This is a genomic window from Wolbachia endosymbiont of Nilaparvata lugens (assembly GCF_007115045.1).
GTDB lineage: Bacteria > Pseudomonadota > Alphaproteobacteria > Rickettsiales > Anaplasmataceae > Wolbachia.
This window is the reverse complement of the sequence record NZ_MUIY01000001.1, coordinates 74,973-186,071: the sequence shown is the minus strand read 5'-3', so window position 1 is coordinate 186,071 and position 111,099 is coordinate 74,973. Positions and strand designations below refer to the sequence as shown.

General features: G+C 34.0%; 91 protein-coding genes, 3 tRNA genes and 10 pseudogenes. 49 read left to right on the top strand and 55 right to left on the bottom strand.

What is annotated here, in order from left to right:
* Positions 1-3: 3 nt before the first annotated feature.
* Both BWZ41_RS00870 and BWZ41_RS00865 read right to left on the bottom strand, forming a co-directional pair.
* Positions 4-1,350, bottom strand: coding sequence for an IS110 family RNA-guided transposase (locus BWZ41_RS00870; protein WP_143689027.1), 1,347 nt, complete (start codon positions 1,348-1,350; stop codon positions 4-6).
* Positions 1,351-1,387: 37 nt separating this feature from the next.
* A complete protein-coding gene (locus BWZ41_RS00865) occupies positions 1,388-1,606 on the bottom strand; it encodes a hypothetical protein (protein WP_143688855.1) in 219 nt (72 codons plus the stop codon).
* Between the two features lie 8 nt (positions 1,607-1,614).
* Between BWZ41_RS00865 and BWZ41_RS00860 the strand changes: the two genes are divergently transcribed.
* Positions 1,615-2,025, top strand: coding sequence for a hypothetical protein (locus BWZ41_RS00860; RefSeq protein ID WP_206663874.1), 411 nt, complete (start codon positions 1,615-1,617; stop codon positions 2,023-2,025).
* Positions 2,026-2,203: 178 nt separating this feature from the next.
* On the opposite strand, the pseudogene BWZ41_RS00855 reads toward BWZ41_RS00860, so the two are convergent.
* Positions 2,204-3,496: pseudogene (locus tag BWZ41_RS00855) on the bottom strand (IS4 family transposase).
* 88 nt (positions 3,497-3,584) lie between these two features.
* On the opposite strand from BWZ41_RS00855, the pseudogene BWZ41_RS08625 reads away from it, so the two are divergent.
* A pseudogene (locus BWZ41_RS08625) lies at positions 3,585-3,725 on the top strand (IS5 family transposase); the annotation flags it as partial.
* 142 nt (positions 3,726-3,867) lie between these two features.
* Here BWZ41_RS08625 and BWZ41_RS00845 read toward each other — a convergent pair.
* A complete protein-coding gene (locus BWZ41_RS00845) occupies positions 3,868-4,299 on the bottom strand; it encodes a hypothetical protein (RefSeq protein ID WP_143689087.1) in 432 nt (143 codons plus the stop codon).
* 404 nt (positions 4,300-4,703) lie between these two features.
* Between BWZ41_RS00845 and BWZ41_RS00840 the strand changes: the two genes are divergently transcribed.
* The gene (locus tag BWZ41_RS00840; RefSeq protein ID WP_241653833.1) at positions 4,704-5,078 is read left to right on the top strand and encodes a hypothetical protein; all 375 of its coding nucleotides are present in this window, start codon (positions 4,704-4,706) and stop codon (positions 5,076-5,078) included.
* A 19-nt stretch (positions 5,079-5,097) separates the two neighbouring features.
* On the opposite strand, the pseudogene BWZ41_RS00835 reads toward BWZ41_RS00840, so the two are convergent.
* The 6 genes and pseudogenes from BWZ41_RS00835 to secG form a co-directional block, all read right to left on the bottom strand.
* A pseudogene (locus BWZ41_RS00835) lies at positions 5,098-6,390 on the bottom strand (IS4 family transposase).
* Positions 6,391-6,657: 267 nt separating this feature from the next.
* Positions 6,658-6,799 (bottom strand): annotated as a pseudogene (locus BWZ41_RS08620) (IS3 family transposase); the annotation flags it as partial.
* Between the two features lie 73 nt (positions 6,800-6,872).
* Positions 6,873-7,280: a nucleoside deaminase gene (locus BWZ41_RS00830; RefSeq protein ID WP_010404879.1), complete on the bottom strand. Its 408-nt coding sequence runs from the start codon at positions 7,278-7,280 to the stop codon at positions 6,873-6,875.
* Positions 7,281-7,297: 17 nt separating this feature from the next.
* Complete coding sequence (locus BWZ41_RS00825; protein WP_063631081.1) at positions 7,298-7,591, bottom strand: hypothetical protein; 294 nt, start codon at positions 7,589-7,591, stop codon at positions 7,298-7,300.
* A 39-nt stretch (positions 7,592-7,630) separates the two neighbouring features.
* Entirely contained in the window at positions 7,631-9,238 is a 1,608-nt protein-coding gene (locus tag BWZ41_RS00820) for a CTP synthase (RefSeq protein WP_063631082.1), read from the bottom strand.
* Positions 9,238-9,558, bottom strand: coding sequence for a preprotein translocase subunit SecG (gene secG / locus BWZ41_RS00815; RefSeq protein ID WP_007302593.1), 321 nt, complete (start codon positions 9,556-9,558; stop codon positions 9,238-9,240). Before secG ends, BWZ41_RS00820 begins: the two co-directional genes overlap by 1 nt.
* A gap of 116 nt (positions 9,559-9,674) precedes the next feature.
* Between secG and BWZ41_RS00810 the strand changes: the two genes are divergently transcribed.
* Complete coding sequence (locus tag BWZ41_RS00810) at positions 9,675-10,199, top strand: gamma carbonic anhydrase family protein (RefSeq protein ID WP_143689086.1); 525 nt, start codon at positions 9,675-9,677, stop codon at positions 10,197-10,199.
* Here the strand turns inward: BWZ41_RS00810 and BWZ41_RS07745 are convergent.
* The 3 genes from BWZ41_RS07745 to BWZ41_RS00800 all read right to left on the bottom strand — a co-directional run bounded on the left by BWZ41_RS07745 (position 10,189) and on the right by BWZ41_RS00800 (position 12,169).
* Positions 10,189-10,752, bottom strand: coding sequence for a hypothetical protein (locus BWZ41_RS07745; RefSeq protein WP_241653832.1), 564 nt, complete (start codon positions 10,750-10,752; stop codon positions 10,189-10,191). The genes BWZ41_RS00810 and BWZ41_RS07745 overlap by 11 nt on opposite strands.
* Positions 10,707-11,195: a hypothetical protein gene (locus BWZ41_RS07740; protein WP_241653831.1), complete on the bottom strand. Its 489-nt coding sequence runs from the start codon at positions 11,193-11,195 to the stop codon at positions 10,707-10,709. The genes BWZ41_RS07745 and BWZ41_RS07740 overlap by 46 nt, the downstream gene beginning before the upstream one ends.
* A 227-nt stretch (positions 11,196-11,422) precedes the next feature.
* Positions 11,423-12,169, bottom strand: a complete 747-nt coding sequence (locus tag BWZ41_RS00800; RefSeq protein ID WP_143689085.1) for a hypothetical protein — start codon at positions 12,167-12,169, stop codon at positions 11,423-11,425.
* Positions 12,170-12,382: 213 nt separating this feature from the next.
* Here BWZ41_RS00800 and BWZ41_RS07595 point away from each other — a divergent pair.
* Positions 12,383-12,536, top strand: a pseudogene (locus tag BWZ41_RS07595) (IS481 family transposase); the annotation flags it as partial.
* Positions 12,537-12,792: 256 nt separating this feature from the next.
* Here BWZ41_RS07595 and glmS read toward each other — a convergent pair.
* The 3 genes from glmS to BWZ41_RS00780 all read right to left on the bottom strand — a co-directional run bounded on the left by glmS (position 12,793) and on the right by BWZ41_RS00780 (position 15,233).
* Positions 12,793-14,604: a glutamine--fructose-6-phosphate transaminase (isomerizing) gene (gene glmS, locus BWZ41_RS00790; protein WP_143689084.1), complete on the bottom strand. Its 1,812-nt coding sequence runs from the start codon at positions 14,602-14,604 to the stop codon at positions 12,793-12,795.
* 8 nt (positions 14,605-14,612) lie between these two features.
* Positions 14,613-15,026 (bottom strand): preprotein translocase subunit YajC, encoded by a 414-nt coding sequence (gene yajC, locus BWZ41_RS00785; RefSeq protein WP_006012489.1) that lies wholly within the window; start codon positions 15,024-15,026, stop codon positions 14,613-14,615.
* Positions 15,027-15,156: 130 nt separating this feature from the next.
* A tRNA-Asp gene (locus BWZ41_RS00780) sits at positions 15,157-15,233 on the bottom strand.
* Between the two features lie 181 nt (positions 15,234-15,414).
* On the opposite strand from BWZ41_RS00780, the gene rpsB reads away from it, so the two are divergent.
* The 5 genes from rpsB (at position 15,415) to BWZ41_RS00755 (ending at position 19,574) form a co-directional block, all read left to right on the top strand.
* Positions 15,415-16,230, top strand: coding sequence for a 30S ribosomal protein S2 (gene rpsB, locus BWZ41_RS00775; RefSeq protein WP_143689083.1), 816 nt, complete (start codon positions 15,415-15,417; stop codon positions 16,228-16,230).
* On the top strand, positions 16,227-17,072 hold the full coding sequence (gene tsf, locus BWZ41_RS00770) for a translation elongation factor Ts (RefSeq protein WP_143689082.1): 846 nt from the start codon (positions 16,227-16,229) through the stop codon (positions 17,070-17,072). Before rpsB ends, tsf begins: the two co-directional genes overlap by 4 nt.
* Positions 17,056-17,799 (top strand): UMP kinase, encoded by a 744-nt coding sequence (gene pyrH, locus BWZ41_RS00765; protein WP_143689081.1) that lies wholly within the window; start codon positions 17,056-17,058, stop codon positions 17,797-17,799. The genes tsf and pyrH overlap by 17 nt, the downstream gene beginning before the upstream one ends.
* Before the next feature lie 7 nt (positions 17,800-17,806).
* Positions 17,807-18,364, top strand: coding sequence for a ribosome recycling factor (gene frr, locus BWZ41_RS00760; RefSeq protein WP_143689080.1), 558 nt, complete (start codon positions 17,807-17,809; stop codon positions 18,362-18,364).
* Between the two features lie 193 nt (positions 18,365-18,557).
* Positions 18,558-19,574 carry a substrate-binding domain-containing protein gene (locus BWZ41_RS00755; protein ID WP_143689079.1) on the top strand — a complete coding sequence of 339 codons (1,017 nt, stop codon included), beginning with the start codon at positions 18,558-18,560 and terminating at the stop codon, positions 19,572-19,574.
* Positions 19,575-19,677: 103 nt separating this feature from the next.
* On the opposite strand, the gene BWZ41_RS00750 is transcribed toward BWZ41_RS00755, so the two are convergent.
* Positions 19,678-20,646 (bottom strand): hypothetical protein, encoded by a 969-nt coding sequence (locus tag BWZ41_RS00750; protein ID WP_143689078.1) that lies wholly within the window; start codon positions 20,644-20,646, stop codon positions 19,678-19,680.
* 124 nt (positions 20,647-20,770) lie between these two features.
* Here BWZ41_RS00750 and BWZ41_RS00745 point away from each other — a divergent pair, with 124 nt between their 5' ends.
* Together BWZ41_RS00745 and dcd are read left to right on the top strand one after the other, a co-directional pair.
* On the top strand, positions 20,771-22,228 hold the full coding sequence (locus BWZ41_RS00745) for a TrkH family potassium uptake protein (RefSeq protein WP_143689077.1): 1,458 nt from the start codon (positions 20,771-20,773) through the stop codon (positions 22,226-22,228).
* 71 nt (positions 22,229-22,299) lie between these two features.
* Positions 22,300-22,857, top strand: a complete 558-nt coding sequence (gene dcd, locus BWZ41_RS00740) for a dCTP deaminase (RefSeq protein ID WP_143689076.1) — start codon at positions 22,300-22,302, stop codon at positions 22,855-22,857.
* Here the strand turns inward: dcd and BWZ41_RS07590 are convergent, their stop codons facing one another.
* The 3 genes and pseudogenes from BWZ41_RS07590 to BWZ41_RS00730 all read right to left on the bottom strand — a co-directional run bounded on the left by BWZ41_RS07590 (position 22,858) and on the right by BWZ41_RS00730 (position 25,573).
* Positions 22,858-23,202, bottom strand: coding sequence for a hypothetical protein (locus tag BWZ41_RS07590; RefSeq protein WP_162848910.1), 345 nt, complete (start codon positions 23,200-23,202; stop codon positions 22,858-22,860). It lies immediately after the preceding gene.
* A gap of 805 nt (positions 23,203-24,007) precedes the next feature.
* A pseudogene (locus BWZ41_RS07645) lies at positions 24,008-24,322 on the bottom strand (transposase); the annotation flags it as partial.
* Positions 24,323-24,331: 9 nt separating this feature from the next.
* Complete coding sequence (locus BWZ41_RS00730; RefSeq protein WP_143689075.1) at positions 24,332-25,573, bottom strand: metallophosphoesterase family protein; 1,242 nt, start codon at positions 25,571-25,573, stop codon at positions 24,332-24,334.
* Positions 25,574-25,763: 190 nt separating this feature from the next.
* On the opposite strand from BWZ41_RS00730, the gene BWZ41_RS00725 reads away from it, so the two are divergent.
* From BWZ41_RS00725 to BWZ41_RS00690, 8 genes are all read left to right on the top strand, one after another.
* Positions 25,764-25,851, top strand: a tRNA-Leu gene (locus tag BWZ41_RS00725).
* A 20-nt stretch (positions 25,852-25,871) separates the two neighbouring features.
* A complete protein-coding gene (locus BWZ41_RS00720) occupies positions 25,872-26,957 on the top strand; it encodes a GTP cyclohydrolase II (RefSeq protein WP_143689074.1) in 1,086 nt (361 codons plus the stop codon).
* 72 nt (positions 26,958-27,029) lie between these two features.
* Positions 27,030-27,710 (top strand): VirB8 family type IV secretion system protein, encoded by a 681-nt coding sequence (locus tag BWZ41_RS00715; protein WP_143689073.1) that lies wholly within the window; start codon positions 27,030-27,032, stop codon positions 27,708-27,710.
* The gene (gene virB9, locus BWZ41_RS00710) at positions 27,697-28,488 is read left to right on the top strand and encodes a P-type conjugative transfer protein VirB9 (protein WP_019236950.1); all 792 of its coding nucleotides are present in this window, start codon (positions 27,697-27,699) and stop codon (positions 28,486-28,488) included. Before BWZ41_RS00715 ends, virB9 begins: the two co-directional genes overlap by 14 nt.
* 16 nt (positions 28,489-28,504) lie before the next feature.
* The gene (locus tag BWZ41_RS00705) at positions 28,505-30,016 is read left to right on the top strand and encodes a TraB/TrbI/VirB10 family type IV secretion system protein (RefSeq protein WP_063631198.1); all 1,512 of its coding nucleotides are present in this window, start codon (positions 28,505-28,507) and stop codon (positions 30,014-30,016) included.
* A gap of 1 nt (position 30,017) precedes the next feature.
* Positions 30,018-31,010 (top strand): P-type DNA transfer ATPase VirB11, encoded by a 993-nt coding sequence (virB11, locus tag BWZ41_RS00700; RefSeq protein ID WP_007302612.1) that lies wholly within the window; start codon positions 30,018-30,020, stop codon positions 31,008-31,010.
* A 30-nt stretch (positions 31,011-31,040) separates the two neighbouring features.
* Positions 31,041-33,059, top strand: coding sequence for a type IV secretory system conjugative DNA transfer family protein (locus BWZ41_RS00695; protein ID WP_143689072.1), 2,019 nt, complete (start codon positions 31,041-31,043; stop codon positions 33,057-33,059).
* A 100-nt stretch (positions 33,060-33,159) separates the two neighbouring features.
* The gene (locus tag BWZ41_RS00690; RefSeq protein ID WP_143689071.1) at positions 33,160-33,972 is read left to right on the top strand and encodes a P44/Msp2 family outer membrane protein; all 813 of its coding nucleotides are present in this window, start codon (positions 33,160-33,162) and stop codon (positions 33,970-33,972) included.
* A 165-nt stretch (positions 33,973-34,137) separates the two neighbouring features.
* On the opposite strand, the gene topA is transcribed toward BWZ41_RS00690, so the two are convergent.
* Positions 34,138-36,588 carry a type I DNA topoisomerase gene (gene topA, locus BWZ41_RS00685; RefSeq protein ID WP_143689070.1) on the bottom strand — a complete coding sequence of 817 codons (2,451 nt, stop codon included), beginning with the start codon at positions 36,586-36,588 and terminating at the stop codon, positions 34,138-34,140.
* Positions 36,589-36,997: 409 nt separating this feature from the next.
* Between topA and BWZ41_RS00680 the strand changes: the two genes are divergently transcribed.
* The 3 genes from BWZ41_RS00680 to radA all read left to right on the top strand — a co-directional run bounded on the left by BWZ41_RS00680 (position 36,998) and on the right by radA (position 41,037).
* Positions 36,998-37,915 carry a hypothetical protein gene (locus BWZ41_RS00680; RefSeq protein WP_241653830.1) on the top strand — a complete coding sequence of 306 codons (918 nt, stop codon included), beginning with the start codon at positions 36,998-37,000 and terminating at the stop codon, positions 37,913-37,915.
* Positions 37,916-38,355: 440 nt separating this feature from the next.
* Positions 38,356-39,627: an MFS transporter gene (locus BWZ41_RS00670; protein WP_143689067.1), complete on the top strand. Its 1,272-nt coding sequence runs from the start codon at positions 38,356-38,358 to the stop codon at positions 39,625-39,627.
* 66 nt (positions 39,628-39,693) lie between these two features.
* Complete coding sequence (gene radA / locus BWZ41_RS00665; protein WP_143689066.1) at positions 39,694-41,037, top strand: DNA repair protein RadA; 1,344 nt, start codon at positions 39,694-39,696, stop codon at positions 41,035-41,037.
* 1,033 nt (positions 41,038-42,070) lie between these two features.
* Here the strand turns inward: radA and ftsY are convergent.
* Positions 42,071-42,982: a signal recognition particle-docking protein FtsY gene (ftsY, locus tag BWZ41_RS00660; RefSeq protein ID WP_108784194.1), complete on the bottom strand. Its 912-nt coding sequence runs from the start codon at positions 42,980-42,982 to the stop codon at positions 42,071-42,073.
* A gap of 177 nt (positions 42,983-43,159) precedes the next feature.
* Between ftsY and iscU the strand changes: the two genes are divergently transcribed.
* Genes iscU through BWZ41_RS00640 form a run of 4 tightly spaced genes read left to right on the top strand, consistent with a single transcriptional unit; the run spans position 43,160 to position 46,259 of the window.
* A complete protein-coding gene (gene iscU, locus BWZ41_RS00655) occupies positions 43,160-43,543 on the top strand; it encodes a Fe-S cluster assembly scaffold IscU (RefSeq protein ID WP_143689065.1) in 384 nt (127 codons plus the stop codon).
* Between the two features lie 5 nt (positions 43,544-43,548).
* Complete coding sequence (locus BWZ41_RS00650; RefSeq protein ID WP_006012614.1) at positions 43,549-43,935, top strand: HesB/IscA family protein; 387 nt, start codon at positions 43,549-43,551, stop codon at positions 43,933-43,935.
* Positions 43,928-44,386 (top strand): iron-sulfur cluster co-chaperone HscB C-terminal domain-containing protein, encoded by a 459-nt coding sequence (locus tag BWZ41_RS00645; protein WP_006012616.1) that lies wholly within the window; start codon positions 43,928-43,930, stop codon positions 44,384-44,386. Before BWZ41_RS00650 ends, BWZ41_RS00645 begins: the two co-directional genes overlap by 8 nt.
* Positions 44,364-46,259, top strand: coding sequence for an Hsp70 family protein (locus BWZ41_RS00640; protein ID WP_143689064.1), 1,896 nt, complete (start codon positions 44,364-44,366; stop codon positions 46,257-46,259). Before BWZ41_RS00645 ends, BWZ41_RS00640 begins: the two co-directional genes overlap by 23 nt.
* Positions 46,260-46,262: 3 nt before the next feature.
* Here the strand turns inward: BWZ41_RS00640 and lepB are convergent, their stop codons facing one another.
* Positions 46,263-47,048 (bottom strand): signal peptidase I, encoded by a 786-nt coding sequence (lepB, locus tag BWZ41_RS00635; protein ID WP_143689063.1) that lies wholly within the window; start codon positions 47,046-47,048, stop codon positions 46,263-46,265.
* A 199-nt stretch (positions 47,049-47,247) separates the two neighbouring features.
* Here lepB and BWZ41_RS07515 point away from each other — a divergent pair.
* The 3 genes and pseudogenes from BWZ41_RS07515 to BWZ41_RS00625 all read left to right on the top strand — a co-directional run.
* Positions 47,248-47,394, top strand: a pseudogene (locus BWZ41_RS07515) (TrbC/VirB2 family protein); the annotation flags it as partial.
* 66 nt (positions 47,395-47,460) lie between these two features.
* The gene (locus BWZ41_RS00630; protein ID WP_158619486.1) at positions 47,461-48,618 is read left to right on the top strand and encodes an IS4 family transposase; all 1,158 of its coding nucleotides are present in this window, start codon (positions 47,461-47,463) and stop codon (positions 48,616-48,618) included.
* Positions 48,619-48,627: 9 nt separating this feature from the next.
* Positions 48,628-48,855, top strand: a pseudogene (locus tag BWZ41_RS00625) (TrbC/VirB2 family protein); the annotation flags it as partial.
* A 2-nt stretch (positions 48,856-48,857) separates the two neighbouring features.
* On the opposite strand, the gene BWZ41_RS00620 reads toward BWZ41_RS00625, so the two are convergent.
* Both BWZ41_RS00620 and BWZ41_RS00615 read right to left on the bottom strand, forming a co-directional pair.
* The gene (locus BWZ41_RS00620; protein WP_143689062.1) at positions 48,858-49,856 is read right to left on the bottom strand and encodes a pyruvate dehydrogenase complex E1 component subunit beta; all 999 of its coding nucleotides are present in this window, start codon (positions 49,854-49,856) and stop codon (positions 48,858-48,860) included.
* Positions 49,857-49,916: 60 nt separating this feature from the next.
* Positions 49,917-51,248, bottom strand: a complete 1,332-nt coding sequence (locus tag BWZ41_RS00615; RefSeq protein ID WP_143689061.1) for an ankyrin repeat domain-containing protein — start codon at positions 51,246-51,248, stop codon at positions 49,917-49,919.
* 325 nt (positions 51,249-51,573) lie between these two features.
* Here BWZ41_RS00615 and uvrA point away from each other — a divergent pair, with 325 nt between their 5' ends.
* Together uvrA and BWZ41_RS00605 are read left to right on the top strand one after the other, a co-directional pair.
* Positions 51,574-54,375, top strand: coding sequence for an excinuclease ABC subunit UvrA (uvrA, locus tag BWZ41_RS00610; RefSeq protein WP_143689060.1), 2,802 nt, complete (start codon positions 51,574-51,576; stop codon positions 54,373-54,375).
* Between the two features lie 51 nt (positions 54,376-54,426).
* On the top strand, positions 54,427-55,131 hold the full coding sequence (locus BWZ41_RS00605) for a ComF family protein (protein ID WP_143689059.1): 705 nt from the start codon (positions 54,427-54,429) through the stop codon (positions 55,129-55,131).
* A 154-nt stretch (positions 55,132-55,285) separates the two neighbouring features.
* On the opposite strand, the pseudogene BWZ41_RS00600 reads toward BWZ41_RS00605, so the two are convergent.
* Positions 55,286-55,372: pseudogene (locus BWZ41_RS00600) on the bottom strand (transposase); the annotation flags it as partial.
* A 248-nt stretch (positions 55,373-55,620) separates the two neighbouring features.
* On the opposite strand from BWZ41_RS00600, the gene BWZ41_RS00595 reads away from it, so the two are divergent.
* The 7 genes and pseudogenes from BWZ41_RS00595 (at position 55,621) to BWZ41_RS00565 (ending at position 66,338) form a co-directional block, all read left to right on the top strand.
* Complete coding sequence (locus BWZ41_RS00595) at positions 55,621-56,679, top strand: ankyrin repeat domain-containing protein (RefSeq protein WP_143689058.1); 1,059 nt, start codon at positions 55,621-55,623, stop codon at positions 56,677-56,679.
* 305 nt (positions 56,680-56,984) lie between these two features.
* Positions 56,985-58,322 (top strand): AAA family ATPase, encoded by a 1,338-nt coding sequence (locus tag BWZ41_RS00590; RefSeq protein ID WP_143689057.1) that lies wholly within the window; start codon positions 56,985-56,987, stop codon positions 58,320-58,322.
* A gap of 465 nt (positions 58,323-58,787) precedes the next feature.
* Positions 58,788-62,117, top strand: a complete 3,330-nt coding sequence (locus BWZ41_RS00585; RefSeq protein ID WP_143689056.1) for a glycoside hydrolase/phage tail family protein — start codon at positions 58,788-58,790, stop codon at positions 62,115-62,117.
* Between the two features lie 8 nt (positions 62,118-62,125).
* Entirely contained in the window at positions 62,126-63,139 is a 1,014-nt protein-coding gene (locus tag BWZ41_RS00580) for a hypothetical protein (RefSeq protein WP_241653829.1), read from the top strand.
* 182 nt (positions 63,140-63,321) lie between these two features.
* Positions 63,322-64,470, top strand: a complete 1,149-nt coding sequence (locus BWZ41_RS00575; RefSeq protein ID WP_143689055.1) for a hypothetical protein — start codon at positions 63,322-63,324, stop codon at positions 64,468-64,470.
* A 105-nt stretch (positions 64,471-64,575) separates the two neighbouring features.
* Positions 64,576-65,390, top strand: a pseudogene (locus tag BWZ41_RS08370) (hypothetical protein).
* Between the two features lie 120 nt (positions 65,391-65,510).
* Positions 65,511-66,338 carry a hypothetical protein gene (locus BWZ41_RS00565; RefSeq protein WP_143689054.1) on the top strand — a complete coding sequence of 276 codons (828 nt, stop codon included), beginning with the start codon at positions 65,511-65,513 and terminating at the stop codon, positions 66,336-66,338.
* A gap of 80 nt (positions 66,339-66,418) precedes the next feature.
* Here the strand turns inward: BWZ41_RS00565 and dnaQ are convergent, their stop codons facing one another.
* From dnaQ to rpsD, 8 genes are all read right to left on the bottom strand, one after another.
* Positions 66,419-67,036 (bottom strand): DNA polymerase III subunit epsilon, encoded by a 618-nt coding sequence (gene dnaQ / locus BWZ41_RS00560; protein ID WP_026092705.1) that lies wholly within the window; start codon positions 67,034-67,036, stop codon positions 66,419-66,421.
* Between the two features lie 809 nt (positions 67,037-67,845).
* On the bottom strand, positions 67,846-68,364 hold the full coding sequence (locus tag BWZ41_RS00555; protein ID WP_143689053.1) for a hypothetical protein: 519 nt from the start codon (positions 68,362-68,364) through the stop codon (positions 67,846-67,848).
* A gap of 98 nt (positions 68,365-68,462) precedes the next feature.
* Entirely contained in the window at positions 68,463-69,326 is an 864-nt protein-coding gene (lipA, locus tag BWZ41_RS00550; RefSeq protein WP_143689052.1) for a lipoyl synthase, read from the bottom strand.
* The gene (gene rpmB / locus BWZ41_RS00545) at positions 69,319-69,633 is read right to left on the bottom strand and encodes a 50S ribosomal protein L28 (RefSeq protein WP_143689051.1); all 315 of its coding nucleotides are present in this window, start codon (positions 69,631-69,633) and stop codon (positions 69,319-69,321) included. Before rpmB ends, lipA begins: the two co-directional genes overlap by 8 nt.
* Before the next feature lie 54 nt (positions 69,634-69,687).
* The gene (locus BWZ41_RS00540; RefSeq protein WP_143689050.1) at positions 69,688-70,011 is read right to left on the bottom strand and encodes a DUF721 domain-containing protein; all 324 of its coding nucleotides are present in this window, start codon (positions 70,009-70,011) and stop codon (positions 69,688-69,690) included.
* Positions 70,012-70,278: 267 nt separating this feature from the next.
* On the bottom strand, positions 70,279-70,473 hold the full coding sequence (gene iscX, locus BWZ41_RS00535) for a Fe-S cluster assembly protein IscX (RefSeq protein ID WP_143689049.1): 195 nt from the start codon (positions 70,471-70,473) through the stop codon (positions 70,279-70,281).
* A gap of 20 nt (positions 70,474-70,493) precedes the next feature.
* Positions 70,494-70,580 (bottom strand) — tRNA-Leu (locus tag BWZ41_RS00530).
* Between the two features lie 9 nt (positions 70,581-70,589).
* Positions 70,590-71,204, bottom strand: a complete 615-nt coding sequence (gene rpsD / locus BWZ41_RS00525; protein WP_143689048.1) for a 30S ribosomal protein S4 — start codon at positions 71,202-71,204, stop codon at positions 70,590-70,592.
* 113 nt (positions 71,205-71,317) lie between these two features.
* Here rpsD and tkt point away from each other — a divergent pair, with 113 nt between their 5' ends.
* A complete protein-coding gene (gene tkt, locus BWZ41_RS00520; protein ID WP_143689047.1) occupies positions 71,318-73,282 on the top strand; it encodes a transketolase in 1,965 nt (654 codons plus the stop codon).
* 584 nt (positions 73,283-73,866) lie between these two features.
* Here the strand turns inward: tkt and BWZ41_RS00515 are convergent.
* Positions 73,867-75,957, bottom strand: coding sequence for a hypothetical protein (locus tag BWZ41_RS00515; RefSeq protein ID WP_006014164.1), 2,091 nt, complete (start codon positions 75,955-75,957; stop codon positions 73,867-73,869).
* An 8-nt stretch (positions 75,958-75,965) separates the two neighbouring features.
* A complete protein-coding gene (locus tag BWZ41_RS00510) occupies positions 75,966-77,438 on the bottom strand; it encodes a hypothetical protein (RefSeq protein WP_006014162.1) in 1,473 nt (490 codons plus the stop codon).
* Positions 77,439-77,847: 409 nt separating this feature from the next.
* Between BWZ41_RS00510 and BWZ41_RS00505 the strand changes: the two genes are divergently transcribed.
* The gene (locus BWZ41_RS00505) at positions 77,848-78,747 is read left to right on the top strand and encodes a DMT family transporter (RefSeq protein WP_006014158.1); all 900 of its coding nucleotides are present in this window, start codon (positions 77,848-77,850) and stop codon (positions 78,745-78,747) included.
* Between the two features lie 39 nt (positions 78,748-78,786).
* Positions 78,787-80,094 (top strand): UDP-glucose dehydrogenase family protein, encoded by a 1,308-nt coding sequence (locus tag BWZ41_RS00500; protein ID WP_039950634.1) that lies wholly within the window; start codon positions 78,787-78,789, stop codon positions 80,092-80,094.
* 18 nt (positions 80,095-80,112) lie between these two features.
* On the opposite strand, the gene BWZ41_RS00495 is transcribed toward BWZ41_RS00500, so the two are convergent.
* The 10 genes from BWZ41_RS00495 to BWZ41_RS00450 form a co-directional block, all read right to left on the bottom strand.
* The gene (locus BWZ41_RS00495) at positions 80,113-81,258 is read right to left on the bottom strand and encodes an MFS transporter (protein WP_143689046.1); all 1,146 of its coding nucleotides are present in this window, start codon (positions 81,256-81,258) and stop codon (positions 80,113-80,115) included.
* A gap of 140 nt (positions 81,259-81,398) precedes the next feature.
* On the bottom strand, positions 81,399-82,442 hold the full coding sequence (locus tag BWZ41_RS00490) for a threonine aldolase family protein (protein ID WP_006014152.1): 1,044 nt from the start codon (positions 82,440-82,442) through the stop codon (positions 81,399-81,401).
* Positions 82,439-83,488: a threonine aldolase family protein gene (locus BWZ41_RS00485; protein ID WP_006014150.1), complete on the bottom strand. Its 1,050-nt coding sequence runs from the start codon at positions 83,486-83,488 to the stop codon at positions 82,439-82,441. Before BWZ41_RS00485 ends, BWZ41_RS00490 begins: the two co-directional genes overlap by 4 nt.
* Entirely contained in the window at positions 83,472-85,265 is a 1,794-nt protein-coding gene (locus BWZ41_RS00480; RefSeq protein ID WP_143689045.1) for an ABC transporter ATP-binding protein, read from the bottom strand. Before BWZ41_RS00480 ends, BWZ41_RS00485 begins: the two co-directional genes overlap by 17 nt.
* Positions 85,266-86,255, bottom strand: coding sequence for a phytanoyl-CoA dioxygenase family protein (locus tag BWZ41_RS00475; protein ID WP_039950639.1), 990 nt, complete (start codon positions 86,253-86,255; stop codon positions 85,266-85,268).
* A 4-nt stretch (positions 86,256-86,259) separates the two neighbouring features.
* A complete protein-coding gene (locus BWZ41_RS00470) occupies positions 86,260-87,930 on the bottom strand; it encodes a WG repeat-containing protein (protein WP_143689044.1) in 1,671 nt (556 codons plus the stop codon).
* Positions 87,891-90,218: a glycosyltransferase gene (locus BWZ41_RS00465; protein WP_006014142.1), complete on the bottom strand. Its 2,328-nt coding sequence runs from the start codon at positions 90,216-90,218 to the stop codon at positions 87,891-87,893. Before BWZ41_RS00465 ends, BWZ41_RS00470 begins: the two co-directional genes overlap by 40 nt.
* A complete protein-coding gene (locus BWZ41_RS00460) occupies positions 90,175-91,128 on the bottom strand; it encodes an NAD-dependent epimerase/dehydratase family protein (RefSeq protein ID WP_006014140.1) in 954 nt (317 codons plus the stop codon). The genes BWZ41_RS00465 and BWZ41_RS00460 overlap by 44 nt, the downstream gene beginning before the upstream one ends.
* Positions 91,129-91,252: 124 nt before the next feature.
* Positions 91,253-91,993: an NTP transferase domain-containing protein gene (locus tag BWZ41_RS00455; protein ID WP_039950631.1), complete on the bottom strand. Its 741-nt coding sequence runs from the start codon at positions 91,991-91,993 to the stop codon at positions 91,253-91,255.
* A gap of 120 nt (positions 91,994-92,113) precedes the next feature.
* Positions 92,114-94,714: an ankyrin repeat domain-containing protein gene (locus BWZ41_RS00450; RefSeq protein WP_006014136.1), complete on the bottom strand. Its 2,601-nt coding sequence runs from the start codon at positions 94,712-94,714 to the stop codon at positions 92,114-92,116.
* A 433-nt stretch (positions 94,715-95,147) separates the two neighbouring features.
* Between BWZ41_RS00450 and mutL the strand changes: the two genes are divergently transcribed.
* The 7 genes from mutL to wmk (BWZ41_RS00415) all read left to right on the top strand — a co-directional run bounded on the left by mutL (position 95,148) and on the right by wmk (BWZ41_RS00415) (position 104,039).
* Positions 95,148-96,935, top strand: a complete 1,788-nt coding sequence (gene mutL, locus BWZ41_RS00445; RefSeq protein WP_006014134.1) for a DNA mismatch repair endonuclease MutL — start codon at positions 95,148-95,150, stop codon at positions 96,933-96,935.
* Between the two features lie 68 nt (positions 96,936-97,003).
* A complete protein-coding gene (gene wmk / locus BWZ41_RS00440) occupies positions 97,004-97,942 on the top strand; it encodes a WO male-killing family protein Wmk (protein WP_006014132.1) in 939 nt (312 codons plus the stop codon).
* Positions 97,943-98,112: 170 nt separating this feature from the next.
* Positions 98,113-98,778: a JAB domain-containing protein gene (locus BWZ41_RS00435; protein ID WP_143688756.1), complete on the top strand. Its 666-nt coding sequence runs from the start codon at positions 98,113-98,115 to the stop codon at positions 98,776-98,778.
* A 170-nt stretch (positions 98,779-98,948) separates the two neighbouring features.
* Positions 98,949-100,136 (top strand): hypothetical protein, encoded by a 1,188-nt coding sequence (locus BWZ41_RS00430; protein ID WP_006014128.1) that lies wholly within the window; start codon positions 98,949-98,951, stop codon positions 100,134-100,136.
* Positions 100,137-100,708: 572 nt separating this feature from the next.
* On the top strand, positions 100,709-101,980 hold the full coding sequence (gene ltrA / locus BWZ41_RS00425; protein ID WP_143689043.1) for a group II intron reverse transcriptase/maturase: 1,272 nt from the start codon (positions 100,709-100,711) through the stop codon (positions 101,978-101,980).
* A 117-nt stretch (positions 101,981-102,097) separates the two neighbouring features.
* Entirely contained in the window at positions 102,098-103,006 is a 909-nt protein-coding gene (gene wmk / locus BWZ41_RS00420; protein WP_006013992.1) for a WO male-killing family protein Wmk, read from the top strand.
* 46 nt (positions 103,007-103,052) lie between these two features.
* Entirely contained in the window at positions 103,053-104,039 is a 987-nt protein-coding gene (gene wmk / locus BWZ41_RS00415; protein WP_006013990.1) for a WO male-killing family protein Wmk, read from the top strand.
* Positions 104,040-104,134: 95 nt separating this feature from the next.
* Here wmk (BWZ41_RS00415) and BWZ41_RS00410 read toward each other — a convergent pair whose 3' ends face one another.
* The 9 genes from BWZ41_RS00410 to BWZ41_RS00370 all read right to left on the bottom strand — a co-directional run bounded on the left by BWZ41_RS00410 (position 104,135) and on the right by BWZ41_RS00370 (position 111,024).
* Complete coding sequence (locus BWZ41_RS00410; protein WP_143689042.1) at positions 104,135-105,049, bottom strand: patatin-like phospholipase family protein; 915 nt, start codon at positions 105,047-105,049, stop codon at positions 104,135-104,137.
* 8 nt (positions 105,050-105,057) lie between these two features.
* Positions 105,058-105,273 (bottom strand): hypothetical protein, encoded by a 216-nt coding sequence (locus BWZ41_RS00405; protein ID WP_006015629.1) that lies wholly within the window; start codon positions 105,271-105,273, stop codon positions 105,058-105,060.
* Positions 105,274-105,340: 67 nt separating this feature from the next.
* The gene (locus BWZ41_RS00400) at positions 105,341-105,874 is read right to left on the bottom strand and encodes an ankyrin repeat domain-containing protein (protein ID WP_006015625.1); all 534 of its coding nucleotides are present in this window, start codon (positions 105,872-105,874) and stop codon (positions 105,341-105,343) included.
* A gap of 52 nt (positions 105,875-105,926) precedes the next feature.
* Entirely contained in the window at positions 105,927-106,871 is a 945-nt protein-coding gene (locus tag BWZ41_RS00395; RefSeq protein ID WP_006015622.1) for a contractile injection system protein, VgrG/Pvc8 family, read from the bottom strand.
* Positions 106,872-107,081, bottom strand: a complete 210-nt coding sequence (locus tag BWZ41_RS00390) for a tail protein X (RefSeq protein WP_006015620.1) — start codon at positions 107,079-107,081, stop codon at positions 106,872-106,874.
* Positions 107,078-107,425, bottom strand: a complete 348-nt coding sequence (locus BWZ41_RS00385) for a phage tail protein (RefSeq protein WP_039950887.1) — start codon at positions 107,423-107,425, stop codon at positions 107,078-107,080. Before BWZ41_RS00385 ends, BWZ41_RS00390 begins: the two co-directional genes overlap by 4 nt.
* On the bottom strand, positions 107,425-109,689 hold the full coding sequence (locus BWZ41_RS00380; RefSeq protein WP_143689041.1) for a phage tail tape measure protein: 2,265 nt from the start codon (positions 109,687-109,689) through the stop codon (positions 107,425-107,427). Before BWZ41_RS00380 ends, BWZ41_RS00385 begins: the two co-directional genes overlap by 1 nt.
* Positions 109,690-109,798: 109 nt before the next feature.
* On the bottom strand, positions 109,799-110,056 hold the full coding sequence (locus BWZ41_RS00375; RefSeq protein ID WP_006015605.1) for a phage tail assembly protein: 258 nt from the start codon (positions 110,054-110,056) through the stop codon (positions 109,799-109,801).
* Between the two features lie 131 nt (positions 110,057-110,187).
* Entirely contained in the window at positions 110,188-111,024 is an 837-nt protein-coding gene (locus tag BWZ41_RS00370) for an Rpn family recombination-promoting nuclease/putative transposase (protein ID WP_143689686.1), read from the bottom strand.
* Positions 111,025-111,099: the final 75 nt, after the last annotated feature.

The following is a 111,099-nucleotide window of genomic DNA, read 5'->3' as shown; positions in this document are numbered from 1 at the left end:
CTCCTAAGAAACTCCATTAATCAACTCTTCTTGTTGAACTAGTGTGTAGCCAAACTCCTGCGCTTTTTTGATCAAATTTTTCACAATTTTCTCTTTGTAGCGTGTTTCATAATAACTCATTCCTTTTTCCACATACTCTTGTCCATATTTCAACATTTGGTAAAAAATACATGCTAATTTTCTTGCTGTGGCAGTAATTGCTTTTATTGCTCCTAGCCGTCTTTTTAATCTCCTACAATATGCACCTAATGCACTTTTGCTATTTCCCACAGCATAAGCAGCCATTCGCAGGGCATTTGTAGCGCGATTAATGACTTTACGAGTTTTTGTCCCAAATACTTTTTCTCCTGTGATCTTGTTAGCAGGGCTAAGTCCTAACCATGAAGTAAAGTGCTTTTCTGATTGCCACTTATTATGGTTAATGCCAACTTCTGAAATAATAGTTTGTACAGTTAGTATATCAAATCCAGGAATTTTAGTAAAATCTATTCCGGTTATCCTATACAATTTCTCACGCAAGGTGAAGTTTGGTCTGCCTCTTCTAGACTTGTTTTTTTCCTTACCTAACTCTTTACTCTCATCGGACTTTGTTTCAAATGTTTTATAGTAATTTTCTATGCTTTTATCACATTCAATTATTTGCTCTTGAAAAAAAGTATATGCTGTATATTCTTGTTTCAGTACAAATAAATGTTCTTCTCTATAATCGCCTGTTAATGCTTTTGCTATAGTAGCTTTATCGTTCTTCATATTCACACTTCTGAATTCAGCTAGCTTCTTGGGATTCTTTTCACCTTCTACTATTGCTTTAATAATTTGCATTCCTGTGACGCCAGTGATATCGCTTATTACTTTATGTAAATGAATATTCATTTGTACCAAAACCTTTTGCATACGATTAATATGTGTAGCAGCATTTTCAATTAAGTTTTTACGTTGCCGCACATAACTACGCAATACACACATTTGATTATCTGGCCTAAATGATCCTTCGATTAACCCATAACTGTGTAGTTGTTGAAGCCATTGGCAGTCCTGGACATCTGACTTTCTTCCAGGTACATTTTTTACATGTCTTGCATTTGCAAGTTTTACTTCAAGTCCATATGATTCAAGTACTTGAAACAAAGGAATCCAGTACACTCCGGTTGACTCCATGGCTACTGTAGTAACTTCACACTTTTTTAGCCATTTTGCTATGTTATGAAGATCCTCTGTAAAACAGCTAAATTTTTGTATGTGCTGTTCATCACTTCCTTCTGGCACACACACATAATGTATAGCTGAACCAACATCTATTCCTGCTGCGTTAGGGTTCATTATTTCTAATTTACTTTTTGTTTTTTTCATGGTAACTCCTTCATATAATTTATAGCAGGGAAACGCTTCAGCTTGGGACGGTTGATATAATACAATCTCCTAACCGAGGTAGTCTAAGGACTCCATCAATGATTTGACCGTTCCTCCAAAACCATGCTAAACGACGGGCACTTATGGCACCAGTGAAGATTCCGGTTATAACTGCATGAGGCGCTTCCTTCACAACTATACTTAAAACTACTAGAAACTTAAATTGATGAGTTTCTTCCTGGTTTGACAGATTCATTTTGTTCGATGCTATACGATGAAGCAGATGATCAAGAGATATCAAGAAAAAGAATAAAACAAAATAAGGAAGTGCAGAAGTTTTTAGAGTGCCAGTATACTTTTCTGATTTTAAACGAAGGTTATACAACAAAATTTAAGAACCTATATAAAGAGTATAGGGAGTTGAAGAAAGAAGAGCCTGACTTTGAAAGATTATCAAAGCTTGTAGATAAGTTTGAGAAGCTAAGCAGAAGTTTTATTGAAGGCGAGAAGAAAGAAAGAGAGAATGTACCAGAATGCAAAGACCAAGAGATTGATAGATTAAAGCTGAGCATAGTAACGAGAGTAGTACAAGCAAGGGATGTAGCAGAGAAAGAAAAGAGGAAAGTAGAAAAAGAAAAAGTAGAGGTAGAAGAGATAGTAAAACAATTGATATAAATCAAAAGAACAAAGAGGGTGCAATTCCTTTATACTATCCTTTAAAAAACTATCACTCAGATATAGCTAATTATATTATACAGAACAAGGCTGATATGTGTGATTCATAGAGGTTATTACAATTGACTTGTCAGATTGAGTCTGAACTGCGAATGTTCAAAGAAGCATACGCGTCAAGTTAAGAGATTGTAAGTAAATTCAGGGAAGTTAAGGTAGATACTCTAGTTTTTCTGTACTTGTCTTTTAATGAAAATCGAGACCAAGTTATGGTAATCTTTTTAAGAAAAATTTTCAAACTATTAACTTTATTCTTTAGTGCTAAAAATAACTCTCTAACCCGCCTTTTTAGCTCAATAAATGCCTTTGTTAAGCTAAGTTCTGTATTCTTTTTCACTTCTATGCAACCAACTATGCCGTGAAATATAAGAATTGCGCACAATTTAGCATATAGTTCACATAATACTCTGCATGGCTTTCCTTTTAAGTCTGATATGCCTTTTATACAATTTAAATAATAACTCAATTTGCCACCTTACTCTGTAATACTTGCTCAGCACTAATTTTATCCTCTGGAATATTAGTTTTGACCAGTTCAACAATTTTTGATTTCTTTTAGAGGATCTGCGATCTTGCTAATCTATTAGCTTTCCTTCTTCTGGCTATATTCAGTTAGTTTCTGACATATAATTCTTACTCTAATTTTTGCTTCTTTTCCTAACAATACCTCGTTTTCTAAAAATAACTTATCCTCTAAACATTCTAATAACTCCATTTTTTGATTTGTTTCTACATCATATATGTTGGTATCGGATTTATAACGACTTATGAAATAAGCTCCTATTTCATTGATTTGTTTAAAAGAACTTGAACCGAGATCAGATATTAGCAAATCATTACTTAATATATTACTTAAATGTTTCCTATATCCCTGGTCTGATCTTACTCCCTCCGTTAAATTAAGTTGGTCTATTATCTGATTCATGTAGTCGAAAACTAATTGTAACTTTATTCCAGACTTAGTATTGCTTTCATAGCCACTGTAGCTAGTACCATAACCTTTATACATCTCTTCCATATTGTTAGGTAGAGTAATATAGCTACTGTCCAATAATTTAACACTATTAAATAGCTGTAAGATTTTGCAATTAACTTGCAAGATATTTTTAAAGAGAACCACAGATTCATTATACATCCTTTTCATAAATTCCACTGCTTCTTCAGTAAATCTAAAATCCAAACCTTGTTTTGTTATATCTATCGAGTCCTCGTTTAGTAATTGACACATTGTTTCTACGCTACAATTATCAACCCCTATATTACCCAAGACCATGGCTTTTACGAACGATGAACCTTTTAGCTTTCTCTTTCTTTTTATAAACCTTGTTGTAATTGAGATTTTGTCTGCTTTTTCATTAAAAAATTCTTTGAGCTTTTTTGATAAGCTAGTTATTTTATTCATTGGTTCTCTCACTAAAAGTATTTCTGGGAGAACTTATACCTTATTATTCTATCTCTTTCATACCTTTATTTCCTTAACTTGACGCGTATGCTTTATTTAATACTCCCGATTAAAACAAATATTTGGGTTTAGTTTTAGAAATAGATCTGAAGTAAATCGAGAAAAAGAGTTGCTAATAAAATGTTACTTACTCAATAAATTTACTGATATTGGCATGGCTAAGTTTGAGGTAGTTTCATGAATTTATTATGCTTTACCCACTATCCGATAAGCGATGCAACAAAGCCATCCTAGTGTCACGCATTGGGATGATACCCTTATACTTGACTGGCTATAACACTTAAGAAGTTTAATGCCAGAAACCAGGTTATACAACGGATACTTCATCTGCCTTTTCCTTTATGTTTACCCTTAGTTGAAGACTGAGCTTTTATAAATAGCTCCCAAAATCCTTTTTTATCACCTTCTCTGTGTATCAATTGTGCAAAATGCTTCATTAAACCACTACCCATCATAACCATCTTTGTCCATTTACCTAGCGGCTTTGTTATATCAACTATTTCTAGATCTTCTTTGTAAACTTGAATATCTTTTTGCTTCTCGCTTAGCATTTCCTGTTGTTTCATCAACTCTTTTTGCTTATTTTTTTGATATAATTCATTAAATCTTCTATTTTCTTCCCATTCTTCTTTGAGAACTTTTAGAGGAAATATAATTTTTCTAATGTGATTTTTGTATATTTTTCTCAAAAAGAGAAATACTGCAATTACAGCAAGTAATATTGTACTATATGTAATGATTTGTCCGAACGGCATTTTTATACTCAGCTTATTGGCAAGCGGTATTTACAATTATACCATAACTATAGAAATTTTACAATTTTTTTCTGGATAAAGATAGTAGACTAAAAATTTCTAAAGAACAAAAGCAACGTATTTACGTACAGGCTATCAACTACTACACTCAAAACTGACAAGTGATTAATCATTGGAGAAGGAATCACGGCTCTCTAATGAATAAAGATGGACTGTGTCAAGCTGGTGAGTAAGGTGGAAATTGAATAATTGTTGGTTATCATGCTAGATCTACAATATAAGTTATAAAATTTTTAATCATTTTGGCTTATAGTAATTTCTGAGTTAACCTGAGGTTTCCTGAACTGTGGTTTCTTTTACCCATGTTGAATTCTCAGCTTTTATACTCTAATTTAATTCCAGTTTTGACTGTATATGAGGTCACAATATCAAACAATATCTATAGCGATCAAGTTAATAATAGTAATTTATATGCCAACAAACTTTTTTATGGTGAAGAGGGTGAGCAAGTCGAAAATCTAGGAGATCAGGTTGCGGGAGAAGAGGATGCTGTGGAATCACAAAAAGAAATTACAAAATTAGAAGAAGAAGTTGATAAGTTAAAAAAACAAGTTCAAGAAGAAAGAGAGAAGGTAGAACAAACTAAGAATGAAGCTGAGGAAGCAAAAGAGGAAGTTTTGAGGTACAAAATTGAACAGGAGAAAGAAGAAGTGATGCAGAGTAAGATTGAAGGAGTAAAAGAAGAACTTTTAAAGTGTAAAATTAACAGGGAGTGTTAAATAAACCATACGCGTCAAGTTAAGAGATTGTAAGTAAATTCAGGGAAGTTAAGGTAGATACTCTAGTTTTTCTGTACTTGTCTTTTAATGAAAATCGAGACCAAGTTATGGTAATCTTTTTAAGAAAAATTTTCAAACTATTAACTTTATTCTTTAGTGCTAAAAATAACTCTCTAACCCGCCTTTTTAGCTCAATAAATGCCTTTGTTAAGCTAAGTTCTGTATTCTTTTTCACTTCTATGCAACCAACTATGCCGTGAAATATAAGAATTGCGCACAATTTAGCATATAGTTCACATAATACTCTGCATGGCTTTCCTTTTAAGTCTGATATGCCTTTTATACAATTTAAATAATAACTCAATTTGCCACCTTACTCTGTAATACTTGCTCAGCACTAATTTTATCCTCTGGAATATTAGTTTTGACCAGTTCAACAATTTTTGATTTCTTTTAGAGGATCTGCGATCTTGCTAATCTATTAGCTTTCCTTCTTCTGGCTATATTCAGTTAGTTTCTGACATATAATTCTTACTCTAATTTTTGCTTCTTTTCCTAACAATACCTCGTTTTCTAAAAATAACTTATCCTCTAAACATTCTAATAACTCCATTTTTTGATTTGTTTCTACATCATATATGTTGGTATCGGATTTATAACGACTTATGAAATAAGCTCCTATTTCATTGATTTGTTTAAAAGAACTTGAACCGAGATCAGATATTAGCAAATCATTACTTAATATATTACTTAAATGTTTCCTATATCCCTGGTCTGATCTTACTCCCTCCGTTAAATTAAGTTGGTCTATTATCTGATTCATGTAGTCGAAAACTAATTGTAACTTTATTCCAGACTTAGTATTGCTTTCATAGCCACTGTAGCTAGTACCATAACCTTTATACATCTCTTCCATATTGTTAGGTAGAGTAATATAGCTACTGTCCAATAATTTAACACTATTAAATAGCTGTAAGATTTTGCAATTAACTTGCAAGATATTTTTAAAGAGAACCACAGATTCATTATACATCCTTTTCATAAATTCCACTGCTTCTTCAGTAAATCTAAAATCCAAACCTTGTTTTGTTATATCTATCGAGTCCTCGTTTAGTAATTGACACATTGTTTCTACGCTACAATTATCAACCCCTATATTACCCAAGACCATGGCTTTTACGAACGATGAACCTTTTAGCTTTCTCTTTCTTTTTATAAACCTTGTTGTAATTGAGATTTTGTCTGCTTTTTCATTAAAAAATTCTTTGAGCTTTTTTGATAAGCTAGTTATTTTATTCATTGGTTCTCTCACTAAAAGTATTTCTGGGAGAACTTATACCTTATTATTCTATCTCTTTCATACCTTTATTTCCTTAACTTGACGCGTATGCTTTATTTAATACTCCCGAAATTTTTGTTGTGAGAATAAATTTAGCAGAGTTTATAATATAATATTTAAGTTATTTATGATAAAAAATAGATTTTTTATCATAACCAGCCAGTCTGGGATTTAGCAAGAAAATCTAGATTCCAGCGTTACGCGCTGAAACTCTTTAAATTCCAGTAGTGCAAGAAATCTAATTTCTACGTATTCAAATATGGAAGTTCTAGTTTGCTGAACAGAACGTTGAGAAGTATCAATAAGAAGCTCCCTTTTGAGTAAACTTTTCTGCAACTGAGTTATCGTAATAACATCCCTTATGTACGTTGCATGAGCAAATTGGTCAAATATACGAAAGAGTTATAATACAGATTTTACTCAAAAAATATTGAAACAATCTCACGGATCTTAAACTAAGTTCTCAATTTCTCAAAGAAATCTTTTAATAAAAGAGAACATTTTGTTTCTAATATTCCACCATAAACTTCAGGTATGTGGTTACAGAATTGAAATATTCTAGTGCCGTTTTCAACTCCTCCACCTTTGGGATTGTAAGCCCCGAAGTACAGACGTTTAATTTTTGCAAAAGAGATAGCTTGAGCGCACATCGGGCACGGCTCTAACGTTACGTACATTTCAGCTTCATAAAGCGTGGAAGTTGAAAATGCTTGTCTAATTGTTAACATTTCTGCATGTGCAGTTGGATCATTAGATATATTGTGTGCAGAGGAGATGATATTGTTTCCATTAACTATTACAGCACCTATTGGCACTTCGCCATCTTTCTGAGCAAGTTTTGCTTGCTCTATGGCAAGTTCCATGTATTGGTACTTAAACATTAGGTGCTTGGGTAAATATAATTTTCTTTTCTTGGCTTTTCTATTGTTTCTAGGTTATAGAATTCACTAAGGACTATTGTCCTTTTTACAAGGCTATCTATTTCTCGCTTTAAATATTTTTTTATTTCTTCTACCGATTTTAGTTCGTTTATAGCTACAACTACTTCTTCCATTATATCCTCTATAATTTGATCCCCCTCTAATTTATATATTATTTGTTCTACATGCCTGTTCAATTGCTCGAAGGTCGCAGATCTATATGTAATGCTATCTTTACTATTTCTTAGTAACATTTTTTACCTCTCTATTAGAATATAGTTTATTAAGTTCTATTAAACTCTATTGTCAATAGCTGCCTTAATAAATGATGTAAAGAGAGGATGAGGAGAAAATGGTCTTGATTGAAATTCTGGATGGAATTGCACACCAATAAACCATGAGTGATTTTTTAGCTCCACTGCCTCTATGCATGTTTTATCTTCTGATATACCACTGCATATCATTCCATTCTCTTCTAAGTTATTTTTATAATCTAAATTAACTATATATCTGTGTCTGTGTCTTTCTGAAATAGTGACACTACTATACACATTTGCCATTTTTGAATTTGGACTTACATTACACTTGTATGTTCCAAGTCTCATGGTTCCACCAAGATCAACGTTCTTACCATCAGCGAGCTTGATGATTGGATGTTTGCAAGTATAAAATTCTTCAGAGTGTACATCTTCAAGCTTAATAACGTTACGAGCAAATTCAATCACTGCAAGCTGCATACCAAGACATATTCCTAAAAAAGGAATGTTATTTACACGGGCATAGTTTATTGCTAATATTTTACCTTCTATTCCATTATCACCAAATCCTCCTGGAACAAGAACTGAATTAGAGCTTTGTAATTTTTCTCTGATAAACTTTGCATCTATAGATTTTCCATTCTCTTCTCTTGAGTTGACCCAATTTATCTTCACTCTAGCTTTATTACTAATTGCACCATGGTTTAATGCTTCAATCAGTGATTTATATGCGTCAGGAAATTCAGTATATTTTCCTACTATGGAAACGATAACTTCTTGTGTTGGATGTCTCATAGAGTGTACTATTTGGTCCCATTCAGGTAAGCTTGGTTTTGGCTTACTTAAGTGAAAGTGATCCAAAATTTGTGTCCCGAGCCCACATTGATTATACAAGGACGGTAACTCGTATATATGGTTTACATCAGGAGCAGGTATTACGTTAGATAAAGAAACATTGCAAAGATTGGCTATCTTTTCTTTTTGATTATCGGAAATTTCTTTTTCACTGCGACATAATATAATATCTGGTTGTAACCCCGCAGAGTTTAACTCTCGAACTGAATGCTGTGTCGGTTTTGTCTTTAATTCTTGTGCTGCAGTGAGATATGGTATTAAAGTTAAGTGAATAAGGATAACTTTTTGCTTTCCTAGTTTATAATTAACTTGGCGTATAGCTTCCAAAAACGGTTGGCTTTCAATATCACCTACGGTTCCGCCTATTTCGCATATTACAAAATCTAAATCTTCTGTACCATTAAAAATGAAAGATTTGATTAAATCTGTCACATGAGGAATGATTTGCACAGTTTTGCCTAGATAATCACCACACCTTTCCTTCTTTAATAATTTATTATATACTTTACCAGTTGTTATATTGTCGTCCTTGGTTGCTTTAATTTTAGTAAAACGCTCGTAATGTCCAAGGTCTAAATCAGTTTCAGCACCATCCTCAGTAACAAATACTTCCCCGTGCTGAGCTGGGCTCATTGTTCCAGGATCAATGTTGAGATATGGGTCAAGCTTTCTGATGCGAACATTGAATCCATGAGCTTGAAGAAGTGCTCCCACACTTGAAGCAACTAAACCCTTACCAAGTGATGAAACAACTCCACCTGTAACAAAGATAAACTTGGTTTCTTTCATTAATTTTCAAATGGAACAGAAGTTGATTGGCCTTCTTGCTTCTTTTCTGATATAATCTTCTCTGCAATTGATTTTTTATGTACATCTTTTGAACATAATCCTGATAGTAACAGTGTATTTATAATGAACAGTCCAGCAACTATAGAAGTTATTCTACTGAGTGGATTTTCAGAAGACTTTACCGGAATTATTGAATTCATTCCCTGTTGTGAATTACTAAAGCCACTTAATGAACTACTTCCAGGTGGCTGCAGAAGCACTAAAATTACCAATACAACAACTAATATTATTTGAAGTACACTAAGTACTGTTACTGACATTATGAATAGAGCTAAAAATAAAGATTTTAGGAGCATAAGGATCATAAGTCAAGAATATCTTTACCCGAGTAACTTGACTACTGGAATCCAAGTATGTATTAAACCTTATTTAAATTATGAGCTATCACATTTTAAAATACAAAGATTATGAACCAAAAATGGATGAAAGTTCTTTTATCGCAGATGGTGTGAGTATCATAGGTAACGTTGAAATAGGAAGGAATGCGAGTATCTGGTTTAATTGTGTGATCAGAGGAGATGTTGGATCAATCAAAATAGGTGATGAAACTAATATTCAAGATGGCACCGTAATTCATGTAGATAGAAATCCAGGCGGCGATACGATTATTGGTAGTATGGTGACGGTTGGACATTTTTGCATATTACATGCATGCACAGTGCATGATAAAGCATTTGTTGGTATGGGCTCTACCATAATGGATAATGCGATTGTGGAGTCCGGAGCTATGGTAGCTGCTGGCTCACTGGTAACGCATGGGAAAGTGATAAAAAGTAGAGAAATATGGGCTGGCAGGCCAGCACAATTCTTCAAAAAAATGTCAGATGAGGAAATTAAACATATTACACAATCTGCACAAAATTATATCATGCTGATGAAAGAATATAAGGCTATATGCTAGGTTGAGAAATCTTCAGCTCTGATGCACATTCTACGTTAACTACTTCAAAAGCTTCTTCAACTATAGAATGCTTATCAATATGCTGATTAATAAAACTACCTCTGACTAGAATATTCTTTATTGGCCAGTTTGTTTCTGTTGGAGTACCTGATAATTTAGCTGCAAATTTTATCGGTGCTGACGTTAGAAAAAGAGATATAGTATTATTTGAATTAAGATAGAAGTTTACATGATCTTTACAATCTTTTAGATTTATATCTCCCGGAAAATCTGGTATTTGAGATTGTATATTTGCTTTTATGAAGTTCATCCGGCCGAATTTTTCAGTAAGTATCCCTACCTCTTTTGGAACTTCTAATGGGATGATAATATCATTGCTAATTCCATTTTCTTCTTGAGAAAAAAGTTCAGTGTATGCTCCTTTTTTTCTGTGTTTCTCAAAATAATTAGGAAAATACATATTAAGGTATTCAGAGTGTAGCTCTATACGATTTTTCTGGTCATCCTCTAGAGTAAATGTGAATTTACCACCATTTTGCTTAAGCTCGCACAATTTAAATTTACTAAGGTCAGAGTCTGGCAATGGACTTTCAATTTCGAAAGCAAGTGTAAGAGTATGCGTTGCATGATCAAATTCATTTTTTTCTTGTAGACTATCTTGTAAACTGTAGTACTGATTTTTTTCATATTCCTTTTTTTCTCTACTAGCATTAACTTCCTGTTCATCAAAACTTTCAACAGCATAAAAAATTCTTCTTCATCTAGCTCTTCTCCTGTTAGAGCATCCTCAAACACATCCTGCTCATCCTCTAAATCAATCTCATCACCTTTTGCCTCTATTGTATTTTCTACACTTATTTTTCTTGTATGATCATTTCCATTGCTAGCAGTTGTTTGATGATGTGTATCGTTAGTTTGAAAAAAGCTCTTTACTTTTGATATTAAGCTAATCCATGAAAGTCTGACTTGATTAAGTAGCCATTTAAAACTCTTCATTGTTTTACCCCAACCTAATTACTAAAAATTGTAACAGAATAAATTAAATATGTCAATAAGATACACAAATTGTACTAACTGGGAATTAGTGGCAGCACTTAACATCTGTGTAAATTTTGACATAGGCGTTTTCTGCATTTTAACCAAATCAGTAAGGAGAACACCATTGATATTCTCCTTTTAGAAGCAACTTGAATAAAACTGATAAAGCTTGAATTAAAGTGTGATTAGGAAAGTGAGTGATGAGAACTCTTTATTTGGACTTCTTTTGATTCATCTATTTTAGTATTAGGTCTTAGTGTTGCGTATGTAGCACAACCAGCTACGAATGCAGATGCTGTAGCTATGATAATTATTGCTAACATACTTAGTCTAGTTGTATGTTCAAGTATAGTACTTGCTACCAGCCCAACAGCAAGACCAACAGCAATAACAGCAGTGTACAACATTATCGGATTTGAATCAGATACGTAGTTTGTGAGCTCTTTGGAACACTCTTTTGCTAATCCTTTTACTGCTCTCTTGAGTTTGTTTTGATCTTCTTCTGTTCCAGTACCTGATTTTAGTCTCTTACATAACTCTTGTATTTTTTCACCTTGTACTTCTGCCAGCTTTTTTAGCTCCGTAGACAATTTCTCTATTTTTGTTCCTTTCAATTCTACTATTATTTTCTTGAAACATGGCATCATTATTTGCTCTGTTTCTTCTTCTACTTGATTTTTTAATGCTATTATTTTATTCAATTGTTCTTCTGATATTTCAGTGTCTTTTTTTAGTTCCACTGTAACCTTTGTTTCTTCTAGCTCCGATATTACGTTCATTAATGAGTGAAATGCACTCCATAGCTTTTCACCAGAATTCCGACTCCGTTTTGGTGACATAGACTGACTGCCTTTGAACTTTTTTGGCGACATAGGCTGAAATTTAATTTCTTTGAGCTTTCTTGCGCTTTCACCTGCATTTACTTTAGCCATAACAAACCTCGCATATTAAATAATGCTATTACATAATATCTTTAAAGCTCAAGGTCAAATAGTATCTTTACATAATATAAATCATAAACAGAAAATTTTAGTGTAAATTGCCATATTTACTTTGTGCTATGGTTTGAGATAGAATAACAACTTGCTTCAAATATGGAAAGGCAGTACAACTCTATAATCAAGTTACTGAGCTCTCATTTACTCCTCTTTTTTTGTAAAACAATCTACAATTTATTAGAAGATCTTCAGATAGACGTTGATCATTGGTTGCGTTTTTACAGTGAGACAAGACCTCATTCTAGTAAATATTGTTATGGCGATGTAGACTTTCCTGAATAGAAAACATATTGCTTTTTAGAAAAATATTAGTAGCATTACATAAGAGACTGATATTAGTTTTCAATTTTTCTGTTAGTTAATTCTTGCTTGCTAGGTTAAGTTGTGTCTGGTAACCATAATGGCAAATCTTGTTAATTTGAGGCGTGGATTTTAGCCTCTCTCATCCTTACATTAGTTACATATTCTTTCGCAGAGGGCTAATGAATTTATTAGTAAAATTCAGTAATTTATAACTGACAATGAGAGCTGTTAATTAGCAACTCACTTTAAATAAGTTACTCAACTGTGACAGATTTAGCTAAATTTCTCGGACAATCTACATCTAACCCTTTTTTTTCTGCAATAGAATAAGCAAGAAATTGCATAGCAACACTGTAGATAATTGGAGAAACAAAATTGTCAACTTCTGGAAGTTGCACCACATCTATGCAAATTCCCTTTAAGAGCGGTGCTCCTTGCTTATCACTAAAGGCAATTACTTTACCTTTTCTTGCAATAATCTCTTGTATATTGGATAGCGTTTTAAAGAATAAATTATCGTAAGGAATAATTGCGATAACAAGTACAGTAGAGTCTATCAAAGCGATAGAACCGTGCTTCATTTCTCCCGCTGCAATACCAATTGTGTTGATATATGAAAGCTCTTTTATCTTCAATGCACCTTCCATTGCAACTCCATATGAGCTTCCTCTCCCAATTATAATTATATTATTGTGCTCTAATATACTGCCTGATATATGTTGTATTTCCATCACATTCAAAACATGCTCTACATGTTCAGGAATGGAATTAATAGCACCGCTTAGTTCCTTTATCCTCTCTCTACCCAGTATACCTTTTATTTTTCCAAGCTCTACAGCAAAGCATGCTAAAATTGCAAGCTGCGTAGAAAAGGTTTTTGTCGAAGCAACACCAATCTCAGGTCCAGCAAGAGTATGCAATACAATATCTGAGGCTTTTTCTATGCTGCTATTAAATGTATTAATTATGCTAATGATCATTTGTTTCTGCAATCTCGCATAACGTAGTGCTTCCATAGTATCTGCAGTTTCACCAGATTGAGAAATGAATAAGCCAATACTACCTTCTTCGAGCTTGACGCTGCTATACCTAAATTCTGACGAGATTTCTAGATATACCCGAATTTGAGCAATACTTTCCAGCCAACACTTTGCTATTAGTCCAGCAAAATAGGATGAACCGCATCCAACTATAGTAATGTAACCTAGTTCAGAAAATAATTCTTTGTTGATTTCTTTATATTGTTTATAAAATTGATTTATTGTTTTGTTTAATGCATACGGTTGCTCAAAAATTTCTTTTAGCATAAAGCTAGGGTAACCATTTTTACTAATTAGAAAATTTCTTGGACTGCTATTTTCTGTTCTGCGTTTAACTTGTATACCATTATTATATATACTGAATTCGTTAGATTTTATTACTGCAACATCATTATCTTCTAAATGCAATATTTTTTCTACAAATGAATTCAAAGTATTAGTATCAGAAGCAGCAAACACTTTATTACAGTTATATCCTATTGCTAAAGGCAAATTTCTTTTTGCAACAAATAAAGTATCTGGATATTCTGCAAATAATAAAGCCAAAGCAAGTGAACCTTGTAAATTGTTTAGACACTGTAATATAGAATCAACTGGTGATAACCCTTCATCAAGATATGAAGTTAATATGTTTGGTATCACTTCTGTATCAGTATCGGTGTGGAAAGATACTCCCTTTTCCTCCAGGTCCTTTTTTAATATATTGTAATTTTCAATTATGCCATTATGAGCAACAACAACATTATTTATATAAATGGGATGAGCATTTTTAAGATTTGGAGCTCCATGTGTAGCCCAACGAGTATGTGCTATACCAACTTTGCTACTAGATATCTTGCTCTCATGAACAACTTCACACAATCTTTCAACTTTACCTTCTGATTTTTTTACTTCTATCTTACCTCTATTATTTATAATTGCTATACCTGAAGAGTCATACCCTCTGTATTCCAATTTTTGCAACGCGGTTAGTAAAGTTGGTATTACTGAATCACCGCTACTTACTATACCTAATATTCCACACACTTCTTAAATTATGAAGCATTTTTGTCTTTTTTACTTTCCTCTAGTTTATTTTTCTTGCCATTCTTTTCAACTTTGCTTTTTTCAATAGATTTAGCTACTGGCTTTTGAATTTCTTTATTTAAGATTTCAGATATAGCAGACTTTAGGATTTTTATTTCAATTTTTGGTGCTATTTCTAGTATTAGTTGTGCATTTACTTCGTCAACTTTGTTTACTTCACCTATTATTCCACTAGAAGTAATAACCGTATCACCACGTTTTATTTGATCTATCATCCTTCTATGCTCTTTTAGTTTTTTGTGATTGGGGCGAATAATGAGAAAATAAAATACTACAAATATTAAAATGAGTGGAATAAAGCTAGCAACAGATGCTGATACATTGTTAGTCGCATCTGCCGCAAAAACCTCAGAAATGAACATATTTAATCCCAATTATTAACGATAAAGTTAAATAGATTAAGCAGCAATTACAATATCATGTCAAGTCTCTGAAAGAAATTAATTCAAATTAATAAGAAACTTAAGGAACTTTAAGGTGTTTCTGCTGTAATGGCGGGAGTGATGAGACTTGAACTCACGACCTCATGCGTGACAGGCATGCGCTCTAACCAACTGAGCTACACCCCCCATTGCTTTTTAACGTTTGCAATCTTAAAGCTAATCAACGTGTTGCTACTTGTCAATATTTTTTGTTTGCGCTTTTTTGTCTTTTTTATTACTATGTAAATAACTTAATTTCACACATGGCTTATGCAAGTAGTCCCATTAGGGTTATGCCATGGAGGATAAACTATTTGGAGGAGTAAATATGACAAATTTGCCTAAAGTCACTATACGTGATTTAGCTGAATCTGGTGTGCATTTTGGCCATAAGGTTAGTCGCTGGAATGCGAAAATGGCCCCATATATATATGGTGTACATCAACAGAATCGTATACACATAATAGACTTACGAAAAACATTACCATTGTTAGAGGCGGCGATGAAAGCTTTATACGATGTTGCATCTCAAGATGGTCGCATTTTATTTGTTGGTACGAAATTTCAAGCTTTAGATATTGTTGCAAGTGAAGCGGTTCGTTGTGGTCAATATTATGTAAATGATCGATGGCTTGGTGGTATGCTTACTAATTGGAACACTGTTTCTTCTTCGATAAAAACTTTGATACAATATGAGAAAATATTAAATGATGAAGATAGTGTCTTAACAAAAAAAGAATTAGGAAATATTGAAAAGAAAAGAAAAAAGCTTGATAAAGAATTGGGTGGCATTAGAGAAATGGGAGCAGTTCCTGATATTTTATTCATTATTGATACTAACAAAGAGTATATAGCGGTTAAAGAGGCTAAAAAATTAGGTATTCCTGTAGTTGGAGTACTTGATACCAATTCTGACCCAGATGATATTGCCTATCCTATATCAGGAAATGATGATTCAAGAAAATCAATAGAGCTCTACTGTAAATTAGCTGCTGATTCTATATTAGCTGGAATAGAGTCTAGTTTGACAAGGTCTAGAGTTAAGGATGATGAGCTTATTCAAGAAAAAGAAGGGGGTATTGTGCAAACTAAAAAGAAGCGTATGAAGGATGAAACAGAAAGGGAGGTGATAGTAAGTAAATGAAGATGGATTCAAGTAGTATAAGGGAATTACGCGATAGAACAGGGCTTGGCTTAAGCGATTGTAAGAAAGCGTTAGAAGAGTGTGATGGTGATATTAAGAAAGCCGTTGATAGGTTACGTACAATAGGATTTGCTAAAGCTGACAAAAAGTCTGATAGAGTAGCTTCAGATGGGCTTATTGCTATGTGCTTGGCTAAAAATTATGGTGTATTGGTTAAAGTTAATTGTGAAACTGATTTTGTTGCTAGAAATGAGAAGTTCATAGCATTAGTTTCAAATTTAGCATCAATTGCTTGTCAAGAACGTTGTACTAGTCTTGATGAGTTAAAAAATGCCAAATATGAAGGTGTTGGTACAGTGCAGGAAGCTATTATGAGTGGTACATCGGTTCTTGGTGAGAAGTTAGAGTTAAGCAATCTTTGCTACCTAGAGACTGAGGATGGGATTATTGCTGGCTATGTACATGGTGATATGCATGGCTTAGGTAAGATTGGTGCTTTAGTAGCATTGCAATCATCTGGTGATAAACAAGAGATTGGAAAGCAAATAGCTATGCATGTAGTTGCTATGAAACCTGAAGCTTTATCTATAGATGATTTAGATCAAGAAAAATTAAACAATGAGCGTTCTATAATTGAGGAGCAAGTAAAGAGCTTAAATAAACCTGAAGAGGTAGCGAAAAAAATAGTAGATGGACGAATGGCTAAATACTATGAAGAAGTTGTTCTGCTAGAGCAGAAGTTTATAAAAGATGATAAAATGAAGATTGCTGATTTTATAGAATCAAGTGCTGTTAAATTAGCTAATTATAAGTTACTTACTTTGGATGATGCAAATAAGTAACAAAACTTCAGAAGTAAAATACCCCAGAGTGTTATTCAAAATCTCTGGGGAGGCTTTGATGGGATCAAAGCTATTTGGCCATGATATGGAAGTGATAGATAAACTATCCAAAGACATAGTTGAAGTTTGTAATCTCGGAGTTCAAGTTTGTATTGTTGTTGGTGGTGGGAATATTTTTCGTGGTGCATCAGCATCTTTAATTGGCTGTGAAAGAGCAAGCAGTGATTATATTGGAATGCTTGGCACTGTCATTAATGCTTTAATTTTGCAGAATTTTTTAGAAAAAAGCTCTATAGTTTCTAGGGTATTATCTGCTATACCTATGACTACCATATGTGAGCCTTATATAAGAAGGAAGGCTATTCATCATTTAGAAAAAGGTAGAGTTGTCATTTTTGCAGCAGGTACAGGTAACCCATTTTTTACCACAGATACAGCTGCAGCTCTACGTGCTGTTGAAATGAATTGTGATGTTATTCTAAAAGGTACGCAAGTAAGAGGTGTATATTCTGCTGATCCAAAAAAAAATGAGGATGCTGTGATGTATGATAGGCTTTCTTATACAGATTTGCTAACTCGTGATTTAAAAGTTATGGATGCATCAGCAATTTCACTTGCTCGTGAGAATTCTATCCCGATTATAGTTTTTTCTTTAAAAAGAGAAAAAATGGTCGATATTATTAAGGGTCAAGGTACTTATACTATAGTCTCAGATTATAAACATTAGGTAATTTATGTTAAACGAAATAAAAGCTAAAACAAAAGAAAGAATGCTAAAAACTATTCAGTCTTTTCATGATGATATGAAAGGTGTACGTACTGGTAGAGCTAACTCATCATTACTTGATGGTATAGTTATAAATATCTATGGTGGACATCAAAAACTGAGCCAAGTTGCAGGCGTTTCAGCTATAGATAACAAAACTCTATCAGTTAAAGTTTGGGATGCTACTGTTATCGGTGAAGTAAAAAATGCGATAATCAATGCTAACCTGAATTTAAATCCTGTTGTTGAAGGAAATACTATACGTATAGTTCTTCCAGACTTAACGCAAGAAACTCGTGAAAAATTAGTGAAATTATTGCATCAATTTTCTGAAAATGCACGAGTTGCAATTAGAAATATACGCAGAGATGTTATGGAAGAAATAGAGGAAATGAAGAAAAATAAGGAAATCTCAGAAGATGATTTTCATGCTGCCAAAAAGGAAATACAAAACATTACTGATGATAATGTAAAAAAAGTCGATGATGACTTATCTATTAAAGAAAAGGATATATTACATCATTAAGTTAATATGGAAGAATTTTTCAGTATTGAAAAACATAAGAGTATTTGATACAGGTGTAATTGTATGAATGCTGTGATTCAGATCTCATCATTACGCACACATTTGATCGTTATACCTTTTGAAATCTAGAAAAAAAGCTTTTCAGTTTGATTTTTTATTACGATAATTAAGTTTACACTCTTGAGCGAAAACGATGCTGAAACGCCTTTTCCTTATTTTTGCATTTGTATTACTCATCCCACTGTCAAATGTTGATGCCAGAAAATATATCAGAATTGTTGGATCTTCAACTGTTTTTCCTTTTATCTCATTTGTATCTGAGGAATTCAGTCGTATATTTCCCTTTAAAACTCCAGTTGTAGAATCGATAGGAAGTGGATCAGGGTTCAAAATGTTTTGTTCAGGAATAGGGAAAGGCACACCAGATATCACCACTTCATCTCGCCCTATGAAGGAAGTAGAGAGAGAATTATGCAAAAGAAATAAAGTGAATGAAGTAATAGAGATCATAATCGGCTATGATGGAATTGTTATTGCAAATTCAAATCAAAGCCATAGATTTGATTTTACAAAAAATGACCTGTTTGAAACTTTATCTTCATATTCTGAAGACAATGATAGATTAGTAAAGAATAACAAGAAATTTTGGTCTGATGTAAATCAAGCTCTACCAAAAACAGAAATTAAAATCTATGGTCCACATCAAAATACAGGTACACATGAAACTTTGATTAATTTTATTATGCTTGATCAATATTCATGCATGAACTCAAGGATTTTCAAAGAGAATTATCAAGACCACGAAAAAAGAAAGAAAGCATGTAGTAATATCAGAGATGATGGAAGGTATATAGAAGTTGGAATTAATGAAAACATAATAATACAAAAATTGAAGAGCAATAAAAATGCTTTAGGAATATTTAGCTTCAGCTTTTTAGCGAAAAACCAAGATGAGATTCAAGGAAGCACAATCGCAGGAATTGAGCCAACTTATAAAAATATATCATCGGGGGAGTATATGTTAGCAAGGCCTTTATATCTTTATATAAAGAAAGAACACTTAGATACTGTTGATGGATTAAGGGAATTCATTAGAGAAGTTGTAGACTCTATTAGTACTGAAGGTGGATATTTATCTAGGCTTGGCTTAATTCCACTTTCAAGCGAAAATATAAAAAAAGTCTTGGAAAAGGTTCGTGATATAATATGATGACTTTGATATTTTTTTTATTCTGGATACTAGGTTAAAAATAGAACGTTTAAATTTCTTGTTTTTATTGTTATCATACTTAGATTTCCTAAGAACTTATTTACTACAAAATACAACAAGTTCTATTTATTTGAGAAAGTTGTGCGTCTTGTAGAACAGATTTTGTTGTAGGTTTCTCTGTAGCTATTTCAAGGTTTTCTTCTATGCTTTTTTGTTCTGTGTAATCTTTAACTTCTTGAATGAAATCTTCAAGCCACTTCTCACTACCTATCTTAGCATGTCGTTGTTGCTCACCTTTAAGAAGTTTTATTACAGCTGCATCTTGATTTTCAGGAGCTCTTTGATTTTTAAGCCACGAGTCACGAATATCAGGAGAAGCGTTTTTCAAATGAGCTTCAAAGGTTGCTTTTTTGTCTTTTGTACTTTCTTCTTGTTGATCTTGATGGAATTTAAGCCAGAAATCGCAAATATCAGGAGAAGCTTTATCCCAAAGAAGTTTAGTAATTTCTTTTATATTTCTCAGATCTTCTTGTTTCAATCTTTTACCATCACCTATATATCGTTTATTAAGACCAACTTGCAGAGGATAAAGTAAAAGGGTAGTTTTGCTCTGTGAATGTATAGGTCTATTTAAAATCATTGCTAGATTTGTATCATAATCTTCTAATACTGCTTTAACTTTTTTAACATCTAAATAATCTATTGCTTGACGTAATTTGTGGTGCAGATCACTTGTTCTCTTTAAGTTTTTCACTTTTTGCATATGCGAATCATCACTTACTTTCGCTTCTTGCATAGCTAAACCACTTGGAATACTCTCAATTTTTTGCTTCATTTTCTTTGTATATTGGTTAATTTCCTTTTGGTTTTTTTGGAATGTAATAAACTGTAAAGTGGTACAATGGTTAGGCAAATCCTCTTGAAACTTTTCTTGTATATCGCTAGGCAGTTTGCTTTTCAAAACTTCTTTTATATCGCTATCGTGATTACTTTCTATACTCTCAAAGTTGCCTTGTATAGCTTTACTAATTAATGGATCTCGAATTTCTTTTTGTCTGCCAGTTAATACCATACCCTACCTCTATCTCTTATGGCAAATTTAGCGCTACAATTATACGTATTTATAATCAAGTCAAGAGAAAAAATTAGCAAAGCGGTTGAAGTTTTAATAACATATAGCTTTCACGTTACTATCTATGGAAAATCTCCAAGTTTTACGTTCAATTGCGTTTATTGTGGGAATTTTTCTATTGTTGTTTGGTATAGCAATGCTTATTCCTGCTATTACTAATAATTATCTAGGTTACGAATGGAAAAATTTTCTGGTTGGGTTTATAGTTACCTGCACATTTAGTGCGATTTTTATTCTACTGGGTAAACTAAATAGGGTACATGGAATGCCGGCAATTTTTGCGATTACCAGTTGTACCTGGATTGCATTATCTCTATTTGCAGCTATTCCATTTTATCTTGATAGTTTAAGCTACATTGATGCACTGTTTGAAGCAGTATCTGGGATTACAACCACAGGAGCAACTGTTCTAAGTTACATCGAGCAACAATCTCCGGGGATACTACTGTGGAGAGCAATGCTGCACGGTATAGGTGGTTTTGGAGTAATTACAGTAGGAATTGCAGTTTTTCCCATATTTAAGGTTTTGAGCTTAAATAATTTACTCTATTCTGAGTACTCAGATGCTCTTAAAAGAAAGTTACCACATACGCGAAGCGTAGTAATACATATTGCAGAGATATATTACTGCCTAATTTTATTGTGCATATTTTCGTACTATCTAGCTGGCATGCCATTATTTGACGCAGTATGCCATGGAATGTCCGCTGTATCAACTGGTGGATTTGCTAACTATAACGATTCTATAGGCTACTACAATAACCCTATATTGGAGGTCATAACAATTATCTTTATGATTTTAGGCTCTTTACCTTTTCTTAGCTATTTAAAAATTATAAGACGATTGGACGTTTGCCATGATGAACAAGTCTCTTATTTTATTAAGATAATTATTATCTCATCTCTATTTGCTTATTTTTGGTTGCACCAAAACTCTGACTTGGGAGTGTTATTGCCGTTTAGGTACAGCATATTTACCATTACCTCTTTCATCACATCAACTGGCTATGTAATGTGCAACTACTTGAATTGGAGCTTTATTTCAGTCTTAGCTTTCTTTTTAACCTTTATTGGTGGATGTGGTGGTTCTGCTAGTGGCGGAATCAAAATCTTCCGTTTAGTCATTTTTCTAAAGTCTATAAGGAATTACTTTAGCTCTTTATTAAATCCAAGTGAAAGCGATAGAGTAAAACTCAATGGTAAAATACTGGAAAATGATGAAGTTCAATCCATCTTTACGTTTTTTGCAATTTACATGTTAACGTTCACTATATCATCAATAGTGATGTCTTACTTGAGCAATGCGGACTTTATAACTAGCATCAGCTCTGTTTCTGCAATGCTTACAAATTCTGGCCCAGGATTTAGTAACCTAATAGGTCCTTCAGGTAATTATTCCTCCTTTAGTGGTGGAGTAAAGCTATTTCTATCGTTTTTGATGCTGCTTGGCAGGCTTGAAATATTGCCAATTTATTTTTGTATAGGTAGTTTATACTGGAAACTTTGCCATTCCAGAGTGTAACGCTAATTCAGGTTTACATTTAAATTCTATTACATATTATTATAAGTATTACAAAACTTTAAAGGATAATTATGGCAGTTATGCCAGATAAATGGATAAAGGAAAAGGCTGAAAACTCTAGAATGATAGAGCCTTTTGTGAATCATAAAAGCAGTAAGGGTGTTGTATCTTTCGGATTATCATCTTATGGCTATGATGCAAGAGTTAGTAATAAGTTTAAGATTTTTACTAATGTTAATTCAGCTATTGTAGACCCCAAGAATTTTTCTGAGAATAGTTTCATAGATAAGGAAACAGATGTATGTATAATCCCACCAAATAGTTTTGTACTTGCCAGCACGGTGGAATATTTTCGTATACCAAGGAATGTACTGGTAATTTGTGTTGGTAAATCAACTTATGCAAGATGTGGTATTATAGTAAACGTCACACCTTTAGAGCCTGGATGGGAAGGTCACGTCACACTTGAATTCTCTAACACTACTCCACTTCCTGCAAAAATTTACGCTAATGAAGGAGCATGCCAGTTTGTATTTTTAAGCGGCGAAAGTGAGTGTGAGAAGTCATATGATGATATGAAAGGAAAATATATGAATCAACATGGTATCACTTTGCCGCTGGTGAAATAATTATCGCCTTTCTTGTGAGCTACCGATCTGCTCTATAGATAATATTCCATGATCGCCAAAGAGCAAAGTGCTTACTGGTTCACTTTTTTTGAGATTTTCAACTGCCTGTTTTCTATTGTCTCCAGTGCGTGTGCTAAAACCACATTGAAAATCTACAACACCTTTTTCAATAAGACTGCATTGTAAACCAAACCCGGTAGCGTAACCTTCTGTCTTACCAGAAGAAATTATTCCCTTTATAGATACATTGTGGTCATCTTTAATTGTTCTTACCACTCCTTTACCATCTTCAATATCATCATTTACAATTCCTGCTATAATAGTCCGATCTTTACCTACTTTCATTGCTCGAGATATTATTTCTGTCTTTGGTTCTGTAACGTTCTGCTGTTCCAATTTATCGACTTCTTCTTCAATACGCCTCTTGTACTCTTCATCACTAACTTTTTTTGTTTGTTTCTCTATACTTATATTCTCTGGATAAGGAAAACATTTATTAATGCAATAAAGAATAAGTGCAGGTATTAGTGAGGTTGCTATATTTGATATGATAAGCGGAATTAAAATTATAGTGGCAGCAATGTAGATAAAGATTTTAGCTGTAAATTTTGCTATTTTAGATAATATGAGTCGTTTTTTTGAATACTCACTGCATTCAAAAAAAATAGGTACACGCTACCCATGCTAGTGTAATAGCAGTGGGTATAATAATTGGAATAAGTAAAAAAGCCTCTATCAGCTTTCTTACAGAGCTAGTTGGCTTAATGATGTCATTATTCAGTGATGCAAAATAATTTTCACTAAGGCTGGCCATCCATTTTGCGCCAGATAAGACTCTCTCACTATTTTTTTTAGATAAGTTAAGTTGCATTTATTTTACCATATTTGTGATTATGCTAGTTATAGTAATAATGAATATGACAAAATCAACATAAATTTTTTGCTTCTATGCTTCTTTACTTTTTCTTAGTAATTACTATAGATGCATTTCTTTATTAATTGATATCCTTTCAAGCAGCTAACACTGATTGCATTCGCCTAGTTACAAAATAATGTCTGTGCTAAAACATGCTCATATATAACTCTTTTTCTAATAGTTCGAACGGCTGGATATTCTTTCTGGCTCAATTTTTTATAACAAATCAATGGTTTGATTAAAATCAGGAGAATATGGAGGCAGATATATAACTTCAGCACCGACACTTTTAACAAATTCACTTGTTTTCTATGAAAAGTTGCATTATCCAAAATCACCAGCAAAAAGTTTGAACCAGCTATTAAAAAGTCTGTATCGCAGTAGCCTTCAAAAATCATGGGCGCCATAATTTTTCCCTCATTAAAAGCTGCAATCATACTAATACGCTGACTTTTGTGTTATCAATTCCAGATTAGTCGATATATACAAGAATTTCAGTGTTTTTTGTTGCTATGAGTTTTTAAGCTCAGCACGTTTTTTCTGCGTCCTTAAATAGTCCTAATTTAAATCTGTTTTGAGTTTAAAGTCTTTCGTTAGGTTTGCAGAATACATTTCCTTATTATCTTGGTTATAGAAAGTAAATTTGTGATCGTCTAAACCTAATATTGCAAAGCCAAAGCCGAAAAAGTTTCTAACTTCGTGTGCTAAGTAATTTCTACTATTTGGATAGTTAAATTCTACGTTTTGATAAACAGGTTCTTGATCTTGAGCGTGTAATAATGCACCGCCGTTTCCAACTATAATCTGATCTGGAACATTATCCATTAATAAAATCTGGGCTATATGAATGTGGCCAGAAACTATGGTAGTAACATTGCTTGGAAATTTATCTCCAAAAGCTTCAATTTGTGTAAGATTACCATGGCTTTTTAATGTCAAAAATTCTTTTTTTGGAGATCTCCAAAGTGGTTTATGAGTCAAAAACCACGTGGGCTTATCTTGTATCAATTTATCAAACTGCCTCTCAAAAGCATCAACTGTGCTTTGGGTTGTAAAAATTTCCTCACCGGATGAAGAGTCGAAGATAAAAAACTTCATCGGCCCAGCATCTAAGAACCAACTGGAAATAAGATCTTCACATTTTTGAGGGGAAAAGGGGTATGAATCTAAATATCTGAACCATCCTTCATAAGCTCTATTACAACTCTCATGATTTCCACGAACAAAAAGAAAAGGAGATTGTGTTAAAATATCTTTTGCAGGCTCAAACCAATCAGCGTACCAAGCTTCTTTGCTATATCCATAAATATCGCCGCACTTTTTTGTGTTTCTACATTTTGTTTGTCTATAATGATAATCACCAACATGGATAATTAAATCTGGTTTATGGAAAGCGATTGAATCTAAATTTTTTTTCAAAGGCCAGCTATCTACAGAATTACATTCTTGCTGAAATAACATATTTATTCTACATCCTGTATCGCCAATGAAGGCAATTTTGCTGATCTTTTTCGCTAATACGGGAACTTTTATATTGTCAATACTAATGTTTTGAGCATTTGTTTCTACTATCAGTTCACAAACTGTTTCGGTATTGTTAATTGAGCTGCGACTTAGCATTTCTACTTCCTTACTATCGACGTAAGCAATGGGACACATATTATTGTCTATAATCGCACGTATGCTTAATTTATTTTCTGGAATGATTTGAGACCATGTGTACAATATTTGTGCATGAGTGGAGTGAAAGCTAATTGTAAGAGATAGAATTAAAAAAATGAAGATATTAGCTATTTTCATTTGTATAAAGACCTAAATTAATAATTAGTAGTAAGATTATCTTAAATGATTAAAGTTTGTAACCATAAAGTTCATAGTTAAATTATACAGGTATTTCCTAAATTATCCTAGTACCAGATTGACACTTTAGATGAAAAATCCTAAAATGATTAAGTAATTTAAAGTAATTATATAGAAACTAGAATAAAGTGCGGTCGTGGTGGAATTGGTAGACACGCAGCGTTGAGGTCGCTGTGGCTCACAAAGCCTTGGAAGTTCAAGTCTTCTCGACCGCACCAAGTTGTTTGGTGTAGGTGAAATGTTTATAGGAAATCAAAGTAGCAATAAGGTAGAAAGAGCTATCAGCGAAGTCAGGCGTGGTCTTCCAATTTTAATATATGATGATGAAAATAACTATCTATTGCTTGCTGCTGCTGAAACTTTAGAAAAAAATTTATTTAGTCAATATAAGCTTATATCAGGTAATGTATATGTTACTTTGACTGCAAGTAAGGTAAAATACATATGTCAGAGTAAAGAACATAGTAGCAAACGTCTATTGATAAGCAATTTTGATGAACTTCTCCATTTAATAAACTGTTCAAAGGAAGATAGCATAAAAGAATTGCAATGCTCAAAGACAATAGATGCGTATGCTGTTGCCTTGCTTCAGTTCTCAGAGTTATTGCCATACGCATTAGTGGCTGATATGACTTTTGAGAATAAACATGAAATGCAAAATTGGTGTGAAGAAAATGACATTATTGCACTAAATACGTTACTTGTGAATGATTTTCAACAAAATCATAGTGTGTATGAAGTGTGCAAAACATCATTATTTTTAAAACAGACTCAAGAAGTAGATATCATATCTTATAGAACCAAAAGTGGCGGAAGAGAACATTATGCAATTATCATTGGCAATCCAGATAAAGATAATGAGCCATTAGTGAGAATTCATTCTGCATGCTATACAGGAGACTTATTAGACAGCTTATCATGTGATTGCAGAAGCCAGTTACATCAAGCGATTCAAATAATGACCGACTTTGGGAATGGCATTATATTATACTTGATGCAAGATGGGAGAGGCATTGGTTTAACTAATAAGTTAAGAGCATACAGTATGCAAAGAAAATATAATCTTGATACTGTTGATGCAAATAGAGTATTGGGTTTTGAAGATGATGAAAGGAGCTTTGCTGTTGCAGCTAAAATACTTAAGAAATTGAACATTAACAAAATACAATTACTTACAAACAATGGTAGAAAGTTATCAGAGTTGAAAAATAACGGTATAGAAGTTACAAAGTGTGTACCACTTATTATGGAACGCAATGAATATAATGATTCATATATGGAAACAAAATTTGGCAAGTTAGGCCATGGATTAAGGGTTTATTAGCTTTTTTGTTATAACTACTTTGTTAGCTTGCTATGTTAATTAATATAAGTTAAGATTTTTAAGAATATTGAGATGATGAAATTTTTAAAACAAGAAAAAAGTAATGAGTCATTGGATAAGGATATAAATTGGAATTCAAGTCGCTATAGCACAGTTGTTGCTCAGAGAAATACTTTACTTTTATTTACATTAATATTACTAGTTGCAATTTCTGTAAGCATATTAGCTATATTTAAAATTAGCACAAGTAGCACTATTGAGCCATTCGTTATAGAAATTGACAAAAAGTCAGGAATAGTGCAGTTGGTTGATCCTGTTACAGTAAAACAATATTCTGCAAATGAAACTCTGAGCGATTATTTTATTTCAGAGTATATAAAAGCAAGGGAAGTTTTTGACCCGTATAATTATAATTATAATTATTATACAAAAGTAAGGTTGTTTTCTTCGCCTAGTGTATATAGTGAATTTAGCAATTATATAAAATCGCAGAATATGAATGACCTTTTTAATTTATATTCAGATGCTAAAGGTGAGTTGAAAATTCGTTCAATTCAAAAATTAGGTAATGATGCTCTTCAAGTGAGATTTTCTATAGAATTTACACGAAAAGATGGAAATTCCTCAAGGAAAAATAAGATAGTTGTGATGTCGTATAAATATGCATCGCTTGAAATGAATGATCAGCAAAGATATATTAACCCATTAGGGTTTCAAGTTATTTCATATAGAGTAGATGATGAATATGTGTAGGATATTGTTAGTTTTAGCTTTACTAATAAGTGGCAACTTAAATGCATCTATTAATAATAAACCTATTTCTGTAGATAGTAGAATAAAGACTTTTGTATATAGCCCTAATGAGGTGTTTACAGTAATTTTTAGTCAAGGTTACTATTCTTATATTGAGTTTGCAGAAGGGGAAAAAGTCAAAAATATTGCTGTTGGTGATGCATCAAGTTGGAAAATTAATCCTTATGATAATAAACTGCTTGTCATGCCATTTGAAGTCAGTAGTCGCACTAACATGATTATTACGACAACTAAAAAGAGAAATTACATTTTTGATCTAATTTCAAGACCAAATTACGATAAATACCCAGATACTGATGCTAAAAAAGTGGATCATGATTATTCCGTTGAAAAGGATATATCTTACGTAATACGTTTTTATTATCCTCAAGAAGAAGATGAATTTGATGTTGATTTAGATGAGGTTTCTTTACCTACTCAAATGCAATACATTACAGAAAAGCCAGAAAAAATAATACAAGAAAATAATACGAGGTACAACTATACATATATTGATGAAGGTGGTAACGTAGATATAGTTCCAATTGAGTTATTCGATGATGGTTATTTAACCTATTTAAAGTTTAGAAATAGTAATAAAATTCCTCAGATTTTTATAGAAGGCGAATCCTGTAAAAGGCTGTTATTTGATGATTATGTTGTAATAAAAGGAGTACATAAAAAGCTATTAATGCGTTATGAAGGTAGTGAAGTTGAAGTTATAAATAGGTCACTTTAGTTGTGGTACATATAATATGAGTAAAGAAAGGCATAATAGTGTAGAAGATGAATCAGAGATAGAAAGCAAGGTAGTAACAGTTGGCTCTAATCAAGGTTATAAGGCATTGATGATAGTTATGGTAGCGCTCTTAGTTGGTGGAGTGTACTATCTTTATTTTAGTCCTTCTAATAAAGAGGGTCCAGAGATTGTTAAAAAAGAGGAAACAAAGCAAAACATTCAAGAATTGAAAGGAAAGTTAGAACAAGTTCCAGATAATGTAGTAGTTTCCGAGAGGATAGCAACTGATCTCTTGCCACCCTTACCTCCTCTTCCTATTCCACAAGTCATACCAGAAGTAAAACAAATCAAAAAAGAGGAAGTGACAAAAAAAGAAGAGCAACTAAAAGAAATTCCCTTGTCAAATATACCTGTTTTACCAAAGCAAAATTTTCCTTCTGGTAATGTTATTAGCAATTTGCCTACTTCATTTCCTACAATAGGGGGTGGCGGTTATCCTAGAGACAGACGTAGTGCACAAATGTTAGCAATTTCAGGTAGTAGTGGGGAAGGTAAAGCTACAGATGCTGTTTTATCCAATACCTCAGCACAATCGAGCAAAGCTACCAAAGCTGGAAAGCTTGGTTTAATGATTATTCAAGGTAAAGTTATTGACGCTATTCTTGAAACTGCAATAAGTTCTGACTTACAAGGAATGCTCCGTGCTGTTGTTAGTAGAGACGTTTATGCAGAAACTGGTGATACAATTTTAATACCAAAAGGTTCAAGGTTAATAGGTGGTTATTCATTCGACTCAAATGTTGCAAAAGCCCGCGTGAACATAAATTGGAATAGGATCATTCTTCCTCATGGTATAGATGTTGCTATTTCATCATCTGGTACCGATGAGCTTGGAAGGGCAGGGATAGCTGGAATAGTTGATAATAAAATAGCAAGTGCATTATTCTCTTCAGTGGCACTTGCTGGTGTTTCGATTGGCTCAGCCGTTATAGGACAAAAAGCCTCTAATCTTATCGATGCGCTAACTGCCATGGATGCAGTGAAGTCTATTACTGCAACTGAAATAGATATTTCTTCTCTCAAAGGGGCTATTGTTGAGAGATTGGAGAATTCTATAAAAACTGAAGTTGGGAAGGTAGGAGACGAAAAATGGAAATTGGGTATTAGGGCTATTGAAAAAATTCGAAATGCTAAAAGTGATCAGGATTTGCTGAGAATAATAAAGGAAGAAATAGTAAGTGTGATAAAAAGTTCTGGAGCTAGTGGAGTTGATGCAATTACTAGTGACAATATCGGTATAACTTTAGACGATGTACGTCAACTGTTGAGGCAAACTCAGAAAAGAAGCAAATCTGTTTATGATGAAGCAATAGGGAAGTCAATCAATGATTTTTCCAAAGACATGCGAGATATAGTTGATAGGAGTGTAGATAAAAAACCAACTATTTATGTTAATCAAGGAACTGCATTGAAAGTATTTGTTAACCAAGATATAGTATTTCCTCCACAGTCAATATTAAATAACTGAAATGAACTATGCTGCACTTGATACATACTTGGAGCCATTACAAGGGATATTTCAAGAGGAAGGTGTAAATGAAATATCAATAAATAAACCGAAGGAAGTATGGATTGAAAATCGCGGTGAAATAAGATGCGAAAAGTTAGAAATATTTGATCTTAATCATTTAAAATCTCTGAGCAGGTTGATTGCTCAAGCTACAGAACAAAAACTGAGCGAAGAGACACCGCTGCTTTCAGCTACATTACCAAATGGTTATCGTATACAGATAGTGTTTCCTCCAGCATGTGAGCCTGATAAAGTAGTCATTTCAATTCGCAAACCTTCTTCTATGCAATTGGCATTGGATGATTATGAAAAAATGGGGGCTTTTTCTGAAACTGTTATAGGAGTGACCGATAATCCAGTAGATCGTCACCTAGATTTGCTACTGAAACAAAAAAAAATAAAAGAGTTTTTAGAATATGCTGTAATAAGTAAGAAAAATATCATAATTAGTGGTGGAACTTCCACTGGTAAAACCACTTTTACTAATGCTACTTTGCGTGCTATTCCATCTGAAGAAAGAATTATTACTGTTGAAGATGCAAGAGAGATAGTTTTGAATGATCATCCGAATAGAGTACATCTTATTGCTTCTAAAGGAGGGCAGGGCAGAGCAAAAGTAACCACTCAAGATTTGATAGAAGCGTGCTTACGTTTAAGACCAGATAGAATAATAGTTGGTGAGCTGCGTGGAGCAGAAGCTTTTAGTTTTCTTAGAGCAATAAACACTGGCCACCCAGGGTCAATATCAACTCTTCATGCAGATAGTCCGGCAATGGCTCTTGAGCAAATAAAACTTATGGTTATGCAAGCAAATCTTGGCATTCCCCCAGATCAGATCATACCATACATTAGAAATGTAATTGACATTGTTATTCAACTCAAAAGGACCAGTGGTGGAAAAAGAAGCATTTCTGAAATATTATTTACTAGATCTTCAAATGAAAATACTTAAATTTATACGTAAGTTAAGAAAAAGTAGTTTATGAGTAATGGAAATCACCTACGCAATATTCTCATAGGAGGTGTAGTATCTTTTAGCATACTTGAATTTTGCTTCTATTTGTCTGGTATATTATTCTACCTGTTTGTTGACGGTCCAGATGGTGTAGATTTTAGAGCAATTAATCCTAGCTTGACACCTTTTCCTCAAGCTCTCTGGCCGACAATTTTTGATCATATACAATATTGTTGGCATCATCCAGAGTTATATAGCTTTGAGCTCAAAATTAAATTAGTTGTATCTTCTGTACTGCCTCAAATTGTTTTGATGATTATTTTGTGGAATGTGAGAGAAAGACTAATTGAGTGGCGGCCATTTAAAAAGAAAGAATCACTTCATGGAGATTCACAGTGGGCATCAGAGAAAGATATACGAAAAGCGGGATTAAGAAGCAAAAAAGGTCTATTGCTTGGTAAAGATAAGAGAGGATATTTTATTGCTGATGGGTTTCAGCATGCATTGCTCTTTGCACCTACAGGCTCTGGTAAAGGTGTTGGTTTTGTAATTCCTAATTTGTTATTTTGGAATGATTCGGTAATTGTGCATGATATAAAATTAGAAAACTATGAAATAACAAGTGGTTGGCGAGAGCGACAAGGACAAAAAGTATATGTATGGAACCCAGCTCAGCCAGATGGGGTAAGCCATTGTTATAATCCACTGGAATGGATTAGTGAAAAACCTGGACAGATGGTTGACGATGTGCAAAAAATAGCTAACCTAATCATGCCTGAACAAGATTTTTGGCAAAACGAAGCAAGAAGCTTATTTGTTGGGGTGGTACTATATTTACTTGCTGCACCAGAGAAAGTTAAATCTTTTGGTGAGGTTGTGCGTACGATGCGTAGCGATGACGTAGTTTACAATCTTGCTGTAGTTTTGGACACAATGGGTAAAATAATACATCCGGTAGCGTATATGAACATTGCAGCTTTTTTGCAAAAGGCTGACAAAGAAAGATCAGGTGTTGTGTCAACTATGAACTCGTCGCTTGAATTGTGGGCGAACCCATTGATCGATACTGCAACTGCATCAAGTGATTTTAATATTTTGGATTTTAAAAAGAAGAAAACTACAGTTTATGTTGGTTTAACTCCTGATAACTTAACTAGGCTCAGGCCTTTAATGCAGGTTTTTTACCAACAGGCAACTGAGTTTTTATGTAGAAAATTGCCATCGGATGACGAGCCTTACGGCGTATTATTTTTAATGGATGAGTTTCCAACACTTGGAAAAATGGAGCAATTTCAAACGGGCATCGCATACTTTCGTGGCTATCGAGTAAGGTTATTTTTAATTGTTCAAGATACTGAACAGCTTAAAGGAATATATGAAGAAGCAGGAATGAACTCCTTTTTATCAAACTCAACCTATAGAATAACTTTTGCAGCCAATAATATTGAAACGGCTAATTTGATATCTCAGCTTATAGGAAACAAAACTGTACAACAAGAATCATTAAACAAACCTAAATTTTTAGACTTGAATCCTGCATCAAGATCATTGCATATCTCTGAAACACAGAGAGCATTGCTCTTACCTCAAGAAATTATTATGCTGCCACGTGATGATCAGATAATTTTGATAGAATCGACTTATCCAATTAAGTCAAAGAAAATTTTGTACTATAGTGATAGCACATTCACAAGGAGGCTGATTAAACCAACACGTGTGCCTATACAAGAGCCATATGATCCAAACAAGGTCTTTTCTGCTGCTAACAAAGATAAGATTAGTAATGAAGAAGAGAGTAATGCTATTGAAGCTGCTGATTATCCTGTTGAAGCTAAAACTGAAGATGCAGTATACGATGAGCCAGAGATTGAAGATGGATTTGAAGACGAGGATATTGATGATAAGTTTGAAGGTGGTGATGGGTTTGATGATGAGGAAGACGATGATGGGTTTGATGATGAAGACAGTAAGGATGAATTTGACGATGATGATGAATTTGAAGATGAGGACAAACTAGACGGCAATAAAATCGAGGATAAAGGTTAATTTTACCTATTTTTTAGCTTAGAAAATAATTAGTTTTTTTATATTAAATCATTTTTAATTAATTAGTACTAGATTAGCTATTTTAACTAGAGGAATAGTCATGATGAGTAAAAAAACATTAGCAGTTACGGCACTTGCTTTATTGTTGTCACAACAATCTTTTGCAAGTGAAACAGAAGGATTTTACTTTGGTGGTGGATATTACGGTCAATATTTGAACTTGGGTAAGTTGAAAGCAAAAATTGGAGGCAAAGATGCTAAAGATGATAACCGTGTATCTATAAATGACATAGACGCTCAGAGAACAGAAGGTCAGTTAATAAGTAAGTATAAAGGAGATTATAACCCACCTTTTGCTGCAAATGTAGCACTTGGTTACACAGGAGAACTAGGCAATAATAGCTATAGAGCTGAATTAGAAGGGATGTACTCTTCTGTAAAAGTAGATAATATTGGTTTATCAAGCGGCCAGATGACAATATCGTACATAGAAGGTGGCAATCGATATGGATCAATTATTAACCATGACAAAATTGAGAACATATCTGTAATGGCAAATGTTTATCATCATTGGAAAAGTGATAGTTTCTCTTTTTCTCCCTACGTCGGTATTGGAATTGGTGCAACAAAAATGACGATGTTTGAAAAATCATCAATAAGACCTGCAGGTCAATTAAAGGCTGGCTTTGATTATCATATAAATGAAGATGTAAATATGCATATCGGATATAGAGGTTTTGGTGTTATTGGTAGCAGTGAATACAAACCAGAAACTTTAAAGTTTGATGATAAAGAAAAAAAAATGGCTAAACAAACAGGTAATGATAAAATGACTACTACCATACAGAATGGCTTTTTTCACACACATGGTATAGAAGCTGGACTTACTTTTCATTTTGCCAGTAAAGCTTGAGACTATTTTCCTGGTAGCACGTCTGCGTCACACGACTGTAGCTGCTAACCAGGTGACGTTATCTGAATATTTTCTTTCTTGTAATTCAGGCTTTTTTTTCTCAGTTCCAGCGTGTAGCGCTGGAACAACAATAAAGAACATATAAAGAATGGTTATGCAAGAAGTCTACTTTTTATTCTTAATTAACTCTAAAGCCTTCTTCAGATCTATACTTTCAATATCTGCATTCTTGCCCAAAGCAACGTTTGTTTTACCGCATTTTATATAGAATCCGTACCTACCGTTGCAGATAAAAACTTCTTTTCCCTTTTCATTAAAACCAAGAGATTTTAGCTCTTTGCGTGGGCTGCTCTCAATAATTTGTATAGCTTCGTTTAATGGTGTGTCTAATACCTCCTTAGAGCTTTTTTTAAGAGAAAAGTATCGACCATCATAGAGAATATAGTACCCAAATCGTCCAAGACCTATTTTTACTTCTTTTCCAGTTTCAGGGTGCTCTCCGATTATTTTCGGCAGGGAAAGTAATCGAGTGGCGTTATTTAGATCAATATCATTAACATTTATATCTTTTGGTACAGAAATCTTTTTTTTCTTTTCTGACTCACTATTAAACTCTAGATAAAGTCCAAAAGGACCTTTTTTGATCATTACCTCTTGGCCTGTCACATCATCTATACCCAAACTTTTTGGATATTCTGAATTGTCATTACTGCCCGTAATTTCTTTTGTATGGTTGCATTCAGGATAGTTAGAACATCCAAGAAACACACCGGCTTTTCCAAAATTTAATTTCAATATACCACCAGAGCAATTAGGACATTTTTTACCTATTTCTTCCTTTCCTTCCTCTGAGCAAAACCAATTGACTACCAAATCATGAATACCACTAAAAATCTCATCATGTGTCATTTGCTTAACAGAATTTACATGATTAAAAAATGGCACCCAAAAATAGCCTAGTTCTTTTTTCCAATCTGCATGTCCATTTGAGATTGAATCAAGCCTTTCTTCCATTTGTGCTGTAAAGTCATACTCTACACAACGCTGAAAAAAAGTTTCTAAAAATATAGTAACGATTTTACCGCGGCTGCTTGGAATAAATCTTTTGTTATCCAATGAAACATACTCACGATCTTGTAATACTGAAATAATTGTTGCATAAGTTGACGGGCGACCTATACCGATTTCTTCCATTTTTTTAACGATACTTGCTTCACTATAACGAGGTGGCGGTTGAGTGAAATGCTGTTTTGGCTCAACTGAAATCAGCTTACATGCTTCCCCTTCCTTCATGGCAGGTAGCAGGCCTTCATTTTCGGCTTCCATGTTATCTTGATAGACTTTATAAAAACCATCAAAGAATATACTTGATCCACTTGCCCGCAGAATCACTTTCTGGTCAATAGAACTAATTTCAACTACCACTTGATCAAGAATCGCCGATTCCATTTGACTTGCAATGGTTCTTTTCCAGATTAAATCGTACAATTTAAATTGCTCTGGCATTAAGTAATCCTTAATACTACCCGGCGTTCTATTAATATCAGTTGGCCGGATTGCTTCATGTGCTTCTTGAGCATTTTTGACCTTTTTTACATATTTACGAGGAGACTGCGGTAAATATTTATCACCATATAACGACTTAATTGACCCTCTAATTGAGTTTATAGCCTCATCTGCAATATGAAACCCATCTGTACGCATGTAAGTTATCAACCCTACGATTTCACCACCAATATTGATACCTTCATATAAATTTTGCGCTACTCGCATAACATTTTTCACATTAAAATACAGTTTATTCACTGCATCTTGCTGAAGACTTGAGGTGATAAATGGAGGAAGCGGGTTTCTCTTAACTTGCTTGCGTTCTACTGTGCTTACAGCATACTGCCTTGACTCGATCTCCCTGACTAAGTTCTTTGCCTCTTCTTCATTTTTAATATCAAATTTTTCTAGCTTCTTATTGTCATAGTGACTCAGCATAACAAAAAAAGCCTCATATTTGCTATTTTGCATTTCTGCCTTTATGCTCCAATACTCCTGTGTTATAAACTTACTGATTTCATCCTCTCGTTCGCATATAAGCTTTAATGCAACAGACTGCACTCGCCCTGCAGATTTGCTTCCCGACAATTTTGTCCACAGCAGCGGTGACAAGCTAAATCCAACTAGATAATCCAAAGCTCTGCGTGCTTGCTGTGCACGCACTAAGTCCATATTAATTTCACGTGGATTTTTTATAGCTTCTTGCACTGCTCTTTTTGTTATTTCGTTAAAGACTACTCTATGAATGTTGCTTTCATCATTGATTGCTTTTCTTTCCTTTAGTGCCTCTATCACATTCCAAGCTATTGCTTCCCCTTCTCTGTCTGGATCTGTTGCAAGGTATATATCTGATGTTTTACTAGCTTCCTTGACTAACTCTTTTACATACTTTTCTGCTTTTTCAATAATCTCATACTTCATGGCAAAGTCATTATCAGGATCAACAGAACCATTCTTCGCTGGCAGATCTCTGACGTGGCCAAAGGATGCAGCCACTTTAAATTCTTTACTCAAATATTTACCTATCGTCTTTGCCTTTGCCGGCGACTCAACTATCAATAATGCCATAATTATTAGTACTTAAAGGTAATATGTTGAAATATATAGAATAAAAAGTAAAAAAATATTTTAATGGTCTTCTCAGTTTTTTAAGTGAATTGTTTTAATGTTAGCAAAAAACCTAATGAAAGAGCCTACTTTACAAATTTTCCCAACTCCCTTACCATGAAAGTAAGGGTATTAACACTTGTTTTGACCTGCAGGCAAAATTCAGTAAAAAAACTTAGGGTACTTATTGTTATCCGCGTGTTGTAATATGGAGTACTCTGCTATTTTTGTTTCCTATAGCTCAGGAAAGGACATTGTTTGGTATTCTATTTACTGCTAGTTGGCATTTCATCCTTTAATATATTAATAATTATCTTGACTAAATAACTATAGTGCTATATTACTTAACCAAATATTAATGGTAATTATTGTGGATTTAGAACAATTAAAAGACTTACAACAAGAGTTGCTTGGAATGGTTTTTCTCATACTTGCACCAGATAGTGCAGAAGAAGAAAGATGTATGAAAAATCGAGCATTAAAGATTATACGTGAATTAAAAGATCATATTAATGATGATATAGAAATGAATAATCTGAGAATGACAATTTTGGACTACATTGTCTTTTGTGATAGTCAAGATAACGTAAGGCTAAATAACAAATCATTATTAGACTTAGAAGATGCTGTCAAAAGTATCGGAGGGAAAACTTCACAAGAATTAGGGCGAAGACGTCCGATGATGCAACAAGAAATTGATAACATTTTTGAAGAATTAATTCCTATATTACAAGCTCATACGATGTTTAGAGAAATTATGGAATCTAGAGCAGAATTTGTAGCATCTATGAAAGAAAGACACAATAGAAGATTAATAAAAGAGCTAAGAGAAGAGATAGGTTTAGCAACATTTGCAATATTCACGGGGATAGTCTCAAGAACCCGTCTTGAAGAATCAGAGGTAAGTACAATTGTTGGGGCAACACTTGGAGGATTGCTATCCATACCAGCCATTATGTTATTAGCAACACTGAGATACTTAGGGATTATTACATCAAGAGAAGCAAGACAAGAAGTAGTAGATTCAATAAGTGAATCAACGGCTGGGTTATCAGCTGCTTTAGCAGTGGGCACACCAATGTTAATTAACAAAATAGTTAGAAGCATAGTTGGAACAAATATGGAACTTGGAGAGTCATTAAGATCTGGTCTTATGACTACAACTGCAGCTGCAATTGGAGCTGGAGCTGGTGCTGCATTGTCAACGGCTTTGATAAGAAGAGCTATTTCTACAAATTTGGAAGATGTTGCTACTGAACAACCAAATACCCAAGGACAGAACATATAGCTTTTTCCTACTCTTCAGAGTGAGCTAAATAGCTGACTCTGAAAAGTAGATAACAATTGGGGCTTCTTTTACCTTTTTCTATTTAGTAAATTTCTTGATATTTGTAGCTAAAGTAATTTAAGAGAGGTGTCATCCCAGTGCTCCGACACTGGGATCCATTTTTCCATCATCAGAAACGTTGATTACTTTTATACTCGTAAATTTAACTGGATCCCAGTGTCGGAGCACTGGGATGACAAGAAAAGGAGTACTGGAATGACAAGAAGGACATTCCACCATGTCATTCCAGCGCATGACCAGATTTTCTTATTTGATCCCAGAATGGCTGGTTATGCAAGTTCCAATTTTAATAATATTTACATGTAAGCCATACGCTTGAGTTGCAAAGTTCTAAAAAGCAGCCAAAATAAAAATAAGTAGACATTTACAAATTAAACTAAGTGTACAATCAACAAACAAGAGTATTGATTGCAACAATACTCTGTAGAATCGCAATATGGTATGACCATATGCTCTTTATTGATCTGGTTAATATAATTAGTAGAGAATTTTGTTATGCAAAAGATATCTACTACAGCATATTGCAATTGTTTGGAATTGCAGGACTGGGCGCTATGGTAAGACCACTTGGTGCATTCGTATTTGGTCACATTGGTGATAGGTATGGAAGGAGAATGGCGTTAACGATTGCTATCTTGCTAATATCGATTCCTTCTAGTCTCGTTGCGTTTATTCCAAGTTATAGTAAAATAGGAATAACCTCTACTATGTTGCTTCTTACAATCCATCTGATACAAGGGGTTGCACTTGGCGCTGAGCAAGGAGGTAGCTCTGTTTATCTCATAGAGCATTTACCTAATAAGAAAAAACTAGGAATGTTTTTTGGAATAATAAGTTTTGGTCGCTCCATTGGCATATTGCTCTCTGTCGTTGCAGTGATCATCTGTAAAAAAACCACTGATTTTAACGCTTGGGGTTGGAGGCTGCCGTTTATTTTTTCAGCCATTTTAGGATTAATAAGCGCATGTAGTATATATACACTAGGAGAAACTCCAGCGTATGAAAAAAATCGAGAACAAAGAAATTTACCTAATGTACCAATAATAGAGCTTACAAAACGCTATAAAAGAGCCCTGATACTTGCCATTTTAATATCTGTACCTGTTAATGTTGCTGTTGGATTTACCATATTTCTTAGAACAATTGCAAAAGAAATAGTGTCTGTTGAAACTTATGTCACAACGTATGTCAACGAAGTTGTACTCATTATAACCAGTATATTAATGCCGATATCTTCAATAGTGCTTGGAATTTTAGCTGATAAAACAGGAAGAGAACGCACTGCAATCTTATTTATAGTGATAACAATGGTAATATGTTGTCCTATGTTATCTATTGCATATTACTATAAAAGCTACCTAATAATTATGTTGAGTGTGATGGCTCTTTCTATAATCGAGAGGGGTATTAATCCTATAGGGATAGTTACTGCTGAGCTTTTTCCTACTAATGTTAGATTTAGTGGTGTGAGTTTATCACGTAACATTTCTTATGCCCTGCATGGTGGATTTACTCCTATGATATGCACTTGGTTTACTATAATGTTTCCTAAAATAGACTTTGCTGCTGGGCTTTATGTAATTTTTTGCTTATTAGTCAGCTTAGTAGCAATATTGCAAATAAAACCACAAGATAAAAAGTGTGATTGGTAATTTTCTCTATTTAAATTTATTTCACTTATTTAGCTAATTTTTATTATAATTATAATTTTGGCTTTTATGAAAACTGCATACGTATGTCAATTCTGCGGTCATAGCACTGGAAGGTGGGTAGGAAGGTGTATTGCATGTGACAGTTGGGATACGGTTGTCGAAGAAATAGTACTAAAAACAGAAACGAGAAGTATATCTGCACCAATTTCAATAAAAGCGTTATCAGATAGTGAAATTATTACCCCCGATCGTTTTTTAACAGGAATAGAAGAGTTAGATAGAGTTTTTGGTGGAGGTATCGTTCAAGGTGCTAGCATTTTAATTGGTGGTGAACCTGGAATTGGAAAATCTACTCTTTTGCTTAGGATTGCAGCTAATGTTGTACAACTTTCCTCTTTTGAATGTCTTTATGTATCTGGCGAGGAATCTTTAGAGCAAGTGAGCCTCAGAGCAAAGCGTCTTAAAATAAATGAACCTAAAATTAAGCTTTTATCTACAGTATCTTTAACTGATGTAGTAGCAACAATAAGAAAAAATAAGAGTATTAAGTTCTTGATAATTGATTCTATACAAACAATGTATGATAGCAAAGTCACATCAGCACCAGGAACTGTAACTCAAGTCCGTACCTGCGCTCATGAATTGACTGTTCTTGCAAAGCAATATGGTGTTTCTCTCTTAATAGTTGGCCATATAACGAAAGATGGACAAATAGCGGGGCCTAAAACCCTGGAGCATATGGTAGATACAGTACTATATTTTGAGGGTGAAAATAGTAATCAATATCGCATTTTACGTACTATTAAAAATAGATTTGGCCCTGCAAATGAAATTGGTGTTTTTGAGATGTCTAAAGCAGGACTCATGCCTGTTGATAATCCATCATCATTATTCTTGACCGTACATGATAGAGAAGTAGTTGGCAGCGCCGTATTTGCAGGAGTTGAAGGCTCAAGACCAATCTTAATGGAAGTGCAAGCATTAATAGCAAGGACTAATATGGCAACTCCAAGAAGAGCAGTAGTTGGTTGGGATATTAATAGATTAGCTATGATAATCGCGGTTCTAAGTGCTCGTTGTAAAATGTTTTTGCATGATAAAGAAGTATACCTAAACATTGCAGGAGGACTCAAAATACAGGAACCATCAGCTGATCTTGCTGTTGCTGCTTCCCTTATTTCAAGTTTAGTAAATTTACCGCTACCAACTTCTTCAATAATCTGCGGTGAAGTTGCACTTTCAGGAGAAATTAGGAATGTTTCACATGCTGATCTCAGGCTAAGGGAAGCACAAAAATTAGGATTTAAAAAAGCGATTATGCCTAAAAATGGCAATTATTCTTCTCATGATATTGAAATAATTAAGCTTGGTCATATAAAAGAGTTAAAAGAGGTCTTCAATCACAATTAAATATTATCTGCATGAACATTTTGCTTGTGGGAAGGATGTTATCCCAGCTTCCATAATGTCATCTGAGTAGGTGACATAGGCTTCTTTTTTTTCTGGATTCCAGACTGGAATGACACCATCATACCTGTTGGAGTATGTATGTAGCCTTATCTCACACTCCTGTCATCCCAGTGCCAAGACACTGGCATCCAGTCTTTTCGTCATCAAAAACATTGTAAAGTGTTTAGCTGGATTCCAGTTTCACGCACTGACCATTTGCTGTTTTTACTCATAACTACCTTGTCTGGACGAATACGAAAACAAGTAGCTAATTATCGCATAAAAAAAAGAAGATGTAGAATATCTTCTTTTTTGTGATTAAAGATACATTAAATCTTGATTGTGTATTTCCTCTGCTATAAGCAATAATTTTTCGCTCTCATCAAAGAGACTTTTTGCTCTAGCTGCTAATTTCTCACTAATTTGTGGTAGACATTGTCATAATATACTCCTTAAATTTTTAAAATATATTTATGTTAGTATACAAGTATCAATATTACATTAATATAATAACTTTTTAAGCATGAGTGACAAGCTGAAGTGGTTTTTAATTACTCAAAAAACAGAAACGTTTCTATTTCCTACACTTTCTAAAACCATAGGTACCAGTTGGTTTTTAGCTAAAGTAAAGGTCAAGTATCTGGAATTCTGGACATAAAATCCTCCTGTATAAAAAGAGTTAGAAAAAAATGCAGTGCACATACGACAGATATACACTGAAGAATACATTTTTTAATAAGTTTGATTAAAAAGTCTGCAGGCTAAAGATAGATTTTGAGCTCTTAAAATATCTCTATTTGTAATTATAATGAGATTGAAAATATGCGGAAGTAATTTTTATACGTTAACGGCTCACCCAACCCACTTGCAATCTGGATCCCAGACTGGGATGACAAGAAAAGGCTACTCAAATAGGAAGTACTGGAATGATACCATCTAAAAACGGCTTCTCATGATAATTAAGCTTGGTCATATGAGAAAATTAAAGAGATCTTCAATCAGATTTAAACAGCGCTTCAGCAAACTCTTTGCCAGTAAATTCCCTCAGGTCTTCTATACTTTCACCAATTCCTATAGCGTGTAATTTCACCTTATAAGCTTCTGCAAGCCCAATCACTACTCCACCTTTGGCAGTACCATCTAGCTTTGTTACAATTAACCCGGTAACACCAACCATTTTACTAAACGCCTCTAATTGGCTATAAGCATTTTGGCCAGTAGTTCCATCAAGAACTAAAATAACATCATGAGGAGCAGTATCATCCAATTTCTTTATCGTTCTATGTATTTTTGACAGCTCTTGCATGAGATTTACATTGTTTTGTAGCCTTCCTGCTGTATCAATTAAAACAACATCAACGCTATCTTTTATCGCTTGACTTACAGCTCTATATGCCACACTTGCAGAATCGCTACCGTGCTCTCCAGTAACAATAGAGCAATCAGAACGTTCTGCCCAAATATTTAATTGCTCACTCGCAGCAGCTCTGAATGTGTCGCACGCAACAAGCATAACGGATTTCCCTTTTTCCTTATATTTATAGGCAAGTTTACCTATAGTTGTAGTTTTTCCATTACCATTCACTCCGCACACCATTATTATGTGTGGTTTTTTATTCAAAATGAGCGGCTGCACTACAGGGTTTAATATCGACTCTATTTCGCTCATTAACTGCTGTGTGATAACGCTATGCTCAACTTCTGATCCAAATTTGATACTTGCGAGCTTATCAATAAGCAATCTAGAAGTTTTATGACCTATATCCATGCTAATCAGCAGCTCTTCCAGATCATCTAAAAGCGACTGATCTAATTTTTTTTTGCCAGAAAAAATATTTTTTACTCCATCACTAAAACGGGAGGAGGTTTTTAATAGTCCTTGATAAAGATTACTGAATAAACTCAAGAAATACTCCTTCTAAAATTACCATATAAAGAATGACATGCACTATATGTATTTGTAAAGTAAATACACTCGTAACCTATATATTTTGTGAGTAAAATGTACTGCTTGCTAGTGTATTTTACTTTAGTTTTTAACCTAAATATGTTATAATGTAAGTAATGGTTTACGGGTAGTTCTATGAGTTATAATGAGAAAATTTTAGATCATTACGAAAATCCAAGGAACGTTGGTTATCTGGATAAAAATGATCCAAATGTTGGTACTGGTCTAGTTGGTGCACCATCATGCGGAGATGTAATGAAACTGCAAATAAAGGTCAACGATAAAGGTGTTATTGAAGACGCAAAATTTAAAACTTTTGGTTGTGGTTCTGCTATAGCTTCAAGTTCTTTGCTTACAGAAATGATCAAAGGAAAAACTATTGAGGATGTAACAAAGATAAAGAATACTCAAATAGTGGAAGAATTGTCTTTGCCACCAGTAAAGATACACTGTTCAGTACTTGCTGAGGATGCTATAAAAGCTGCTATTCATGATTATCAAAATAAACAAAAACATTGAGGAATATGAGTGAATTTCAAGGAGTAAATTCTGTTAAAAAACCTATCACTCTAACTGCAAATGCAGTAGAGAGGGTAAGGTTTTTATTGGACAAAAAGAAGCATGCTAACCTTGAAGAAGCAATAGGAATAAGAGTTCTAATTAAGCAAAAAGGATGCTCTGGTTTAAAATATGATATTGAATATGCATATGATGTTCGTCCTTTGGAGTCGGTAATTGAAGAAAGCTGCAGTGATGATCAAAAAGTCAAGGTGCTGATCGATCCAAAATCTATCATGTTTATCCTTGGCTCTGAAATGGATTATGTAGAGGAAAAATTCTCATCAGGTTTTATTTTCAAAAATCCTAATGAGAAAGGAAAATGTGGTTGTGGAGAGAGTTTTCATGTCTAGCAACCATTTCACATTATTTGGAATTGAACCGGCTTTTAACATCAGCTTTGATGAGCTGGAGAAAAAATATATTGAGCTAAGCAAAACTGATATAAATGAAAGAGAGTCCAAAAATATGGAAAATATCAACAAAGCTTATCAGGTACTGAAGTCACCGCTAAAGCGTGCCGAACATTTGTTGGATCTTTTTGACGTACAAAGCAAAAAAGAGCATCTTGATCCTGAAATATTAAATGAATCAATGGAAATAAGAGAATACTTTCTAGACTGCGATGATTTACAATTTGCAAGTAGGATGATTGATGAAAAGGTAAAAGATTGTACTAAAAACCTAATTAATGCTTTTGCTACAAAAAATTTTGATGAAGCTGCTACGCAAGTTTTTAGATTGAGATATTTATATAAGTCATTTGAGGAGATAAAGGAAAATGCGGCCAGTTCAAATTTCTGAACCAAGTTCAAATGAGGTGGTTTTTGGTATAGATCTTGGAACTACTAACTCTTTAATTGCCATGGTAAATAAAGCTGGCAATGTAGAAATATTTAAAGATGAGCAAGGTCGTGAACTATTACCTTCTGTCATTTCATATGAAAAGGATGTACTAAAAGTAGGCTACGATGTTGGCAAAAATGCTATCTCTTCTATAAAACGCTTAATGGGTAAAAGTGTTAAAGATTTGCATAAAGAAGGTATCAATTGTGAAATAGATAACGAAAGTGAAAAAGTTATTAGGGTAAAATGCTCAGAAGAAAAGTATCTCACTCCTATTGAGATCTCTGCTGAGATACTAAAAACTCTATGCAAGAGGGTAAAAAAATTCACAGGGATGAAAGTTAACAAAGCAGTGATTACTGTACCAGCTTATTTTGATGATTCAGCACGTAACGCAACCAAATATGCAGCAAAATTAGCTGGCATAGATGTTCTTCGCCTCATTAATGAACCAACCGCTGCAGCACTTTCTTACTCCATTGAAAAGAACAATAACAGTGGCATATATGCAGTTTATGACCTCGGTGGTGGAACATTTGACATTTCAATATTAAAATTACATCAAGGAGTGTTTCAAGTTCTTGCAGTTGGTGGTGATACTAAACTTGGTGGTGATGATTTTGATCATCTACTTAGTTTAATCGTGCTTGAAAAGTATAGAGAACAGGTAGGTTTAAATAAAAAATGCTCTAGTGTCATCCCAGTGCTCCGACACTGGGATCCAGAAAGTTTGATTGCAAGTGAACACACCAGAAAGTTATATAATAAGAACTGGATTCCAGTGTCAAGCACTGCACCATCTGATACAACTACCTACAAATTACAACATTCATACACTAAAACTGGTATCTGCAATATACGTGCTATAAAAGAGTACCTAAGTGAAGATACCTCTGGCACTTTTGAATTCAGCATCAATGGTGAATTATTTAAGTGCAAAATTACCAAAGAAGAATTCGAGCAAGCAATCAGTCCTTTGGTTAATAAGACTATAAATATAGTTACTCGTACTATAAGCAACATAGATCTTAAAATCGATGATATAAAAGGGGTAATTTTAGTTGGTGGCGCAACTAGAGTGCCATTAGTGCAAAATTCACTAATCAAACTCTTTGGCAATAAAGTGCTGAATGATGTGGATCCGGACAAAGCAGTTGCCAATGGGGCAGCTTTGCAGGCTCATTATTTAACTTCAAACTCAAAAGATAGGAATATTCTCCTTGATGTGCTGCCTTTATCACTTGGCATAGAAACTATGGGGGGAATAGTTGAAAAAATTATACCAAGAAATACACCACTACCAGTTTCAGAAATAAAAGAGTTTACAACTTACGCTAACGGGCAAACAGCAATGAAAATTCACGTTTGTCAAGGAGAACGTGAAATGATAAAAGATAATAAATCTCTAGCACGATTTGAACTCAAAGGTATACCACAATTGCCTGCAGGTTCTGCAAAAGTTGAAATAGGATTTACAGTTAGCATTGATGGAATATTGACTGTCACTGCAAGAGAAAAAACTACTGGAGTCGAACAGACAGTTGAAATAAATTCAAGCTCTGGCTTAAATGAAGAAGATATTCAAGATATGGTCAATCAGTCAGTAAGTAACTTTGATGAAGACATGAAGGCTCGTTCCCTTGCAGAGGCTAAAATTAACGGTAACAAGCTCATACATCTAGTTGAAAATGTTTCCACTGAGCAAAAGTTAAAAATTTTACTACAGAACGTAAAAGACGCTTTACAGGAAAATGACTTAGACAACATTAATAATGCTATCGCTGAGTTAGAAAATTCTGCTTTAGAATTATGCGAATCATCAGACAGATAGAATTTACACAACTTTGTGCAGTATCCTGTCAAATCTTAGGGCAACAGGTAATCTAAGGTTAAATGGTAACCAATCAACTTTGCCTAATTTAAATGATAAACCAACCATGTTCACGCGTCCAATTATATTTTCCGCTGGTATGAACCCAATTTCAGGAAATCTACTATCAAAAGAATTATTTCTATTGTCTCCCATCACAAAAAATTGATCATCAGGTACATAATAAACTGGAGTGTTATGTGATAGCTTATTGGATGCATTGTCTATTAAAATCTCATGTTCCTTACCGCTCGGAAGTGTTTCTATGTATCTTGTTATATCACGCTTTGACTCATAATCAAAAAAACTTTCAATTTGCCGCCACTCTACTTTTTGATCATTTAGGTACAATTCTCCCTCTATCATTTGCACTTTATCGCCAGGTATTCCTATTACCCGCTTAACAAATCTAATGCTATCATTTCTTGTAGGTTTGAAAACTATTACATCACCACGCTCTGGAGGGGTATAAAAGATTCTACCGCTAAAGATGTTTGGAGAAAATGGAAAAGAGTGTTTACTATAACCATATGAATATTTACTAGTAAAAATATAATCTCCCTCAAGTAGAGTGCTTTTCATTGAACCAGAAGGAATATGAAATGGCTCAAATAAGAGACTGCGTATTGATAGAGCAATCAGCAGCAAAAAAAACAGTGAAGATAAAAACTTTCTCGTTCTTGCTATCCGGTTCTCTCTCAACTCTTTCAATTTTATTTTCTTTATAAATTTAAACTTATCATAACACATAAAAGTGGTAATGTGAAATTTTACTCATAAGTGTTATTGTTCTTTTTCGAAAGTCGAAATAAGTTCTCAAGTAATTGACAATGATTGACAAACAATAGACATCATTTGTTATGCAATATTGTATAAATCACAATGCTAGTTTTACTGAAAATTATACTATTTTAGATATAATTATAATATTTAAACTTAAGGTATAGGGATGAACCCTACAATTAGAAAGGTTTTTTGTATTCTACTTATAGTATTATTTATTTCTTTTTCTCATGTTGGAAGTGCTGCTAACTCTAATGACGATACAACTGCTCAAGTAATATGTAATATTATTGGCTACGTTTGGGGAATAGGTCATAAGTGTTGAAAGTAGTATCAGAAAAGTATAAAGAACTGTTATTGCAAGAAAATGGAGGCAATAATGGATCAAATAGAAAGAGTACTAAATTTAATAAAAGATGAGGATTTAGAAAGGCTAGGAAAATTAAGTGAAGTAGATAAATGTAATACTAAATTGTTGGGCAAGATTATATTTAAAGGTCTAATGAAGTTAATATTAATGGGGCAAAAAACAAGCTTAAGAGCGCTAGAAATGGTAATAAACAGGTGTATAATGGATAAGAATAGCGATAAAAGTACAGTAACATACAGTGGTTTGTCAAAAAGGTTAAAAGTTATAAATCCAGAATATTTTAAGGGAGTATATATTGATTTGATGAGCAAGATTAAAAAGCTATTACCCCAAAAAACATCAAATAATTTACATAAGTTTGATTCGACAATCATAAATTTATCGGGATATCTCATAAAAGATGGGCTAAAAATAGGCGGTAAAAGTAACGACAGTCAAGTTAAAGTGAGTGTAGGATTAAAGGATCAATTGCCGACAAGTATAAGATTTTGTAAAGGACAAGAAGAAATTAGTGAAGATATAGCATTAGTGAGAGCCATTAATGAAGCTAAAGTTGAAAAAGAGGATATTTTATTATTTGATAGAGGAATCAGAAAAGTTGGAACTTTTGCCGAATTTGATGAAAAGGAGTACAAATTTATCACAAGAGTTAAAGTAGGAAGAAAACATGATGTTATAAGCAGGAACAAAGTTATAGGAGAACAAAAATCGGATGGATCAGAGATTTTAGAAGATATAATAGTTAATCTTTATCGTGCACGAGGTAAAGTAGCAGAAAAGCATGACCTACGTTTAATAAAAATTCGAAATAAGGCAGGAGATGAAATATGGTTTTTAACCAACTTGCTTGAAATGTTAGCTTATGAAGTAACAGAGCTATATAGGCGCAGGTGGGACATAGAGGTATTCTTTAAATTTATAAAGCAAAATCTTGGATATAAGCACTTTTTAAGCCATACTATGAATGGCATGAAGGTGTATATTTACATGATTATTATTACGGCTTTGTTATTTCTTGTTTATAAAATCAAAAATAATCTACACGGATTCAAAATAGCACTATTACAATTCACATTGGATCTTAATGATTCTTTTATACGTTCAATTGTTTTACTATCAGGAGGGAATTTACATGCCGTCAATCACCTTGTATCACTCCACTTATAGCACTTTCAACACTTATGGGGAATAGGTGGACCGCTTATGACCGTAGTGATAATAGGAGCAGCTTTACTTGCAATATTTGGTAGAATGCCGTGGCCTGCTCTTTTCGCCCTCGGTGTATTTTGCGCTGTGTTTTTTGGCGCTAAAACTATTGTCATAAAAGTAATGGGTGGTATAAACTCTACAAATGCCTCTTTTATGGAAGAATGTGGAACGGGAGATAAAAAAAAGAGTCAATAGGGCTATTTCTTTCTAAAGCAGACTTGGTGCACAGCTTCAACTATATCTTCCACTTGTGGTAATGCTTTCTTTTCTAGGTTTGCAGCATAAGGTAAGGGGACATCCTTGCCGGTTACCCGTACAACCGGAGCGTCAAGGTAGTCAAATCCTTGCTCCATAACCATGGCTGAGAGTTCTGCTCCTATTCCTGCAAATGGCCAACCCTCTTCTATGCTTACTAATCTATTGGTCTTCTTAATAGAGTTAATAACTGTTTCAGTGTCAAGTGGTCTTAAGGTTCTGAGGTCGATAACTTCAGCTTCTATTCCTTCACTAGAGAGTAAATCTGCTGCATTTAACGCATCCATTAGTTTCAATGAAAAAGCAGTGATAGTTACATCCTTTCCTTCCCGTATAACAGCAGCTTTGCCTATCTCAAGTAGATAATCTTTATTTGATAGCTCAGAATCAGGAATCTCATGTTCATGCCCATAAGCGATCTCGTTTTCTAGAAATATTACTGGATTAGGATCACGAATTGCAGCTTTAAGCAGACCTCTGCAATCAGAGGCAAAGTAAGGTGCTATTACTTTCAAACCTGGAACATGCGAATACCAGGATGCAAAGCACTGAGAATGTTGTGCGGCAACTCTTGCTGCAGCTCCATTTGGTCCACGAAACACTATAGGGCATCCAAGTTGTCCACCTGACATATAATTTGTTTTTGTTGCGGAATTCACAATTTGGTCAATAGCTTGCATAGAAAAATTAAAAGTCATAAACTCAACAATAGGTTTGAGCCCAGCAAACGCTGCTCCAACAGCAAGACCAGCAAATCCATGTTCGGTAATAGGTGTATCAACTACCCTATTTTCTCCGAACTCTTTCAGTAATCCTTTTGTTACTTTATAAGCACCATCATACTCTGCAACTTCTTCACCCATGATAAATACATCAGGGTCATTTTGCATTTCTTCTCTGATCGCTGTGCACAAAGCTTCCCTTACACTTAAGTTTGCCATCTGTAAACCTGTAGATTTCAACTGAAATAACTATATCAAAATTACCAGGAAGCGCAAAAGTTAAGTTTTACAAACATCATGTTGCATTGAGCATTGAATACTTACTTCTTTTAATTCAGTAGGTTTCGTTGATATTACATATGTAACTCCACCGACTATCAATGAAGACATCACAGAAGTTGCAATCATCAATAGAATTGGTAATTGGAAGGCTATACTAAAGGCAACACCTACTGTCAACATGATTGCAAAGTTTACAGAAGCAATTTTTAAGAAAGACAGTTGTGCTTTTTCTGTTTTTTCTAGTAATACTTTATTTGCTTTGGTTTTGCTTAATTCACTATTAAGTGTTGTATTCTCGTTTTCCATATCTTTTATTTTTTGCTTTAGTGATTGATTCTCTTCACTGAGTTTATCAAATATTTCTAACCGAGTCTCATGTCCAGCTAAGTCACTCTTTAACTTTTCTAGTTCTTTCTCAACATGTTTTAATTCTTTACCTGGCTTTTCTAACTTCCGAATTTGTCTATCTTGCAGCTGAATTTGAGGTTGCAGACTTTCTAAAATTTGGTCATCAACTTCATTAGCTGTTCCGTCGTGATTTATTTCGGAGCAGAAAGAAGTATCAAATGTAGCCTCAGACTCTAGAACGCTGTCGTCACTACTAACGCTTTCACCAATAGGAGTCTGTTTACCACTACATGTAACACTTCCTCTTTGCGGTGACTCAAATTTTTCTACAATATTCTTAACACCAGCATGTAAGTATTGCTCACTTACTATATTGTCACTACTTCCACACGTAATGGGAGCCTGTTCACTACTACGTATGGTATTGTATTGTTTCACAGAATTTATAACATCTGCTGATATATCAGTTTTTTTCTTATGCTTTACATAAAAATTTTCTTCTGCTTCCTCTAACATTTGTAATATTGCTTCCTTATTTTCTGTATTGCCTACCACCTCTCTTGGAGTCTTATTTTTGCTTTTTAATGAAGGATTCACTCGATCATCACTTAGTAGTTGTTTTACCATGCTTTCATGTCCACAAGAAGTGGCAATATGCAAAGCAGTTAGCCCATCATTTTTAGAACCATCTTTTACTCGAGCGTTAACACTTGCTTTCTTTTTTAGTAAAAGTTCCACTATTAACATATTGTTGCATGCTGTAGCAAGATGTAACAACGTCCAATCTTCTGCAGCTTCTTCTGAAATTTTTATACTAAATTGATGTTCTTTACTAAAATTTTTACTAAACTTGTTGTACTCTCCTGCATCTTTTCCTTTTAACTCATTCTTTATTTTTTCAAGTAAATTATCTTCATCCAAATCGCTACTTTCACTTACCTCATTTATTATTTCAAAAAACTTCTCCTTCTCTATTGCCATAACCTTTCCCTCTAAATTTATTTTTATCGCTGCATAATCTCACAAAAAAGTTAAATTTATCAAAATTCTATATTTTATATAAAATAAAATTTCTTGTTTCCAAAAATTGGTAAGCATGTTTTTGATGAGATTGTAGAAAACATACTTTTATGACACCATTTGTTGTACGAACTAACTTGGCGAAAACAGATGTTTATATAGTTGTATGGCAAAATGTTTTGCACTAGTTGTGCTACTTCGTTTTCCGTAATAGTTGAAAAAATTAGTAGAAAGTTGTTGTAAGTTTATGTATTTTGAGGCTGTAATGGTTAAAGGTACATGAAGTATGATCAGAGTTAAAGGTGCAAGAGAGCATAATTTGCAGGGTATTGATGTCAATATACCAAAAAATAAGTTAGTTGTTATAACTGGACTAAGTGGTTCTGGTAAGTCTAGCCTCGCATTCGATACGATTTATGCAGAAGGCCAACGCCGATACGTCGAAAGTCTATCGGCTTATGCACGTCAATTTCTTAATATTCAAGATAAACCAGATGTTGAGTCAATCACAGGCCTCTCTCCTGCAATATCAATTAATCAAAAGTCGATCTCAAAAAATCCAAGATCAACTGTTGGAACCGTTACTGAAATTTACGATTATGTACGTTTGATATATGCACGAGTAGGAATACCTTATTCGCCTGTAACTGGGTTGCCAATAACGAAACAGGCTGTATCTCAAATTGTAGATACTATTATAGCATTACCTTTAGAAACTAAAATATATATACTTGCTCCTATTGTGCGTGGCAGAAAAGGAGAGCACTTCAAAGAGATATTGGAAATTAAAAAGCAGGGTTACGTGAGACTAAAAATAGATGGTGAAACATACAATATAGATGACTTGCCTAAACTCGATAAAAACAAGAAACATGATATTTTTGTTATTGCAGATAGAATCTCCATATCAGATGATATAGGAAATCGACTACCAAGCAGTGTAGAATCAGCATTGAGGCTGGGCCATGGCTTAATGTATGCAGAAATAGTGAACTTACCTGATAACCACAATTCCGAGTATAAAAATGGTCAAACTTTAACTTTCTCAGAGAATTTTGCATGTCCTGAGTCTGGCTTTACTCTTGAAGAAATAGAGCCAAGATTGTTTTCTTTCAACAGCCCCTATGGTGCGTGCAGTTCATGTAATGGGCTCGGTAAGAAAATAAGTGTTGATGCAAACCTGATAGTGCCAGATGAAACGCTCTCAATATCTGAGGGTGCTTTAAAGCCAGTAGGTCAAATGCATGCAAATTCTGGATCTCTAAGAAATGTAATTCTATCACTGGCTGAAAATTGCAAATTTAGCCTTGATATTCCGTGGAAAAATATAGATCAAGAAGTGAAGGATTTGATACTCTTTGGCTCTAGAGAACTAAAATTTCAAGGCTTGGTCAGTATCCTAGAACACCAGATGGATTATAATGAAGCACTTATTGAGAAATATTGCTCTATCATGCACTGCAAGGAATGTACTGGCTATAGATTGAGAAAAGAAGCACTTACAGTGAAAATTGATGAAAAACATATAGGTGAAATATCAGAGCTCAGCATCGATGAATCCCTTAAGTGGTTTGAAAATTTGCCAGACAACCTCACAGAACAACATAAGCAAATTTCAAATAAAATATTAAACGAAATAATCAAAAGGCTGACATTTTTAAAGAATGTAGGGCTAAATTACCTTACACTTGACCGTGAATCTAGCACTCTCTCTGGTGGTGAAAGCCAGAGGATCAGGCTTGCTTCGCAAATTGGCTCTGGTTTAACAGGAGTGCTATATGTGCTTGACGAACCCTCAATTGGCCTTCATCAATGTGATAATGATCGATTAATTGCCACACTTAAAAATCTGAGAGACATGGGTAATACTGTGATTGTTGTTGAACATGATGAAGACACAATAATGGCTGCTGATTATGTGATTGATATTGGTCCTGGAGCTGGTGTAAACGGAGGAAAAGTTGTTGCAGAAGGAACACCAGATCAGGTACAAAAAAATTCAGAGAGCATAACAGGACAGTATTTAAGTGGAAAGAAGGAAATTTCAATTTCAAAAAGAAGAAAGCAAGCAACTCAGTTCATAAAGGTAGTTAACGCGTGTGAGAACAACTTAAAAAATATAAATGTTGAATTTCCTATAGGTAATCTCATTTGTGTTACTGGAATATCAGGAGGAGGAAAATCAAGTTTAGTGATAGAAACACTATATAAATATTCAGCACAGAAGATAAATCATTCATCTGTAAAGCATGGCCGATGCGACAAGATAGAAGGCCTTGAGTATATAGATAAAATTATAGAAGTTGATCAATCGCCAATTGGTAGGACCCCAGCATCAAATCCAGCAACATATGTTGGTATGTTTACTCACATCAGAAATTGGTTTGCAGGTCTTCCAGAATCGAAAGCTAGGGGATATAATGTAGGCCGATTTTCATTTAATACCAAGGGAGGAAGATGTGAAGCTTGTAAAGGTGATGGGCATTTAAAGATCGAGATGCATTTCCTACCGGATGTTTATGTGAAATGTGAGCAATGTAGAGGACAGAGGTATAACCGAGAAACATTGGAAGTTACTTACAAGGTAAAATCAATCTCTGATGTACTTGATATGACAATAGATCAAGCATGTGATTTTTTTGCAGATCTTCCAATGATAAAGGAAAAGTTGATTTCTTTACAAGAAGTAGGGCTTGGCTATATAACGCTTGGACAGTCGTCAACAACTTTATCCGGTGGTGAAGCACAACGAATAAAGCTGTCTAAGGAACTATCAAAGCGATTTACCGGAAAAACATTGTATATTCTCGATGAGCCAACAACTGGGTTACATTTTGAAGATGTAAATAATTTACTGAAAATACTCCATAGGCTAGTTGATTTAGGAAATACTGTTATAGTTATTGAGCACAATTTACATGTTATAAAAACTGCGGATCACATAATAGATATTGGTCCAGAGGGTGGAGTAAAAGGTGGCAAAGTGGTTGCTGTAGGAACTCCAGAAAAAGTTGCACAGACTCCAGAAAGCGTTACAGGCAAGTATCTTAAAACATATTTATTGGATCAAGTATCGACTATTTCTTAATAATTAGGTTATGAGGAGTATTTTAAAAGGTATACCTAACATATTTAATTCATGAATCTTCTCTTACTAAAAAAAGCTACAGATCTCATATTTCCAAACGTATGCGTAAGTTGTGAACGTATAATTGATAAAAGTTATGATTTATGTAGTGAATGCAATAAAAAAATCAATTTTTTAACTAAGCATTACTGTAATGTTTGTGGTGTAGTAATTCCAGATAACATTTATACATGTGGTAAGTGCATCAGCAATCCTCCACCATTTAAAGTATTAAGATCAGTTTTTGCCTACGATGAACATAGCAAAAATATGATTATAAATTTTAAATTTTTTGATAACTTAAATTATGTGAAAGTCTATGCAAAGTGGATGTACAAAACTAACAAAGACATATTTCAAAATGCAGAGGTCATAATTCCCATACCGCTACATAAAATACGCTTATTTAAACGTAAATATAATCAAGCAGCATTGCTCGCGAAGGAATTAAGTAAGTTATCTAATTTATCTTATACACCATTTGCAATAAAACGTATTCGTCACACTGTACCTCAAGCTGGTCTTTCACTTAAGCGGCGTGAAAAAAATTTAAAAAAGGCTTTTAAAATAAGCAACAGCGAAATCATCAAAAACAAAATCGTGATATTGGTTGATGATGTAGTAACAACTGGCGCAACTGCAAAGTCTTGCTCTCAGGAAATTTTAAACTCTGGTGCAAGAGAAGTAAGAGTGCTATCGCTTGCAAGAACTGTATGAAAATCAGCTTTAAGGTACAACGTTTCATTTTTAGTAAAGGTTTAGTGTAATCTTTACAAATTCCTCTCAAAAAATCCAGTTATAGTGTATGCTGGGTCTATAATTATAGCTCTTTTTCTAATAGTTCGAATAGCTGGATATTCTTTCTGGCTCAATTTTTTATAGCAAACCAATTATGCTCAATTTTGTTAAAATCTGGAGAATATGGAGGCAGATATATAACTTCAGCACCGACATTTTTTTATTTCTGGATTATATTAGAAATCGATATTGTACAGTCAACATAAATTTTTTACTTCCGTGTTTTTTCTGTTGTTGTTTATAATGACTATAGTTACATCACATATTTCTTCCAATTAAATGTATCAGTTATTTATTGTAAATTACTGACTTTTTCAATGGATTCTTTTTCTAAATAATTTCCAAAAATGTGTTTACTTTTGTTTGTAATTGTGTAGTAACTGCAACGTAAAGTTATAGGAGGTAAAGATGGATTTTGAAAATCTGAAAAAAATATTAAGTGCAATTGATAAAGATGCAAGTGTAAATAAAGATAACGTAATTAATAAAATAAAAGAGGTATTACAAAGGGAAGCTACGATAGCGTATCAAGAGTGGGAAAGTAAAAATTTTAATGTAAATCATATATTTACCCAAAGTAATCCTGATGCTAAATTTACATTGTTAATTGCAGCTGCAGCAGGTGGCTGTAAGGATTTGGTAAATGTTTTATTAGGTAGCCATGCGGATGTTCATGTAGAAGATGAAAATAGAGAGACTGCCTTGCATCATGCCGTTTATAGTAGATGTGTAGGTGTAGTAAATGCTCTACTAAAAAAAGGTGCGGATGTTAATGTAAAAGACAGAAGTGGTAGTACTCCTTTGCATTATGCTACTATATATAAATTCATAGATGTAGTAAATGTTCTACTAAAAAGAGGTGCAGATATTAATGTAAAAGATGAAAATGGTAATACTCCTTTGCATTATGCTACTTTAAGTAACTATGTAGAGGTAGTAGATGCTCTGTTAGCTGAAGGTGCAAGTGTTCATGTAAAAGATAGAAATGGTAGTACTCCTTTGCATTATGCTGCTAAAAATGGCTATTTAGAGATAGTAGATGCTCTACTAGACAGAGGTGCAGATGTTTATGAAAAAGATAGTTTGCAGAAAACTCCTTTGTATTATGCCATTATAAATCACCAAGAAGATACGGTAGAGAGTATAAAAGGGTTTTTAAAAAATAAAGTAGTTCAAGGTAGTGTAGTTGTTGGTGGCTTAGTTGCCATGTTAGGGAATTTTGTAACATCGACGCTTTTTATAACCGAGACAATGGAAATTACATTAACGTCTGTTATGGTAGCAATAGCTGTATCTGCATCAACAGCATTAACATCTGGTTATGCTAAATATCTAATGTCAAAATTCGATAACGAAATAAAAGAAATAAAAGAGCGACAAGACGTAATGGAAGGGAGGCAAAGCTTAACAGAAGGGTGGCAAAATGTAGGTCTACAAAGCATACGTATACATAATGCTCTTTTGTAAATTTTTACTTCCGCACTTCTTTAGTGTTGCTTATAATAACTATAGATTTAGATCTTAATTAGAGGCTTTAATTACCTACTTTAAGTTATTGAATTTCTTATCATAGCATCTATCATTCCAGTACCCTGGAATGATAGAAAAAGAACACTGAATTAAAAATACAACATACCATCTTATATCTTAATACTGCATAATACCTCGATCATAGATTGATTAAGGATGCCTTAAGTTAGTCTTGCTTTACTATGAAAAGCTTGTACTCTTTAAATGTATTATTTATAAATTAACTGTTTATAAGCTAAAATATGTCTAGTAGAGCTAATATACCTTTTTTTATAGCTGGTGCTATTGCTTCTCTTACATTAATTACATCTGGAGTTTTTGCTGTAGCTCCTTACGTTGCATTTTTATCTTCAGTTGCAGCTTTAAATATAGCTCCCCCTGTTATTTTTATTTTATTTGCGCTTTCTGCAGTAGTAATTGTGTTTTCATATAAAATGATTAAACAAAGTAAAAAATCTCAAGAAAACTCGAAAGCTGAAGTCAAAGAGCTAAATAAAGAGTCAAGTAAAGAAGAAAATAAGCTGACTCCAATTAAAGAAGAATTAGAAGATGGAAAGGATAAAGAAAATAAATACGGGTTTAGTGGTCTAGAAGAAAAAGTTCATAGAATTTCAGAGAATTTTGTAACGAAAGATGAAGTGAATGGGTTAAAAAAAGAGGTTAGTGATCTTTCTGCAAGGTTAATTAATAGTCCTACAACAAAAAATGAAGTAGAAGCAAAGCTGAATATGGAATTTTACGCAAAAGGTGAAGCAAGAGGATGGAATACAACATTTGATAATATTATATTACCAAGTGACATAAAAGAAAAGTTGAGAGGAATTTGTGAGTCAAAAAGCGGAGGATATCTCTTGTACGGTCCACCAGGAACTGGTAAGACTAGTATTAGTAAGGCAATTGCAAATCAAACTAAATCTCTGTTTGCGTTTATGTCTGTTTCTGCGTCTTGCTTGTCTAGTCAAAGGAATATAGATCAAGTTTTTGAGAAAGCAGAGACAAATAGTCCTTGTATGATTTTTATAGATGAGATTGACGGAGTTGGTAAAAAGCGAACTGTTCATGAGGATGCAGGGCCTTTAACTTATTTACTCACTAAATTGGATAAAGAGTTTTTATCCTCAAAAAATATAACGGTAGTTGCTGCAACTAATCATAAGAATCATTTAGATCCTGCGCTTATTAGGGGTGGTCGTTTGGAGTGTATTGAGGTTCCTGGGCTGGATAAAGACGATACACGTCAAAAAATATTACAAGAACGGCTCGAAAAATTAAAAGATAGCGATATGAAAATTCTTGTACAGGCTAGTAAGGGATTCTCAATGGCAAATCTGATTTGCTTAATCGATAAAATAAGCGAAACTACAGAAAAGGAAGGCGAAATAAAATATCTTCGCACTTTCTGTAAAAATTTCAAGAAGAAGCATAACATAAAAGATGAGCCAGATAAGAAACATAGTAACGGGAAAACTAAAAACAAGTATATAAGGCTATCATCTGGAAGCTTATCTAGAAGTTCATCAGTAAGCTCTTCATTGAGTGATGTATCTTCTCGAGGAAGTAATCGGCAAATTGAGGAATAAGGAGAATTACTACATAGTCTGGCCATGCAAGTGACACAAATGTCATTCCAGTGCTTGACAATAGTTTTTATCCAGAAGGGTCATTGAACTTCTAAAAGGGTGTCATTCCAGTATCACAGTACACAGCTATTATCTATCAGAAGGATGTCATTCCAGTGCCCAGACACTGGGATCCAGGAGTTTTATTAAACTTGCAAGTATAAAAGTAGCTGCTTTATGTTGAAATACAACGTTTTTGATAATGATAGAAAAATGGATCCCAGTGTCAAGCACTGGGATGACAGGAAAAGGAGGCACTGGCATCCCTTTTCATGGACGCCAATGTCAGCTACTTGCATGACACCATTCAAATCATGTCATTCCAGTGCTTGACACTGGAATCTATATTTTTCATGTAGGCCAGTGTCAGCTACTGACATTTGCTAACTCAACAATTCAAAACAATCTATCAAAAAGGAGAATATTATGTCTACAATAATTTTATCATCAATTTTAGGTCAAGCAGGTAGTATCTTTGGTCCAATTGGCCAAATTATCGGCTCAGAGCTCGGGGCTCTGCTTGGTGCACAGCTTGATAGTGCAATGTTTAGTCTTGATGCTGAGCAAAAGATAACGCATGGGGCGAGGCTGAAAAATCTGCAAGTTCAAACCTCAACTTATGGCAAAGCAATTCCAATTATCTATGGCACTGCTCGCATTGCTGGAAACATTATTTGGTCACAGCCAATAAAAGAGGAGGCGATAACCACTCAAAATAAAACAGGAAGAGGTATAAATATTACATATAACTACTATGCAACACTCGCAATTGCAATTTGCAAGGGGAAAGTGGAAAAATTAAATAGAATCTGGGGGGGTACAAAATCGCTTAGCTTTGACCAAATAGATTATACTTTTTACCACGGTAGAGAAGACCAAAACCCTGATCCGTTTATGTTATCAATCGAAGGTGAGAAGAATGTACCAGCTTATAGAGGAATATCTTACATAGTCATCAAAAATTTCCCTTTGGCAGACTATAGTAATCGTGTTCCGGTGTTTACATTTGAAGTGCAAACTGCACTGAAGCTCAGTGGATTCTCAGTAGCAGAAAACATTAAAAATATCAATATCATACCAGGTTCAGGGGAGTTTGTGTATGATACGAAAATACAGAAGAAAATTGCACGAGAAAAAATAAGCAGTAGTCAATATATTCCCTATGGACCGGTACAAAGAGTAAATCACAATAATCACACAAAAAAGAGCGATGCTATGCTTTCTTTGGACCAATTGAAGGAAAGTTTACCAAATGTTGAATGGGCATCGGTAGTGGTTAATTGGTTTGCGAGCAGTTTGAATATCAAAGATTGTAAAATATATCCTGCAGTTGAATTTCAAGACGATTCTGCTATAGTGCCTGATGATTGGCAAGTAGGAAATATAACCAGGGATAATGCCCAGCTCATTTCAAAAGATAATCATGGAAATCCAAGATATGGTGGTACAGTTAGCGATGCAGCACTAATAAGATATATAGAAGAGCTGCATAGCAGAGGTTATAAGGTGATGCTCTATCCAATGCTCTTGCTTGACACAAAAAACAAAGAGTGGCGGGGAAAATTGAGCGGGCCTCCTGAAGATATAAGTGATTTTTTTGAGAATCAGTATAGTAAATTCATAGAGCATTACACGAGCATTGCCAAACAAACTAAAGTGGAAGGGTTTATCATCGGGTCTGAATTTGCGCAGCTTACCAGAGTAAAAGATGTAGAGGGTAACTATCCTGCAGTAGCAGAGCTAGTTAAAGTTGCAAAGCAAGTAAAGCTTCAGCTTGGAAAAGAAGTAAACGTAACTTACGCTGCCGATTGGAGTGAGTATCATTCATATGATGGTTGGTATAATATGGATGAACTATGGTCTTCACAGTTCATCGATGTTATTGGCATAGATGCTTACTTTCCACTCACCGATGGCGAAGAACCTCCTTTTGGCTATTCCGCGGAAGATGTAATCTATGGTTGGAGCAGCGGAGTAGGGTATGATTATTTTTACGATTACTCAAAGAGTGAGCCTGAGAAAGTAAAGTATAACGACAGCATGTATGCGTGGAAAAATATTGAGAAATGGTGGAGTGAAGTTCATGTAAATCCAGGTGGTAGTAAAACAAAATGGCAGCCAAAAATGAAGAAAATATGGTTTACCGAATATGGATTTCCCAGTATGAACGGCTGCACTAATGAGCCCAATGTGTTTGTTGATAAAGGTAGTATAGAGAGTAAATATCCACGATACTCAAACGGAGAGGTGAGCTTTCTTTCGCAGAAAACTGCAATCGAAGGAACATTAAAAAAGTGGCAAAGCTCAGAAATGGTGGAGAAAATGTTCCTCTGGGCGTGGGATGCAAGGCCATTTCCTTATTTCCCCAATTTATGTGACATGTGGGCTGACTGCCATAACTGGCAGACCGGGCACTGGATTCAGGGAAAAATTTCACAACTTAATGTTTCCGATGTTTTGTCTGATCTGTTGCAAAAGGTAGGTCTCAAAGGCGATCAGTTTGATACAAGTGATGTTAAAGGATTACTATCTGGGTATGTAATAAATGATCAGCAACCCGTACGCTCAATTATTAAAATGCTGCGAAGGTGCTATTTTTTTGATGTGGTTGAACAGAACTCAAAACTGAAATTTATTCAAAAGGGCAGGGGAGTGAAAACTGAAATACCAATTGGCGAGATGGTTACCAATAACGTTGCAAAACTTGTTAATATTAGTCAGCTAGATTTAAATAGTAAAGTCAATGTTGTCTGTTTTAACCGCAATTTTGGCTATCCAATTGATGTGAAATATGCTGAACTGCCAAAGCAGGGCAATGCTGCAACAGTTCCAATACCTCTCATTATGGAGGAAGGGGAGGCGCAAAATATAGCTGAAGTTTTACTTTATTCTTCGTGGCAAGAGAGAAATGTATACAACTTTAAGCTCCCGATAAAATATGCATGGCTTTTACCAAGTGATGTCATAGCAATTTCAGATGGCGAGAAAAGACATACGATGAGAATTATCAAAACAAAGTTTGAAAGCATGTCCATTCAAGTAATGGGAGTTGGTTATGATCCCTCTATATACAAGCTCTCCTTTCCTTCAACAAGATCACTTATGCTTAAAGAATACCCTCCTTCTCGCGTCAGTAAATCTATCGTGGAAATGATAGATTTACGGCATATTAAAGGTAATATTGCAAGTTTTACTTTAATTAGTGAAGAGGAAGGTTGGAAAGGAGCAACGCTTTTTATTTCGTATGATGATAAAGATTATAAGCCTATCGCAAGTGCAAATATACAATCTACTTACGGATATGTAATCGAATTTACCGATGAGGGAATTACAGTAGTGCTACGTTTTGGTTTATTGAGTTCTTCATATAACACAACTTATCACGGTGTCATTCCAGCGTGTGACGCTGGAATCTATGGATCCCAGTGCCCAGACACTGGGATGACAAAAGAGGGTTTTTCAAGCACTAATACTAGTACTATAAATGCAGGCAATTTAGCTTTAATAGGAAAAGAGATAATAAAATTCCAAAATGCTGAGCTTATAGGTAAAAACAAATATAAGCTTAGTGACCTAATTAGAGGCCAAGAGGGCACTAAGAAGTATGAACACACCACAGGTGAAAAATTCGTTCTGCTTGATGATTCAATAATTTCTTTTGAAGTGCAAAAGGGAAAAAAGCTTTATCTCAAAGCAGTCACTTATGGTGATTCATTAGATAATACGGAGACAAAAGTTCTTACAGTTGACAATTAACGCAGTATATGTTAATATTATATACATATAAAGTAATTATAAAGCTTATTATATCAAGAAAAATAGTTAATGTATTGAAATCTAAAGTAAAAGAGCTCAAATATGCTGATTTAGGAGCTAAAGGATTAAGCTCAAGTGGTTGGTATGACATTTACTCTGGCAATGTAACATATAAAGATCTCAATAGATGCAGTGATATCACTATTAATGGACAAAAAGTAACTAATGAGTTTATTAGAGAACTATACTCAAAGCATGAAAGCCTCCTTATAAGAGATGAAAATGAGGGAAACAACGATTGTACATTTCTGAAAGCAGTTTTTACAGAAATGTTTGAACACGCTGGTGCAATAGTTCCAAATGATTTGATTATTGAGGAGTTAATAACTAATTATAATCAGGCAGGATATCCTGGCTTTTTTAGACTTTATTATAATGAAGCACTACTCCCTTGTGATTTGCTAGCATCCTGCTCTGAAAGGATAAGTATTCATATGGAGTGTAATGACCCTAATCACCTTAGATGCTTTTCCAATAAGGTAGATATAGGATTATTACTTTTTTCAGAAGCAATTCAATTGCCATATAATTTATGTAGCTCAGTAGAGTTTGAAATGAAATATAAAAATGGAAATGTGACATATGAAGGTGGTAAAGTGTTGCTTACAATCCCTAAAGAGTTAGAAGATTACAAAGCTGGTGATGACAGTCTGCTCGATAAGCTTACTGATATTATTAATAAGATTGTTGAGTATTTGAAAAAGCTCTACGAGAAATTGGGCCTTAAGTTTGATACAAGGATAGAGTATGATTCTGAGCATAATATAAAAATGGAGCATAGCCTTGGTAAACCACTGAAGGTGATAGATAAGCCAGATATATCTACTTTTTTTCTTGAATATCGAGAGCAAGTTCGTGCTTTTATGGAAAAATATGGAGGGAAAGATTTAAACAATCTTAGCGCCGAACCACTGGGGGTAACCAGTATATCTACCGTCAATGGCTCACAGTTCAAAAAGTAGTGAACTATTTTCTTTTTTTCGAAGTGCAACCAGGGTTACCTAAAAGCAGTCACCTACATACGAAAGCGAAAATTGTAAACTAGGAGAGAAGGACTTCATAAATGAGGTCTTACCAGCAGGAACTTGTTTTTCATTAAAAAATCCACTATTCTATTAATATAGCAATATAGAGAGGTTAAATTATGAATAATAGTATAAATGAATTATCAAATGAAGCACCAATAATACTAACATGGGTGCCAAGAGTATATGGTGCATCTCTACCTGATGGTAAGAACAGCGAACTTAATTACTTAGATATAATCAAAAATCATAAATCAAAAAACAAAGAGGAGAGGGACATATATCTGGTTATAAATGGTCCTGGATTTGAAGAAAATCAAATAGATTATTTAAAATGTAAACTGAAAAAATTTGAAGGAGTACATGTTATAGACTTGCATCAATATGACTGGAGTGAAATAGACACAGGATGGAAAATAGATGGTAAAGACATTAGCATAAAGGATTTCTTTAAGAATATGTATAATATGTCAGAGGAGCAAAGAGCATATTTTGCTGTTGAAATAGATACCTTTAGATTGATTGCTCTGTCACTCTTAAAGCAGTTTACGGAACATGAGGGTGGAATATATATAGATTTTGATTCTTTAAAAGCCCTTGACAAGCATATAGGGAAGGATATAACAATCCCTGAGGGGATATTGTTGGGATCAATTACTGCACATGTTAATCAAGAGACCGGAAAAATTATTAAAACGGATTTAAATAATGATCTGATTGCAGTAAGTTGTCCACATATAGCGATTAATATTTTATCTCAATATAAAAGCGCAATACTGAGTCAAGAAAAAATGTGCTATGAGTTAGCAGAGCGTTTATCTAATTTTGTGAAAAAAGAAAAACTACGGTTTTTTGCTATTTATAAAGGGTTGGGAGAGAAACAGCTGTTAGATGATGAAGCGAAGAAAAAAGGGAAGAGTGTTATAGAGGAATTAGATAAGATAGAGCACAAAATAGTTGATCTAAGAAATGGTAAGATCAGAGAACTATATGAGCCGCTAGTGTGTCATTATTCTAGGTATCGTGAAATAGGTTTAAATTTAGGTCAATTTTATACCGTAGAAGTAGTCCGTAATGGATTAATCGGTCAAGACGAAAGCAAAATAGGGTTATTTTTTTTTGAAAAGAACAATGGCAATTACGTTTGTACAATAAATGGTGACCTATCTTGGGTTAGAGGAGCAAACTTATACCATAAACAGGTAAAAAGTGAGTTAGAAAAAGTACAAGTAGATCAGATGGAATTGGAAAATCTATCGTTAGAGTAATCAAGTGTAAACCGGAAAGTAACTCAGGTTACAGTTGATAGTCTATATTATTAAAAAGTTAGTAATTATATGTGTATTATAGTATAAGAGCTATTAATAGTATATATGTCAAAAAAAATGATTAATGAGTTGAAAGCTAAGGTGAAGGAGAGAGGATATGCTGATTTGAAGTCTACAGAAAGTTCTGATTATAGAACATATAAGGATTTGGATATGGACTTCAATAGTGAATATGAATTTGCTTGTGATCTTGTTATTAATGGGAAGGCAATAACTAAGGATTTCATTAAAATTTGTATTTAAAACATAAAGATCTAATTCCAAAGGACAAAAAAGGGAGTTATCGTCTATTTCTTAAGCTAATCTTCACAGAAGTATTTGTATACGCCGGTGCAGCAGTTCCAAATGACTCTATTATGGAAGAATTGATAACTTATTATAACAGGTCTGGGTACAAGCAATTCTTTTCTTCTCAAAGTCAAGCACTTCGTTCTTTTGGATTGTGCATGTATTCATTCCACTATTTAATTCCTTCTTACAGAGAAAGGACCTATATAAGTTGTGAAGATCCAAATTGTCTGAAGTTCAGTTTTAGTGTAAACGATGGCATATATAACGATAATGGGGGGTTGATATGTGATTTACGCAATTCAGTGGAATTTAAACTCAAATGCGAAGGTGAAAATGTGACATATGAAGAAGGTAAGGTGTCTCTTACTATTCCTAAGGAGCTGAAAAACTACAAAGCAAATGATAAGAATTTGTTTGACGTTATTATTGAATATTTTCAGAAATTTTGCGAAAAATTTGGATTTCACTTTGAGACAAAAATTGAGCATATTCTGGATAAGCCACTTGGAGTATTAAGTGATATAAATACATTCCAAGATAAGAATCTAAACTTGAAGGATTTAAAATAAGATATTGAAATCTCTGCTTTTTTTAATAAGGTGAGTATAATAAAAAGTAAATCAAGTTTTACAGAAAACCTTTACTTATGATGAAAAGTATGTAATACGTATATAATATAAGATTGTGATATGTCAAAAAAAATAGTTAATGCATTAAAATCTGAAGTAAAAAAGCTCAAATATGCTGATTTAAAGTCTATATCAATAAAATCAGATAGTTGGAACTTTAGTTACAAAACATATATTGACCTTGGTAGATCACACAACCTTACTATTAATGAGAAAGAAGTGCCTAATGAGCTTATTGAGAAGCTATATTCAAAACATAAAGATCTCATTTTAGAAGATGAGAATGGAAGAAAGAACTATAGTCCATTTCTTAAGCAAATTTTCATAAAAATATTTGAATATGCTGGTGCAGAAGTTCTGAGTGACTCTATCATGGAAGAATTGATAACTAACTATCATCAAGAAGGGTATAATCATTTTCTGTTTCTTCATATATTAAAGGCTCTTTCTCCATTTGGCTTGCTTGTGTTAGATTCTAATATAATAATAACTTATAGTATGGATTGCCGTCAATCCAATTGTCTAAAACTCAATTTTAGCATGGATTGTATAAAGGTACGCAGCAGTGATCTTGTTAATGATATCAAAACACCAGGTTTTTACAGCTCAGTAGAATTTAAGTTAAAATCTAAGGGTAGAAGCATAACATATGAGGATGGTAAAGTGCTTATTAATATTCCGAAAGAGCTGAAAAGTTATAAAGCAAGTGGTAGAAGTTTGTGTGACATTACTATTGAGTATTTTCAAGAATTTTTTGGAAATTTGGGATTTAAATTTGAGACAAAAGTGGAACATAGTCTAGGTGGACCACTTAAAGTGTTAAAAGATGTCAATACATACCATGATAAGAACTTAAACTTGAACCAACAGTTAAGTAATTCAAGATAAGATATTGAGATTCGCATTTTTAAAGATAGAAAACACATTCATTGAGAGAATAATTTCGCTACTGAAAGCAAAAGGCGTTTTTACAATCTTCTATCTACTACTCCCTCATGAACAGATACGTTTAACTGCTCACTAACTTCTTCATTACTTGGCAAGTGTCCTCTAAGAGATAAGTTACGTACTGCATGCTCCAAAGGAGTTTGTAATCGCTCAACATATACTTTTGCTAGCAACTCAGCGTCAATTAGCGCTCCATGTAACTCCCTACTCTCTAGTGATATACCAAAACGCTCACACAATGCACTTAAAGAAGCCGGTGGTCCAAATTTCTTTCTTGCAAGCGGTAATGTGTCTAACACTCTGTCTGAAGAGATTAATTTGGCATTCAGTTTACCAAGTTCCATGTTCAAAAATTTAATGTCAAATCCAGCATTATGAATTACCAAAGTATCGCTAGATATAAAATTAAGAAATTCAGATGCAATCTCTGAAAATAATGGCTTATCCTTTAGAAATTCTTCGCTGATACCGTGAACTTTAAATGCACCTTTGTCTATGCTCCTTTCTGGGTTGATGTATCGATGGAATACTTTGCCTGTTGGAATATGATTAATTAGTTCTACACACCCTATTTCGATAATTCGATGGCTATTGACATCAAGACCTGTAGTTTCAGTGTCAAGTACTATTTCACGCAGCCCATCTTGTTTGACACCTAACCTACTACTAGGATCTGACTGACTATTGGTAGCTTGTATCGTTTTTTTTCTTTTAGCTACTAATTTTTTTGTAGCACCTTCACCATCTTTTACTCTAAAGTGTCCAGGCGCTTCGGTTATTGAGCTTTTTTTTATACTATCAAGGATAACTTCTTTATCATTTAAGAATTTTTTACCGTTACCTTCTACATAAAGTGAGGTGAGATTTTTGAGTGCTATATCTCCTCCATAGTGGTGGCGCCACACTCCAACAATGTTGTTGTTTTCTACATTTAATAAAGTAAGATTTGGGAGACGTTTGCTGCCAATCAAAAATGCAAAACCTATGTCGCCAATATGATTATTGCTTATTTCAAGTAAAGTAAGGTTTGGTAGATTGCCTTGACCTATATATCCTGCACCTTCAAAACCAAGTTTATTGTTCCTTAGAGTAAGCGAAGTAAGATGTGTAAGTTTACCTAACTCTTTTATATCTTTAGAATCAACCTCTACATTTATTAAATTAAGCTCTTTAATGTCTTTTTTACTCTGTAGAAAGTTTGCTAGCTCTTTTACATTAATCTTAGTATTTATATCTGATATTGTTAAAGCTTGATTATGTACATATTCGCTAAAATCCACCTTACCCTCTGTTAATATACTATGTAAATATTTTAACTGGCATCTCAGTAGCTGTCAATTGCTTATATAAGATCTTAAACAGCTGGTTTAGGTGCTGTAAAATTCATACTTTTTGTGATCAGCTAGTAAAAAGTCAAGCCTAGGGCAACTCACTAAGCTTTTCTGATTTATTGTGATACAGTTCTTGAGTTTTTTTCTTCCTTTACAAAAGAATCTGTTACTAAATCCTTTAAAGTTTTACCAGGCTTTTCTAGCAATTCAGGTTTAAGTAAATACTCAAGTTCATATATTGCTGCTGTAATTACTGTAGCAGCTAAAGCTGCAATTAAAAATGGTGACCTTATTTCTTCTGTTATGAGTATTAAAGTTATTAAACCTCCTAGCAGCCCAATTACTGGTGGAACAATAATTGCTGCACCTCTTTCCCATAATTGTGTTTTCTGTACTTGCCCTCGTATTAACAGAAAATATGGTGGAGGTGCTGAGTACTGCCCTCGAGTCCAATTCTTTTTTTTGCTCTGTTTCTTTTCTTTGTGTCGTTTACACTTTCCTTTTTTTCCTTCAAGTGGAATTTCTTTAAATTGGACTTGCTGACAAAATGTGACCTTTTTTTTTGGCTTTATTTTGTCAGAAATAGAAGATTTTGATAACTCAGTGTAGTCAACTTTTTCGTTAGAACCAACCATAACTTTTTCGCTTCATTAATACCTATATTAAATTATATTCTAAATAAAGTCAAGATATTAATTACTATATTAAACTGTGCTCTGAAAAAATTAAGATATTAACTACAAGCCTTGAGCCTGTTAAAATCTTCTTCAGCGTGATATGATGAACGGGTTAATGGACTTGATGCAACTACCAAGAAGCCTTTAGAATAAGCAATATATTTATAATGCTCAAACTCTTCTGGAGTAACATATCTATCAATTTTTGCATGCTTTGGAGTTGGTTGCAGATATTGACCAATTGTAATGAAATCAACTTCGGCGCTACGTAAATCATCCATAACCTGAAAGATTTCTTCTTTTGTTTCTCCAAGACCAACCATAAGCCCTGACTTCGTGAAAAGTTTAGAATTAATCTGTTTCACCATCTTTAGCAAATATAGTGAATGAAAATAACGAGCTCTTGGTCTTATTTTTGCATACAGCCTTGGTACTGTTTCGATGTTGTGGTTATAAACATCAGGTGATGCAATAGCTATTGCTTCAAACGCTCCTTTCTTATTTACAAAATCAGGAGTGAGGATCTCTATTGTTGTTTCCGAAGTTATCTTTCTAATTTCTTCTATACACCTTATAAACTGATTTGCACCACCATCTGGTAAATCGTCACGGTCAACAGAGGTAATGACAACGTGCTTTAAATTTAACTTTTTTATTGCTTTTGCTAAATTTTCTGGTTCATGAGGATCGAGCTTATCAGGAATGCCAGTTGCAACATTGCAAAACGCACAAGCACGAGTACAAACAGAACCGAGAATCATCACAGTAGCATGACGTTTATTCCAACATTCACCAATATTTGGACACGCAGCTTCTTCGCATACTGTATGTAAGTTATGTAGCTTAACAGTGTTTAAGGTTTCATTGAATACTTTACCAGCTGGAGCTTTTGCTCTGAGCCATGTAGGCTTACTATGCATCTGAAACGGCTAATTCTACCTCTTGTTTTGCTAAAACTTTCTTTAATCTTCTTTTTATCTTTTGTGCTTCTTTGCTTAGCTTAATTGTTTTTGTATTGAGCAAGAAAGCATCAAGATCACCTTTATAGTCTATAGTTCTTAAAGTTCTTGTTGCTATACGAAAGCTAAACTTTTTTTCTAATATATTACTTGTTAATGTAACCTTATGTAAATTTAGGAGAAAGGTACGCTTTGTTTTACGATTTGAATGCGATACCCTATTACCAAAAGCCTTTTTTCTATTTGTTAATTCACAAATTCTACTCACTTCAATATACCAATTTATCCTATTTAACCAGGTTAACCTGATATAGTTAAATAGTCAACTCCCTTGCTTGATTTTTATACCGTATACTGCTTTATAGCCAAAAAACACTGTGATTTTTTCTATTACAAGAGAAACCATATGCTGCATTTCCAATGCTTTACTGCCATTTGTTACTAACAGATACAGCACACCCGAATTTACATTTTGTGCGTATGAGATCTTTTGTGGTTTTGTACATTCTGCTAATTCCTCTCCAACTATACTTTTCCAGTTTAAAATAAGACGTATTTCATTTTTGCTGATCTTATTTTTCATGCATTTTAATGCATAGTTTTCTATTATAGATTTTAATTTCTTTGGCCCGCTATATTTAAACATCTTTCCAGTGCTTAAAATTAAATTATATTACAACTTTCTTATACAAAAAACTAACTTATTGTTTTCATGACCCTCGGCCTCACACATAAAAAGCAGTATTTGTATATCTAGCATTTGCCAGAATTTTGTGTCTTCTACCTTGTAATCATTTTTAATTTTAATTTGTTAAATTATTATGAAGCTAAGTAAAATTTGGGTAAAGTATAGTATTCCCAAGAAGATTATCTTTTTACTGTATGCCGTAATTTTCTTATAGCTATCTGTTTTTTAAGATCTTTCTTCAATCCAAGCTGCTTGAATGGCCTCTAATATTTTTTCATTACAATACTTTTCATCATCATTAAACTCTTCTAAATTCAAGACTTTTCTTTTGAGCTCAGTGAATCTAATATTAATTATATCTTCACTTGGAAATTTTTCTTCTAGAGCCTCTGCAACATCTTCTATATCAAGCCATTTCATACTTTTTCAATAAATTAAACTGGTGCCCATGGGGAGACTTGAACTCCCAAGGTCGCAAAACCCACGGATTTTAAGTCCGCTGCGTCTACCGATTCCGCCACACGGGCCTTTTTTATCTATCTAGAATAGAATTCTACTACTAAATTGACTTCCATGTCTGCTGAATAGGGGACTTCGGAATATTGAGGCGCTCTCAAATACTTCACTGAAAGTGCTTTGCTATCTGTCTCTAAATAATCTGGAGCCTTACGTTCTTGTTTTTGTTCAGCCTCTATTAATATAGGAATTTTTGCTGCTCTTTCCCTTATTTTTACTATATCACCAGGCTTCACTCTATAACTTGATATGTTAACCACCTTATCATTAACTGTAACATGTTTATGAGATATAAGCTGTTTTGCCGAGTAAATTGTTGGCACAAAACCAGAGTGATATAGAACAGAACTTAACCTTGATTCCAAGGCACCAATAAAATTATCAGCCGTATAACCCTTTCTTTTGTAAGCATCTAAAAATGTACGTCTAAGCTGCTTACTTGAAATTGCATAGTAGAACTTAAATTTCTTATGTGCAGCAAACTGCTTACCAAAGTCAGATAACTTCTTAAATCCAAGAATACCATGCTGACCTGGAGGGTATTTTCTTTTATTGACCGAATCTTTTGCTCTACCCCATAAGTTTACACCAAGCCTGCGACTGATTCTATACTTTCTATTGATAACAGTTGTCATACAAAAATTCTCACGATCTAACTATAAATTATTAATGATTTTAACATTAAGTGTCAACTTGTTTTTGCCACTATGATATAGTATACTTCACTTTTAAGTTTTCCTATTAATACATGAATCATCTACTACTAAAATCCATGGCAAATGCTGTCCGCTTTTTATCAATTGATGCGGTACAAAAAGCAAATTCTGGACACCCAGGTATGCCACTTGGCATGGCAGATGTTGCCACTGTATTATTTGCTAAATATCTAAACCATAACCCTGATAATTCTAAATGGATCAGTAGAGATCGTTTCGTCCTATCAAATGGTCACGGTTCGATGCTGCAATACTCTATATTATATCTGACAGGCTACATTGGTATAGATGAACTAAAAAACTTCAGGCAACTTACATCAAAAACTCCAGGTCACCCAGAATTTGGCTTGACTTCTGGTATAGAAGCAACAACAGGCCCGCTTGGTCAGGGATTTGCCACTGCTGTTGGCATGGCACTTGCTGAATCGATTCTTGAAAAGCAGTTTGAAATCAGCCACTACACTTACGTAATGCTAGGAGATGGCTGTCTTATGGAAGGTATAAGCCATGAAGCAGCGTCCCTTGCTGGGCATCTTAAATTAAATAAGCTGATAGCACTTTTTGACGACAATGACATCTCTATAGACGGCTCTACTAGCCTCTCTTGCTCTGATGATATAGAAAAGCGTTTTTCAGCGTATGGATGGAATGTTGACAAAATCGATGGGCATGACTTTGATGCTATATCCCTTGCAATAGAGCAGGCGCAAAAGTCTGATAAACCTACGCTAATCTGTTGCAAAACTATTATCGGAAAATTTTCGAGCCGTGCTGGCACATCTTCTGCTCATAGTGGTGCCTTTACAGAGGAAGATGTAAAACAGATGAGAGAAAAATTGAATTGGAACTATGAACCATTTTATGTACCAGAAGATGTGAAAAACGCTTGGATGGAAACAGTTAAGAGGGCAAAACAAAACTATACATCCTTGATCAATAAAGAACTACAAAGAAGACTTGAGAAACGTTTGCCGAATAACATCGAGAGTGATTTGGCTAACCTGAAGAAACAAATATGTGAGCTCATGCCAAACGAAGCTACTCGATCTTCTTTCGGCAGAGTAATGGAACTATTAACTAAGTCTATGCCAGAACTAATTGGTGGATCTGCTGATCTTACCGGTTCAAATTGTACTAAATATAAGCACATGCAGGCAATAGATAGTAATAATTATGATGGTTCTTATGTATACTATGGAGTGAGAGAGCACGCTATGGCAGCTTGTATGAATGGTATGGCTCTTCATGGTGGAATTATTCCTTATGGTGGAACTTTTTTAGTATTTTCCGACTACTGCCGCCCTGCTATACGTCTTTCAGCCTTGATGAAACAGCAGGTTATCTATGTAATGACTCATGACTCAATTGGAGTAGGAGAAGATGGTCCAACTCACCAGCCAATAGAGCATTTAGCTTCTCTGAGAGCTATACCAAATCTGTATGTTTTTAGGCCAGCAGATGCAATTGAAACTTTGGAGTGCATTAGCATTGCACTTGAAAAAAAAGAGTCACCTGCACTATTTGCGCTTTCAAGGCAAAATATTAATTACATGCACTCTTATACTGACCAATTGGCCAACCTATCAAAATTTGGTGCATATATACTATGCGAATATTCAGGGAAGCTAGAAGTGACGATATTTTCTACCGGATCTGAAGTTGAAATTGCAGTTGAGGCAAGAGAAAAATTACAGGAAAAAGGTGTAGGTACAAGGGTCATTTCTATGCCGTGTTGGAGGCTTTTTGACGAGCAAAGTGATGAATATAAAGGGGTAGTGTTAAATAATGACAGCATTAAAGTTGCAATTGAAGCTGGAAGTGAAGTGGGTTGGCATAAATATATAGGTTCAAACGGTATATTTATTGGCATGAAAAATTTTGGAGAATCAGCACCTTATGAAGCTCTTTATAAGCATTTTAATATTAGCGCTGATTATGTAGTAAAATGTGTTTGTGAAAACGCTTTTTATCATTCCACTGCCCATAAAATTACTTAATGAACTCAGCCAGTGCCGTTATTATGATATGTATAACAATGTTACAAAAAATAATATCATAGAATTCAGTAGGATAATTCCTAGAAAACCCCTACATACTAAAAAAAGCAAAATGCTGTTAAAATGAGCTTAAGAATAAATAGCAAACATCTAACATAACGAGTCTATTTGTAAATCAGGTGAGGCTTATCCTATAGAAAGCTTTCGAACTACGCAAGCGTATCTTTTGCCTTTAGTATTTCTTTATTGTTTAAGATAACTGTCTGAGCTCCTCTGCCTTAGCATTATATCTCCACTTTCTGCAAGTTATTCCATTAAGTAGTAAAAATATTAGACTTACCGCAAAACTAAGAAAAAAAGACCAAAGATAGAGCAGATTGAACTTACAGTAAAAATAGAACAAAAAAACTCCAACAATAAATTATACAAACTTCATCAGGTTAACTTTAACTTAAGAAAACATAAATCAAATTTTCTTGCTCAAAGACCTTGCTTTTTCTCCAACCTTACTCAACCGTACTCTAGCTTAATGCATAATTTTACCCATAAACAACCTTATCTTTGGTACTTTTATTAGTTACAAGTCATCTAGAAAACCCAGATGCTCTACGAAGCCCACCAATCAATATCAGATCCTGCTCTTGTCCTACAGCATTTAATATAGCGTATAACAAAACCATCGCATCTCCCCCAGTAATACGCTTGCATCCTCCACAAAATTCGTATTCACTTAACTGTCGATTTGCCTCCACCCTTTTTCGTTCAACTTGTTCTGCGGTGTTAGCATACTTCAACTCTATTCCAATTGGATGAGTATCATCATTTTCCGCAGATTTTGATAATACTAGGTCTATTTTCCTTCCTCTCTGTAGCTGGAACTCAATAATTACCTTGGCAGGATTATCGCAACTTTGAAATATCCCACGCAACAAAGCCTGAAATTTAGCTTCATTGTTCACGAGTAGACGGTTTCCATTTAATAACGGAGACAACAGACGAGAAATCTCATTAAATAAAACTTCATACCTAGCCCTGTACTCACCATTAACATTACTATCATTACCAAAATTAGGCTCAGCACTCATCAACTGATCTGCAAGTTGATGTAAATTCCTAACATTGCCCATTTGTTCTGAAAACCTTCCCTCGAAATAACCTTCACTATGAGAACGTGAGTAAGCACGTAGTGATTCGAATTTCTTTGCAGAAGCCACTTCCAGATGACCCTGGACATCTACTTCACAAAGTACTTGACGCACCTTAGCATCATCTGTGGCTTGAGGCAGTAACGACAGGTTCAATGCCTTGTCTGGTAAAGTCTGCCACTTTAAACGACGAAAAATGTGAAGCACAAAAAAACCAATATTTGATAAAAATAGAGCTAAAGTTAACGCATGGCTTACAATATCTGCTGCATCTCCCCTACCACCTGTACGTTTCATTTTCTCTCCCTGAGAGTGGTTAAATAGATACTTGGTAACCCTTACCTCCCGCCCATCATTTGTTTCTAAGTCCCTCCTTGTAGATAAAACATTTCCAAAAACAAACGATGACGTACAGGAAAAAGTGTTACAATGAGGCGATTGAGTGAACTCTGATGCTATGGGTTGTAAAAAACGTTTTACATTTCCCCTAACTCCATTTCCATGAGGATGTAGTAAACCCGGTATTAAGGAAAGACCACCTTCTGAAAAGGCCTGCACAGAAGTTCGGAGACCAGCACCTCCACGTAATTGAAAATTTAACGCTACACAAACAGCACTTGGTGATGAGGTATGAATAGGCAAAGACGAAACAGAACAACTTTTAGCATAATCTTTAGCTTGCTCTAATCCTTCCTCATCACCAACCTTCAACTCAATTATAATTGGAACCGAATCATTTGTCTGATCAACACCACGAACAAGCAAAACAACATCTGCATAACCTTTTCCTATAAGTAGCTCTGGGTAGAAATCAGCCACAGCTCGGTATCTAAAATTTACTAAAAACCCACATAGAAAACCGTGGTAATCAGACTCTGCACGAAACACTAAGCTATCTTCATGTTCATCATGGATATCAATAACATATTCCAAAATTCTTTTAACATTAGTACGCACTTCTCCTGTATCGTCATTTGCCAACTCACTCATCAGGTCTAACAATTCACCTTGTTCTCTGATTGGGTTGATTTCATGAAAAATTGGAGCTCCAGGTTCATCACGTTGAGGAAATCTATCTATTTCATGAATAAACCTACATTCTTCTCCAAACCGAAATATTTTATACTCTTCCCAATCCAGATCCTCATCTTCCTGTAATTCTTGTGGAAGATTCTCTTCTACCTGCTGCTTCTCTTCTGCACTAAACCTTGACCCAGGGCTGTTCTCATTATCAGCAACAGTATAACACCTGACTATTCTTCTATTTTCTTTATTAGTGAGAACAGCAACTTTTAGATTTCCATAATTGTCAAAACGAAAATAGACTCTTTCATCTTCAACTAATATACCTGCATCATGTGCAGTAGAAAACATACCAAAAAAGAATGTAGGAAAAAAGCCAGGCTTATTAGCCGAATGCAAAAAAGATGGACAGTTGTTTAAAAAACCTACAAATTGTCTACTAAACTCATCACAACCTCCACTTAATAAAGCCCTAACTAATTCACGATCTTCATTATTACCATGCATAAATACTCCTATTTGTTAACAACTGCAGCAGGCGAAATACTAACATTAGTACCCACTAACGTAGATTGAGGACCTTCAGTGCTAGCAGAGAATAAATTCAAATTTCTCGCTGACTTACACAACTCTTCTATTAAATTGCAGGAGCTAGTTGCATCTATCATCTTAGAATTCCTTGTTTTATCTAAACTATTTGCTATCCTCTCTTTTAATGATTTAAAGCTTTTGTCTGAACAACAATCTTTAGCAAACTTTAAAATACTCAAGACCAAATCAACTTTTTCACCATCGCCAGCACTTTGAGTATCCTTGCTGTTCTCCTGATCTACAATCAAATTTGAAATTGCATTTTCCATTGCAACAAAAGCAATCCTATCTTTAAAAGGATCGACAACATTTATTTTATTTTGGTTAAATACACTAGATTCCCAAAGACTGCTAATAGCTGACCTTGCTTCATTCCTGTTATCCAAGTCATAATCTTTAGAAACTACAACAAATGAAAGCGATGAGAGAAGATGTGCATATCCTCTAGGTGAAAGCATTTTCTCTACTTCAGATCTTGAACATCCCTCGCTCAAGTACTGGATAACATACTTAGTTGTGCAAAGAAAACCGTGCTCTACTAAGTAACTAAGAGGACGATAGATCACACCCCTATCTTTCTTATTCGGTAGCCCAAGTAGTGACTTATGATCTACTTTTGCGCTTATGACTTTACCTAGAAGGGAATTTAAGGTAGAAGCAAGTTTATAGCTAGATTGGAATGGAGATAATTTTGCAATAGCAGAAACTAGCAATTTTTCTCTCTCTTCTTTCACTAATTTTTCTTCAGAACACAGACGATTATAGAAGTGTTCCACTCCCTTACTCCACTTGAAATCTACAGCCTTATTAAATCCATCTTCTGCTTCTATATTTTCTCTAAGGTTACCTGATTCTTGATCAATCCAGAAATTGAAAACAGGATCACGTCTTCCCATGGAACTTAACAATTCAACTCTTGCAAGCTTATCACTGCAAGCTAAATTCCTATCTTCCTCACATGCACCTTTATGGGATAAGTCAGATCTAAAAGACTCTAACGCCTTGTCAAATAATTGCTTAATTTCACTCTCTACACACTCAATACATGCTATTTTATATATAGCAAATGGATTCAACACACCTGATTTAGCTAATTCTCCTACCAATTTAGCAACATCTAGTGTCGCACCTGACCAACAAGATTCATCACGAAACGCATTACATAAGAGGTCCGATTGCTCAACGGTTAGACCCTCTACTGTTACAGGGTGAGACTTGACCCATTCCTCAATAGCTGAAGTTCTATCACCTTTAACAACATCCTTCAGCTTACTTATTACTTTGCTAGAGATAATCTCTTTATTTTTTTTAGGATCAGAACTGAGACGAGATCTTTTGCTTGGGCCTGCATTACCCTTCAAATCTTCCGTTCCACGTTTAGTTTTACTTTTTGGCATCTAATTACCTCAAAATCAAATATTCAATGAAGGTATTATACAAGCATTAGAATAATATATAAATCGAAAAATTAGTGTGCACCTAAATTTAAGCAGTAATTATAGACCTGCTGCAAAAGAGGAGATATTTAAAGAGAGATGTAGCAAGAGGGAATGAGCTTAAATTATCAAATCAACGTTATTCTACTTTACCTCACTAGCATTTTCCTTACCTTGAGCCTTACTATTACTCACAAATATAAACGTTCGTTACATAGCTCTTAATATGTCTAAAGAGACGAAATTTCCCGAATTATTTATAATGAACCCTTACGATCACATTCTGGGGACGTACATCAGAAAACTTTTATATTATTAGTTTTGTAGTAAAATTATATGAGTACATCGTATCTATTAAATCAGAAGCTTTATGGATTACAGATTGAGAGCTTATTTGTTTGGGGTTATCTGGTTTATACTTAGCTTACTTAGTAGTGCAGCTAATGATACTATATCAAAATATCTAAGTTTACATCTTCAGAGTTTTGAAATAATTTTTTTCCGCTTTCTGTTTACCACTATTACCCTTGTACCTTTTATGTTTTACTATGGAATAGAAGCTTTTAAAACAAGTCAAATATCTATTCAAATAACTAGAGGTACATTATTGTTTTTTGGAATGGTCTTATGGACCTATGGATTGAGTACTTTCCCCATAGTAACTGCAACGATTATAAGTTTTTCTATACCATTATTTGTTATACTTCTTGCAATCCCTTTGCTAAACGAAAATATAATTTGGCAAAGATGGATAGTAACTGTTATTGGCTTTGTTGGTATTGCTATTACTACCAAAGCTCATAGTGAAGATTTTAATCCTAAAATTCTTATTTTTATTGTATCTGCATTGATCTTTGCTATATTGGATATACTTAATAAGAAACTTGTAACAAAAGAGTCAGTAATAAGTATGTTATTTTATTCAGCTCTAACGACAACTATTTTTTCTACTCCACCTTTGTTATTTTATTGGCATATGCCTTCCTTGTTGGAGTTAGTATTACTGCTGATTTTAGGAATAAGTTCAAACCTAATTCTGTTCTTCATGTTAAAAGCTTTTGCTCTTACTGATGCTACTGCACTTGCACCGTATAGATACATAGAGCTAATAATTTCTGCAATAGTAACATACGTTATATTTAATGAATTACCTGATAAAAGTGCTTTATATGGTACTTTGATATTAATACCATCAACCTTATTTATAGCTTATTCGGAAGGTAAGGCAATTAAGAAAAATAATGTAACAACAAAAGTTTATAATTGTTAATGGTATTTATTTTAGATGCTAAGCTATATTTTTAAGGTAATGCACATAACTATTATAGGAGTAGGGTATGTAGGATTAGTATCTGGTACAATGTTATCGGAGCAGGGCCATAAAGTTGATTGCATTGACATAAATACTGAGAAGATTGAACTTTTGAAATCAGGGAAAATTCCTCTATATGAACCTGGATTAGCAGATTATTTAGAGAATAATATAAAGTCACAAAGAATAAGATTTTTCGATTCGTATTTTCAAATAAATCCCAATACAGAAGTAGTATTTATAACTGTAGATACTCCATCAGACTCCCTAGGAAATGCAAATTTAAAGAATGTATATAATGCAGTAAGTGAAGTTTATGAGAGAGTTAATCAAGATTGCTTAATAGTGATAAAGTCAACTGTTCCTCCTGGTACTGCAGAAAATATATATAATTATTTATCTAATAAGGGTTATAACTTTGATTTGGGGGTTAATCCAGAGTTTCTCAAGCAAGGCTCTGCAGTATCAGATTTTTTATACCCAGATAGGATAATAATAGGAGTAAAAACTAAGCTAGCTAGGGCAAAACTAGAAGTTATATATAAATCATTTATAGATAAGAATATTCCGTTAATAGTCACTGATACAGTTACTGCTGAAATGATTAAATATGCTTCTAATGCTTTTCTAGCAACAAAGGTTGCTTTTATCAATGAGATGGCAGGTTTATGTGAGCTATTAGGAGCAGACATTGACCTTTTAGCTAACAGTATGGGAATGGACCACAGAATAGGTAAGGAATTTCTCAAAGCTGGTCCAGGATTTGGAGGATCATGTTTTCCTAAAGATTTGTCAGCTTTAATAAGGCTTGCTGAAGATCACAATGTCAAGCTACAAATTTTAAATTCAGTTAAGGAATCTAACTATAATCATATAACAAACATTGCTAAAAAGGTAGAATATGTATTAAATGGAGTCCAAAATAAAAAAATAGCAATATGGGGGCTAACTTTTAAGTCTGGTACTGATGATGTAAGAAATAGCCCAGCTATAGATATTGCACAATTGTTAGTGAATAACAAGGCTAAAATTACTGCATATGACCCAATGGGGATGGATAATGCTAGGCAAGTTCTAAAGGATATAGAATACGCGGACAATGCTATAGGGGCTGCAAGGGACGCGGAAGCCTTGTTATTGTTAACGGAGTGGAAAGAATTTAAAAATCAAGATTTTGCAAGTTTAAAGAGTATTATGGCTGCACCTAATGTTTTTGATTTCCGTAATTTATTAGATAGCGAGCTATTACTAAGATATGGTTACCATGTTTATTCCTTGGGTAAAAAATCTATCTACAAAGTTTAACTGTTGAGAAATTTTTTTTTACACCGCTTTACTTAGTTTTTTTAGATCTTTGCTTGATAGTATGGAAAAGCAAACGAGTGCAACAACAGAGCAAATGGAAAAAAATGAAAACATAATACTGTTACCGCAGTGCTTAACAAGTACTCCTAAGAGCACGCATGAAAATATTGAACTTGCAATATACCCAAATAATCCTGTTAAGCTTACAATTGCACATACATTATTTTGTGGAGCAATTTCTACAGCTATAACACCTGTCAGTACTTGCACTCCAAATATAAAGAATCCTGATAAGATTGCACCAAGGTTCATAAGAATTATGTTTTGACCAAAGTTCATTGCAATAAAAGTGAGTGCTATACCCAACATATAAAGTGATGCCAGCAAGCTTCTATTTTGAAAGAAGTACATATCACTAATTCTTCCTGTGATTAAAGTTCCAAGGATTCCACCTAAATCATATACGCCTGTTATTAGTGAGGATTGTACAAGAGAAATTTGTAATTTATTCTTTAAAATTATAGGAAACCAAAAGAAGATTCCCATTTTTATAATATAAGCACAAAAAGTAGCACAACATAGAAACCATATGGAACTTGTTACCTTGATACCTATTTGAGATTTCTGCACCTTATAATAGTTAGTAAAGTTGGCACTTTCTTTGTAATATGCCTTTAATATTATATAAATTCCAAAAAGTAAGCATAAGAAACCAGAGTACAAAAATGCACTTTTTGCATCATATATTTTAATTATACTTGGTAATACAATTAAAGTAATACAAGAACCAAGTTGCTGAGATGCGCTCATAACTCCCCATGATGATGCAATTGAAGAGATGCTAGAGTTTGTAACCATAAACTTGGTAATAGCTGGCCAACCTAACCCTTGTGTCCAAGCTAATAATATTAATGTTAACAGTAATAAAGTTAGATTATTATATGATAAAGTTATACCAATGGTTAATAATCCAGTTGCAATATTGCATAGCCCAAACATAAATAATGGATTATTTTTGGAGTCCATGATTATTCCATTAACAAATTTTGATACTCCATAAAAAAAAGAAAAGCAGGCAAAAAAATAGCTTAATTTTACATGGTCAGTATCTATTAACAGTGGTAGAGCAATCGGTATACTTTGTCTTGATAAATAAAGCAGCATATACCCACAGAAGAATAGTAAATATTGAAAGAAGACAAAGTTCACACCTATTCCCAAATAGCTCTATGCAGATGCTAGCATAATACTATATTGGTATAATATTGTTTGACAAGAAGTTTGCAAACAATTAGTGCAGGAAATTAATTACTTAGTATCTTTCTTATAGCAGATACAGTAGCATTAATATCTTCATAGCTTATATCTCTATGTGTTATAGCTCTGATTTTACCTCTTATGTTAGCCATTCTAATCCCATAATTTGTCATTAGTACGTTTATTAATTCTTGAGTAGATATACAATTAGTACGTAATGAAAAATACGCTATATTAGTTTTATATAGGTCGATATCAATTATAACTTGATCTATGAAGTCTAGGCCTTCTATAAGGTGCTGCATTTTTTTATGATCTTCTTCTAAAGAATTTACATTATTATGTAGAGCATATAAACATGCAGCTGAAATAATGCCAGCTTGGTGCATACCTCCGCCAATTTGAAACTTATAGTACCAAGCTTTTTCAATAAACTCTTCACTTCCAAGCAATATTGCGCCCATTGGAGCACCTAATCCTTTACTAAAATCAATGAATACCGAATCAAAATAACTTGCATACTCCTTTGGAGATATTTTAGTATGAGCACAAGCGTTGAACAGTCTTGCTCCATCTAAATGAGTGAATACGTCATTCTCTTTGCAGAGACTTGAGATCTCTTGAATATATTCTAAAGGCCACACAGCTCCACCACCAAAATTTGTTGTTTGTTCGATAGAAACAAGCCCAACTCTCGGAATATTTCTTAAACTGGGACGAGTAATAAACTCAACAATTTGTTCTCCAGTAAATATTCCTCTCGTACCTTTGATGGGCAAAGGAGTGGCATGTGCCTGGGCTGCGATCAAGCCAGATTGTACTATGAGCGGATGTGAAGTTTCATCAAGCAGCAAGTAATCACCAGGTCTTTGAATGTGTACTTTATAAGCAATTACATTGGACATCGTTCCTGAAATCAAAAAGATTCCTGCAGGTTTACCTAATATTTTACATGCGGTTGCCACTAATTCGTTCACAGTTGGATCTTCACATGCAGCTTCGTTTCCAACTTTTGCTTTAGCCATCGCTTCCCTCATTTTAGCTGAAGGGTCAGTGTTTGAATCGCTAAAGAAATCTATTTTTATTCTCATATTAAATTTAACACAACCTCCTTTATAATTTCAGCAGCTTTCATGATATCTGTTTCCTTTGTGCCAAGATGGGTAACTGCTCTTATATGAGACTCGAGCCAAGGAAAAAGCAATAAACCATAAGCTTGGCACTTACTCAAGAAAACCTCATTAGTTACATTTAGTGCTTTTATACTAAAGCTTACTATATTAGTTTCTGGATAAGGTAGTACCAGTTTTATGTGTGGAATTTCTTTAATCTTATCTGCAAATAATTTAGCGAGCTTATTATCTTCTTTAAGCCTAGAGATATTATTCTGTAGTACATATTTTGCTGCATTAGCACAATACCCTATCTGATGATAACCACTACCTAGCCAAACCTGTAGCTTTTTAGCCCTTTCAATTATCTCTCTTTTACCCATAAGCATTGAACCAAAAGGAGCGCCAAGTCCTTTAGTAAAAGAAAAGCTCATTGTATCAACATATTTAGCATAATCTGCTAAAGCAATATTTGTTTCGATATGAGCATTAAATATTCTTGCACCGTCTAAATGAAGATTTATATTGTGAGCTTTTAAAAAGTGATATAACTCGACTTGTTTTTCAAAAGGATAAATTTTACCATTAAACCCATTTATACTATTTTCTATAGAAACAAGACTCACCTGAGCAAAAATTTTATACCTCGGCTTAGAATTAATAGCATATTCTACTTCATCAACATCTAAGATTCCGCTATTATTTCTAATACAATTAAATACGATATTATTTACTTTTGCATTGCCTGCGCTATCGAAAAAATTAACGTGATAATTATAATGAGTTATTAGTTCATCACCAGGACTTGTTTGACTGGCAATGGCTAATCTATTTGCAAGCATACCGCTGGTTACAAATAATGCTTCTTCTACCTTGAATAATTGTTTGCAATATTCTGATAAGTCATTACAGCTTTTGTCTTCACCATAAGCAAAATCTCCAACAGTTGCATTACTTATTGCGTGTATAACGTTGGAGCTCTGCAGAGTTGTAGTGTCGCTTCTCAGATCAATAATTTTTCCCATCTTCTTTTTTGCCATTCAAACAACCAATTTGAGCATTCCAAAGTTCCTTGTAAAGACCTTGCTTAGAAACTAATTCAGCGTGTTTACCATCTTGGACAATTTTTCCTTTGTTAAATACTAGAATTCGGTCCATGTGTAAAAGTGTAGAAATACGGTGTGCTATAGTAATCGTAGTTTTATTTTGCATCAGTTTAAATAAACTCATTTGAATTATTTGTTCTGTTATAGAATCTAACTGACTAGTTGGTTCATCGAGAAATAATATTGGAGCGTTTTTTAAAAATGCCCTTGCTATTATTATTCTTTGTCTTTCTCCTCCAGATAGCTTGATGCCTTTCTCTCCGACTATAGTTCCATATTGATCAGGTAGAGTCATAATGAAATCGTGAATACCAGCCAGCTTGGCGGCTCTCATTATTTCTTTGATAGTAGATTGAAGTTTACCGTACATAATGTTTGCTAAAATAGTATCATGAAATAACAAAGAATCTTGAGGTATTACAGATATTTGTTGCCTCAAAGAACTCTGTGTAACTTCTGATACTATTTGATTATCAATCTGTATATTACCTTTTTTAACATCAAATAGCCTTAGGATTAAGTTTATAAAAGTAGATTTACCACCTCCAGAACAACCAACTAGACCTACTTTTTCGCAAGGATTAATGGTAACTGAGAAATCTTGAAATAATGACTCCTGACCTTCATAAGAAAAAGAAACATTATTAAACGTTATTTTTCCACTTAATAAATTTAATTCTTTAGCATTTTTCTTATCTTGCATTTCTGGTACGGTAGTTAAGATTGGCAATGCATCTGAAACTTTGCCGAAATGAGTAGAAAATTGCGTAAGATTCCTAGTTAGATGGTTAAGAAACTCTATAATCGATATATTAATTCCAAGTACAAGAGCTATATCTCCTATTGCGATCTTGTTCAATTGATAGTCATAAATTAAAAAGTACAAGTTTACTGCTTGGAGTATATCAAATGAATAGCCATATATAAACCAAAGACAAAAGTATGCCCATTGTAATTTTCTCTCTGCAATAGTTCTTTTCTTGCATATTTGAAAAAATTTGTGTCTCTCATGTGCTTGCTGAGAAAATAGCCTTACTGATATAACATTTAAAATACTATCTGCTATACTAGCTATTACTTGTGAATTTTGTTTAGAGTAATTATCAGCTAGTTCAGTAAGTACACGAAAGCTGAAAATCGATACTAAAATAAAAATGCTTACCCAAGTGAATGTAGCGATTGCAAATTTTATGTTTACTAATGATAAGGTATAAATAGCTAAGACTAATGCTATGCTGTAACCGAAAAAACAATCTATAAGCAATCTTATTAACTCTATCACACTATCCATTAAGCTACTGACCTTATGTACTAAGCTTCCAGATAAATTGTTCTGATAATAGGAATGGTCTTGTTGGAGTAGTCTACAAAAAGATATATCAGCTATCTTTTGACGCATTAAGGTAAACATTCGAATGTCAACAAAATAGCCATAGAATCTAAAAGCAGTAGTGATAAGTAATGCCATACCAAGATAAGCGCTTACAGGCAATAAAAGATTCTCAATTACATTACCTTCCTGATATTTTACAGCTGTATCTAGAATATTTTTTACTAAATACTTTCTAAAAGACAAATCAACAGCTACCACCAGGGCAACTAAAGACATTATAAGTACATTAAGTTTGAATTTAGATACTATATTCAAGATGAACATCAATACACATTTGAAGCTATCAACTCTACTTCTGTTCATTTATAATGCTAGCTCCACTACGTTGACTTTTTTATTGAGAAATACAAGTAGTGAAAACCATAAATTTTTGTATATTTTTCCTGAGATGTCTCCAGCATCATGTAGTGCTGATGCTCGATTCAGAATAAGTAGCTTATATAAATCTCGCTTAGCCTCAGTAGTGTCGATCTCAGAAATATTTGTAGTTGTATCTGTAATAAAGGCTAACCAGCTCTTGATAAGTTCTTCCATGTTTTTTGCTTTTATACTTTCCTGGTAGCCAAACAATGACAAGCATTCTCTCAGTATAGATTCTGTTAACTCACCACAATTGAGTATACCAAAAACTGAAGGCTGAGGTTTTGGCACATAGGGAAGGTCTTGATCTTTTATAATCCACCTTGTTACATAAGCAAATCTATCTTTAGCATCTGTATTCTTATCACTACCATGCCATAACCGTGAATCAAAAACTATCGCATCTCCTGCTGAAATAGGTAGTGACTTAATTTTGTAATTTTCTCGGTTGTTTGAGTACTGATCAAAAAAATATGGGTACCAAAAATCAACTAAAGGTTGTATTTCCCATTTATGACTGTTTTCTATAATTTGTAGTGCACCTGAAGTTTCACTTACATTATTCAAAGCTAACCAAACAGAAAAGTGGTAAGGATCATTGAAACTATAGGAGATGTCTTGGTGGAAGGGAACTGCATCTATTAAATCAGCAGTTTTACATATAACATTTGATTTTTTCTGCAGTATCTGACACTGAAGTGACTTTTCAAGGTAATTTTTAATAATTTCATCTAATGCTTGAGAGATAATTCTAGTTACTTGAGATGACGTGCCCCATCTGCCGGTACAGTTTAAGTAGTCAGAAGTTGAAACACTTAGTTCTTGGGATAGCTCTGATATCTTATTTGTTATATCACTTAAAGACTGAGTTATTAGCTTTAAAGGAACCAGATTTTTGATAATAAAAAAACCATTTTTTTGTAGTATTTCCATATGATTAATACCTGACATCAATGACTGATAAGTAATCTGTTAAAGGCACAACAGCAAAAATTTTGAATCCTTTTACTTGTTTTAATATTTTTTCCCAATCGCTTAATGTTCTTAGTTTACCTCCTGTTTCAACCATTACATTAATATCTACAGAGCCTCCAGTTGGAGAGCGGTAATCTAAAATAGTTTCTATCAATAAAATACGAGATATTCCTTTGACCAATTTTAAATAAGATAATACTTTATCATCATCATAATGCTGCAGAAAGCGGCAAAAGACACCTAATTCATAATTTGTAACTGATAGTTCTTCCTGAGTTATAAGTTTGACTTTTAAATTTTCTACTAACTGTCTTGGTACTTTATGTTCGTTATATAGGCCTATAGAACCTTTATTGTGTATATCAGAATAAGCAAGAAATAAAGAGTGTACACCAAATAGCAATATATTCTTAGCACCATCTATATTAATCCTAGAATTAAACTCTTTAGTATCAAACCTAGAATATCCTAGCAATGCTTGGTAAAACGCTATTTTCTTATCTTCTGATGCTTCTCTTTCCTTAAAAGATTCAAATGAAGAGATGGACTTCTGTTTTAGTATATCGGCAATCTTTAACCAATTCTTTTCAGCGGCAACTCTTGCCCACATCGTTGCAGCTTTAGACAAAAACGGTATTTCCTTAAAGCACTTACCTTTTGATGATAGTTGCCATAAGTCCTTATCGTAATCAATAAACCCTATTTCCCACAACGCCCTTAACAGCCTTTCTAGATTTGGTACGATAATGTTTAACTTTTTAGATAAAACTGGAATAGTTGCAGGTAAAATATTTAACAAATCAAGTTCAATAGCAACGCTTGTTAGGTAAGTTTTCCAAAAGGCTGAAAGTTCTGCAGAAATCCTATGCACTTGAGATTCTTTACCTAAATCAAAAATACTAAACTTTACATTTCCGGTAATATTGATTTGTCCTAACACACCTTCAAAAGTTTCAACCTTTGCCATGCCATTATAGAATGCTTCTACCATTTTAAATCTCTGCTGGTAAACAGGATCACCATTAATATCTATATGAAACCAACCATGTTGATCTTCTGCAATAGAATACCCTTTATGAAAAACATTAAGTTTTTTATACCATTTATTATGTACTAACTTTCCATGATGATTAATATGTGTAGCTTTGCCATCCTTATAGACTACAGCGATACCATCCTTAAAATCTCCAACATAATCATATTCCTCCTGATAAATCCTGTTGCCATTTAAATTAATATGAAAACATTTATCATGTCTTCTAACTACACAAGCATCTTCCTGATAATTTCCAATCCATTGATACGACTGTTTGTATACTCTACATCCAGATGAATCAATATGGTAACACCCTGTATCATCTTCTACGGCTGCTCTATTGAAGTAGAATCCAAAAGTTTTTAGAAATCTATGATGATAAACTGCTTCTCCTCTCACATTGATATGATAAGCACCTGTCTGATCATAAACCGGTGCAAGACCGGGCTCATGAAATTTACCAACCTTTATAAACCTATTTTCATACAAAGGATTTCCTAGTAATTCGTGAAAACTCTCACACGGTGAAATTTTAATAGATTTAAGATTATCTTTGATTAATTGATCAAAGGTTTTCTCATGTTGCATGTTTTGCATAATTTGTAATTTAAATAATTCTTTTGTAAGCTTAGGTACTCACTACTCTGCCATATTTCCTCGAGTTTAACCTCATTAACATTACCAAAATTTCCTAATGTCTTACGGAGTTCATCTGGAGCACAGCAAGGACTAAACTTTCCTTCATTGTTTATCCATGCTTCTTTACCTAAAAATGGGCATTGACCACCTGGAGCCAAATCCTTAATACCTTCTTGAGAAAGGATTGTAAAATTTTCTAATTTTATCTTTTTACCATTTGGCAATAGCATATTATCTCTAAGCTCATATAACCTTCTTACCTCTGTATTCCATCTACTAATTGCTAATTCATCTCTTCTCATAGATAGATCCTTAATTTCCTCAAAATGTGCCCAAAGATGATGTCCTTTAACTCTATCTATGCCATTTTTTATGGCCATCTTAACTATGTCATAGAGTTCATGTAAATTACTTTCCAAAAATGTTAATTGTAAAGTAACGGTACACCTTTCACCTGTATCGCTAAAGTATTTATCTCTAACTTCAAGGAAAGTTTTTAAATTTTCTGTCACTACTTCCCATTTTGAACCTTTCATGATTTTTTCATGAGTTTCTTTAGTTGCCCCATTCCAGGAAATCTTAACATCAGATAAAATTGGTACCAATAGTTCAGCCCATTTTCTAGCTCCTTTAATAGGAAAAGAACCATTGGTTGTGAGGTTAAGCTTAAGGTTGAACTCATGGCACAAATTGATTATTTCATCAAAGCTTTTATACATTAAAGGCTCACCCATAGTAGAAGGAATGATTTCCCTTAAAGGTGTTCCAGCTGCTTCCTTAATTACTTTTCTGATAGTTTCTATCGACAGTATCTTAGGTTTTATTCCTTTAGCTTTCTTTTCTTCTTTAACTTTGCTGTATGGTGAAAAACATTCGCACATTATACAAGCAAAATTGCAGTAATCTGGATTAGTATCAAAAGTAATTCTCCAAGGACCGGGTTTCAAAGCTACTGATTTGCCTTTCTTTTCAATAGCATTACGGTAAATCTTGTTAAGTTTTTCAGTATGCTCACTTATAGAAGGTATATTTCCATTTTCAGTATAAGGATAGCCTTTTTGGGTAAGTTTATTGTATAACTCCTGATTTGTAGATAGGACTTGCATTTTTTCTGATAAACTACTTGCATCTCTGTGCTTAAACAATAGTCCATCTCTTACATATTCTGCCATACCACCATAATCGGCTGTTATAAGTGGTATTCTAAGTTGCTGTGCTTCATGTATTACTAATGGTGAATTTTCACCCCAAATTGAAGGAACGACTATTGCATCAACTTTATTAAATACGTCAGTAACTATATTCTTATTATCATAACTTCCCATCCACTCTATTCTTTCTTTAACAACAGGTGAAAACTGATCGGCAATCGCTTTTAAAGCTTTAGTTTCTTCTCTTGCTGCTCCCCAAATTCTAAGTTTTGCTTTAGATGATAAGTGAGAAAAAGCCTTTAGTAATAGGTCAACACCTTTTTCGGGAGTATGAGTACCAATATAACCGAAAATAAACTCTTTTTCTTGTACTCTATTTCTATTCTTAAGACGACTGAGATCAAAACCATAATCAAGATAAGAAATTTTGTTTATCGGAACATTGAAATCCTGAGTAAATTTATCCATCAAGAATTTTGATGGGGAAATAAAGTAATCTATATAGTCTATTATTTTCCTTGTGTGCTTCATTCTAGTTGCAACCCATTGTTCCCAATAATTTATGTCTGAATTCAGGAATTCTTCATCTCCTGTAAAATATCCCTTGTAACATTGGGTTGCACATTTTTGATCCTTTTGTCCATCACAAAGCTGCAATAAATCTTCAGAATTACGTTGAATAAACCTTCCTCTTGGACACATTAACCAAAAGTCATGTAGCGTAAAAATTGTAGGTATATTTTCTTTAAAAGCAATTTCTGGTAAAGTAATTGATAGATGATTAAGATGACCAAAATGTATAAGATCTGGCTGAAAGTTATCTATTATTCTTTTAAATTTTATATTTACTTCTTCATTGATAAATTTATAACGATATTTAGCTGTAGGTATATTAATTAAATGCAGTAAAATCCGGGAATCACTACGATCTAGAACTGTAGTGTAATAAAAATCAGGTAAAAAGCTATTTTCATACCTAGTAAATACTTGTACCTCATTGTTATTTGCTAGTTCATGAGCAAGAGTTTGGCTATAAACCTCTGAACCAGCACTATAATAAGGAGGGTAACCATGAATAACTTTTAATATTTTCATATATTACCATATCTATATTGTTAGGATATTCTTGTGTATTGTTTTGTAGACTTTTTATAAATTTACTTAATCCTACTTCTAATGAATGTTTTGGAGACCAACCAAGTAGCTCTTTAGCTCTAGTAAAATCACCATGAAACTTAGTTACATCAAAATTTCTTGGAGGATAAAAATCAATTCTAGAATCACTTTTTGTGACTTTTAATATTGTTTTTGCTAAGTTTTCTAAAGTACATGGGCTATTAGTAGTAAGATGAATAGCAGGAAGAGAAGATTTTTCGCTTTGTAAATATTGAACAGTTAAGCATATACCCTCTATAACATCATCCAAATAGGTAAAATCAAAAACACATTCTTTACCTTCTATTTTAATTGGATCACCTCTTAATGCATTAATACAGAGTGCAGGAATTACTCTACTGTTATGATCTAGTAAACCACCGTATACATTTGAAAAGCGTAATATTGCTACATTAAAATCTTTTAAGCTTGTTATTTGTTTCTCAATAAATGCTTTACCTTTGGCATAATTATTTATTGGATTGATACTAGCAGATTCTGTAACCGGCAGTTCCTTCTGCTCTCCATAGACTTCCCTACTACTTGCATATATAAACCATGGTTTATTTGAAAGTGACTTACATAACCCTAAAAACTGCATTGTACCATCAACATTAATTTTTTTACACAGTTCAGGATAAAGTTCACCATGTATAACCCGAGAAATTGCAGCCAGATGAATAATTCCTGTACACTTAGCAAGTAGTGGTACTATATCTTCTGAAAAAAAACTGAGTGGATTGTTGTGAAACCTAATATCACAGCTTATTACTTCATGGCCCTGGTTTTCTAACTTTTTCACCAAGGTTGACCCTATCAAACCTGCAGCACCTGTTATTAATATCCCCATGTATACCCTCTCACTACAACTAGGAAAATTTGTCGTACCAATTATCTTACAAGTAAGAATCAAAAGGTATTATAAAACCAGTATAAAATAAATGTCAACTTAAATTAGTGAATAAAAAATGTGATTATGAAAGAAGAGTTGTTGCTTGAAAATAGTGTTCAGCTTTAACCAAATCCTCTTTATTATTTACTCCCATTGCTTCTCTTTCATCAGTAACTACATAACCTACACTCAAGTTATTGGTTGCTGCAATGGGTACTATATCATTAAGACAATATTCATTGGTCGAATTATTAAATTTTATTTCTTTTACTAAGGTAGAGAGATCTTTAGCATATGAAGCTATTATTCCAGAGTTTGCAAGAAGCATTTTATCTCCATTTTTTAGGATTTTTTGAACATTGCCGTAATTATCAATTACTAATCTTCCATATTGTTCATCTTGACTATTGAATCCAAGAAGAACTAAATTATTATACTTTAAACAATCAGTCATTTTCATAACTGTATCACTAGATATAAAAGGAGTGTCTCCATACTGTATTAAAACTATGTCTTGATCAGATAACTCCTCCAGATTTTCTAGAGCAATTTTAACTGCAGTGCCAGTACCTGTAATATCTTCTTGAATTATTAGTTTTATATTGTATTGATCGATTATACTTTTTAGAGTATCAAAGTTTTCTAAATCTTTTAGAAGGGAGTTGTTAACAACAATTGATAAGCTTTTTAGACTCAGCAATTTTGCATTAGAAATTATATGTTCTAAAAGAGTAAGATTTCCCACTTGGTGCAACGCTTTTGAATATTCAGAATTCATTCTACTGCTCTTTCCTGCTGCTAATATTATCAAAATGTTACTCATACATGACTTAGGGATTGATTAGATAGTAAGTTAATTTATAATTAATAAGATGTAAAGCCCACTATAATTTTCTAAATGATCTAGATCTTGGCACCCTCATTAGAGTTTCATTTAAGAGAACTATAACTTTAAACTCTTTACTCGATTTTCTACGCTGACATCTTGTAAACTCTGATCTGGACTTTTTAATATTTCTAATAATCTACTTGCAAGGTTTGAGTGTTTATTGATTACTGCAACCTGGACTAATGACTTGCCTTGATCATCACGAGCATTTGTTACAGCTACGCGCTCATCGGGTTTTATTGCTCTCAGCTTACTGATAATTTCAACATTACCATTTTTTGCATTTTCAAATAGCTCTTCTACTAATTTCAATAGGTTAGTAATATTCTGGTCTCGAGAAAGATCAAGTGGTGCTTTACCTTCTTTATTCTTGATGTTATAAATTGCACCATGTTTCAACAAAGATTTTACAGCTTCGAAAAAGCTATTTTCAGTAGCAACATGCAACGATGTAGTGCCTTTAACTATTGTTTTAGCATTAATAAAATCACTCAATTTATTGTGGCTTACACGTTGTAACAAAGCTTCAATAATTTCTTTATGACCTTTGGAAGCAGCAGTGTGTAATGGTGTATTACCCTTGTTAGTAACTTGAGTAGCATCAGCTCCATTTGCTAGCAAGATATTTACAACTTTTATGTGCCCATTATTAACAGCATAATGTAATGGCGTTCTTCCATCCACGTTCTTCGAATCAATGATTGCTCCATCTCTAATGGAACTCTCAATTCCTAAATAATTATTATCTTCTATAGCCTTAAATAACTTCTCAACCAATTTTAGTAATTTTATTACTTCTGGGTTTCCTCTTCTTTCCGCAAAGTGTAATGGTAAAACATATCTACCTCCTTCAGCTCTAGCATTAAAGTATGCTCCGCTCATAAGTAGAGACCTAACTATATCTAAATTACCAATTTGTGCCCCTAAGTGTAAAGGCGTAGCATTTTTATCCATTTTTGCATTAACATCCGCTCCATTTATAATAAGAGTTTTAACTACCTTAGGATGACCATATTGAGCTGCAAGATGTAGAGCTGTGCCTTTATTTTGATTTTCTTTTACATTTACATCAGCACCATGTTTCAATAGAACGGTTGCTATCTGATCATAACCTTTTTCTGCTGCAAAATGTAAAGGAGTCCAATTTGTGTGATCTAAAGCATTAATATCTGCTTCCTTTTCTAAGAGCAATTCAACCACCTCTAAATGATCATGGTCTACTGCAAAGTGTAGAGGTGTAGTACTTTTAACTGTTTTAGCATTAATGTCTGCTCCTTTATCAAGCAAAGATTTAGCAACTTCTAAATTACCATCATATGCTGCACAATGTAGAGGAGTCCAACTTCTGTTATCTAGAGCATTAATATCTGCTCCATTTTCAATCAAGAAATTCATTATTTCCAAGTGATTATGTTCTGCTGCCAAATGTAGAGCTCTTCTACCATCATCCATCTTTGCATTTATATTTGCTCCTTTTGCAATTAAGCTCTCTACTATTTTTAAAGAAAAACCATTATATGCTGCATTATGTAAAGGAGTCCAATTCTGATCATCCACGGTGTTAATGTTTGCTCCATTTTTAATTAAAAAATCACTCACCTCGAAATGACTTTGCTGAATTGCTAGATGCAAAGGTGTAAAACCTTCGTTTTTTTTAGCATTAACATTGCCTTTTTTCTCTATTAGTAGCTTCACTACTTCTAGGTGACCATTCTGAGATCCTATATGTAAAGCTGTGGAATTATCGTGGCCTTTAGCATTAACATCAATTCCCTTTACGAGAAGAAGAGACTTAACTACTCCAAAGTGATTACGTTCTGCTGCTAAATGCAGAGGTGTAAGATTCTCATAATCCTTAGCATTAACATTAGATTTTGCTTTTAGTAAAATGTCTACTAACTCTAAAAAGCCATTTTGAGACGCTAAATGTAGAGGTGTAATCTTATCATCTGTTTTTGCATTAACGTTTGCTCCCGCTTCAAGCAGAACTTTAACTATATCTAACCTACCAGTTTGTGTTCCCAGATGTAAGGGTGTAATGTTTGCATCAACTTTACGATTACCTATGCCTGAAGATCCAGCGTTAATGTCAGACCCTTGTGAAATAAGAGCTTTAACTACTTCGAGGTTACCATTTTGTACTGCAGAATGCAAAGGTCTTGCTCGATCATTATTTACAGCATTAACATCTAATCCCTTTTCAATAAAAACATTTACTATATCTAGATGACCATTCTCTGCTGCTAGGTGTAAAGGTGTATTAAGTTTATCTGTTTTAGTACTAAGATCTGCTCCATTTGCAATCAAGGTGTTGACTATATCTAAATATCCTTGCTGGGATGCAAAACTTAAAGGTGTAAAGCCTAGAATGGTCTTATGGTTTACATCTGCTCCATGAGCAATAAGAAAGTTAACCATCTCTAAGCGATTTTTTGCAATTGCAAAATACAGTGGCGTAAAGCCATCGTACTTAATCTCTGAGTTAATATCTAAACCCTCTCCTAATAAAGTGTTGACTAAATCCAACTGACCATTTCCTGCTGCTAAATGTAGTGGTGTAAGACTAAGATGTTTCTGAGTTTCATAATTTTCATTTAAAAACTCTACAAAAAATTGTAGCTGATCCAGATTATTAGATATTCTATTAGTAAACATAAAGGCCTCGCATGAAGAATTTATGTAAAATATAGTATCTACAAGTTTTTAAGCAAGATAAATCTTCTTCTTAAAAAAGATACTGTAATCCAATCTGTGTGCTTATAACTTTTTTATTTGATCATGAATGATCAGCTGTCTCAGCTGCAATAGAGACACCTGCCTTAAGTAGTTACATCAATTTTTTCTGTTTTTTTTTGCCCTTTTTTTTCGCTGATGATGATGTCTTCATTCTTCTCAGTAGCCAACATTCTTTTTAAAGTATAATCGTTGCGTGCACCAAGGAACTTAGAAAGAACAATAGGAAATCCACTTAAAAAGCATTAATAATTATACATAATTCTAATGATCTTCATGAAAGGGCTTAGAATAGAATTTAATAGACAATCTGATTTTAATTGATATTAAACTGATCAGACTGAGAGTTAAAAATATGGCAATAATTCTTTTAGACACAAAAACTATAAATCGTATAGCAGCGGGAGAAGTAATCGAAAGGCCAGCAAGTGTAGTAAAGGAATTAGTAGAAAATGCAATAGATGCTGGAAGTTCAGAGATAGAGATCAAAATAGAAAGTGGTGGACGTAACCTTATAACTGTGACAGATGATGGAAATGGAATAGAAAAGGACGACTTAGAACTAGCATTTATGAGGCATGCCACTTCAAAATTAAGCGATAGTGAGTTAATAGAAATCAAGCACCTTGGGTTTAGGGGAGAAGCTTTACCTTCAATTGCAGCAGTAAGCAGAATGAAATTATCGTCTAAGGCAAGTGGAGCAAAGGAAGCATGGTCTATAAGGTATGAGGGAGGAGAAAAAATAAGAGAGATTACCCCTTGTTCTTTGTTGCAAGGTACATATATTGAAGTTCGTGACTTATTTTTTGCTACACCAAATAGACTAAAGTTTCTAAAAACCGAAAGGGCAGAAACACAAAGTATTGTTGATATTGTGAATAACTTAGCGATGATTAATTATAGTATTGGGTTTACTCTCACTTCTGGTAATAAAAAGCTCTTAAAATATGTTAAGCAAACTTCGCTGTTCAACAGATTATGTGAAATAGAAGAAGAATTTCAAAGCAATTCACTAGAAGTTAAAGAGGAAGAAGAAGGCATCAAACTTAAGGGACACATCTGTAAACCTAATGTCAATCGTGGCAACTCAACTCAGATTTATACGTTTGTTAATGGAAGGCCAATAAAAGACAATCTACTTGTTGGTGCAATTAGATATGCGTATCACGATTTTATTCCAAACAATAGGTATCCTTTTGCAGTGTTGCATTTAGAAGTACCATATGACCAAGTAGATGTAAATGTGCATCCAAATAAATCGGAAGTAAGATTTCAGAATAAAAGGCTAATATATGAAATAGTGAGAAGAGGGATAATAAAAACACTATCAACGAGATTTGCAGCGGGTGATCAAGGTATTGAAGAGGAGCTAATTTTTAATGATAGTAAAAGCCAAGAGCAGGTTGATAGTCAAGAGAAAAAAGATCAAAAAGAGTTTTATGAAAAGAGACCAAGTCTTTTAGAAAATCGTCTAATGAAAGAATTCAATGCACCAGATGAAAGAAGGCAAAGCTTACCAGAAACTTTTAAGTATGGAGAATCCCCACCCCAAAAGGGAACGATGGTTTTAGAAAGGAAGCAAATTGATTTGGTAGAGGATCATCCCCTAGGATATGCACGTTGTCAGGTCCACAATACTTACATTATTGCTGAGTCTGGAGATAGGCTGATTATAGTAGATCAACATGCAGCCTATGAGAGGTTGATATACGAGTGCTTAACAAGCATAAAAAGACAAAAACTTCTTCCTGAAACAGTTGAAATTAAAAACCAAGCTGGAATGGGGATGGTTAAAACTTATAAAGATGAGCTTTTTGAAATGGGTTTTGATATTGAAATACAATCAGAAGATAAAGTAACGATAAAAGAAATACCTGCAATCTTGGGAACAATAGATATAAAAGAGATGCTAGTTGATATAGTAGATAAGTTAATGGAAATGGAAGATACGTTGCCAATAGAGGATAAGGTGAATAAAATATCAGCCACAATCGCTTGCCATGGAGCAGGAAGAAAAATGAAATTGGAAGAGATGAATGAGATACTAAGACAAATTGAGAAAACTCCATATTCTGGTCATGAAAGACCAACTTATATAGAAATGAAACTAAGTGATATAGAAAAATTGTTTGAAAGGAGATGAGTTCAGTTTGTCAAAAAGGTTCCCAATTAAGTATACGTAACAGCTCTTCTGGTTATGGAGTATAAAATGTGAAAAAAGAGAATAAATGCTCTAATTTTTTAGATTACAAAGTAATAGGACAGGAAGTAAGAAATCGTAGGTTAGCAAAGGGATATACTCAAAAAGATTTAGCAAAAAAAATCGATACAACATATCAGGTAATACTGCAATATGAAAAAGGAACACGCAGAATTTCAATTAAGAAGTTATATGAATTAGCAGAAGCATTATCAACAACTGCTAGAGATCTAGCTTGCGGACAAGAAGTATCAAATGAGGGAAGGTATGAGGAAGAAGAGATATTAAATCTAGTAAGAAGACATAAAGAGATTAAGGACCAAGAATTACGTGAAACGTTTTATTTATTAACTAAATTCATCCGTATTAGTGAGGAAGAGAGTGGAAAGGCAGTAAAAGTAGAGGTGGCAAAGGGTTTAGTTAAGGAAGGAGTTTCTGCTCATGTTATCTCTCAAACGACCAGTTTATCTATTGATGAATATGATAATGATGAGAAAAAAATTTCTATTCCGTATAAAGTAGGTCAAAGAATAAAAGAATGGAGGTTGAGAAGAGGATACACTCAAGAAGATTTAGCAAGTAAAGTGGGCATAATAAATCAAAGAATATATGAATATGAACAAGGACGAGCTGGTGTTTCACTTGAAATGTTAGATGAAATAGCAAAGGTACTATCAATTAGTATTACAGACCTACTTCCAGAAACAACAGAAAATGAGAATAGTGAAGTGGAACTATCAAGGTTAATAGAAGAATACAAAAAGATTAAAAGCCAAGAATTACGTCATGTACTAATAAAATCTCTGTTTGAAAGCATACAAGTTTGCAAAGAGAAAGTGAAGAGAGTAGAAAAGATGAAAATTGCAAAGAATTTAGTTAAGGAAGGAATTTCTATCAATATTATTTTAAAAACAGTAGGTATCTCTTTAGACGAAATTCAACAAATTTAAAATAAAAAAATCAGTATCTATTAACGTTTTTACTTTTTGATGAAAAAATAAGTGAAAAAGATTTAAAAATTGATTTGACTTCACTCAAAAGCTATGGCTTTATGCCAATGCTGATAAAAAACAGCAGTAAATAATTAAAAATATTTTGTTATTAGTGAAGGGTAATTTTTATGAACAATAAGAAAGATCGTAGAGAAGAAATAGAATTCAGAGCATTAGAAAGCAACGGTAAAGCTTTACTTGATCGTGAAGTAATAGAAACGTTTCTAAGTGCAGTGCATGACAGGGAAGAAGCTCGAATTATTGCTAGAAAGCTAATAGATAATTTTGGAATAGGAGGAGTTTTAGGCCAGGAAATAGATGACTTGAAAACTATAGAAGGGATAACTGACTCTACAGTAGCAGTAATTTTATGCCTAAAGGAAGCTGCAAAGAGAGTACCAAGAGAAGAGTTAAAGAAAGGACCTGTAATGGATAACTTGGAAACCATAGTAAAATATTTGAGGGTGAGTATTGGTTATTCAGAGGAGGAAAAGATGAAAATAATATATTTTGATCAAAAGTGCCGTTTAAAGGGGGAAGAAGTGTTCACTGGTACAGTGGATAAGGTACCTTTTTACATAAGAGAAGTAACAAGAAAGGCATTAATAAGAAAAGCGACGTCAATAATAATATCGCATAACCACCCAGAAGGAAGGTTAAAGCCATCTGATGAGGATGAAGCTGTAACTAAAGACTTGGCTAAAGCTTGTCAGACTATAGGGATTAGGTTGCTGGATCACATTATCATCACAAGTGTTGGGTATTTTAGCTTTAAAGAGCAAGGACTGTTATAAAGCAGATGTTTGAAGATTTTCATGAGTTGTTTAACTACTTGAATGAAGAAAGTATTTGCAATCACATTAATCATTGCTTATAATTAATGAGAAAGTATATATTGAATTAATAATAAAGTAATAAAGTAGGTTATAGACTTAGTAAAGTATATTTAATAGCGGAGGCTAATATGGTTAATAAAATAATTGTACCTTTTGATGATCAAGAAGGAGGTACTTACGAGTTAAACATTGATCTTGATAGATTATCAAAAGGTGAGGTGTTAAATGCTATTGTAGGAATAGGTCGTACTAACACCTTTGTAAGCAAAATTAATAAGGCTAAAAAGCCTGAAGAAATAGCACCTTTCCCTGGTAGAGAAGTTCGCGAAAACAAAATCAACTATGGGAAAGGATTTGACTATGTTTATGGCACAAAACCTGTAAGTGATCAAGAAGATAAAAATCCATTTGCTTCAGCTTTGAAAAAAATAAAGCCAAGTGCAGAAAAGTTGAGCTGGTTTAAGAGTGCTGTGGTAAGAGCAAAAAGTCCAAATGAACTGCACAAGGTTGTAGACGAAGCACTAGCTGCTGGAGCAAGGCTAAATGCATGTAATGATGGAGAGTGGAGCCTCGCGGAATATGTGATACTGGGCACACATTTTCATAAATTTGATAAGGCTGATCGTAAAAAGCTAATACGTAAATTAATGCTAAACGGTGCAGAGTTTCATGATACTTTATTGGAGAATAAATTGATAGGTGAAATCTATAATGAGCTACAACCAGAAGTTCAGCCACATATAGATGAGAGACTAGAAGAACTAGAGAAAGCTGGCGAAAGTGCTGTGCAAGAAGGAGAATTAATAGATGTTGAAATAGATAATACAACATCGTATATAGAATTTTCTGGGGATAGCAAGGTAGAGGTAGCCAAAATACTGGAAGCAAAAAGAGAGCTAGGAAGTAATATTTTAAAAATTGGCAATGATGCAGTTGAGGTTAAAAGTGAGAAGGGAGGTATAAGAAACTATATCGATATGTCAGATGGAAGCTCTATTATATTAGAATTTCCTACAAGCATTGGTAAGCTAGATATTATATTGTACCACGATGTAAAAAAATATGATCAAGTACAAGTCAGAGTAGAAAATAAGGAAATGTGGTCTAAATTACAAGAAAGAGGCGAAGAAATAGGAAAAAATTGTCTTTTTGCTGGAGTAAAACTTAAAGAAGCAGTAGAAAAGGGAAGTTTTATGAGATGTGGCATATGGAATAGCAAGCAGCTTATGAAGGAGGTTGATAGCCCAAGTGAAAAATTGTCTTCATGGGTAGATAAAGTACGTGAAAATAGTAAAGAAACTTTTAGGGGGCTTTAATTCATTTATTTTAAGGTTCCAGAGTCTAGTGTGCCGTAGAGACACAAGGAATGTTCAAGTAAGAGCAAACTAAGTGCAAAAGCTACGCAATAGATGGGGGTGGGCCCCTCGGAGCCGGCTTACAAGAGCAGGCTTCAAACAACCATAAGCTGCTTTGGTAAAAAGCTAAGGTAGTGAGCGTTATGGAAAAGGCGCAAATATGCGTCATGTGTAAAATAGAGAGATGAATGAAAATGAACCACTGATAAAGTGTCGAAAGGAATTGGATGATGTCAAAACCAGGGGTTAGACTTAACCTGGGATAAATCTATCGGGAGCTTGTTTACTGGATAGATGGCGTCCGGCATAGAGGTGGCATGAATCTATTTTGGGCTATTGCGTGGAACTGCGGGAACCTGTCGTTTCGATGATAAGGGAGAAATCCAAGGAGCTGATCTCTGAGGATGAGAGTACCGATGCGGAAAACAGGGGCGGATCAGCTCGTAGTAGTGAAGAAGTTTCTGTAATGGAAATGGAGCGAAGGAGCTGAGTTATTTAGTTTTAGTTATTTATCAACCGAAAGGGAGGAGTTAATGAATAAAACAAAGTCTTGTGATATACCAAAGAAACTTATTTGGAGAGCTTATAAACAAGTATCGAAAAATAGAGGTGCTGCTGGTATAGATGGGGTTTCGATAACAAAGTTTGAGGAAAATCTAAAAGATAATCTATACAAACTATGGAATCGTATGTCATCCGGAAGTTATTTTCCAGAGCCTGTAAAAGCTGTAGCAATACCGAAAGATATGGGAGGAGGACAAAGAATTTTATGTGTTCCTTCAGTATCAGATAGGATAGCGCAAACAGCAGCAACAATGTATCTCGAACCGTTAGTGGAGCCAAAATTCCATGAGGATTCATATGGTTATAGATCGAATAAATCAGCATTGGATGCGGTAGATACAGCGCGTAAGAGATGCTGGAAGTACGATTGGGTGGTAGACCTTGATATATCAGGGTTCTTCGACAATCTGGATCACGAATTAGTTTTGCAAGCTATCAAGAAACACACAGACTGCAAATGGGTCATACTATATGTTGAAAGGTGGATGAAATCCCCTATACAACTTGCAGATGGCAGTAAAGTAGTTAGGGATAAAGGAGTTCCGCAAGGAGGTTCAGTTAGCCCAATCATCTCTAATATATTCATGCATCATGTGTTTGATATATGGATGAAAAAGAACTATCCGACGGTACCATTTGAGAGATATGTGGACGATGCGATAGTGCACTGCAGAACAGAGAAACAGACAGGATTTGTGAAAGTAATGATCGAAGAGAGATTGGCTGAGTATAGGTTGAAATTACATCCTAAAAAGACACAGATAGTGTACTGTAAGGATGACAATAGGAGAGATGAATTTCCTAAACAAAGTTTTGATTTTCTGGGTTACACATTCAGACCCAGGTTAGCAAGAAATAAAATAGGGAAGCATTTTGTTTCATTTCTCCCAGCAATTAGCAACAAGGCCAAGAAAAAGATTACTACAACCATAAGATCATGGAAAATGCTACGAAATACGCATATAACATTAGAGGAGATATCAGGAAAAGTAAATCCAATAGTCAGAGGCTGGTATCAGTACTATGGCAAATTTTACAGAACTGAGGTCTACAAATCTCTAAAGAATGTAGAGCGGCATCTAGAAAAGTGGGTCAAAAGGAAATATAAGAGACTCAGGAGTCACGGAAGACTAGCAAGACAATTTCTAGGAAAGGTGAGAGATAGGTCTCCAAATATTTTCTATCATTGGACACTAGGTTTAGGGTCAAAAAGGCTAAATAATGGGAGCTGTATAAGCTGAGAGGTTTATGTACAGTTCTGCGAGAGACTGGTAGGGGAAGTTCCACTGGTCTACTCTCCCCATTATATCTGGAGCCTTTGAGCTATAGTAGAAAATATTATATGTATGGTTCTTTGTATGGAAAAAAGTCTAGACTGTGAGGTAGGGCAAAAAGTAAAAAATTGGAGGTTAGAGAGAGGGTATACTCAGAAGGATTTAGCGGAGAAGGTTGGTGTAAAGTACTGGGCAATACTGCAATATGAAAAAGGGAGTCGTAAAATTCCAATTAAGAAATTATATGCTATAGCAGAAGCATTATCAGTAAATGTTAAAGGTCTAGTTTGTGGAGAGACGCTACCAAATGAAAAAAGATATTTTGAAGATGAAGAAATATTAAATTTAGTAAAGGGTTATAAAGATAAAGAATTAAGCGAGGTATTTTATTTATTAACCAAATTTATTCGTTTGAGTGAGGAAAGAAGCAGAAAAGCGGTAAAAATAGAAGTAGCAAGGGGTTTGATGAAAGTAGGAGTTTCTGCTCATGTTATCTCTCGAACAACTAACTTATCTATTGGTGAGTATGAGGAGAACAAAATTCCGGTTCCATACAAAGTAGGGCAAAGGATAAAAGAGTGGAGATTGATACGAGGATATACACAAAAAGATTTAGCGAATAAAGTTGGCATAACAAATCAAGGAATATACGAATATGAACAAGGGAGAGCTGCTGTCTCACTTGAAATGTTAGATGAAATAGCAAAGGTATTATCAATCAGTATCATAGATCTACTTCCCGAATCAGATGAGGATAGTGAAGCGGAAGAAAAGCTATCAAAGTTGATAGAAGAATACAAAAAGATTGAGAGTCGGGAATTACGCGATATGCTAATCAAGTCTTTATTTGAAGGTATACATGTTTATAGAGAAAAGGTCAGAGAGGAAAAGAAGATTGAAGTTGCAAGGAATTTAGTGAAAGAAGGAATTTCTGTTGATATTATCTTGCAAACGACAGGCTTATCAAATTATATGATTGAGAAATTTTTGTGATTTCATAAAAACTTAGCCAATAGTGGATTTTTTTGTGATAGAATATATGTTTGCTTCTGTAGGAAAAACAGCTTTTAGAGGATTTATCTATGATAATTCAGAGCATATTGGCTCAGTAAGCTACGAGCTAGGGAAAAAAATAGAAGGTTGTAGGATAGTACAAGGGTATACTCAGGCAAAATTAGCAAGCAAAATTGGTTTAACACATAAGGAAATACATAACTTTGAACTAGGGTGCAAGGCTATTACAATCAAAGAATCGTATATAATAGCAGGAGCATTGTCAGTTAATGTTATAGATCTACTTCCAGGACCAACAGTACTAAGAGAAAACAGTTGGTATGAAGATGAGGATAAAGAAATAGTCTATCTAACAAAAATACATAGAGAAATTAAGGATCAGGAATTACGCAAGAAGCTGTATCCATTAGTAAGGTTTGTATATATTAGCGAGAAAATTAGCCAAGAAGAAGCGAAAATAGAAGTAGCAAAGAATCTAGTGAAAGAAGGAGTTTCAGTTGATATTATTTCCCAAGTGACTCGCTTATCTACTTACGAATATGATGATATAGAGAAAGAAATTTGTACTGATTCTATACTCTACAAAGTGGGGAAAAGGATAAAAGAGCAGAGATTAATACGGGAATACACTCAGGAGGACTTGGCAAATAAAATCGGTTCAACACCTAAAGAAATACACGACTATGAACGAGGATATACAGACATTCCAATTGAAATATTATATAAGATAGCAAAGACATTATCAGTTAACATTAAAGCTCTTGGACTAACAGAATATGAAAATGAGCCAGTTTTTGGGTTTATAGGTAAATGCGAAAAAATTGAGGATCAAGAATTACTGGATACGGTAGCTAGATCTTTATCTGAAGGAATGCAAACTGGTAAAGAAAAGGTTAAAAAAGCAGAGAAAATCAAGATTGCAAAAGATCTAGTTAAGGAAGGTGTTGCTATTGATATTATTGTGCGAGCAAGTGGCCTAACTGCTGATGAGTTGGGTGAGTGTGAAAATTGAATGTGTTTAAGATATAAGTAAAGTTAGTTAATGATTTAACCAGCAGAATTTGCTAACCAACTTTTTTGGCTCAGTTGAATTTTGCTTGGTATAAATTAAGATATGAAATCGCAAAGTTTATCTATTAATTTCTGGTTGTCCTCTATCATTGCATTTGCCTCTTGCTGAAGAGATTTGATATTTTTGAGTGTAATATTGTCCATCTCAGTCGATGCTACTTTCAATTGCGATTGTATTCTTATATATTTATCGTCTATTACTTGTTCTAGTTGATAATCAACGCAATCCAATCCAGAGGCAAACATCACATTCAGTAGTGGCTTGATCCACCCTATTTTGCCAAATTTCCTTGAGTTAGCATACTTTATACTTCTATCTGTTCCACCAGTGCCTATTGATAGCAGTATAATCTCATCATTTGGAAATAACCTCTTACCACTTGCATATGCACAAGCCGCTGGATTATTTGCAAACACTCCACCATCTATCAATACTCTCTCTGTTTGGCTAATTTTCAGACGTTTTGGTGTGAAGTACGTTGGAGCAGCTGTTGTAGCTCTGAGTGCATCTTTCAACTTAATGTTTTTTTCTTTCCAACTTTTGAAGAAAAATTCACAACTATTGTGAATGTCATAACTGGTGAGTAGTAGATTACTCGCAACATCGGCCATAGTACTTTCACCAAAGTATTTGTTGAGAATAAATTCCATATTTCTATATGAGTACTGAGAACCACTCAGCCAAGAAGCAATTGATTTTCTCCAAAATGATGATTGAAAGATATATGGTCCATACTCTTGGTAAAGTTCAACCAAATCATTGGCAGAGTATTGAAGTTTATTGCTTTTACAAAGTCCAGCAACAATAATCCCACCGGTTGAGGTTCCTGCCATTAAATCAAAAATCTGGGAAATTGGCTTTTTTGTCCTAGATTCAATTTCTGCTAGAATAATGGCAGGTATTATCCCTCTAATGCCACCTCCATCAACGGATAAAATGTATTTTACCACTGTGAAATTTATTTGTGTTTTTGCTCAAGCTCATTAACTTCTTCAATGAGGTTTTTTACCCGCTCCTCAAGGCGATAAACTGTTTCCATTAGTTCGTGATTTCGTTCTATAAATTGATCATGAATTTGTACTTTTAAATCAAGCTTAGCGAGCCACCAAATTGTTGCTATGGTCTGTATTACTATCGTTACTATTACTGTGATTGGGATTTTTTGCTTTTTCATGTGAAGATATTAACTTGTTATGGATAGTTTTAGAAGTTTATATACAGATTATAGAAAACTTACAGCTTTAGTGATTTCTTTCTATTGATTTGTATCGATCCTCTGCTTCTGCAAGTAGCTTAATGATTTCATCATAAGGTTTGTCCTTATTATGCCGTGATCTTAATACAGCAATTTTCCTTGGTGTTTTTCCATCTGTATCTCTAATGGTAGGGTCTGAACCTTTGTCTAATAAAAATCTAATTATCTCCAATTTGCCTTCATATGTAGCTGCATGTAAAGGTGTCCATCTTTCATATTTCGTAGCATTTATATCAACTCCTTTTTCTACTAGGAATTTTACAACCTCTGCACATCCCTCTTCTGCAGCATAATGTAGTGCTGTTAATTTAGGGATCTGCACATTAATATCTAATAGATTTTCTACTAAGAATTTTACAGTCTCTAAGTTACAATTTTGAGAAGCAATGCGTAATATCGTTTTATAATTATCTGCAGCCTTTGCCTTCATGTAGGAATAGGTAGCAATAATACATACTATTACTGTTATAAGCCACCAAAAATGCAGCTTGTTTTTTGTATCTTGACCCAATTTATCCATATTCAACATCTTTTTAATATTAAATAGATCATTTACTCATTTTTTATTAACATTACTTACTCAAAGATGCTGACAACATAGTAAGGTAACCTGAGCTATTTAAAGTATGCTCCGCTCTATTAACTATCCATTCACCATCTACCGCTTGGTTAAAGTCTATAAGATTAAGTTTAGCTTCTGCAAAAATTTGAGGATTACCAGGCATAGTTATATCTAAAGCTTCATTGTTACGCTTCAATTGTTTCAACTTGGCATTTGCTGCACTCAGCGCTGACTCTGCATTAGAGTAAAGTTCCAGCATAATATAACTTGGCTCGCTACTACCAACTGTTTCTTTAATAGTTTCGCCCTTTTCATAGCTATGCCACTTTGCCACTACTGAATTATACTTATCACGTACGGTAAAATGTACTTTCCAGTTAATTGTATCTTGAGGTCTAATAGTCGTTGTTCCTAAAGCTTTTCCTGTGGCTGATTTTGCCATATTCTTTGAAATAAACAATATATACCCACCAGCTAATTTTGCCATTGCTTCACGCTCTGTTGCGATCTTTGTTAACAGACTTATATCACTTTCATCTGCCTGATTAATATGGGGTATCAATACACTCTTAAATTCCTTAGCGACTTTGTATCCATATCCATGTTTTTGGGCTATTTCTTTTACTAAGTTTTCTATGGTAATTTGGCGCCATTCTTTTGATACTTTTGCCTTCAAAGATATTCTTAAATTTGTTGCATGAGCTTTGATTAGTAGAGTCTTAGGTGGACCCTGTATAGTCACTTCGTTGACTGTATATATACCCATTGGAAAGATTCCAAATTCCTTATAACCTAGTGCTATGTTCAATTCATTCGGAATATCTATGTCTTCATCCCTGTAATTAACACACACTTCAACTACATCATCTATTATTCCTGATTCATCTGTAAGGTGCAATGATATAACTCTATCTTTAATTGATTCACATTTATCTATTATAAAATCTGGCTGCATTTATTCCCAGACCTTTAATTTTGACTTTTGTACTATTTTCTTAATAGTAGGAAGCTTTATCTTTAATCCTGCAGGCAAAAAGCTTCCGTATTCTGCCAAACCTAAGTTCTCTGCTAGTACTAATTCCACTACTCCATCAGTAAATCCGTAATGTTTCCAGCAAATCAGATCTAACATCTCATTTTCTTTACTCACATAGTATACAGTCATCTATAGCTTTTTAAACTCAAACTAAATTCAACTTTTCTTGGTAGTCCATTAGGTAAAAAATACATCTGCTTTTCTTCTAACCTAGTAATTACGAATTGTCCTAAAATATTACCTAAACTATCTACTAAAATATGTGGTTTTTCAGCTTCTTTCACACTCTTTAATTGATTTAGCCCGTTGAGATTATGCAGATAAATCATTCCTTCTAAATCTATATTTTCTACACCTTGACCGATATTTTGTAATAGTGGCATATTTTCAATACACTCAATCGTGCTCCAACGATTTTCTTTGCTATACTTTAAACTTGTGGGAGCAAACTTATACGGACCAAGAGATAGCATCAATAAAATGTCTCTACCGTATCAAATAAAACATCACGTGACTTTTCTCTTATCCTTTTTATTACTTCATCTGCAAGACTACGAACATCTTGGTTAGGTTCTGCTTTAATGCTGATAGTGTAATTATTAGTGATGTTCTGAGTTTTATTTTGTTCTTTATTTTCAAACTTACTCCTTGCAAATATCTTATCGCTCTCTGTCTCCTCAATAAGGCTTTTGACTCTGAAGCTATTTTTATTTCTCTTTGAAAATTCTTTAATTATACTGTTACCTAGCACAGGATTTCCACTGTTGAGAATATTACTCTTTATGGTAGTATGGACTGCTTTTATTTCAGTTTTTCTTTTTTCAAATTCTTTCAGTGGGCTATTTTCCAATACTTTTCCAAATACACTTTCCCCTATCCATGAAAAAGCTTTTCCTATAGGTTCAATGAGTGATTTCCACAAGCTAGAGAAAAAGTCTTTCACCTTTTGCCAGTTAGCTATAACAAGAGCGGCACCAGTAACAAGTCCAGCAACTAAAAGTCCTATAGGGTTAACGAGTGTTATTGCTCTGAGTCCTGTTACTACTGCAGGAAAAACTGTAGCTGATAAAAATGAAAATACTCCAAGAAGGTTTGCTTTCAGACTAAAAATAGTACTTCCTAGCAATGTAAATCCGTATCCTAGTGCTACTGCTACAATTTTTAAACTTATCAAGGATGCTGCAGTACCCATGATCGCCGTGGTTAAAGTTGGATATTTTTCTGCAAACTCTGCTATATATCTAGTTTTTTCTTGTAAAAATTCAGCTATAGATTTTAAAGTAGGCAACAACACTGAGCCCAGGTTCATAACAACTTCAGCTATTGCATTTCGAAGAAGTCGTAATTTATTAGCTGTAGTGTCTGCAAGATTTTTGAATTCTTCTTGTAGAGAGCTCTTGTACTTTTCTGTATTAGCCAATAACTTTATTGCATCCTCACACTTATTAAAACTTCCAGCTAATAATGCAATATCATCTTGATATTCCTGACCGAAAAGTTTCATAAGGATTGTAGAACGTTCCTGGTTATCCATTTTCTTTAGAGTTTGAAAAAAATAGAGTAATGCTTCTTCGCCGTTTTCGCTTATTCTTTGTACTATTTCTTCTGCAGTTATTCCCATTTGCTCTAATGCTGCTTTAAAATCCCCTCCTTGTTCTTCAGCAGTCTGAAGTTTACTAAGTAGAGCATTTATAGCAGTTGCAGCTTTTTCAGGTGTTTTACCTAAGCTAATGAAAGCATTTGCTAAACTACTTGTTTTCTCGATATCCAAACCAAACTGCTTTGCAGTACCACCAACTATTGCTAGAGTTTCAACCATATCTCTTGCTTTAGCAGCAGTGTTATCTGATAAGTGGTTGATCACATTACCAACATGTTCCATTTTACTAACATCAATGCCATAAACGTTAGAGAGTTTAGCTATAGAATCACCTGCTTGCTCTGCAGACATATCAAATGCTGTAGACATTTTTGCCACTGTTTCTGTAAACATAAAAAGATCTTCTTTCTTGATACCAAGTTGACCACCACTTGCAGCTATTTGTGCCAGTTCTGCGGCTGATAATGGTATAGTGCGTGACATCTCTTTTAACTTCTTTGCAAATTTAGTTGCTTCATCCGTTCCTTTTTTAAAATCTACCACTTTTGTAACATCAGCCATAGCACTTTCAAAGTCAATCGCAACTTTAACTGGAGCTGCAAGCGTTAGCCCTAGCCCAATAGTCTCTATAATTTGTGACTTAAAATGTGCTTTGGTTGCTAAAAAACTTTGGTGACTACGTATTGCAGACCCAAGCTTACCATACTTACCTTTTAGCACTTCAATAGAAGAACCAAGTTTATATTGGTCACTTACTAATGACTTAATATTTCTGCCACTTTTCCTTACTTCTTCATTAAATGAATGTAAAGCATCTCTCTTTTTCAAATATGCTTCTTTTGCTTTTGTTGCGGAGGTTTTGGCCTTGTCAAACTCTGCTTTTAAAGTTTTGCTTGGTTTCTCCACCGCTTTCATTTGTTTAGCTAAAGATTTTACTTGATCTTCAAAGCCCTTCCACGACCTCCTGCTGGTCAAAACATCACTACCCAACTGCTTAAATTTTGATACTGATTTTAAAGATGAGTCAAGCTTTCTTATGTTCTCACCAAGATGAGTAAGTTGACTACTACTGCCCTTTATTACAGTATTAAAACTGCCATCAAGTACTGCACCTATTTTTATCGATAATACTGACATTTGAACTCCCTAGCTAATTTGCTCCATAAAATAAATTCACTAATCTCCATATCAAGTATTTGTTCAACTCCGCCTCCTACAACAGAGCTGAACATTAATACTTCTGACCTCAAGTTCTTTGAATAACTGGTGAAAAAAAATCCTTGAGCACCTCTTGTACTTTAACATAATCAGCAATATCTAACTCCTCAATTGATTCTTTTGCCACTGATGTTAAGTTCGCTGTCAGAGTGACTTCTTTACTTAGATCACTACCATTTAAGCGTTCAATTGCAAGATAATCTCTAACTTTTGGACGTCTAACGGTAAGTTCTGAGACAGAAATTCCATCAACTGTAATTGGGTTATTAAGTGTTATAGCTTGCATGTTCCTCCTTAAAAATTAATTAAATAAAAGTCTGCTTGGCTTTTACATAACTAATTTTTTTTACTATAGTTTTTGTGTTTGATTAACGACCCTTTATACTAAATTTCTCAATATAAAAATGATAATAGGGTTTATTTTTCCTCAACTTGGATTAATTCTTGAACTTCATCGACAGAAAGACCTGTACACTTGACAATAGTGCTAATATCAACATTATTAGTCAACATCGCTTTTGCAACTTCAATCTTTCCTTCAATCTTTCCTTCAATCTTTCCTTCTTTTTTGGCATCATCAAGTTTTTGAGCAAGAGCAGCCTGCTCATCACGAATACGCTTGACCTCTTGTTCGTAGGCTATAAATTCTTTTTCTGACCAGTTGAACCTATTTAGCTCTTCATAAGCTTTTTTGATTATTACGTCACTTCCTATTATCCTTTCCAGCTCTTCTTCACCTGTTTCGTCAGCGTACTTAAAAAAATATACCCACTTCTCAACTATATTTGAAAGCTGATCTTCTTTAGTTTTGGGAAATTTAGGCAATTCAATAAATACAAAGTAAAAATCTTTTAGATCATGTTCATTAGTATCTTCATCGCGAATAGTGTGCTTTGATCTATACTCAGACTTATCAGGAAACAGTATACAATCTGCTATAGCAATAAAAATAATTTCCTTAAGATCATGGTATTGATCACCCTTGTCAGCTTGTCTTGAATAGGCTTTAGCAGCATAGTACTGAGCTCGTTTTTCAAAGCCTTTGGTTTTAGCGACCTGCATCTCAATTATCCATTGCACTCCTGTTGAATCTCTACATAGCACGTCAACAATACTTTGCTTTTTAGAGGCAATCTCAGGATCTTGAATAGTACTTAAGAACTCTATATCCTGTATTGCATTTTTGCCAGTAAAATTCAAAATATCATTGAGGAAGTGAATGAGGATGTCTTTATTCTTTTCTGTACCAAAGATACGACGAAATGCTAGGAGAGTAGACCAGGAGAACTTCCCTCCTGGCCCCTTCCAGAACCCTACGTGAAACTCGCG

Coding starts and splice junctions, on each gene's coding strand:
- BWZ41_RS00485 (WP_006014150.1), bottom strand. CDS start 83,488: ATGGGAAAAATTATTGATCTGAGAAGCGACACTACAACTCTGCAGAGC.
- BWZ41_RS07740 (WP_241653831.1), bottom strand. CDS start 11,195: ATGAAGAGTTTTAAATGGCTACTTAATCAAGTCAGACTTTCATGGATT.
- BWZ41_RS00745 (WP_143689077.1), top strand. CDS start 20,771: ATGGAAAATCTCCAAGTTTTACGTTCAATTGCGTTTATTGTGGGAATT.
- BWZ41_RS00500 (WP_039950634.1), top strand. CDS start 78,787: ATGCACATAACTATTATAGGAGTAGGGTATGTAGGATTAGTATCTGGT.
- BWZ41_RS00650 (WP_006012614.1), top strand. CDS start 43,549: ATGAGTGAATTTCAAGGAGTAAATTCTGTTAAAAAACCTATCACTCTA.
- BWZ41_RS00470 (WP_143689044.1), bottom strand. CDS start 87,930: ATGCAAAACATGCAACATGAGAAAACCTTTGATCAATTAATCAAAGAT.
- iscX (WP_143689049.1), bottom strand. CDS start 70,473: ATGAAATGGCTTGATATAGAAGATGTTGCAGAGGCTCTAGAAGAAAAA.
- BWZ41_RS00575 (WP_143689055.1), top strand. CDS start 63,322: ATGAATAATAGTATAAATGAATTATCAAATGAAGCACCAATAATACTA.
- BWZ41_RS00405 (WP_006015629.1), bottom strand. CDS start 105,273: ATGAAAAAGCAAAAAATCCCAATCACAGTAATAGTAACGATAGTAATA.
- BWZ41_RS00590 (WP_143689057.1), top strand. CDS start 56,985: ATGTCTAGTAGAGCTAATATACCTTTTTTTATAGCTGGTGCTATTGCT.
- BWZ41_RS00705 (WP_063631198.1), top strand. CDS start 28,505: ATGAGTAAAGAAAGGCATAATAGTGTAGAAGATGAATCAGAGATAGAA.
- BWZ41_RS00870 (WP_143689027.1), bottom strand. CDS start 1,350: ATGAAAAAAACAAAAAGTAAATTAGAAATAATGAACCCTAACGCAGCA.
- tkt (WP_143689047.1), top strand. CDS start 71,318: ATGAATCATCTACTACTAAAATCCATGGCAAATGCTGTCCGCTTTTTA.
- BWZ41_RS00630 (WP_158619486.1), top strand. CDS start 47,461: ATGGATCAAATAGAAAGAGTACTAAATTTAATAAAAGATGAGGATTTA.
- BWZ41_RS00865 (WP_143688855.1), bottom strand. CDS start 1,606: ATGAATCTGTCAAACCAGGAAGAAACTCATCAATTTAAGTTTCTAGTA.
- BWZ41_RS00720 (WP_143689074.1), top strand. CDS start 25,872: ATGTTTATAGGAAATCAAAGTAGCAATAAGGTAGAAAGAGCTATCAGC.
- BWZ41_RS00620 (WP_143689062.1), bottom strand. CDS start 49,856: ATGGCAAACTTAAGTGTAAGGGAAGCTTTGTGCACAGCGATCAGAGAA.
- dcd (WP_143689076.1), top strand. CDS start 22,300: ATGGCAGTTATGCCAGATAAATGGATAAAGGAAAAGGCTGAAAACTCT.
- BWZ41_RS00505 (WP_006014158.1), top strand. CDS start 77,848: ATGGATTACAGATTGAGAGCTTATTTGTTTGGGGTTATCTGGTTTATA.
- BWZ41_RS00810 (WP_143689086.1), top strand. CDS start 9,675: ATGAGCTATCACATTTTAAAATACAAAGATTATGAACCAAAAATGGAT.
- BWZ41_RS00390 (WP_006015620.1), bottom strand. CDS start 107,081: ATGACTGTATACTATGTGAGTAAAGAAAATGAGATGTTAGATCTGATT.
- BWZ41_RS00555 (WP_143689053.1), bottom strand. CDS start 68,364: ATGGTTGGTTCTAACGAAAAAGTTGACTACACTGAGTTATCAAAATCT.
- BWZ41_RS00645 (WP_006012616.1), top strand. CDS start 43,928: ATGTCTAGCAACCATTTCACATTATTTGGAATTGAACCGGCTTTTAAC.
- BWZ41_RS00580 (WP_241653829.1), top strand. CDS start 62,126: ATGTTAATATTATATACATATAAAGTAATTATAAAGCTTATTATATCA.
- BWZ41_RS00515 (WP_006014164.1), bottom strand. CDS start 75,957: ATGCATGGTAATAATGAAGATCGTGAATTAGTTAGGGCTTTATTAAGT.
- frr (WP_143689080.1), top strand. CDS start 17,807: ATGTTAAACGAAATAAAAGCTAAAACAAAAGAAAGAATGCTAAAAACT.
- BWZ41_RS00640 (WP_143689064.1), top strand. CDS start 44,364: ATGCGGCCAGTTCAAATTTCTGAACCAAGTTCAAATGAGGTGGTTTTT.
- BWZ41_RS00540 (WP_143689050.1), bottom strand. CDS start 70,011: ATGTTTAAATATAGCGGGCCAAAGAAATTAAAATCTATAATAGAAAAC.
- iscU (WP_143689065.1), top strand. CDS start 43,160: ATGAGTTATAATGAGAAAATTTTAGATCATTACGAAAATCCAAGGAAC.
- lepB (WP_143689063.1), bottom strand. CDS start 47,048: ATGTGTTATGATAAGTTTAAATTTATAAAGAAAATAAAATTGAAAGAG.
- BWZ41_RS00435 (WP_143688756.1), top strand. CDS start 98,113: ATGAACAATAAGAAAGATCGTAGAGAAGAAATAGAATTCAGAGCATTA.
- BWZ41_RS00595 (WP_143689058.1), top strand. CDS start 55,621: ATGGATTTTGAAAATCTGAAAAAAATATTAAGTGCAATTGATAAAGAT.
- BWZ41_RS00845 (WP_143689087.1), bottom strand. CDS start 4,299: ATGCCGTTCGGACAAATCATTACATATAGTACAATATTACTTGCTGTA.
- BWZ41_RS00455 (WP_039950631.1), bottom strand. CDS start 91,993: ATGAGTAACATTTTGATAATATTAGCAGCAGGAAAGAGCAGTAGAATG.
- BWZ41_RS00695 (WP_143689072.1), top strand. CDS start 31,041: ATGAGTAATGGAAATCACCTACGCAATATTCTCATAGGAGGTGTAGTA.
- topA (WP_143689070.1), bottom strand. CDS start 36,588: ATGGCATTATTGATAGTTGAGTCGCCGGCAAAGGCAAAGACGATAGGT.
- rpsB (WP_143689083.1), top strand. CDS start 15,415: ATGACAAATTTGCCTAAAGTCACTATACGTGATTTAGCTGAATCTGGT.
- wmk (WP_006013992.1), top strand. CDS start 102,098: ATGGAAAAAAGTCTAGACTGTGAGGTAGGGCAAAAAGTAAAAAATTGG.
- ltrA (WP_143689043.1), top strand. CDS start 100,709: ATGAATAAAACAAAGTCTTGTGATATACCAAAGAAACTTATTTGGAGA.
- BWZ41_RS00465 (WP_006014142.1), bottom strand. CDS start 90,218: ATGAAAATATTAAAAGTTATTCATGGTTACCCTCCTTATTATAGTGCT.
- BWZ41_RS00730 (WP_143689075.1), bottom strand. CDS start 25,573: ATGAAAATAGCTAATATCTTCATTTTTTTAATTCTATCTCTTACAATT.
- BWZ41_RS00400 (WP_006015625.1), bottom strand. CDS start 105,874: ATGGATAAATTGGGTCAAGATACAAAAAACAAGCTGCATTTTTGGTGG.
- BWZ41_RS00480 (WP_143689045.1), bottom strand. CDS start 85,265: ATGAACAGAAGTAGAGTTGATAGCTTCAAATGTGTATTGATGTTCATC.
- BWZ41_RS07590 (WP_162848910.1), bottom strand. CDS start 23,202: ATGAAAGTAGGTAAAGATCGGACTATTATAGCAGGAATTGTAAATGAT.
- BWZ41_RS00495 (WP_143689046.1), bottom strand. CDS start 81,258: ATGCTGCTTTATTTATCAAGACAAAGTATACCGATTGCTCTACCACTG.
- tsf (WP_143689082.1), top strand. CDS start 16,227: ATGAAGATGGATTCAAGTAGTATAAGGGAATTACGCGATAGAACAGGG.
- BWZ41_RS00820 (WP_063631082.1), bottom strand. CDS start 9,238: ATGAAAGAAACCAAGTTTATCTTTGTTACAGGTGGAGTTGTTTCATCA.
- BWZ41_RS00690 (WP_143689071.1), top strand. CDS start 33,160: ATGATGAGTAAAAAAACATTAGCAGTTACGGCACTTGCTTTATTGTTG.
- BWZ41_RS00430 (WP_006014128.1), top strand. CDS start 98,949: ATGGTTAATAAAATAATTGTACCTTTTGATGATCAAGAAGGAGGTACT.
- BWZ41_RS00605 (WP_143689059.1), top strand. CDS start 54,427: ATGAATCTTCTCTTACTAAAAAAAGCTACAGATCTCATATTTCCAAAC.
- BWZ41_RS00800 (WP_143689085.1), bottom strand. CDS start 12,169: ATGGCTAAAGTAAATGCAGGTGAAAGCGCAAGAAAGCTCAAAGAAATT.
- BWZ41_RS00615 (WP_143689061.1), bottom strand. CDS start 51,248: ATGGCAATAGAGAAGGAGAAGTTTTTTGAAATAATAAATGAGGTAAGT.
- lipA (WP_143689052.1), bottom strand. CDS start 69,326: ATGCATAGTAAGCCTACATGGCTCAGAGCAAAAGCTCCAGCTGGTAAA.
- BWZ41_RS00380 (WP_143689041.1), bottom strand. CDS start 109,689: ATGTCAGTATTATCGATAAAAATAGGTGCAGTACTTGATGGCAGTTTT.
- rpsD (WP_143689048.1), bottom strand. CDS start 71,204: ATGACAACTGTTATCAATAGAAAGTATAGAATCAGTCGCAGGCTTGGT.
- BWZ41_RS00475 (WP_039950639.1), bottom strand. CDS start 86,255: ATGGAAATACTACAAAAAAATGGTTTTTTTATTATCAAAAATCTGGTT.
- BWZ41_RS00750 (WP_143689078.1), bottom strand. CDS start 20,646: ATGGTATTAACTGGCAGACAAAAAGAAATTCGAGATCCATTAATTAGT.
- BWZ41_RS00860 (WP_206663874.1), top strand. CDS start 1,615: ATGCTATACGATGAAGCAGATGATCAAGAGATATCAAGAAAAAGAATA.
- BWZ41_RS00375 (WP_006015605.1), bottom strand. CDS start 110,056: ATGCAAGCTATAACACTTAATAACCCAATTACAGTTGATGGAATTTCT.
- secG (WP_007302593.1), bottom strand. CDS start 9,558: ATGTCAGTAACAGTACTTAGTGTACTTCAAATAATATTAGTTGTTGTA.
- BWZ41_RS00755 (WP_143689079.1), top strand. CDS start 18,558: ATGCTGAAACGCCTTTTCCTTATTTTTGCATTTGTATTACTCATCCCA.
- wmk (WP_006013990.1), top strand. CDS start 103,053: ATGTTTGCTTCTGTAGGAAAAACAGCTTTTAGAGGATTTATCTATGAT.
- mutL (WP_006014134.1), top strand. CDS start 95,148: ATGGCAATAATTCTTTTAGACACAAAAACTATAAATCGTATAGCAGCG.
- BWZ41_RS00510 (WP_006014162.1), bottom strand. CDS start 77,438: ATGCCAAAAAGTAAAACTAAACGTGGAACGGAAGATTTGAAGGGTAAT.
- BWZ41_RS00825 (WP_063631081.1), bottom strand. CDS start 7,591: ATGTTACTAAGAAATAGTAAAGATAGCATTACATATAGATCTGCGACC.
- BWZ41_RS00830 (WP_010404879.1), bottom strand. CDS start 7,280: ATGGAACTTGCCATAGAGCAAGCAAAACTTGCTCAGAAAGATGGCGAA.
- virB9 (WP_019236950.1), top strand. CDS start 27,697: ATGAATATGTGTAGGATATTGTTAGTTTTAGCTTTACTAATAAGTGGC.
- yajC (WP_006012489.1), bottom strand. CDS start 15,026: ATGTTCATTTCTGAGGTTTTTGCGGCAGATGCGACTAACAATGTATCA.
- BWZ41_RS00490 (WP_006014152.1), bottom strand. CDS start 82,442: ATGAGAATAAAAATAGATTTCTTTAGCGATTCAAACACTGACCCTTCA.
- uvrA (WP_143689060.1), top strand. CDS start 51,574: ATGATCAGAGTTAAAGGTGCAAGAGAGCATAATTTGCAGGGTATTGAT.
- BWZ41_RS00395 (WP_006015622.1), bottom strand. CDS start 106,871: ATGCAGCCAGATTTTATAATAGATAAATGTGAATCAATTAAAGATAGA.
- BWZ41_RS00385 (WP_039950887.1), bottom strand. CDS start 107,425: ATGCTATCTCTTGGTCCGTATAAGTTTGCTCCCACAAGTTTAAAGTAT.
- BWZ41_RS00565 (WP_143689054.1), top strand. CDS start 65,511: ATGTCAAAAAAAATAGTTAATGCATTAAAATCTGAAGTAAAAAAGCTC.
- radA (WP_143689066.1), top strand. CDS start 39,694: ATGAAAACTGCATACGTATGTCAATTCTGCGGTCATAGCACTGGAAGG.
- pyrH (WP_143689081.1), top strand. CDS start 17,056: ATGATGCAAATAAGTAACAAAACTTCAGAAGTAAAATACCCCAGAGTG.
- BWZ41_RS00460 (WP_006014140.1), bottom strand. CDS start 91,128: ATGGGGATATTAATAACAGGTGCTGCAGGTTTGATAGGGTCAACCTTG.
- BWZ41_RS00715 (WP_143689073.1), top strand. CDS start 27,030: ATGATGAAATTTTTAAAACAAGAAAAAAGTAATGAGTCATTGGATAAG.
- virB11 (WP_007302612.1), top strand. CDS start 30,018: ATGAACTATGCTGCACTTGATACATACTTGGAGCCATTACAAGGGATA.
- BWZ41_RS00585 (WP_143689056.1), top strand. CDS start 58,788: ATGTCTACAATAATTTTATCATCAATTTTAGGTCAAGCAGGTAGTATC.
- BWZ41_RS00450 (WP_006014136.1), bottom strand. CDS start 94,714: ATGTTTACTAATAGAATATCTAATAATCTGGATCAGCTACAATTTTTT.